General features: G+C 32.8%; 120 protein-coding genes, 6 pseudogenes and 1 riboswitch (2 of these 127 only partly in view). Of the genes and pseudogenes, 98 read left to right on the top strand and 28 right to left on the bottom strand.

Annotated features, from left to right (window positions below):
- The 4 genes from MHI39_RS14625 to MHI39_RS14610 all read left to right on the top strand — a co-directional run.
- Positions 1 to 313: the 3' end of an MFS transporter gene (locus MHI39_RS14625; RefSeq protein WP_071975731.1), read on the top strand. The gene continues 1049 nt to the left of window position 1, outside the view; the window shows 313 of its 1362 coding nt (coding positions 1050-1362); its start codon lies off the left edge, out of view; its stop codon occupies positions 311 to 313.
- Positions 297 to 1064 (top strand): sugar phosphate isomerase/epimerase family protein, encoded by a 768-nt coding sequence (locus tag MHI39_RS14620; protein WP_216383605.1) that lies wholly within the window; start codon positions 297 to 299, stop codon positions 1062 to 1064. Before MHI39_RS14625 ends, MHI39_RS14620 begins: the two co-directional genes overlap by 17 nt.
- 535 nt (positions 1065 to 1599) lie before the next feature.
- The gene (locus MHI39_RS14615; protein ID WP_342539538.1) at positions 1600 to 2142 is read left to right on the top strand and encodes a DUF3231 family protein; all 543 of its coding nucleotides are present in this window, start codon (positions 1600 to 1602) and stop codon (positions 2140 to 2142) included.
- Positions 2143 to 2189: 47 nt separating this feature from the next.
- A complete protein-coding gene (locus MHI39_RS14610) occupies positions 2190 to 2606 on the top strand; it encodes a DUF3231 family protein (RefSeq protein ID WP_342539537.1) in 417 nt (138 codons plus the stop codon).
- Between the two features lie 188 nt (positions 2607 to 2794).
- On the opposite strand, the pseudogene MHI39_RS14605 reads toward MHI39_RS14610, so the two are convergent.
- Positions 2795 to 4211: pseudogene (locus tag MHI39_RS14605) on the bottom strand (PLP-dependent aminotransferase family protein).
- Between the two features lie 106 nt (positions 4212 to 4317).
- Between MHI39_RS14605 and MHI39_RS14600 the strand changes: the two are divergent.
- A complete protein-coding gene (locus MHI39_RS14600; protein ID WP_259545633.1) occupies positions 4318 to 5232 on the top strand; it encodes an EamA family transporter in 915 nt (304 codons plus the stop codon).
- Positions 5233 to 5268: 36 nt separating this feature from the next.
- Here the strand turns inward: MHI39_RS14600 and MHI39_RS14595 are convergent, their stop codons facing one another.
- A complete protein-coding gene (locus tag MHI39_RS14595; RefSeq protein ID WP_058003957.1) occupies positions 5269 to 5793 on the bottom strand; it encodes a cysteine hydrolase family protein in 525 nt (174 codons plus the stop codon).
- 180 nt (positions 5794 to 5973) lie between these two features.
- On the opposite strand from MHI39_RS14595, the gene MHI39_RS14590 reads away from it, so the two are divergent.
- From MHI39_RS14590 to MHI39_RS14575, 4 genes are all read left to right on the top strand, one after another.
- Positions 5974 to 6264, top strand: coding sequence for a hypothetical protein (locus MHI39_RS14590; protein ID WP_342539536.1), 291 nt, complete (start codon positions 5974 to 5976; stop codon positions 6262 to 6264).
- Positions 6265 to 6375: 111 nt separating this feature from the next.
- Positions 6376 to 6861, top strand: a complete 486-nt coding sequence (locus MHI39_RS14585) for a hypothetical protein (RefSeq protein ID WP_342539535.1) — start codon at positions 6376 to 6378, stop codon at positions 6859 to 6861.
- A gap of 82 nt (positions 6862 to 6943) precedes the next feature.
- The gene (locus MHI39_RS14580) at positions 6944 to 7450 is read left to right on the top strand and encodes a GNAT family N-acetyltransferase (RefSeq protein WP_342539533.1); all 507 of its coding nucleotides are present in this window, start codon (positions 6944 to 6946) and stop codon (positions 7448 to 7450) included.
- 344 nt (positions 7451 to 7794) lie between these two features.
- Positions 7795 to 8541 (top strand): glucose 1-dehydrogenase, encoded by a 747-nt coding sequence (locus MHI39_RS14575; RefSeq protein ID WP_342539531.1) that lies wholly within the window; start codon positions 7795 to 7797, stop codon positions 8539 to 8541.
- A 226-nt stretch (positions 8542 to 8767) separates the two neighbouring features.
- Here MHI39_RS14575 and MHI39_RS14570 read toward each other — a convergent pair whose 3' ends face one another.
- Positions 8768 to 9382 carry a TetR-like C-terminal domain-containing protein gene (locus tag MHI39_RS14570; RefSeq protein WP_342539529.1) on the bottom strand — a complete coding sequence of 205 codons (615 nt, stop codon included), beginning with the start codon at positions 9380 to 9382 and terminating at the stop codon, positions 8768 to 8770.
- 854 nt (positions 9383 to 10236) lie between these two features.
- On the opposite strand from MHI39_RS14570, the gene MHI39_RS14565 reads away from it, so the two are divergent.
- The 10 genes and pseudogenes from MHI39_RS14565 to MHI39_RS14520 all read left to right on the top strand — a co-directional run bounded on the left by MHI39_RS14565 (position 10237) and on the right by MHI39_RS14520 (position 17104).
- Positions 10237 to 10989, top strand: a complete 753-nt coding sequence (locus MHI39_RS14565; RefSeq protein ID WP_342539528.1) for a class I SAM-dependent methyltransferase — start codon at positions 10237 to 10239, stop codon at positions 10987 to 10989.
- 74 nt (positions 10990 to 11063) lie between these two features.
- Positions 11064 to 11342, top strand: coding sequence for a hypothetical protein (locus MHI39_RS14560; RefSeq protein WP_342539526.1), 279 nt, complete (start codon positions 11064 to 11066; stop codon positions 11340 to 11342).
- A 94-nt stretch (positions 11343 to 11436) separates the two neighbouring features.
- The gene (locus MHI39_RS14555) at positions 11437 to 12066 is read left to right on the top strand and encodes a hypothetical protein (protein WP_342539524.1); all 630 of its coding nucleotides are present in this window, start codon (positions 11437 to 11439) and stop codon (positions 12064 to 12066) included.
- 48 nt (positions 12067 to 12114) lie between these two features.
- The gene (locus MHI39_RS14550) at positions 12115 to 12489 is read left to right on the top strand and encodes a VOC family protein (RefSeq protein WP_212941422.1); all 375 of its coding nucleotides are present in this window, start codon (positions 12115 to 12117) and stop codon (positions 12487 to 12489) included.
- Between the two features lie 254 nt (positions 12490 to 12743).
- Positions 12744 to 13142, top strand: a complete 399-nt coding sequence (locus MHI39_RS14545) for a MarR family transcriptional regulator (protein ID WP_212941419.1) — start codon at positions 12744 to 12746, stop codon at positions 13140 to 13142.
- A complete protein-coding gene (locus MHI39_RS14540) occupies positions 13143 to 13484 on the top strand; it encodes a DUF3147 family protein (protein WP_078111048.1) in 342 nt (113 codons plus the stop codon).
- Between the two features lie 209 nt (positions 13485 to 13693).
- Positions 13694 to 14248 carry a DUF5412 family protein gene (locus tag MHI39_RS14535; protein WP_342539522.1) on the top strand — a complete coding sequence of 185 codons (555 nt, stop codon included), beginning with the start codon at positions 13694 to 13696 and terminating at the stop codon, positions 14246 to 14248.
- A gap of 58 nt (positions 14249 to 14306) precedes the next feature.
- Positions 14307 to 15188, top strand: coding sequence for a methyltransferase domain-containing protein (locus MHI39_RS14530; protein WP_342539520.1), 882 nt, complete (start codon positions 14307 to 14309; stop codon positions 15186 to 15188).
- 508 nt (positions 15189 to 15696) lie between these two features.
- Positions 15697 to 16554 (top strand): DinB family protein, encoded by an 858-nt coding sequence (locus tag MHI39_RS14525; protein WP_342539518.1) that lies wholly within the window; start codon positions 15697 to 15699, stop codon positions 16552 to 16554.
- A gap of 99 nt (positions 16555 to 16653) precedes the next feature.
- Positions 16654 to 17104, top strand: a pseudogene (locus tag MHI39_RS14520) (DinB family protein).
- Positions 17105 to 17542: 438 nt separating this feature from the next.
- Here the strand turns inward: MHI39_RS14520 and MHI39_RS14515 are convergent.
- Positions 17543 to 18394 (bottom strand): manganese catalase family protein, encoded by an 852-nt coding sequence (locus tag MHI39_RS14515; RefSeq protein WP_058003973.1) that lies wholly within the window; start codon positions 18392 to 18394, stop codon positions 17543 to 17545.
- Positions 18395 to 18586: 192 nt separating this feature from the next.
- Between MHI39_RS14515 and MHI39_RS14510 the strand changes: the two genes are divergently transcribed.
- From MHI39_RS14510 to MHI39_RS14480, 7 genes are all read left to right on the top strand, one after another.
- Positions 18587 to 19063, top strand: a complete 477-nt coding sequence (locus MHI39_RS14510; protein WP_078111214.1) for a DUF2243 domain-containing protein — start codon at positions 18587 to 18589, stop codon at positions 19061 to 19063.
- The gene (locus MHI39_RS14505; protein WP_251346175.1) at positions 19056 to 19850 is read left to right on the top strand and encodes a cytochrome c oxidase assembly protein; all 795 of its coding nucleotides are present in this window, start codon (positions 19056 to 19058) and stop codon (positions 19848 to 19850) included. The genes MHI39_RS14510 and MHI39_RS14505 overlap by 8 nt, the downstream gene beginning before the upstream one ends.
- 306 nt (positions 19851 to 20156) lie before the next feature.
- Positions 20157 to 20993, top strand: coding sequence for an alpha/beta hydrolase (locus MHI39_RS14500; protein WP_342539513.1), 837 nt, complete (start codon positions 20157 to 20159; stop codon positions 20991 to 20993).
- Between the two features lie 290 nt (positions 20994 to 21283).
- Positions 21284 to 21718 (top strand): Rrf2 family transcriptional regulator, encoded by a 435-nt coding sequence (locus MHI39_RS14495; protein WP_342539512.1) that lies wholly within the window; start codon positions 21284 to 21286, stop codon positions 21716 to 21718.
- Positions 21719 to 21792: 74 nt separating this feature from the next.
- Complete coding sequence (locus MHI39_RS14490; protein WP_342539511.1) at positions 21793 to 22692, top strand: NAD(P)/FAD-dependent oxidoreductase; 900 nt, start codon at positions 21793 to 21795, stop codon at positions 22690 to 22692.
- A gap of 535 nt (positions 22693 to 23227) precedes the next feature.
- On the top strand, positions 23228 to 24004 hold the full coding sequence (locus tag MHI39_RS14485; RefSeq protein WP_342539509.1) for a class I SAM-dependent methyltransferase: 777 nt from the start codon (positions 23228 to 23230) through the stop codon (positions 24002 to 24004).
- A 39-nt stretch (positions 24005 to 24043) separates the two neighbouring features.
- The gene (locus MHI39_RS14480) at positions 24044 to 24562 is read left to right on the top strand and encodes a YfiT family bacillithiol transferase (RefSeq protein ID WP_058006951.1); all 519 of its coding nucleotides are present in this window, start codon (positions 24044 to 24046) and stop codon (positions 24560 to 24562) included.
- Between the two features lie 208 nt (positions 24563 to 24770).
- Here MHI39_RS14480 and MHI39_RS14475 read toward each other — a convergent pair whose 3' ends face one another.
- The gene (locus MHI39_RS14475) at positions 24771 to 25658 is read right to left on the bottom strand and encodes a LysR family transcriptional regulator (RefSeq protein WP_342539508.1); all 888 of its coding nucleotides are present in this window, start codon (positions 25656 to 25658) and stop codon (positions 24771 to 24773) included.
- Between the two features lie 169 nt (positions 25659 to 25827).
- Between MHI39_RS14475 and MHI39_RS14470 the strand changes: the two genes are divergently transcribed.
- From MHI39_RS14470 to MHI39_RS14450, 5 genes are all read left to right on the top strand, one after another.
- A complete protein-coding gene (locus tag MHI39_RS14470) occupies positions 25828 to 26565 on the top strand; it encodes an acetoacetate decarboxylase (RefSeq protein ID WP_342539506.1) in 738 nt (245 codons plus the stop codon).
- A gap of 15 nt (positions 26566 to 26580) precedes the next feature.
- The gene (locus tag MHI39_RS14465) at positions 26581 to 27555 is read left to right on the top strand and encodes a 3-hydroxyacyl-CoA dehydrogenase NAD-binding domain-containing protein (protein ID WP_342539505.1); all 975 of its coding nucleotides are present in this window, start codon (positions 26581 to 26583) and stop codon (positions 27553 to 27555) included.
- A gap of 160 nt (positions 27556 to 27715) precedes the next feature.
- Positions 27716 to 28741 (top strand): ketopantoate reductase family protein, encoded by a 1026-nt coding sequence (locus tag MHI39_RS14460; protein WP_058005865.1) that lies wholly within the window; start codon positions 27716 to 27718, stop codon positions 28739 to 28741.
- 250 nt (positions 28742 to 28991) lie between these two features.
- Complete coding sequence (locus tag MHI39_RS14455) at positions 28992 to 29537, top strand: GNAT family protein (protein WP_071975748.1); 546 nt, start codon at positions 28992 to 28994, stop codon at positions 29535 to 29537.
- 292 nt (positions 29538 to 29829) lie between these two features.
- Positions 29830 to 30435: a YdeI family protein gene (locus tag MHI39_RS14450; protein WP_058005867.1), complete on the top strand. Its 606-nt coding sequence runs from the start codon at positions 29830 to 29832 to the stop codon at positions 30433 to 30435.
- 227 nt (positions 30436 to 30662) lie between these two features.
- Here the strand turns inward: MHI39_RS14450 and MHI39_RS14445 are convergent, their stop codons facing one another.
- Positions 30663 to 31625, bottom strand: coding sequence for an HTH domain-containing protein (locus MHI39_RS14445; RefSeq protein ID WP_342539502.1), 963 nt, complete (start codon positions 31623 to 31625; stop codon positions 30663 to 30665).
- A 110-nt stretch (positions 31626 to 31735) separates the two neighbouring features.
- Between MHI39_RS14445 and MHI39_RS14440 the strand changes: the two genes are divergently transcribed.
- A complete protein-coding gene (locus tag MHI39_RS14440) occupies positions 31736 to 32215 on the top strand; it encodes a GyrI-like domain-containing protein (protein ID WP_058005869.1) in 480 nt (159 codons plus the stop codon).
- Between the two features lie 19 nt (positions 32216 to 32234).
- Positions 32235 to 32699 (top strand): phage tail protein, encoded by a 465-nt coding sequence (locus MHI39_RS14435; RefSeq protein ID WP_342539500.1) that lies wholly within the window; start codon positions 32235 to 32237, stop codon positions 32697 to 32699.
- Between the two features lie 276 nt (positions 32700 to 32975).
- Here MHI39_RS14435 and MHI39_RS14430 read toward each other — a convergent pair whose 3' ends face one another.
- Positions 32976 to 33587 (bottom strand): hypothetical protein, encoded by a 612-nt coding sequence (locus MHI39_RS14430; protein WP_342539499.1) that lies wholly within the window; start codon positions 33585 to 33587, stop codon positions 32976 to 32978.
- A 239-nt stretch (positions 33588 to 33826) separates the two neighbouring features.
- Here MHI39_RS14430 and MHI39_RS14425 point away from each other — a divergent pair, with 239 nt between their 5' ends.
- The 5 genes from MHI39_RS14425 (at position 33827) to MHI39_RS14405 (ending at position 38890) form a co-directional block, all read left to right on the top strand.
- Complete coding sequence (locus MHI39_RS14425) at positions 33827 to 34270, top strand: hypothetical protein (RefSeq protein ID WP_342539496.1); 444 nt, start codon at positions 33827 to 33829, stop codon at positions 34268 to 34270.
- Positions 34271 to 34475: 205 nt separating this feature from the next.
- Positions 34476 to 35957 (top strand): glycine betaine/L-proline transporter ProP, encoded by a 1482-nt coding sequence (proP, locus tag MHI39_RS14420; RefSeq protein ID WP_342539494.1) that lies wholly within the window; start codon positions 34476 to 34478, stop codon positions 35955 to 35957.
- A gap of 574 nt (positions 35958 to 36531) precedes the next feature.
- On the top strand, positions 36532 to 37089 hold the full coding sequence (locus MHI39_RS14415) for an isochorismatase family protein (protein ID WP_058005874.1): 558 nt from the start codon (positions 36532 to 36534) through the stop codon (positions 37087 to 37089).
- 337 nt (positions 37090 to 37426) lie between these two features.
- On the top strand, positions 37427 to 37855 hold the full coding sequence (locus MHI39_RS14410) for a GNAT family N-acetyltransferase (RefSeq protein WP_078111532.1): 429 nt from the start codon (positions 37427 to 37429) through the stop codon (positions 37853 to 37855).
- A 324-nt stretch (positions 37856 to 38179) separates the two neighbouring features.
- Complete coding sequence (locus tag MHI39_RS14405; RefSeq protein WP_058005876.1) at positions 38180 to 38890, top strand: DUF421 domain-containing protein; 711 nt, start codon at positions 38180 to 38182, stop codon at positions 38888 to 38890.
- Between the two features lie 32 nt (positions 38891 to 38922).
- Here MHI39_RS14405 and MHI39_RS14400 read toward each other — a convergent pair whose 3' ends face one another.
- Positions 38923 to 39591 (bottom strand): cupin domain-containing protein, encoded by a 669-nt coding sequence (locus tag MHI39_RS14400; protein WP_058005877.1) that lies wholly within the window; start codon positions 39589 to 39591, stop codon positions 38923 to 38925.
- Positions 39592 to 39798: 207 nt separating this feature from the next.
- On the opposite strand from MHI39_RS14400, the gene MHI39_RS14395 reads away from it, so the two are divergent.
- The 4 genes from MHI39_RS14395 (at position 39799) to MHI39_RS14380 (ending at position 43585) form a co-directional block, all read left to right on the top strand.
- Complete coding sequence (locus tag MHI39_RS14395; protein ID WP_342539489.1) at positions 39799 to 40119, top strand: hypothetical protein; 321 nt, start codon at positions 39799 to 39801, stop codon at positions 40117 to 40119.
- 138 nt (positions 40120 to 40257) lie between these two features.
- A complete protein-coding gene (gene pruA, locus MHI39_RS14390; RefSeq protein ID WP_071975757.1) occupies positions 40258 to 41889 on the top strand; it encodes an L-glutamate gamma-semialdehyde dehydrogenase in 1632 nt (543 codons plus the stop codon).
- Between the two features lie 241 nt (positions 41890 to 42130).
- Positions 42131 to 42670, top strand: coding sequence for an N-acetyltransferase (locus MHI39_RS14385; protein WP_058005880.1), 540 nt, complete (start codon positions 42131 to 42133; stop codon positions 42668 to 42670).
- Between the two features lie 492 nt (positions 42671 to 43162).
- Entirely contained in the window at positions 43163 to 43585 is a 423-nt protein-coding gene (locus MHI39_RS14380) for an NUDIX hydrolase (RefSeq protein ID WP_342539488.1), read from the top strand.
- A 119-nt stretch (positions 43586 to 43704) separates the two neighbouring features.
- Here the strand turns inward: MHI39_RS14380 and MHI39_RS14375 are convergent, their stop codons facing one another.
- From MHI39_RS14375 to MHI39_RS14365, 3 genes are all read right to left on the bottom strand, one after another.
- Complete coding sequence (locus MHI39_RS14375; protein ID WP_058005882.1) at positions 43705 to 44253, bottom strand: hypothetical protein; 549 nt, start codon at positions 44251 to 44253, stop codon at positions 43705 to 43707.
- 192 nt (positions 44254 to 44445) lie between these two features.
- Positions 44446 to 44712, bottom strand: a complete 267-nt coding sequence (locus tag MHI39_RS14370) for a CD3324 family protein (protein WP_058005883.1) — start codon at positions 44710 to 44712, stop codon at positions 44446 to 44448.
- Positions 44713 to 45760: 1048 nt separating this feature from the next.
- Positions 45761 to 46579, bottom strand: a complete 819-nt coding sequence (locus MHI39_RS14365) for a mechanosensitive ion channel domain-containing protein (RefSeq protein WP_342539487.1) — start codon at positions 46577 to 46579, stop codon at positions 45761 to 45763.
- Between the two features lie 332 nt (positions 46580 to 46911).
- Between MHI39_RS14365 and MHI39_RS14360 the strand changes: the two genes are divergently transcribed.
- The 7 genes from MHI39_RS14360 to MHI39_RS14330 all read left to right on the top strand — a co-directional run bounded on the left by MHI39_RS14360 (position 46912) and on the right by MHI39_RS14330 (position 53119).
- Complete coding sequence (locus MHI39_RS14360; RefSeq protein ID WP_216383629.1) at positions 46912 to 47604, top strand: aspartate/glutamate racemase family protein; 693 nt, start codon at positions 46912 to 46914, stop codon at positions 47602 to 47604.
- Between the two features lie 71 nt (positions 47605 to 47675).
- Positions 47676 to 48299 carry a histidine phosphatase family protein gene (locus MHI39_RS14355; RefSeq protein ID WP_058005886.1) on the top strand — a complete coding sequence of 208 codons (624 nt, stop codon included), beginning with the start codon at positions 47676 to 47678 and terminating at the stop codon, positions 48297 to 48299.
- Positions 48300 to 48473: 174 nt separating this feature from the next.
- Positions 48474 to 48800 (top strand): antibiotic biosynthesis monooxygenase, encoded by a 327-nt coding sequence (locus tag MHI39_RS14350; protein ID WP_216383631.1) that lies wholly within the window; start codon positions 48474 to 48476, stop codon positions 48798 to 48800.
- A 133-nt stretch (positions 48801 to 48933) separates the two neighbouring features.
- Positions 48934 to 49167, top strand: coding sequence for an NUDIX hydrolase (locus MHI39_RS14345; RefSeq protein WP_342539486.1), 234 nt, complete (start codon positions 48934 to 48936; stop codon positions 49165 to 49167).
- Positions 49168 to 49704: 537 nt separating this feature from the next.
- Entirely contained in the window at positions 49705 to 50382 is a 678-nt protein-coding gene (locus MHI39_RS14340) for a helix-turn-helix domain-containing protein (RefSeq protein WP_058006963.1), read from the top strand.
- A gap of 32 nt (positions 50383 to 50414) precedes the next feature.
- Positions 50415 to 51269, top strand: a complete 855-nt coding sequence (locus MHI39_RS14335) for an IS3 family transposase (RefSeq protein ID WP_139254916.1) — start codon at positions 50415 to 50417, stop codon at positions 51267 to 51269.
- Positions 51270 to 52228: 959 nt separating this feature from the next.
- Entirely contained in the window at positions 52229 to 53119 is an 891-nt protein-coding gene (locus MHI39_RS14330) for a cation diffusion facilitator family transporter (RefSeq protein WP_216383636.1), read from the top strand.
- A gap of 282 nt (positions 53120 to 53401) precedes the next feature.
- Here MHI39_RS14330 and MHI39_RS14325 read toward each other — a convergent pair.
- Positions 53402 to 53602, bottom strand: a pseudogene (locus MHI39_RS14325) (YmaF family protein); the annotation flags it as partial.
- 54 nt (positions 53603 to 53656) lie between these two features.
- Here MHI39_RS14325 and MHI39_RS14320 point away from each other — a divergent pair.
- A pseudogene (locus tag MHI39_RS14320) lies at positions 53657 to 54656 on the top strand (IS3 family transposase); the annotation flags it as partial.
- A 52-nt stretch (positions 54657 to 54708) separates the two neighbouring features.
- Positions 54709 to 55837, top strand: a protein-coding gene (locus MHI39_RS14315; RefSeq protein WP_152984831.1) for an IS3 family transposase whose coding sequence is annotated in 2 segments (ribosomal slippage) — positions 54709 to 54972 and positions 54974 to 55837 — 1128 coding nt in all. Because the reading frame shifts where the segments join, the coding sequence is not laid out codon by codon here.
- A 210-nt stretch (positions 55838 to 56047) separates the two neighbouring features.
- Here the strand turns inward: MHI39_RS14315 and MHI39_RS14310 are convergent.
- Positions 56048 to 56266, bottom strand: coding sequence for a hypothetical protein (locus MHI39_RS14310; RefSeq protein WP_342539483.1), 219 nt, complete (start codon positions 56264 to 56266; stop codon positions 56048 to 56050).
- 1000 nt (positions 56267 to 57266) lie between these two features.
- Between MHI39_RS14310 and MHI39_RS14305 the strand changes: the two genes are divergently transcribed.
- The 3 genes from MHI39_RS14305 (at position 57267) to MHI39_RS14295 (ending at position 59852) form a co-directional block, all read left to right on the top strand.
- On the top strand, positions 57267 to 57830 hold the full coding sequence (locus tag MHI39_RS14305) for a hypothetical protein (protein WP_212941346.1): 564 nt from the start codon (positions 57267 to 57269) through the stop codon (positions 57828 to 57830).
- Positions 57831 to 58094: 264 nt separating this feature from the next.
- Positions 58095 to 58973: a R2-like ligand-binding oxidase gene (locus MHI39_RS14300; protein WP_212941344.1), complete on the top strand. Its 879-nt coding sequence runs from the start codon at positions 58095 to 58097 to the stop codon at positions 58971 to 58973.
- A 300-nt stretch (positions 58974 to 59273) separates the two neighbouring features.
- Complete coding sequence (locus tag MHI39_RS14295) at positions 59274 to 59852, top strand: histidine phosphatase family protein (RefSeq protein ID WP_058005892.1); 579 nt, start codon at positions 59274 to 59276, stop codon at positions 59850 to 59852.
- Between the two features lie 302 nt (positions 59853 to 60154).
- On the opposite strand, the gene MHI39_RS14290 is transcribed toward MHI39_RS14295, so the two are convergent.
- Positions 60155 to 61171 (bottom strand): DUF3231 family protein, encoded by a 1017-nt coding sequence (locus MHI39_RS14290; protein WP_342539481.1) that lies wholly within the window; start codon positions 61169 to 61171, stop codon positions 60155 to 60157.
- A 248-nt stretch (positions 61172 to 61419) separates the two neighbouring features.
- Here MHI39_RS14290 and MHI39_RS14285 point away from each other — a divergent pair, with 248 nt between their 5' ends.
- Positions 61420 to 62064 (top strand): HAD hydrolase-like protein, encoded by a 645-nt coding sequence (locus tag MHI39_RS14285; protein ID WP_071975764.1) that lies wholly within the window; start codon positions 61420 to 61422, stop codon positions 62062 to 62064.
- 96 nt (positions 62065 to 62160) lie between these two features.
- On the opposite strand, the gene MHI39_RS14280 is transcribed toward MHI39_RS14285, so the two are convergent.
- The 3 genes from MHI39_RS14280 to MHI39_RS14270 form a co-directional block, all read right to left on the bottom strand.
- The gene (locus MHI39_RS14280; protein WP_342539480.1) at positions 62161 to 62712 is read right to left on the bottom strand and encodes a short-chain dehydrogenase; all 552 of its coding nucleotides are present in this window, start codon (positions 62710 to 62712) and stop codon (positions 62161 to 62163) included.
- 196 nt (positions 62713 to 62908) lie between these two features.
- Positions 62909 to 63361 (bottom strand): hypothetical protein, encoded by a 453-nt coding sequence (locus tag MHI39_RS14275; protein WP_342539479.1) that lies wholly within the window; start codon positions 63359 to 63361, stop codon positions 62909 to 62911.
- 12 nt (positions 63362 to 63373) lie between these two features.
- Complete coding sequence (locus MHI39_RS14270; protein ID WP_342539478.1) at positions 63374 to 63871, bottom strand: hypothetical protein; 498 nt, start codon at positions 63869 to 63871, stop codon at positions 63374 to 63376.
- Positions 63872 to 64283: 412 nt separating this feature from the next.
- Here MHI39_RS14270 and MHI39_RS14265 point away from each other — a divergent pair, with 412 nt between their 5' ends.
- The 3 genes from MHI39_RS14265 (at position 64284) to MHI39_RS14255 (ending at position 66231) form a co-directional block, all read left to right on the top strand.
- On the top strand, positions 64284 to 64757 hold the full coding sequence (locus tag MHI39_RS14265; RefSeq protein ID WP_259545552.1) for a DUF4825 domain-containing protein: 474 nt from the start codon (positions 64284 to 64286) through the stop codon (positions 64755 to 64757).
- A 35-nt stretch (positions 64758 to 64792) separates the two neighbouring features.
- Positions 64793 to 65338 carry a GNAT family N-acetyltransferase gene (locus tag MHI39_RS14260; protein ID WP_259549541.1) on the top strand — a complete coding sequence of 182 codons (546 nt, stop codon included), beginning with the start codon at positions 64793 to 64795 and terminating at the stop codon, positions 65336 to 65338.
- 98 nt (positions 65339 to 65436) lie between these two features.
- Entirely contained in the window at positions 65437 to 66231 is a 795-nt protein-coding gene (locus MHI39_RS14255) for an aminoglycoside phosphotransferase family protein (protein WP_259545550.1), read from the top strand.
- A 146-nt stretch (positions 66232 to 66377) separates the two neighbouring features.
- On the opposite strand, the gene ccsB is transcribed toward MHI39_RS14255, so the two are convergent.
- Positions 66378 to 67571, bottom strand: a complete 1194-nt coding sequence (gene ccsB / locus MHI39_RS14250; RefSeq protein WP_342539477.1) for a c-type cytochrome biogenesis protein CcsB — start codon at positions 67569 to 67571, stop codon at positions 66378 to 66380.
- A 316-nt stretch (positions 67572 to 67887) separates the two neighbouring features.
- Between ccsB and MHI39_RS14245 the strand changes: the two genes are divergently transcribed.
- The gene (locus MHI39_RS14245; RefSeq protein WP_180213268.1) at positions 67888 to 68412 is read left to right on the top strand and encodes a histidine phosphatase family protein; all 525 of its coding nucleotides are present in this window, start codon (positions 67888 to 67890) and stop codon (positions 68410 to 68412) included.
- Positions 68413 to 68584: 172 nt separating this feature from the next.
- Here MHI39_RS14245 and MHI39_RS14240 read toward each other — a convergent pair whose 3' ends face one another.
- Positions 68585 to 69826, bottom strand: a complete 1242-nt coding sequence (locus MHI39_RS14240; protein WP_058005902.1) for an MFS transporter — start codon at positions 69824 to 69826, stop codon at positions 68585 to 68587.
- Between the two features lie 658 nt (positions 69827 to 70484).
- Here MHI39_RS14240 and MHI39_RS14235 point away from each other — a divergent pair.
- The 6 genes and pseudogenes from MHI39_RS14235 to MHI39_RS14210 all read left to right on the top strand — a co-directional run.
- Entirely contained in the window at positions 70485 to 71699 is a 1215-nt protein-coding gene (locus MHI39_RS14235) for an MFS transporter (protein ID WP_216383654.1), read from the top strand.
- 254 nt (positions 71700 to 71953) lie between these two features.
- Positions 71954 to 72514 (top strand): AAA family ATPase, encoded by a 561-nt coding sequence (locus MHI39_RS14230; protein ID WP_342539476.1) that lies wholly within the window; start codon positions 71954 to 71956, stop codon positions 72512 to 72514.
- Positions 72515 to 72550: 36 nt separating this feature from the next.
- Positions 72551 to 73087: a DUF402 domain-containing protein gene (locus MHI39_RS14225; RefSeq protein ID WP_328797866.1), complete on the top strand. Its 537-nt coding sequence runs from the start codon at positions 72551 to 72553 to the stop codon at positions 73085 to 73087.
- Between the two features lie 82 nt (positions 73088 to 73169).
- Complete coding sequence (locus MHI39_RS14220) at positions 73170 to 73715, top strand: histidine phosphatase family protein (RefSeq protein WP_058005906.1); 546 nt, start codon at positions 73170 to 73172, stop codon at positions 73713 to 73715.
- A gap of 146 nt (positions 73716 to 73861) precedes the next feature.
- Positions 73862 to 74800 (top strand): aminoglycoside phosphotransferase family protein, encoded by a 939-nt coding sequence (locus tag MHI39_RS14215; protein ID WP_058005907.1) that lies wholly within the window; start codon positions 73862 to 73864, stop codon positions 74798 to 74800.
- A gap of 141 nt (positions 74801 to 74941) precedes the next feature.
- Positions 74942 to 75058 (top strand): annotated as a pseudogene (locus MHI39_RS14210) (DUF3977 family protein); the annotation flags it as partial.
- A gap of 70 nt (positions 75059 to 75128) precedes the next feature.
- Here the strand turns inward: MHI39_RS14210 and MHI39_RS14205 are convergent.
- The gene (locus tag MHI39_RS14205) at positions 75129 to 75923 is read right to left on the bottom strand and encodes an SDR family NAD(P)-dependent oxidoreductase (protein WP_180211811.1); all 795 of its coding nucleotides are present in this window, start codon (positions 75921 to 75923) and stop codon (positions 75129 to 75131) included.
- A 233-nt stretch (positions 75924 to 76156) separates the two neighbouring features.
- Here MHI39_RS14205 and MHI39_RS14200 point away from each other — a divergent pair, with 233 nt between their 5' ends.
- The 4 genes from MHI39_RS14200 (at position 76157) to MHI39_RS14185 (ending at position 78516) form a co-directional block, all read left to right on the top strand.
- A complete protein-coding gene (locus tag MHI39_RS14200) occupies positions 76157 to 76915 on the top strand; it encodes a WecB/TagA/CpsF family glycosyltransferase (protein ID WP_342539475.1) in 759 nt (252 codons plus the stop codon).
- A complete protein-coding gene (locus MHI39_RS14195) occupies positions 76912 to 77361 on the top strand; it encodes a tetratricopeptide repeat protein (RefSeq protein ID WP_342539474.1) in 450 nt (149 codons plus the stop codon). The genes MHI39_RS14200 and MHI39_RS14195 overlap by 4 nt, the downstream gene beginning before the upstream one ends.
- 188 nt (positions 77362 to 77549) lie before the next feature.
- Entirely contained in the window at positions 77550 to 77750 is a 201-nt protein-coding gene (locus MHI39_RS14190) for a hypothetical protein (RefSeq protein WP_342539473.1), read from the top strand.
- A gap of 37 nt (positions 77751 to 77787) precedes the next feature.
- Positions 77788 to 78516: a nucleotidyltransferase domain-containing protein gene (locus MHI39_RS14185; protein WP_342539472.1), complete on the top strand. Its 729-nt coding sequence runs from the start codon at positions 77788 to 77790 to the stop codon at positions 78514 to 78516.
- An 87-nt stretch (positions 78517 to 78603) separates the two neighbouring features.
- Here MHI39_RS14185 and MHI39_RS14180 read toward each other — a convergent pair whose 3' ends face one another.
- On the bottom strand, positions 78604 to 79017 hold the full coding sequence (locus MHI39_RS14180; protein WP_342539471.1) for a YjdF family protein: 414 nt from the start codon (positions 79015 to 79017) through the stop codon (positions 78604 to 78606).
- 373 nt (positions 79018 to 79390) lie between these two features.
- A riboswitch (glycine riboswitch) is annotated at positions 79391 to 79506 on the top strand.
- 99 nt (positions 79507 to 79605) lie between these two features.
- Between MHI39_RS14180 and MHI39_RS14175 the strand changes: the two genes are divergently transcribed.
- The 6 genes from MHI39_RS14175 (at position 79606) to MHI39_RS14150 (ending at position 85470) form a co-directional block, all read left to right on the top strand.
- Positions 79606 to 80934, top strand: coding sequence for a sodium:alanine symporter family protein (locus MHI39_RS14175; RefSeq protein ID WP_342539470.1), 1329 nt, complete (start codon positions 79606 to 79608; stop codon positions 80932 to 80934).
- Positions 80935 to 81359: 425 nt separating this feature from the next.
- Positions 81360 to 81941, top strand: a complete 582-nt coding sequence (locus tag MHI39_RS14170; RefSeq protein ID WP_071975778.1) for a DeoR family transcriptional regulator — start codon at positions 81360 to 81362, stop codon at positions 81939 to 81941.
- A 6-nt stretch (positions 81942 to 81947) separates the two neighbouring features.
- Positions 81948 to 83591, top strand: a complete 1644-nt coding sequence (locus MHI39_RS14165) for a copper resistance protein CopC (protein WP_078109974.1) — start codon at positions 81948 to 81950, stop codon at positions 83589 to 83591.
- 30 nt (positions 83592 to 83621) lie between these two features.
- Positions 83622 to 84248, top strand: a complete 627-nt coding sequence (locus MHI39_RS14160; protein ID WP_058005917.1) for a YcnI family protein — start codon at positions 83622 to 83624, stop codon at positions 84246 to 84248.
- Positions 84249 to 84478: 230 nt separating this feature from the next.
- Positions 84479 to 84955 (top strand): phosphotransferase, encoded by a 477-nt coding sequence (locus MHI39_RS14155; protein WP_180211814.1) that lies wholly within the window; start codon positions 84479 to 84481, stop codon positions 84953 to 84955.
- Positions 84955 to 85470, top strand: a complete 516-nt coding sequence (locus tag MHI39_RS14150; RefSeq protein WP_251346524.1) for a phosphotransferase — start codon at positions 84955 to 84957, stop codon at positions 85468 to 85470. The genes MHI39_RS14155 and MHI39_RS14150 overlap by 1 nt, the downstream gene beginning before the upstream one ends.
- A 69-nt stretch (positions 85471 to 85539) precedes the next feature.
- Here the strand turns inward: MHI39_RS14150 and MHI39_RS14145 are convergent, their stop codons facing one another.
- Positions 85540 to 86319: a class I SAM-dependent methyltransferase gene (locus MHI39_RS14145; RefSeq protein ID WP_251346525.1), complete on the bottom strand. Its 780-nt coding sequence runs from the start codon at positions 86317 to 86319 to the stop codon at positions 85540 to 85542.
- A 652-nt stretch (positions 86320 to 86971) separates the two neighbouring features.
- On the opposite strand from MHI39_RS14145, the gene MHI39_RS14140 reads away from it, so the two are divergent.
- The 9 genes from MHI39_RS14140 to MHI39_RS14100 all read left to right on the top strand — a co-directional run bounded on the left by MHI39_RS14140 (position 86972) and on the right by MHI39_RS14100 (position 95156).
- Positions 86972 to 87787 (top strand): radical SAM protein, encoded by an 816-nt coding sequence (locus tag MHI39_RS14140; RefSeq protein ID WP_078111093.1) that lies wholly within the window; start codon positions 86972 to 86974, stop codon positions 87785 to 87787.
- Positions 87788 to 87875: 88 nt separating this feature from the next.
- Positions 87876 to 88394, top strand: a complete 519-nt coding sequence (locus tag MHI39_RS14135) for a YbaK/EbsC family protein (protein WP_058005922.1) — start codon at positions 87876 to 87878, stop codon at positions 88392 to 88394.
- Positions 88395 to 88796: 402 nt separating this feature from the next.
- On the top strand, positions 88797 to 89186 hold the full coding sequence (locus MHI39_RS14130; RefSeq protein WP_058005923.1) for a GntR family transcriptional regulator: 390 nt from the start codon (positions 88797 to 88799) through the stop codon (positions 89184 to 89186).
- A gap of 26 nt (positions 89187 to 89212) precedes the next feature.
- Positions 89213 to 90307: a DUF5808 domain-containing protein gene (locus MHI39_RS14125; RefSeq protein WP_209391763.1), complete on the top strand. Its 1095-nt coding sequence runs from the start codon at positions 89213 to 89215 to the stop codon at positions 90305 to 90307.
- Between the two features lie 348 nt (positions 90308 to 90655).
- Positions 90656 to 91801, top strand: coding sequence for an MFS transporter (locus tag MHI39_RS14120; RefSeq protein ID WP_342539466.1), 1146 nt, complete (start codon positions 90656 to 90658; stop codon positions 91799 to 91801).
- A 178-nt stretch (positions 91802 to 91979) separates the two neighbouring features.
- Positions 91980 to 92465: a GNAT family protein gene (locus MHI39_RS14115; protein ID WP_180211820.1), complete on the top strand. Its 486-nt coding sequence runs from the start codon at positions 91980 to 91982 to the stop codon at positions 92463 to 92465.
- Positions 92466 to 92548: 83 nt separating this feature from the next.
- Entirely contained in the window at positions 92549 to 93292 is a 744-nt protein-coding gene (locus tag MHI39_RS14110) for a class I SAM-dependent methyltransferase (RefSeq protein WP_342539465.1), read from the top strand.
- A gap of 24 nt (positions 93293 to 93316) precedes the next feature.
- A complete protein-coding gene (locus MHI39_RS14105; RefSeq protein WP_180211821.1) occupies positions 93317 to 94186 on the top strand; it encodes a pentapeptide repeat-containing protein in 870 nt (289 codons plus the stop codon).
- Between the two features lie 187 nt (positions 94187 to 94373).
- Complete coding sequence (locus MHI39_RS14100) at positions 94374 to 95156, top strand: arylamine N-acetyltransferase (protein ID WP_342539460.1); 783 nt, start codon at positions 94374 to 94376, stop codon at positions 95154 to 95156.
- A 215-nt stretch (positions 95157 to 95371) separates the two neighbouring features.
- Here MHI39_RS14100 and MHI39_RS14095 read toward each other — a convergent pair.
- Positions 95372 to 96500 (bottom strand): IS3 family transposase gene (locus MHI39_RS14095; protein ID WP_152984831.1). Its coding sequence is split into 2 segments (ribosomal slippage): positions 95372 to 96235 and positions 96237 to 96500, totalling 1128 coding nucleotides; the frame shifts between segments, so codons are not numbered across the junction.
- A gap of 255 nt (positions 96501 to 96755) precedes the next feature.
- Between MHI39_RS14095 and MHI39_RS14090 the strand changes: the two genes are divergently transcribed.
- A complete protein-coding gene (locus tag MHI39_RS14090; RefSeq protein WP_235849887.1) occupies positions 96756 to 97253 on the top strand; it encodes a hypothetical protein in 498 nt (165 codons plus the stop codon).
- Positions 97254 to 97706: 453 nt separating this feature from the next.
- On the opposite strand, the gene MHI39_RS14085 is transcribed toward MHI39_RS14090, so the two are convergent.
- Positions 97707 to 98378, bottom strand: coding sequence for a RibD family protein (locus tag MHI39_RS14085; protein ID WP_180211822.1), 672 nt, complete (start codon positions 98376 to 98378; stop codon positions 97707 to 97709).
- 383 nt (positions 98379 to 98761) lie between these two features.
- On the opposite strand from MHI39_RS14085, the pseudogene MHI39_RS14080 reads away from it, so the two are divergent.
- From MHI39_RS14080 to MHI39_RS14025, 12 genes and pseudogenes are all read left to right on the top strand, one after another.
- Positions 98762 to 99339, top strand: a pseudogene (locus MHI39_RS14080) (GNAT family N-acetyltransferase).
- Positions 99340 to 99371: 32 nt separating this feature from the next.
- Positions 99372 to 99923 (top strand): GNAT family N-acetyltransferase, encoded by a 552-nt coding sequence (locus tag MHI39_RS14075; protein ID WP_058005415.1) that lies wholly within the window; start codon positions 99372 to 99374, stop codon positions 99921 to 99923.
- Between the two features lie 806 nt (positions 99924 to 100729).
- Complete coding sequence (locus tag MHI39_RS14070) at positions 100730 to 101395, top strand: histidine phosphatase family protein (protein ID WP_342539454.1); 666 nt, start codon at positions 100730 to 100732, stop codon at positions 101393 to 101395.
- A 41-nt stretch (positions 101396 to 101436) separates the two neighbouring features.
- Positions 101437 to 101862, top strand: coding sequence for a hypothetical protein (locus MHI39_RS14065; protein WP_058005413.1), 426 nt, complete (start codon positions 101437 to 101439; stop codon positions 101860 to 101862).
- A 31-nt stretch (positions 101863 to 101893) separates the two neighbouring features.
- Positions 101894 to 102415 (top strand): GNAT family N-acetyltransferase, encoded by a 522-nt coding sequence (locus MHI39_RS14060; protein WP_342539452.1) that lies wholly within the window; start codon positions 101894 to 101896, stop codon positions 102413 to 102415.
- Positions 102416 to 102641: 226 nt separating this feature from the next.
- Complete coding sequence (locus tag MHI39_RS14055) at positions 102642 to 103139, top strand: PH domain-containing protein (RefSeq protein ID WP_342539450.1); 498 nt, start codon at positions 102642 to 102644, stop codon at positions 103137 to 103139.
- Positions 103136 to 104638, top strand: a complete 1503-nt coding sequence (locus MHI39_RS14050) for a PH domain-containing protein (RefSeq protein ID WP_216383679.1) — start codon at positions 103136 to 103138, stop codon at positions 104636 to 104638. Before MHI39_RS14055 ends, MHI39_RS14050 begins: the two co-directional genes overlap by 4 nt.
- Positions 104639 to 104749: 111 nt before the next feature.
- Entirely contained in the window at positions 104750 to 105994 is a 1245-nt protein-coding gene (locus MHI39_RS14045) for an aminopeptidase P family protein (RefSeq protein ID WP_342539447.1), read from the top strand.
- Positions 105995 to 106114: 120 nt separating this feature from the next.
- Positions 106115 to 106654 carry a GNAT family protein gene (locus MHI39_RS14040; protein WP_342539445.1) on the top strand — a complete coding sequence of 180 codons (540 nt, stop codon included), beginning with the start codon at positions 106115 to 106117 and terminating at the stop codon, positions 106652 to 106654.
- A 341-nt stretch (positions 106655 to 106995) separates the two neighbouring features.
- The gene (locus tag MHI39_RS14035) at positions 106996 to 107973 is read left to right on the top strand and encodes a ring-cleaving dioxygenase (RefSeq protein ID WP_216383685.1); all 978 of its coding nucleotides are present in this window, start codon (positions 106996 to 106998) and stop codon (positions 107971 to 107973) included.
- A 191-nt stretch (positions 107974 to 108164) separates the two neighbouring features.
- Positions 108165 to 109256 carry a DUF1835 domain-containing protein gene (locus tag MHI39_RS14030; protein WP_259545479.1) on the top strand — a complete coding sequence of 364 codons (1092 nt, stop codon included), beginning with the start codon at positions 108165 to 108167 and terminating at the stop codon, positions 109254 to 109256.
- Positions 109257 to 109324: 68 nt separating this feature from the next.
- Positions 109325 to 109489, top strand: a complete 165-nt coding sequence (locus tag MHI39_RS14025) for a DUF2197 domain-containing protein (protein WP_342539444.1) — start codon at positions 109325 to 109327, stop codon at positions 109487 to 109489.
- A gap of 171 nt (positions 109490 to 109660) precedes the next feature.
- On the opposite strand, the gene MHI39_RS14020 is transcribed toward MHI39_RS14025, so the two are convergent.
- Both MHI39_RS14020 and MHI39_RS14015 read right to left on the bottom strand, forming a co-directional pair.
- On the bottom strand, positions 109661 to 111013 hold the full coding sequence (locus MHI39_RS14020; protein ID WP_259545478.1) for an MATE family efflux transporter: 1353 nt from the start codon (positions 111011 to 111013) through the stop codon (positions 109661 to 109663).
- Between the two features lie 379 nt (positions 111014 to 111392).
- Entirely contained in the window at positions 111393 to 111833 is a 441-nt protein-coding gene (locus tag MHI39_RS14015; RefSeq protein WP_058005405.1) for a YtoQ family protein, read from the bottom strand.
- A 1221-nt stretch (positions 111834 to 113054) separates the two neighbouring features.
- Here MHI39_RS14015 and MHI39_RS14010 point away from each other — a divergent pair.
- Complete coding sequence (locus MHI39_RS14010; RefSeq protein WP_058005403.1) at positions 113055 to 113366, top strand: hypothetical protein; 312 nt, start codon at positions 113055 to 113057, stop codon at positions 113364 to 113366.
- A 189-nt stretch (positions 113367 to 113555) separates the two neighbouring features.
- Here MHI39_RS14010 and MHI39_RS14005 read toward each other — a convergent pair whose 3' ends face one another.
- Together MHI39_RS14005 and MHI39_RS14000 are read right to left on the bottom strand one after the other, a co-directional pair.
- Positions 113556 to 114068: a mismatch-specific DNA-glycosylase gene (locus MHI39_RS14005; protein WP_071975802.1), complete on the bottom strand. Its 513-nt coding sequence runs from the start codon at positions 114066 to 114068 to the stop codon at positions 113556 to 113558.
- Between the two features lie 175 nt (positions 114069 to 114243).
- Positions 114244 to 115343, bottom strand: partial view of a 6-phospho-beta-glucosidase gene (locus MHI39_RS14000; RefSeq protein ID WP_058005401.1) — the 3' portion only. Its footprint extends 211 nt past the window's final position; 1100 of the gene's 1311 nt are visible here — the last part of the coding sequence; its start codon lies beyond the right edge, outside the window; the stop codon is at positions 114244 to 114246.

Genomic DNA, 115343 nt, shown 5'->3' with positions numbered 1-115343 from the left:
GGGTGGAGGGATTCTTAACTTTGTTTATCCGACAGAGTTATTTCCGACAAGTATTCGAGCGAGTGCTTCAGGGCTAGCTACTGCAGTTAGTCGTATTGGTTCAATTTTAGGAATATTAGTCTTTCCACAATTAGTTGTTGCTTGGGGAAATAGTAAAGCCTTATGGCTTTTTGCAGTCGCAGGTTTAGTTGGTTTAATTATTTCAGTCCTATTAGCACCAGAAACTAAAGGGAAAAAATTAGAAGAACTAAACAATGAAGCTATATCAACACCAAATGAAAAGATAGGTGACGAGCATGGAAAAATGGCTTAGTCTTTGGTCCATTGGTCAAAATGGGAATATAAGTGATTTTACTGATATTAAACAAACTGGCTTTGATGGAATTGAAATATGGGCAGAGCACTCTTGTTCGAAAGAGTATTTAAACCTAGCCAAGAAATCTGGTTTAAAAATAGGGTTACACTTGCCTTTTCATGATATGAATTTAGCTACACCTGATAAAATTCTGTTTGAGAGGACCCATCAAATATTAGTAGAATGGTTAGCTACTCTTTCTCATTATGGTGGGAAGCATGCGACCATTCATGGAGGATATGCATGGTCATCAGAAGAACGTGACGAAACTTTAATCAGAGTACGCGAACGATTACTCATACTAAGCGAGGAAGCGGAACAATATGGTATTGAATTATTATTGGAGAATTTAATTCCTGATTCATTAAATTATTGCCATCATTTTGCTTCAAATGTTGATGAATGGATAGAATTAATCCGATTTGCAAATATGAAAGCCTGTTTAGATATTGGCCACTTGGCTGTAATGGGAAATGATTTGGAAACAACTATTAAACAATTAGGGAGCTATTTAGGTGCAGTTCATCTGTCTGATAATGATGGGAGATCTGACCTTCACTTACTTCCAGGTGAAGGAATCAACCTATCAGCCGGATTAAATGGATATTTAGCTAACCAAAAATTTTCAGGACCAATTGTTTATGAGATAAATCCATATAAATACTCATTAAAGGAGATCATAAACTATATATTAATGACTAAAGTATGATTATTTATGTTGGCTGTTTTCGTAAAGTTTGTTGTTTGTCAAAGCCCATCTGCTTGTTTTACACCCCATAAGGATTCAGAGCGGTATTATGGAGTTTTCAGCTCTTTCACTCGTGAACTCAAAGGGGACCAGCTATATGAATCGGTATTTTCTTCCTTCACGGTATTCATACGCTCTTTTGGATACCGTGCAGACGCAATATTCTTCTGTACGGTAAACAAACACTCCCATTGGTTACCATACAGTTGTAATATTCATCATCAGGGTAATTAAACCCTCTTATTAGTTACCGTGCCCCCGCAATTTTTCCCCTTCACGGTATTCATACGTTCTCTTCAAGCTAGACCCTCTATTTACGAGTTCACAGCTTGAGTGTTATTTTTCGAAATAATGATCATTCACATATCAAAGTAAGAAATTATCCAATTTTAATTTTAGTCCTAGTGGTTTGATTTCTTTAATGAAAGCAACGAATATAACAATATTAAAAATCAAATAATAATATAAGGAATGATAATTAGGAGGTTAAAGCTTGATGGCTTTTAAACACAATACAAAATTAACTGCTACAGAAATTGCACAATTATGGTCTGCATATATGAATAGTAGTATGTGTAAATGCATTTTCACATCATTTCTCGCAACAGTAGAGGATAGTGAAATAAAGGAGATCATAAGTTTGGGGCTGGAAACTGCGAATAGTCATCAAAAAAAGTTAATCTCAATTTTTAAAAGTGAGAGCTTTCCAATACCATATGGGTTCAAAGTAGCAGAGGATGTTAATGTAGATGCACCAAGATTATTTTCAGACAGTTTTATGCTGTATTTTAGTTACAATATGGGGATTATTGCTTTTAATTTCTATTCGCTATCTAAGACATTATCGGTACGTTCGGATATCAACGAATATTTTTCAAATTGTGTTCAGGAGCTTGATCAGTTTGATACATTGACAAAAAATGTACTTTTGTCAAAGGGCCTATTTATTCGATCACCATATTTGAATCCTAAAAAAGAAGTTGATTTTGTAAATAATAAAAAGTTTATGGCAGGCTGGTTTGGGGATAAAAGCCCTTAACAGTAATTGAAATAACTAATCTTTTTACCAATCAACAAAGAAATGCATTGGGGAAATCAACCATGATGGGATTCAGTCAAGTTGCGCATTCTAAAAAAGTAGGGAAATTTATGGTTAGGGGAAGAGAGATCTCAGCGAAACATGTTGAAATATTAGGTACTGTTTTAGGTGAAAATCATTTACCAATCCCAATGACATGGGATTCAGAAGTCACCGATTCAAAAATCTCTCCATTTTCTGATAAATTGATGATGTTTATGACGACAACCTTAATTGGTTTAAGTATCGGATTTTATGGAACAAGTGCTGCAACGAGTATGAGAAGGGATATATCACTTGATTTTGTAAGATTATCGGCGGAAATTGCAAAATATGCAGAAGAAGGTGCAAATATCATGATAGAAAATGGGTGGCTGGAAGAACCACCACTATCTGAAGATCGCAATAAACTTGCTAATACCTAACATGTTAAACTTTGTAGCATTCTATAAAAAAATAAGCTAGCAATTAAAATTTCTGAAGAGTTAGCTGAATAGCCAATATTTAAAAAAGTTGATACCCTTTAGTATAAATATGGATTGACCATTCGAAGCAGGTTTGTTGTATAAATGATACTTATATTAATGAAAAAAGGGATATTTTTATGAAATCATTATTTTTCTTCAAGTGATTTTACGACTTCTACAAAAGATTTTAATCCATCCCGTAGCTGATGCTCATTAATATAGGAATAACTTAACCGTATCCACGAGGTTTGTTGTTTGAGCGGATCACAAATTTGTCCGGGTACAAAAGAGATAGAGTGCTCGAAACATTTGGTTAATAACTTTTCAATAGAAATATGCTGAGGTAGTTGTACCCACAAATTTAAGCCGCCATTTGGACTAGTCCATTGCCAATTTGTTACGCTTAGTTCTTCTTCCATGATTTCTTTTCGGATAGAGATGGCGATGCGTAATTTCTCTAAATGCTGCTGCATCCGCTTTGAAGAAAAATAATGCAAAAATATTTTTTGGTTAAGAAGGGGTGAGCCATTATCAGTTAATGATTTTACAATCATGAGTGATTGCAAAAGGGAAGAATGACAAATAATAGCTGCAATTCTTAAACCAGGAGATATATATTTACAAAAGCTCCGTACATATATGACAGTTCCAATTGTATCGTATGTGTAAATGGGAGGCGGTGGTTTTCCTACAAAATAAATATCATGATAAACGTCATCCTCTACTAATAAACAACGATATTTCTCAGCTAATTCAACTAACTGTTTACGTTGGCTATTTGGTACAGTATAGCCAGTAGGATTATGAAAAGTCGGATTTAAATAAAATAATCGTGGTTTATAATGTTTCATTAAATATTCTACTTGATCTAAGTCATATCCATTGGAATGGATATCGACACTAATAATTTTTGCCCCTTTCTCTATAAAAATATCAATGGCAGGGCTATAGCTAGGTCTTTCTAATAATATAGTATCTTTTGCTTTGACAAAGGCTTCCGCGATTATATGAATAGCTTGTTGTGAACCAGAGGTTATTAACAGCTCAGTTGCATCAATATGTTTTTTGTATTGGTTAATAAAGTACTTTGTCAATGATGCTCTTAGTTCTAAATCCCCTTGCACAGTAGAAATAGGATGAAAGAACCTTAGGGTAAAGATCAAATACCTTCTTTACATAATCCGATAAGAAATGGTTTGGAAGAAGATTTGGATCGATTAATGCTTGAGAAAAATTATAAGTTACTGGAACTTGATGAATTTCACTTAAATGATTTTTTTGCACATAAGAAGAAACAATTGGATTTTCTAAGTTTTCGGTTTGCTTTGTTCCATTTGATTGGACATAATATCCTATTTTATCTTTTACGTAAATCACTTCATTTTTTTTTAATAATTGATAAGCTTTATGCACAGTTAATCGATGGACATTCATTTCTTTTGCCAATTGTCTGATCGATGGAAGCTTTTGATGTTCGTTCCATTCTTTTTGTTCAATTTTACGTAGAACGTATTGATATATTTGCTCAAAGAGAAATTCACCATTTCGAACCCCTTTTACCAATTAAATCCCCCCTACTTTGATTTTATCATGAATGAGCTTCATCTGTTCTATTTACTTCAATCTGTTCTATTGCTTCCCGTTTAAGATAGAAACAGGGAGGGGTATTATGATATTAGTTAATTACATGTTCATGTGCTTAATTTTTGGTACCACATTTTTAGCAATAAAAATAGGGATTGATGAAGGGATGTCCCCATTTTTTTCTGCAGGAGTTCGCTTTTTTATTGCTGGACTACTTCTATTTCTCTTCATGGTGATGAAAGGAAAAGCGAAGATGAGGTTGTTTTTGCAAAAGGAGATGTTTATCACGAGTGTCGGATTAACCTTTGGTACGTTTGCTCCATTATATTGGGCAGAACAGTTTGTAACTTCAGGGATTGCAGCAGTTTTGTCGGCAACAAGTCCAATATTGATCATATTATTTCAGTCCATTTTTTTTAAGAAAAAAGAAAATTTGAAGGTGTTTATAGGATGTTTGGTTGGAATTATCGGAGTAATGATCCTACTCCTGCCTAATTTTGTTATTAAAATAAGTTCAATGTGGTTCATTGGTTGTTGTATGATACTTGTGAGTGCAATGTTTTATGCACTTGGAACCATTTATACAAAGCACGTCGTTCAGAAATATAAACATGCATCACCGATTGCTTTAAACGCAACACAGATGATGCATGGAGGAATCTTACTATTTATCTTATCGCTTTTTACAGAAAACATTGATAATAATCAAATCACATCATCTTCAATCATTTCTTTAGTGTATTTAATTATTTTTGGTTCAATTGCTGGACATAGTCTATATTATTGGTTGGTTTCTAAAACGAATTCTATTTTTCCTTCTACATGGCTATATATATCTCCACTAATTGCTGTTATACTCGGAGTCATCCTTTATTCGGAATATTTTTCGTGGATAACTGGACTTGGTGCGCTAACCATTATACTAGGAACCATTCTTATTAATTTTGATACATTGCTTACTTTAGTAGGGAAGCGAAGTTCCAGTCCTCGTGAAAGCTAACCCCATCTATATGTAGCGGGGGTTAATCTTTATATTTTAATTATTGTTAAATTGAATTTCTTTTGTTGCTCTAAGCGAGACAAAAGCATTTCCCAACACTTCATTGTGATGATCAATAATTTGCTTGGCACTTAGCGTATTTGAATCCCATGTTCGATGAGCATCCCTTACAAGTGTAACATTATATCCGAGACTAACTGCATGACGACATGTTGTATCTACACAATACTCTGTTTGATTTCCAGCAATAACAAGGTCACCGATCTGTTGAGCTTGAAGCATTTTATGAAGCTCAGTATGGTGAAATGAATCAGGTGTTTGCTTTTGTATGATTATTTCACCCTTTTTGGGCGCAATAGACGGATGAATTTCCCATGGAGGAGTTCCGGTTATGAATTCCTCATCATTATGCTGAACATAAAAGATTGGAATGCTAGAAGACCGTGCTTGATTTAGTAGGTATTGAATATTATTGAGAAGTTGTTCTCCATCGTATATGGGATTAGAATCGTCGAACATGGCATTTTGTACATCTATAATTAGTAATGCAGTTTTCTTCATTATCAAACACTCCTTTTGTAGATTACAATTGGTATTCGATATTTTGGCAAATATCCCTTCTAAAATAGAATAAAGTCAATGAAAATGATAATAGTAGCGATAGTTACTACTTTGAAAAATAATTACTATATTAGTGACAGAAAATATTACAATATTCTAGATTAAGTTGTGGAGGAAGAGATGGGTAGAGAAGATTTGGCCATTTTAAATGAATATTCTATTGGGAAGATTCTGAGGGTTTCTAACATGAACCAAGGTAATACATCCAATGCAAAACTGATTAACAATTCACAAGATAAGTATATTTTAAGAAAAATTAAAGATAAGAAACAAGCAATTACGGAATATTTTATTTCTAAGAAATTATTAAAGTATCAAATTACTTCTGAGATTTTATTATCAAAAAATAATCATCCATTTGTTATAAAAAAGAGTGGAATTTATAATTTACAGAGATATATTGAACATTAACCGATAAAAATCGAAGAAATAAATTTTCCTATACTAGGTGAAATAATCGCAATTTTCCACTCTGAAGCGGTAGATATTAAAGGGATTTATGAGCAAGAAGATCGATTTTTATTGAATCATTTATGGAAGGAAGTTGAACATCCCATTCAATCTATAGAATTAAAAATAAAGAAGCAATTAGTTGAATTAATAAATGAGTGTTTCAACTATAAGCATAAAAGTAATTATGATATCCAAAGCGATTTAGGAATCTGGAATCTATTAATCAATAAAAATAAAATATATTTAATAAATTTTGGCGAGGTGAGAAAGGGTAATAATCATTTTGATATTGCTGCTATTCTTTCTTCAACTTTGAAAATGAATGATGAGGACTATCAAATCATTACTAATTTAAATGAATTCAGAAATGGTTATTTAAAACATTATAATGATTTTGATTGGTCCATTCTTAGGGAGAACCTAAATCTTTGGTTTATTAGAGGTATGTTAGCTTTAATAATAAATCAAGGGATTAATCAATCAACTCAAGTATTATTAGAAAAAATAATGGATCAAAGAAATAAATTTGATGGCATACTAATGGATCATATTTAATAAAAGAGGTAAAATTGAAAGACTATTTGACTTTAATAAAAAATTACATCTATAAACATATCAGATGAATGAGGGAGTATAAATGATTGTAGTTCAAATTCGTAAACTAGCTAAAGAGATGATCACTGAATTTTTTTCTGAAAATTGGGGTAGCCCGCAAATGGTTATATCAAGTGGAATCTTTCAATGTGATGAATTAGATGGATTTGCCGTATTAGATGAGAATAATAGAATTATCGGTTTAATCACTTACATAATGGATCAGTGTGAATGTGAAATAATATCACTAGATAGTTTAGTTGAAAATAAAGGGATAGGTTCTAAATTAATACAAGAGGTAGAAAATATAGCAAAGAAAAATAATGTTAGTAAAATTAAATTGGTTACCACTAATGATAATGTACACGCACTTGCGTTTTATCAAAAAAGAGGCTATCAATTAGCTGAACTGTTAGTTGATGCTGTAGATTTAGCAAGAAAAATGAAACCTGAGATCCCTCTTGTAGCGGATAATGGGATTCCTATTCGAGATGAACTGGTATTAATTAAATGGTTGGATTTAATACACCATAATGAAAAAGTTGAATAATAAGGTACAAGGAACAATTAGTTTATAATAATTATTCCGTCATTAGTCAATGGACCAAGTTGTTTATTGGTTATTGATGAGAAACCGTAAATATGGTTATACCTATATAAAAAATTTTATACCGAAAGAAAAAAAATCTATTTTTTGCATACTCTCATAGCAAAATAGATTTTTTTTATTTTCAAACATAAGAGTGAAATGTAATTTTTAAATGTTGAACTTTATTTACATGATGTAAATAACTTCACAAAAAAGATATAAATATGTATAATGGCATTATCCTAGGTATTGAGTTTTCAACTTTAGAAGTTTTATATCATGATTAAATGGAAAGGATGATAATAGTGGGACGTTTATCAGGAAAAGTCGCAATTATTACGGGGGCCGCATTAGGAATGGGAGCAGCTGAAGCTAAGCTCTTTGCAAAGGAAGGAGCAAAAGTAGTTGCCACTGATATAAAGGATGATGTTCTACAGGAAGTAGTAAATGAAATTAAGGCAAATGGCGGGGATGCTATCGGTCTAAAACATAATGTTATTTCAGAAGAAGAGTGGAAAACGGTTATTCAAACAACTATCGATCATTATGGAAAAGTGGATATATTAGTTAATAATGCAGGGATTGCTAGTCCAAAAACAATGGCACAAATGGAAATGGATGAATGGAATAAAGTCATGGATATTAACTTAAACGGCTGTGTAATTGGGATGAAATATGTCATTCCAGAAATGCAAAAAGCAGGCGGAGGTTCTTTAATTAATATTTCTTCAATTGGTGGAATTGTTGGAATGGCAGGTTCTAGTCCATATACTGCGGCAAAAGGTGCTTTACGTTCTTTAACAAAATCCGCAGCAGTGGAATATGGAAAAGATAAAATACGAGTAAATTCCGTTCACCCTGGAATCATTGAAACACCAATGACGGCAGAATCGTTTAAAGATGCATTACCATTTTATAAAACATTCACACAGCTTCCTTATTTTGGACAACCAGAAGATGTAGCTTATGGAGTATTATTCCTTGCATCTGAAGAATCAAGATTCATGACCGGTGCTGAATTAGTTATTGATGGTGGTTGGACAGCAATATAAGTATTCTGAATATAATTGTGAATATCTTTAAGGGGTCTGAGATCACACGAAATACTGCCTTACTTTAAGATGGTATCGTGGGGTCTGACCCTTTTATTTTGCATTGATTTTAAAAATGAATAATGTAGCTTAAAGCATGAATAAGTGCTCATGATCAGCTGAAAACAATCTAAAATACAAGATTCAGGAAATAACCGACTTTTTAAACCAATTAATTTTATCCAGATTACGATTGATTCTTCATCGGATTATGAATATATGGACCTTTAATAGAAAGATTCATTAGTTGGAAGGCAATTTCACTTTCAGACAAATGCATCCCACTCTCTATCCACCAAATAATAACCTCTAAAAAAGCAGATTCTACATATTTAATAATCAGGCTTCGATTCGCTGTGAGATTCTCATCATTAGGTTCAATTTGATTAATCCCTTCTGATACAAATTCATGAATAATTTCCAATAACCTAGAAGTTAAATATGGGATTCGGTTTTTTACTAGTAGCGCATTATAAAAAGGATAATTTTCACTAACTTGATGGAATAATTGAACAAAGCTGGGATGTGGTTGTTCATCTAGAAAATCAAAGTTACCTATAAATGATACTTTTTCATTTACCTTATCATGCAGTTCATTTAATGTTTCATCAATACATTGATACATTAAATCAGATTTATCTTTATAATGAAGATAGAAGGTAACACGTTTTACCGTTGCACGATCTGAGATATCTTGCACAGTAATTTGGTCAAATTTCTTCTCTTCCATTAATTCAATAAAAGCTTGCTTCAATAAACGTTGTGTACGTACAGCACGGGGATCTTTTTTTTCTGTGGGCATAAATACTTTCCTTTACAGATTCTTTTATTTAAATTTCTTATCTAGTGTATCATTTGTCATATTTAATGAAAAGTATCCTTTACTTTTCTTAATAAACATTGTAAAGGAATAAAACTTATTCAGTACTGATCTAATGTTTGTTTTATATTCATGGATGATTCTATAAATGAAATAGAGGTGAAATGAATCTTTGAGTCGAATCAATGAAAAGAAAGGAGTTGTTAATTAATTGGAAAATACAAAAAGTAAAGAAATAAATATAAATTTTTCAGGTAAATTAGTATCACTTGGACCATTAAGAAGTGATTTAGTCCCTTTATATAATCGATGGAATAACGATTTTTAAACGACAAAAACTCTTGCATCCACTGGACCCGTTATTTTAGAAGAAGAAATAGCCGCATTTAAACAAATATCCCAAAATAAAAATTTTCTATTTTTTACTATTTACGAGAAACATACTTTACAACCGATAGGTAATACTTTTTTATCAGATATAAATTATAAAAATCGCACTGCAGAATTCAATATAGTTATCGGTGAAAAAGATAGCAGAGGGAAAGGATATGGAACAGAGGTAGCAAAACTGGTTCTCGATTATTCATTCCAAACATTAGGTTTACATAATATTTTTTTAAAAGTATTTGAGTTTAATAAAAATGCGATAAGAGCATATGAAAAAGCTGGGTTTATAAAATGTGGTCGTAGAAGACAGGCACATTTCTTGCGTGGTCGGACATGGGATATTATCTATATGGAGGCATTAGCGAGTGAGTTTGAGAGTTCTGCTTTCCAAAATGATCTTCATTGAGATCGTTATAATTTGAAAGCGTAATCTTGGAGGAGAGAAAAATTTGAACCAATATGGCAAGGAATTATTTAAAGGGGCAGCACAGTACTATTCAAAATATCGACCTATGTATCCACCTTCTTTAATTAGATATTTGATTAGAAAATTTTCATTGAACGGGGAGCAGCAGTTACTTGATTTAGGCTGTGGTACTGGACAGCTCACGATGAGGTTTTCTGATTGGTGCAGGAAAATTGTTGGAATTGATTTAGAACGAGAAATGCTAGTAGAAGCAAAACGTCTGCAAAATGAAATGAGAGTAAATAATATCCATTGGTATGAAGGTAATTTAGAAAAATATAAGACTGAAACTAATGAAAAATTCAATCTCGTAATCATAGCAAAGGCCTTTCATTGGATGGATCGTGTTCAAGTTCTAGACGAATTGTATGAACTAGTTACTGACAATGGAGGCGTTGCCATCATAGACCATTATGAACCTAATAAAAAACCGACACGATGGCAGGAACAATTAAATCAAGTTATAGAAAAATGGTACGGCAAAGAAAGAAGGGCTGGAAAAACGATTTATTCGCATCCTTCCATTAGTCATGAAGAAATACTTGCTAATTCAAAATTCAAACTTGAAATAGAACATTTACCACCATTTGAAATTACTTGGACGATAGATGCAATACTTGGAAACCATTATTCGACATCTTTCGGTTCAAAACGTTTTCTTGGGGATCATGTAGAAGCTTTTGAAAACGAAGTGAAAGAAACATTATTAGCTATTAATAAAACAGGTGTATTTTAAGAAAGCCTGAACATATCAATCAAGCTAGGGATTAAGAATGAAAGTCTCTAAGGATCAATTCAAGAACCATAATTATGGAAATACTTTTACAGTCCAAAAAAAAGGGTGTGTATAAGATTAAGGATATTCATGAAACACAATCAACTGACCAAGCAAATACAGGCTGGAACGAAGAAGATTTATATTCACCGGTAGAAAATTTACAGAAGATCGAAGGTGGAGGTGTGATAAAAAGAAATAGATTTGACATTAGTAAGTTTCCAAAAGGAATTAGATATTTAGCCTATTTTTTGTTTAGTGGTATTTTCATTATTATTTTATTAGTGTTGATTATTAATTTCATCTATTCGTAAGAATCTGCTAATAAATTGATAAGTAACTGCTAACATCGTTTCTCTATTTTGTTCAAATCATTATTAAAACTCAAAACTTGAAGGGAGAAACATGATGTATAAGAAGAGTTTGATAATTATTGGGGTGATACTGTTAATTGCAGTAGGATTATATACCTATTCAAACAATAGAACAGTTGAAAAAGAAGCAGCAATTAGTGATAACATGGCAAAATCAAGTAGCGTGAATAGTATTGATAAGATTATAAAAAAAGCTCCTCCAAAATTAGTGGAATTGTTAAAAACGCCATCAAAACTTCCATTTAAAGTGCATAAAGCGGAAGCGGAATTGCACGATATAGTTTATAGAGGAGGAAAAAGTGTAACAAAAACAACACTAAATGATGAAGAAAAAGCATCGAGAGATATGACAAGACTGCCATATAAGGAAGTAAACTTTGAGCAGATTTTTTTAGGAGATGAAATTAAACTATCCATTTTAGCGCAGCCTATGAATGTTGAGACAGTCTATGGAGAACCAACAGATATTAAAAAGATTCATATAAAAGATGGAAGTTTTGCAGAGTATATTGATTATGATTTTAATCAACATATCATATGGAAAGATCGTGAGACGAAAATGACCTATCTAATAGATATTACTCAATATGATAAGGAAAGAAAAGGGAAATTTTCTGAACAGGAAATTGCTGAAATGATTGATTCCTTTAAATATATCAAATGATATTTTTGAGAATATGAAATAATTCAATTCGAAGGAGTAGTGTTGATAATGAATAGCCCGATAAAAAATGAAGTTAATACCATTTTTGTACATGTTAGTAATTTAGAAAGGTCCGTCACCTGGTACTGCCAATTACTCAATCAAAAATTTAATTTAGCGGAGGTTTCTAGACCCGTTTACAATATTAAGCTGAATCATCATACTGGGCTAACATTAGATGCGGGACCATCTGATGTCATAAAGGAAATACTTCCTTCTGAAAACCCGTTGTTTAATTTTCATACAGATGACATCCATCAGTCCTATGATTTTGTTCAGAAACTTGGGTATCAAATACAATCGGAGATTGTTAGTTTTGATGATTTTGCCTATTTTAACATTTGTGATCCAGATGGGAATATCATCATGATTTGTACGGGTTAATGATAATTTAATTTAGTAACTGAAAGGGAAAAGTTGGCATAAATCGAAATATAAATACTAGAAAACAAATATGTGTATTAAAATACAATCTAAACTATACCGAATGCGGTACTTAATAAAGTATCGCATTTTTTATTTTGACATGATGGATATCAATAAAAGTGGAAAAGGCATTATTTAATTACGAAATTAAATTGAAATTATATCGTTTTATACGATATAATCGATAGTAACGATATAAAAAGGAGAAAAATATGATACAAGATTTAAATAACTACTTTACAGATATATATTTTAATTTACACCCTGTTCAAGAAGAAAACATTTCCCATCAAAGTATCCGTATATTACAAATGGTTCAAAAGAAGAAAAATATGATGATTCGTGATATTGCAATTGAATTAATGATTTCACACAATACTGCTTCTGAACATGTAAAGAAGTTAGTGAGAAATGGCTGGTTATATAAAGAAAGGTCTGAGAATGATCAACGAAAAGTATTTTTACATTTAACAGATATTGGCTCATCCATTGTAAAAAAGCATACAGAGTTAGATGATAATAAGCTCCGAATAGCACTTAGCAAATTAACGGCTACTGAACGAGCAAAGGTAATTGAAGGATTTAAATTATTAAGTGAGGTATCAAAATAAATGTATTTATTGTTAAAAATTGCTTCTTCAGCAGTCATAATTGGTGTCGTAACAGAAGTGGCAAGACGCTTCCCAGTATATGGTGGGATCGTTGCTGCCTTGCCGTTAATTAGCATCTTAAGTATTATCTGGTTAACTCTACAAGGAACGCCTAATCACAATGTTAGTCAATTTGCATGGGGAGTACTAGTGGGTTTACCTGCAACTGCTGTAATGTTATTGGTGATTTATTTTGGATTAAAGTATTCAATTCATTTAGTAATAGCAATTTTATTAGGAATCATTGCATGGGGGTTGTTTCTTCTTCTACAAAATTTGATCATGAAGGCATTTGCTTCGTAGTACATTTACTCATAGTCAATTGGCAGGATAATTAATAATGGAGAGTTATAAAACAATTATAGTCATGAAAAAGATATTAACAGGAAAATAAACTTCTAGTGAATTGACTCTAAGAAAAGGGTTTTTATATCCATCTAGCGAATTGATTAAATAAACTGTATAAGAGATCTTATAATCAAATCGGTTTTTTCTATAATAGGTGAAATTACATGCATATCTATTTACCTTTTTTTATCTTTTTAACGGCTCTCCTTACTCTTCTTATTTTTATTACCTTTTGTTTTCTAGCCATCGGCAATCTTATAAAAGAGAAAATGTTTCCAAAAAGGCTTTTTACTATTTTTTTATCTAGTATAGTAGTAGTTACTTGTCTTATTTTGTATTCAAATTACTTTTTTACTTTCAAAAATCTGAAAGGGGAATTTTTTAAAGGACCTGTCATTTCTCCATCTGAAAAATACGTAGCCAATGCGTATTACATGACGTATGGTGGTGCCGCAGGAGGCGTAAATATATGGGTAAATATCACTTTTAAAGAGGAGAAAAATAAAATAAAGACCGTTTATTATAGTGATGCCAAAAGTGATTTTTCGATTAATTGGATAGATGATGATACTCTACTTATTGTCAATAAAGAGCGCGGGTATCTGAATTCAGATCGAAGTATAAAATTGAAAATTGGCAAAGAAATTTATCATGAAAACGGATTGGCCTGTCGTAGTTTACTGATGAAGACTGAGTTTGAAACCTGTTATCATAATTAATTCATTATAAATGTTATTTTAAACATTTAACTTTGATAAATAAGATAGGAGGAAATAAATGTCGGAGTATTATTGGGATAGTCAGATAGAATATTTAAAGAGAACAAGAGATTTATATTATAATGACGATTACCTAGAGTTTTTAGTCAAATCCGTTTGGAGGATTACAGAACCAGTAAATATCATAGATTTTGGTTGTGGTTTTGGATACTTAGGGCTTAAACTACTCCCCTTATTACCAGAAGGTTCAAGATATACTGGAATTGATAAAGGGGAACAGCTTATTAAAGAGGCTAGAGAACTTTTTAAGCCATTGCCATATGAAACAGAATTTATTGTTGCAGATATGAATAATATTGAATTGGAGAAGAAGTATGATTTGGCTGTTTGTCATGCATTTCTTTTACATATAGCCAACCCAAAAAGAATGTTACAAAAAATGGTTCATTCATTAGTTGATAAAGGAAAAATCATCTGTTTCGAACCGCATTGGATTTCCAATATGGCATCGTTTTATATTGATGGATTTGATCAATCACAAATGATTCAGCTAGGCTCACTGCAAAAGTTATTTGAAAATGATGCCAAACAAGATAGAAAAGATGGGAATATTGGAGCAAAAATACCACTCTATTTATCCGAACTAGGTGTGGAAAATATTCAATGCAGAATTAGTGACAAAGTAAATGTACTTTATCCAGATATGAAACAAGAAGCGAAAGATAAATTGTTTTTTTCATTGAAGGAGGACGGTATAGGTGCGAAACCTCTTGATAAAGAAGCATATATTGACGGATTGATTAAACGAGGATTAACATTTAATGAAGCAGAGGATCAGTTTAATGCGGAATTCTTCTTTTCCCAGACGTTTAATGAAGATTCCTCACTAACCTATGCAGCTCTTATGAGAATAACGTATGGAGAGGTTAAATATATTTAGTTTTCCTAATAGTCAATCTAATGGAGGCTATTTCTTAGAAGGATAAAAATATCAAGTTAAAATGATACAATTAGATTCATTATTCGTATTGGTACAATAATGAAGAGGATGAATATGTGGATGATATTCTCATGTATCAATTAGTTTAATTATATGAGGTTTTAATAGTGTGTTTCTTGAAGTAAAGATAATGCAGGTAGGAATTTACAGCATTTTTATTTAAAAAAATAAGTTTTATTTTGTATAGAAGCATTTTCTCATCATGAACATAGAGAAAATGCATTTTTATTGTGAAATCATAATTACTAGTCACCACGTAATAATATCTACAAGAAGGGGATTCTCTCAATTACCAAGAATACATATTAAAAGATTTGTTTTTCATACATAATATCTAATCTCTGTCTTCAATATCTCGAATGAAAAATATAAATATAATAAATGAATGTTTTGATGCTGGTATGTTCAATTTGAGAGTAGAATTCGCAGAAGGGAGATCTTTTAAGCTATGGAAAGACAGAAGCCTAATTTATTATTAAGAGTGAAAAATCTAGACCAGACAGTAAAGTTTTATTCTGATGTTGTTGGATGGTATAGTGATTGGAAAGATGTGAACAAACGGATTGCTAGATTAAATTTATCGAATGGTGAACCAATAGCCATTATCACAGAAAAAAAAGATTTAGACTGTTCTCCATATCTGGAAAAAATATTTTCTGAGCCTTTACCTAAAGGGAAGTTTTACATAGTAACAAAGGATATAGAGAATTTGTATCTTCGTTTAAAAAAGATTAACCAGCTAAAGGTTGAACTTATCATTGAAGAAGGATTTGGCCAGACGCTATTTATAACAGATCCAGATGGTTATATTCTTTCCCTTTGGGAGGAGCTTTTTCTACCAGATAATGAAATACTAGAATTATATAGAAATGGTATACAAATGTTAGAAGATTCGATTCGTGGTTTGAATGAAAAAGACTTTGATTTGGTTCGAGCAAAAGGGAAATGGTCCATTAGACTAACAATATTTCATTTGATTGATTCAGATATCACAACACTACATAAAATTAAATTTGCATTAGCAGAATCTGGACGTGATTATATTAGAAACCCATATGATCCTAATTTATGGGAGTTAGGAACGAATTATCGTACAAGAAAAGTTAATAAAACAATTATGTTATTTCGATATCTTAGGGAACATGTGCTGGAGCTCTGTGAAGAAATTCCAGATGCACTAAATAGGAGCGTTTTAGTAAATGGTAGTAGTAAAGAAGAAGTAAGAAATATGATAAAAATGGTTGCTGGGCATGCTCGTGGGCATATACAACAAATATGGGAAACAAGAACTGTTCATAAAAAATGATCATTTATTGCGTAGCTATTATTCTTGCATCTTACTAATTCTACACTTAAGAAAATAAAAATACGATGGATATTAAATTTTCCGGGAGTGATCATTAAAATGTTGAAGTTGTTTCAGTATAATTGGCAAGTAAGAGATGAATGGTTTAATTGGTGTGCAAAAATTTCTGTTGATTGAACTTCAATGCACGCGAGTAGGGGGTAGAGGAAGTATTTTACGTAATTTATTTCATATTGTTGATGTTGAGCAGGCATGGATTAGAGGATTAAAAGGAAAAACTGAGTTTCATTATAATTTTAATGATTATCCGTCTCTTAAATCTATAAGAGAATTATCTATAAAATGTCGACCTGAGGTTGAAGAATACATTCAAAACTGGTCCAATGATATAGAGAATCATAAATTGGATGAATTTACCTATGGTAAGGTGATCCATCATGTTATCGCTCATGAAATCCATCATATCGGTCAATTATCAATATGGGCTAGAGAAATGGGGGCTGTACCTGTTTCTTCCAATTTAATTGGAAGAGGAATATATGATAGATAATTTTTTTGAACAATGCCTCTATTAATTTAAATGTTCAATTTCGTTCAGGTAACATGTATATGTGAAAAATTGATTTCTTGTGTAGATGAATGAAATAAAAATAATTTACACTCAACACTACAAAAATATCATCCGATGGGAAATGTAAGGCTTCGAATAAAGTAATAGCCCTTTTTTAACCGCAATATATAATAAAAGTCATAGAAGAGTATCTTCTTTCCCAATCCACCCCAAAAGTATCACCCGTTGTTATAGGTAGATTGTCTTCTAGTTTTAATATAAGATTATTTTATGTTTGTTGTATAGATTGGCAAGAATTTTTATGATAAGAAAAATAACCTCTATAAGCCATTGTAAAATATAATATTGTATTCATCTGAATGTCTGTTCAAATCTTAAAATCTAAAGAGCGCCTTTATATCAAAGACGCTTAAGAATTTATTTATTTAGGTCTTGTATACCAGGACTGTGCTCGTTTGGCATTTCTGGTAGCATTGGAACTGGATATCCTTTTGGTGGTGGAACTACTTTTAACTCGCCGTCATTTCTGCTAGGAGACTCCCCTTGGAAAATTTGTCCCATTAATGTTTCATCTAATCTAAAATTAAATTGTGCATTATGGAATCCCATTTCTACATATTTTCTACATTCAGGATACTTATTGATATCATAATTTGGGACTGGGAAGATTTTCGCCCAATCAACACCAAGGGTTTCTAATGCTTTAGCGAACGCATTTTGGTGGGCATTATCGCGAACAATTAGAAAAGCTAATGTTTCTCTAAAAGTTTTATTAGAACTCATTTCATATATTCTCGTTTTTTGAAGAACTCCTGTAGATTCTAAAACTACATTATCTAATAAATCACTAATTAAATTTCCGTGGCTGTATACATAGTTACCATTCCAGGGATTTCCCGCAGCATCCACAGGGAGAGAGCTTTGTGCACCCATAATAAAATGATGGGGATTTGCATGTTTAATTGCTTCCTCTAAAGGAGCTCCCGAACCGCCAGCTCCGATTGCTTCTTCACCTGAACCATTTAATAATTGATTTATTGTCGTTTGAACTAGCTCCACATGGCTAATTTCTTCAAGGAAGACTCCCCGAATTAAATCACGAAACTCTTTTTGTTTTCCGCGAAAGTTAGAACTTTGAAAGAAAAATTGCATCATCGTTCTCATTTCACCAAATCTGCCACCTAATGTTTCTTGCAAAACCTTTGCTGCAGAAGGGTCCGGTTTATCAGGAACAATAATATTAATTAAATCCTCTTTATAAAAATACAATGGTATACCTCCTTTGATAGTAACTGTTTGACATAGTTACTATTTGTTTTATACATCGAAAATATCCTTATTAATGCGATAAAAATCTTTGGATAAACGAATTCTTAAAAGTATTTAGTGAAAGTAACAAAATTTGGATAAAATTCCTTCCAACTGCAAATAATTGATTTTATATGATGAAAGAACGGAGGGATGATCATGACTAGTACTTCATCTTTAACTCGAAATATATGGTCAGGTATTTTATTTGGAGTTGGTTTAGTTTGCTTTTTGGATGAAACGATTTTTCATCAAATATTATATTGGCATCATTTTTATGACAAAAGTACATTAAGTATTGGTCTGGTTTCAGATGGCTTATTCCATGCATTTAGCTGGTTTGCAACTATAGGTGGGCTATTCCTTCTAGCAGATTTAAGGCGTAAGAACGCATTTTGGTTAAAGAGGTGGATTGGCGGTGTGTTTCTTGGGGGAGGGGGATTTCAGTTATACGATGGAATTATCCAGCACAAACTGATGAGAATTCATCAAATTCGTTATGTGGAAAATTTAATCATTTACGATCTATTATGGAACATCATTGCATTAGTATTACTTTTAATAGCAATCATTCTAATAGTAAAGACAAAGAAAGAAATATTAGTAAGGGGTAAAACAGCCAATGAATAATGAACATATGGAACATTTTAAAATCACAATTGTCGAACCGTTCTTATTAATACCTTTTATATTGCTGTTTTTTTTGTATCTTATTGCATGTATTGTATCCAATCGCCATTATAAACGCTGGTCTTACCTTCGTATATTCTATTGGGCGCTAGGAATACTTTGTATGGCAACTATAGCTGTTGGGCCATTAGCAAAAAGTGTACATAAGGATTTTACTGCTCATATGTTTGGTCATTTACTGCTAGGAATGGTTGCTCCGTTATTAATCCTCCTATCTGCTCCAATGACCCTTTTTTTAAGAACACTTAGAGTAAAACACGCACGTTATATTACAAAGGTGCTAAAGAGTTTTCCGATTAGGCTGATTTGTGATCCACTGACTGCTTCTTTACTAAATGTGGGTGGACTATGGCTTCTTTATACAACAAATCTCTTTTCCCAAATGCATCAAAATCTCCTCCTTTATTTATTCATCCATTTACATGTCTTTATTGCAGGCTATGTGTATACAGCTGCATTTATTTATATTGACCCAATACCTCATAGAACAAGTTATATGTACCGAGCAATTATTATGATCCTTTCAATGGCTAGTCATGGAGTCTTGTCGAAATACATATATGCTCATCCACCTAATGGAGTAACAACAACACAGGCTGAAATAGGAGGGATGATCATGTATTATGGAGGAGATTTAGTAGATATTATATTAATATATATTTTCTGTCTTCAATGGTATAAATCAGCAAAGATAAAATCAAATTTAGTTAAGCAAGTCAATATATAATTTTCATTCTGTTCAAATGAAAAAAATGAGGGTTAAATTCTAATCTTTTCAATTTAATGAAAATAATTTAAAAAACACATCACTTTTTATTCTACTTAAGGATTGAAAGCTAATGTCAATAAAGAGAGGATCAATCCCCTAATTGTAGAAGGATTAATTAGTATATTTATAGAAATAATATTTTATTGAGTTTTATAATAAGGCTCTTATCTCACGAAAACATCCTATAATAAATTGTGCATATATTAAAATGTTAATTATCAATAACCTGTAAAATACGTTAATTAAAGAGTTAGGGGATTACAAATGGCATATTGTAAAGTTCATCAAGCTGAAATTTATTATGAAGAGATGGGACAAGGTATACCAATATTAATGATCCACGGCTATTCTCCTGACCATCGATTAATGACTGGATGTATGGAGCCTGTCTTTACAAATAGAGAAGGTTGGCGACGTATATATATAGATTTACCAGGTATGGGATTAACAAGAAACTACCATGATATAAGTTGTTCTGATGAGATGTTGAACGCAGTATTAGAGTTTATTAATATTGTCATCCCTGATCAAGAATATCTAATTGTTGGGGAGTCTTACGGTGGCTATATTGCACGGGGAATCATTGAGAAGCAACCAGAAAGAATACTTGGTGCGGCATTTATATGCCCAGTCATTAATCCTAGTCCAGAAAATAGACAAGTTGAGGTACATGATAGTTATAAAATTGATAATAACTTTATCAATAAGTTATCGAAAGATGAACAAGCAGAGTTTCGAGATAATCAAGTCGTATTAAATGAGTACACTTGGTTACGATACAACAATGAAATAGTAAGCGGGATTAAAATTAGTGATGAGGAGTTTTTAAATAAGGTTAAGAAACAATATGGTTTTTCCTTTAAGCTAGATCAATCTGATTTTACTAAACCTAGTTTATTTTTATTGGGTAGACAGGATTCTACGGTTGGATATAAGGATGCTTTAAGCCTTACGGATAAGTATTCACGGGGAACGTTTACTGTCATAGATACAGCTGGTCACAATCTCCAAATAGATCAACCACAAATTTTTAATCATGTAGTCAATGAGTGGTTAGACAGAGTGTTAAATGATTTTTTATCCAGAAAGAGTGAAAGTTAGAAGCTTAAATGACTATGAAAAGGGATAAAGTAAACTAAAATAAGTGGAGTTTAGATTTATGGAAATCTGATTTTAATACATCAATTTGATAATGATGGGGAGATACTTTATTTGGCTTTTCACTACCTTATCACACAAGCAAATAAATAAATTGGATGAAAAATATTTCGGTATAGTCCATCTTCGGCTTAAAAGAATAATATGTAAAAAGCTTGATTATATTTTAAGAATGAATTACTATCAATTATAGATATTAAAGATCTTTAATATAGTAATGGAAGGGTAAGACCATGAAATATTCTAAAGCTACAAATTACGCATTGCATACAATGGTATATTTAACAATATCACCAAAGGGTAAAACGGTTGGAGTTGAACAGTTAGCTAAAATTCAAAATCTCTCACCTACATACCTTTCGAAGATATTAACAAAACTTGTTAAAGCAGGATTAATTGAATCAAATCCTGGAGTTAATGGAGGATATAGCCTTGCAAGACAGTCCAATGAAATCTCATTTTTAGATGTCATTCAAGCCATTGAAGGTCAAACGACATTATTCAGTTGTTCATTAGGTCATGACAAATTATCTAGAAATGAAGATTGTTTAATTGAGAATGTGATGCTAGAAGCAGAAAATAATATGAAGAAAGAGCTAAGTAAAAAATACATTATTGATATTGCTGAGCAAATGAATGTAAAAAATGAAAATAATTGTAATGGTTAATCATTTCAATTATTTTTTTCACTTAATTATAGATATTAAAAGTCTATAATATATTTAATTGAGGAGGAGACAAAATGATATTAGATTGTGTTGTAATTGGTGGAGGACCTTCAGGTTTAAGTGCTGCACTTGTACTTGGAAGAGCAAGAAAAAACATCATACTATTTGATGAGGATAAACCAAGAAATGCTGTAACTCAGGAATCTCATGGGTTCATTACGAGAGATGGTATCAAGCCTTCTGAATTTAAAAAAGTGGCTAAAGCCGATTTAATAAAATATCCAAATATATCCCTTCATAATCAACGAGTGGTAGATATCAAGAAAGAAAATAATTATTTTCTTATTTATTCAGCAGATGGGAATACTTATCAATCTAGAAAGGTTATATTATCTACTGGCCTAAAAGATGTCTTACCTAGTATTAAGGGGATAAACAAATTTTATGGAACAAGTGTATTTATTTGCCCATTTTGTGATGGGTGGGAGCTAAAAGGTCGTGCATTAGTTGTTATAGGAGAAGATGAGCGCATATTCCATCTGACAAAACTGATTTCTAACTGGAGTAAGGATATTATTGTTTGTACAAACGGGAACACTGTGCTCACTGCGGATCAGAAACAGTTATTATTATCCAAAAAAATAGTAGTTACTGAATCCGAAATATTATCTTTAGAAGGTGTAGATGGAAATTTAAAAAGGGTTTTATTTAAAAATGGTAAAGAAATAGTAAGAGATGGTGGCTTTATGGTTACTGGGTTAGAACAAGCATCGCCACTCGCTCAAAAATTAGGATGCCTAATAAAAAAGAATGGCGGGATAGATACGGATGAATTTGGACGTACGAGTGTTGAAGGAGTTTACGCTAGTGGAGATAATTCTCTTTCAACATCTCCTCAATTAATTACGGCTGCAAGTGAGGGGAGCAAAGTGGCTTCGCGAGTAATCTTAGATTTAATAGATGAAGATTTTTAATTGGTTCTACAATCTTTACTAATGGGAGCGTTTATTTAAAGAACGCTCCTTTTAATTATATTGTAGAAATTATTGATAATATTTGGGGTGTAAAAGCTTGAAATGATCTTTTCTTGAAAAATGTTCTTATAAAGGAATTTTTCCTCATATTGTAGAAGTAAAACAAGAGCAAATCTATTTTGAGTAAATAGGTATTCCAGATGTAAATTCTAATAAATGGTATCAATGATGTATAAATTCAATAGTAATTATAATTGATGATTTTTCTTGAAAGATTAGTAGAAAAACCATAGAGGCTTGGCGCTGAAAATTAATTGGAATGAAGAGTGGATATGAACTTGAAAAATACAAGTTTCATAGTTGGCTAGAGAGAGTAAGACAAGTGAAATCTTGGAATTGCGTCAAAGTTAATGGGAAAACAACATCAGTGTTTTGATAACAAGTCGTACAAACGAAAACTATGATTAAGTGTCGAGATATGTTGATATTTGCTATTTAACATAATTTTTTGAAATGTATTTGAAGGAGGAACAACATGGAACGTCTAAATACAAATTTTGAAGAATACGATGATCCGATCCTATATGATATGGAAAATGAATTATATATTGAGGATGTGCCTTTCCTACTGAAAGAGGCTTTAAAAACAATAGGTCCTATCATTGATTTAGCCTGTGGAACAGGTAGGGTAACCATTCCATTAGCAAGTAAAGGACACCAACTAATTGGAGTCGATGTACATAGAGGAATGCTCGATGCAGCTAGAAAGAAGTCAGAAGAGCTAAATTTAAACATAAAGTGGGTAGAACAAGATTGTACGAAACTGGATTTAAATATAAAAAGTCATTTAATCTACTCAGTTGGGAATTCATTTCAACATTTTCTTACAAATGAAGACCAGGATAGATTATTATCCTCAGTAAATAAACATTTACATAATGAAGGTATCTTTATCTTTGGAACAAGGTTTCCGAGTGTTGATGAGTTGTTACAATCAAGCATTGAGGAATATTGGAAAACTTATATTGACAGTGAAACACAATATCCGGTTGACGTATATACTGTTAGTAACTATGACTCCTTAAATCAAATTCAACATTATACAACGATTAGGAAGTATAAAAATAAGAATGGAGAAATAATTAACGAAAAAAGAACGAACATAAATTTGAGATATGTTTTCCCAAAAGAAATGGAGAGAATGCTGCTTGCCAACGGCTTCGAAATTATTCATCTCTATAAGGATTGGAAAGAAACTCCTATAACTAATGATAGTTATGAAATGATCTATGTTTGTAGGAAAATAAAATAGTATAATTGGGTACATATTGATGAAAAGGGAGTTGTTTAAATGGATTTACGTTATCCAATAGGAAAGTTTAATGTTAATGGGAAGGTAACAACTGAAATAATAGAGCAGTGGATAAAAGAAATAGAAGAGCTTCCAACTAGATTAACAGAAGCAGTTGAGGGTTTAAATGATGTTCAACTAGATACAGCCTATCGTTCTGAAGGATGGACGATTCGTCAGGTGGTGCATCATATTGCTGACAGTCATTTAAATAGTTATACTCGTTTCAAATTGGCTCTCACAGAAAACAATCCTACCATTAAATTGTATGAAGAAGGAAAATGGGCCGAGCTCCCAGATTCGAATTTACCAGTAGAAATTTCTTTGCAACTAATTGATGCCTTACATAAGAGATGGGTGTATTTATTACGATCCATGACTTCGGAAGATTTAGAGAAGACTTTCTATCATTCAGAATTTGGAGATATGAAGTTAAGTGTCAATATTGGCATCTATGCTTGGCATGGAAGACATCATGTTGCCCATATTACAACTCTTCGTGATCGATTAGACTGGTAAGAAGAGGTTATTTTTATTAGAAATAATAGATTACTATACAATAATAAATAAGCAATGTAAGGTACAAAAACTGACATTTAACGAGAATCCACTTTTATTAAAGGTAGGATAATCTTTTTTATTTAAGGGGGTGTCTATGAAGAACTTAGAGCTTTTACTTTTAGACATCCCCCATTTCTAGTGGAGGTTATGATGTAAAACCTTTATTCTAATGAACTTTGAACGTTTCATAATTGTCCCTAAAGTATGAAATAATAAAGTCACGGAAATCTCTTACTGTAGGAGAAAATTTTGAATCTTTAATCCAAGAAAGCCCTACCGTAAAGGTTGGATCAATATCTGCGATTTTCACGAAATTTAAATCGAGTTTTTTACATACTGAAATCGGAAGTATTGCTACACCTTGATCAAGCTTAACTATTTCTGTTAATAGATTAGAGTCAACCTCGAAATTATTAATTGGGGTAAATCCCGCTTTTTCACAAAGATTTGTTGTAAAGCTTTTATATTCCTCATTATTAGCTAAGGCAATAAAAGGCTCATTAGCAACTTCGCTTAGAGCAATTTCAGATTTACCTACTAGCCTATGATTGGAAGGCAGAACGAGAACAACATCCTCATCAATCAGTACAAAACTTTCTATCTCTTCATCTACTATAGGTGGCCCTGCTATTCCTAAATCTAAATCTCCCTTTTTTAAGCCTTTCAGAATCCCGCTCTTTAATCCGATTCCCTGTTGTATTTTTGTATTAGGAAAACGTGAAATATATTCACTTATAAGTCCTGTTAGGAATCTAGGATTCGAAATTGAAATTTTGATGGTACGAATCTTTTCTTCATCTTGTGAATGTATTTCCATTTTTGCATTTTCAATCTCAGTAAAAATATTGTTTACATGTTTTAAGAAAATTTTTCCTGATGAACTTAGCTTAATATTCCTCCCTTGTCTGATAAATAATTTAGTACCTAATTCATCTTCAAGTCTTTTAATTGTAAGGCTTAAGGAAGGCTGAGCAATTTTTAGTTGCTGGGCAGCTTTAGATATATGCTCTGTAAAGGCAACGGTCTGAAAGTATTTTAATTGAAGCAGCTCCATGTAATATGCTACATCTCCTTTATTTATTATAATAAATATATTTATATATTATTATGTATTAGATTAAATGTAAAAATCGATTTAAAATATAAAGGTAGGTAATGGAAAATAGGACAAGCTAAAGAGGAAAAACGTTAAATCTTGATCAAAAAGTAGAGGTGCTATTCAGATGAAAAAAGATGAAGTGGTTAGACAATTTACAACACCATTGGACGCGGGGGCGTTTCCATTAGGTCCATATCGTTTTTATAATCGTGAATACTTAAATATTTTATATAGGACTGACCTTGAAAAATTGAAAAAAATTGTTCCTGAACCATTGGAGGTTAAAGATCCACTTGTAAGGTTTGAAATAATGAAAATGCCTGATGTTACAGGCCTAGGATCATACACTGAATGTGGTCAGGTCATTCCCGTAAGCTTTGAAGGTGAGGAAGGTGACTATCTTCATGCCATGTATGTAGATAGTTTTCCAGCAATCGCATCTGGCAGGGAAATAGCAGCATACCCTAAAAAATTAGGTAAACCAAGTCTTTATGTTGATTCCGACACTTTAGTTGGAGTATTGGATTATGGTACTTTGCGAGTAGCAACGGCAACCATGGGGTATAAGCATTTTCCGCTTGATCATACGGAGGCGCTTAAAGAGATCGTTAAACCAAATTATATGTTAAAAAAGATGCCAGGGTACAATGGATATCCAAGAATTTGCGAATTGGTCAGAAGCCAAATTACAGATATTAAGATCCTAGGAGCATGGTCAGGTCCAGCAAGACTGGAGTTGTTTGCACATGCGCTTGCACCTATGGCAGATTTGCCAGTATTAGAGGTTGTATCTGCTTCACATATCATAACCGAATTATCACTAGCTAGCCCGGAAGTTGTTTATGATTATTTGGCAAAATAGGAGAAAGGAACTTTTATGATGATTCAATCAAAAATTAGACTACCTGACGAATTACAAAGGTTTAATCCTGTAACTGTCATAGGAGCGGGTACAATTGGAGTTTCTTGGACTGCATTGTTTTTAGCTTACGGACTAACCGTACGTGTAAATGATCCCCGTCCAGATGTAAAAGAAGTGGTACTTAATGGAATTGATCAAATTAAACCAACATTAAAAGCTCTTGGATTACCTACAGAAGGTTTAACCAATCGATTAGAAATCGAACCTGATTTGGATCGTGCCCTTCAAGGTGCGGCTGTTATTCAGGAAAACGGACCGGAAAGATTGGAATTTAAACATGAGCTGTTTTCTAAAATTGAAAAAGTGGTAAGTAAAGAAACCCTATTGTTGTCTTCGTCCTCTGGAATTCCTTCAAGTGAAATTGCAAAAGGGATGAAAAATCCAGAGCGGCTTTTAATTGGACATCCTTTTAATCCACCTCATCTTGTTCCGCTAGTTGAAGTGGTTCCAGGTGAATATACAAAAGATCAAGCGGTTCAAGATGCTATTACTTTTTACAGAGCGTTAGGAAAAGAGCCGATGGTATTAGAAAAAGAAATCCCTGGATTTGTAGCTAATCGTTTGCAATCAGCATTATTTCGTGAAGCAGTAAATTTAGTTCTTGAAGGTGTAGTTTCAATGGAAGACTTAGATCGTATTGTAACGAATTCGATTGGATTACGTTGGGCTGTAGGTGGACCATTCCTCACATTCCATCTTGGAGGAGGAAAAGGCGGACTTCCTGCATTTCTTCAGCATTTAGGTCCTAATTTACAGAATGGGTGGAAAAACCTTGGAAATCCCAACCTAGATGAGGCTAATGTACAAACATTATCAAATCATGCGATGAATTCATATGGAAATGTGCCGATTGAACAATTGGAAAAAAGTCGTGATCAAAAGCAACTGTCTGTTCTCAAGATGCTTAAAGATCAACAATCATCTAGATAAAAAACGAAGAAGGCTTAATCAAAACAAATCATCATCGAATCAAGCGCGTGTTAGGATATAATCTCACCAATGCTAGAAAGGTCCGATTATTGCAAATGCGTTGGTCTTCTGAAACAGGATAAATGCTAACTAACGAATGAAAAATAGGGAGGATATACAAATGCGAATCGCAGTATTAGGAGCAGGTTCATTAGGAACGATCGCCGGAGCATATATTGCTGCCGGAGGAAAAGATGTTGAGTTAATCGATGTTTATCAAGCACATGTTGATGTTTTAAATCAAGAAGGTGCAAGAATTATCGGCACGACAGATTTTCAATCAAAAGTAAAGGCCATTACTCCTGATAATATGTCAGGTACTTATGATTTAGTTTTGTTATTAACAAAGCAACTTTATAACGATTCAGTTCTACAAAATTTATTACCATTTTTAACAGATCAAAGTGTTGTACTTTCATTACAAAACGGGATTCCTGAAGAAAAAGTTGCATCAATTGTTGGCCGGGAACGTGTAATTGCAGGATCTGTTGAATTTGGTGCAACATTTATTGAGCCGGGTGTTTCAAAACTGACTACAACGTATGACCATTTTAAAAAGTATGCATTCCAAATTGGGGAATTAAATGGTGAAATAACAGAAAGAATCCAACAAATTAAATCCATTCTGGACCTAGTAGGGGGCACACATATATCTGATAACCTAGTAGGAACAAAATGGTCAAAATTATTGATTAACAATGCGTTTAGTGGTTTATCTGCTGCACTTAACACAGAGTTTGGTGGTGTACTCGATCATGAAGTTAGTGTTATTAGCGCAGCGCACATTGCTGATGAAACAATCAAAGTCGGTCACGCAAATGGTGTTACATTTGCTAAAATGAATTCATTTGATATTTCGTCATTAGAAATAAAAAATGAAAATGAGATCCCTCTACGTATTCAAACGCTTCGGAAGTTTATGGAGTCTTCTAGACTTTTAAAGGCAAGCATGCTGCAAGACTTAGAAAAGAAACGTAAAACTGAAATTGATTATATCAATGGGGTCGTTCCACAACTAGCTAAAGGCAAAGGAATCCCAACACCATACAATGATATGGTTGTAAAACTAGTTAAGCAAGCAGAAGAGACCCAATCCATACCAAATTTTGCTACAAATATTAAGTGCTTTGAAGAATTAAATAAATAAATAATGATTTTGTCGATGGTGTTGCCTTTTTGGGCAGCACTTTTTTTATTTTAATTTGTTTAATAATTATTTAGAATTATGCGTCATCATGCTGTGAATATGTGTAAAAGTAACTGACTAAAATATAATTAAATAGTAGAATATTATTAATATTAATAAAAGAGGTGAGATTATACAATTAATATAGTAAAAATTTTAACAGAATTTGAGAAAAGAGAATTAAAAAGTCAAAATTCTTCGGGGGATCACAATGTTTATACATAAAATAAATGATGATTTAGCATTAAAACTAATAGAATTAAAAGATAGTAATAGGGTTTTTGAATTAACAGATACATCACGTAATTATCTAAGAGAATGGCTTCCTTGGTTAGATACTACAACAAAACTTGAGGATACTATTGGGTTTATCAATATGTGTTTAAAGGGTTTCTCGGAAAATAGAAGTATAAATACAGTAATTTTATTTAAAGGTAATATCGTTGGAGTTGCAGGATTTAATAACATCAATTGGTCGAACAAAACTGCCCAAATAGGGTATTGGCTAGGTGAAGAATACCAAGGCTTTGGAATCATGACAAGAGTAGCTGAAGCATTGACTGAATATGCTTTTAAAGAATTAGCATTAAATAAAGTAGAAATTAGAGTTGCGGTCGGAAATAAGAAAAGTAGAAGTATTCCGGAGAGGTTAGGGTTTATAAATGAAGGATGTATTCGTCAAGCGGAATGGTTATATGACCATTATGTAGACCATGTTGTCTATGGAATTTTATCGGAAGAGTGGACCAACAAATAAATAGATCTTATTTTAAGTGCATGCTTTTTTGAAGTTAAAAGAGGTATGAAATCCTTCCCTATGGATATAATTTCTAATTAATCTTTAGCTTTTATTATAGTCTTACGGAAAATATTCAACATTACGAGAATTGTATATTACATATATGCAAAGCAGAATAAAATGTTACTTCCATTTTCAGCGAGGGGGATATAGGTAAAGTTAAGTTTGATGTAATTCGAGTAGAAAGAAAATGTTCAAGTACGATCAATCCTAACCGTTTGATTGAAAAAATCTAGAGGGGTGTTTCTTGATGACTAATAGTCAAGTGAATCCTAAGGTCGAAGAATTTTTTAGTAAATCTAAAAAGTGGAAAGAAGAATATGTGAAGTTGCGAGAGATTGTTCTTGACTGTGGACTAACAGAAGAATATAAATGGATGCATCCTTGCTACACATATGAGACTAAAAACATCGTTTTAATACATGGGTTTAAAGAGTACTGTGCGCTTTTATTTCATAAAGGAGCATTGTTACAGGATACCAATGGAATTCTAATCCAACAAACGGAGAATGTACAGGCAGCTCGCCAAATTCGGTTTACTAATGTTCAAGAAATCATTGAATTGGAAACCATCTTAAAATCTTATATTAATGAAGCTATTCAAGTAGAAAAGGCTGGTTTAGAAGTAAATTTTAAAAAAAATACAGAAATGAAAATTCCAGAGGAACTTCAAAATAAATTTAATGAAATCCCTGAATTGAAAACGGCATTTGAGGCATTAACCCCTGGACGGCAAAGAGCATATACTCTTTATTTTTCATCGCCTAAACAATCAAAAACCCGTGAGTCAAGGATTGAAAAATATCAGCAACATATTCTTAATGGAAAGGGGCTAAATGATAAACCTATTCAATAGATAATATTTATTGATACATTTAAATGTTTGTTGCAGGTTTAAAGTGTGATATCTAATCTAATCACTTCATTTAACAGTTCTTTTTTGAGTCTATTGATCGAGAAATAAATGATAAGGATAGAAAAAGAGGTATACTATAGACAACTTTATCTATCCTTTTTGTACTTTCTTTAACCCTTTACGAAAGAGTTAATAATATTATTCCATTTTGTTTGGAAAAATTTTTCTTATGGACTGAATAACTGTAATCTCTCTTTTAAAGCTTCTAAGATTTCCTTTGGCAATTCCTTAATTTTGATATCCCCACCTAGAAAAAGTAGCCAATTTGTCATTTCAGTCAATTCATCAAGCTTGTTAATATTGATATAAGTTTTTAGAATGGCTGTGGTTTGGAAAGGATTTGTATAGGAAATGGAAACTTTTACTGGGTGATATTTTTTGTACTGGGCAATTGCTTCCGGACCAAGTTCAAGGATCAGGTTATATATTTCTTCTTGCTGATTTATTATTTCTAAGATTTTTTTCTTACTTAATCTATTTTTAGGTGAATAGGGTTGGACATCAGTGAGATGATCAACAGGAAAAATCCTCTTTTGTTCATCTTGTAAATCAAAGCCCTCAATTAGCCAAACGCTTTTTTCGCGATAGAGATGCAAAAGATAAATGGGATAAGACTTTAAAATCTTTTCTTCTTTGATCGTAATCAATAAATAGCTATCCAGAAGAAGGACCTGAATGAGTCTTTCTAACATCGGATGAGGAAGGTCAGATAGATCAAGTAGGTCGGGATTATTTGGGTTGGTGCCTTCAAAAAGCAGGATTTGATTTAAAAGAACAAGGTCATCCTGCTGGTCGTCTGAAATAAGGCCAAGTAATTTTTCGGCTAAAGAATGACGACTTTTTAAATAAGGAAGCTGTTGATTTCTTGTAGCCATAAAAGCAATAAAAAGGGCTTTAACTTCATTATCGGTAAACCGAACTTCGGGAAGGACGGAATTGTGCATAACAAAATACCCCCCATCCCTTCCAACTTCAGCGACAAGTGGCATTCCCATAGCCTCAATTTCTCTGATATCTCTAATCGCTGTTGATCGAGAGATATTAAATTCTCGCATGATTTCAGAAATTGTAAAGTGGGAGCGGTTGTTGATATACCGCATGATAATATTTATTCGTTCAACTTTTTTCATCTTTTCACCTAAACAGTATCATTTTTTGACATGATTTAAAGTTATTATATAATCATCAAGTGAAGAAGAAAAGTCATTTGATAAATTATTAAAAGAGGATGGTTTTGAATATGACAAATTATATCATTGAAGAAAAAGACAGCTTTACCGTTTTAGGAATAGGAACTGAGCTTCAGAGCCATTACACAGACTATGCTGGCATAAACAAGGAGAAGGCTGACTTTTGGCAGGCAGTTAAACAAGATGGAAGACTTGAAACTTTAAAAAACGTTGCCAAAAATGACTATATTTTTTCCGTAAACGAAGCAGTGAATAACAAGATGATGCATTATGCTGGTGTAATGACAGAGGAATCATTACCAGAGGCATCTAGAGTTATCCAATTTCCTAAGGGTAAATACCTGGTTGTAAAGGGAGAAGCGAAAACAGCAGAGGAATTGAGCAATAATCTCACTGGCATTGCATTTGGTCAAGCCCTGGCAGAAGCAAAAGACTTTGCCTATGTTGGCGGGCCGAATACAACGGTTGAGATGGGACAGCGAAACGGTTTAGTGTATGGTGAAATGTGGATTCCTGTTGTTGAGAAATAAAGGATGAAAGGAGAAAGAAATGGGATATACTGTTGATTTCAAAAATGTGTCTATAGTTGGTTTGGAGTCTTCACAAGTAGCAGAAGCACTTGCTGGTTTACGTGCGAATGAAGCACGTTACTTTATGAACAAATATAAGCATGAGTTTACGGTTGTACCAGCTAGCGAAAGTCAGGATACCCTTAATTATGTGAACCGAATTTTGAAAGAAGAACGTGATATTGAATTTACAGCCAAACCTTTAGAAACGTCGCATTTTCAAGTGGAAAATATCAAAATGGCTTACGTCTTTTATGAGGATGGTCTTTCGGTCAATGTTATGTATACGGTTGATGACCCTAAGAAGCGGGCAGTTGGTTTTAAGCTATCAGAGGGGATGGAAGTACCAAAGGAGTTAGAAGGGAAGTTTAAGTTTGCTCGGCAGAAATCTAAATTAGCTGGAACTATCCGTGGCTCATACTTTGTCATTAAAGGAGAATATTAACGTAGGCAAAAACGTAATCCAGCTTTTTTGTTTAAGATTTCAAAATCTACTTAATAAATATAGAAAATGAAGTGTTAAGACATTAAAGAAATATACCATTCGTCCTTTATTCATCACTTAATAAACCGTTATTTTGGAAGAAGCTTGATCAAAATGACGGTTTTTTTATTTGAATAAATATATTAAAAATTTGTTTGATATTACAAATTAAATAAAACTGCCGATACCTGTATAATTTGTGTATTTATATGATTATCGACAGGGGATAAAAAAATATTACTTCTTTTTATCCGTTAATAAAACTCTGTATAAAAGTGCTGCTTCGACTTCTTTAATACCTTTGGGTAGTATGCCATTTTCGCTGTCAACAGACCTAAGAACATTTTTTGTAGTACCGACCCACGCTGCTAAATATACGGGAGTATTTTTCTTTAACACAATTTTTTTATGCAATAGATTATTGAAACTAGCCGATGTCATATGACTAGAGAAATTCGTTGTTGCAAGTCCAGAAGGTATACCTGCTATTAATTGTAAAGATGAGTCTTTGTCACTACTGTCACTTATTCCAAAGGAAATAAGTTGATCTTTAAATTTTGCTTTTGGTTCATTTGAAGTATTTAGCAATTCTTCTTCAAGTTTTCCGTTTTTATATACCTCTACAGAAAATTGTAAATCATCACCTGTCTCCAAAGTACCATTTAACTGAAAATATTCAATAAACTTTATACCTGTTCTACTAATCAGCAAGCTTTCTTTGTCATTCACATTATATGGCTCTATAGTAATTAGCTCATTTGATAATGGTTTCTCTTTTTCAAGACTTGCACATCCAGTTAACAATAAAGCAAAAATAAAAAAAGAGCAATATACTTTAATGTTTCGCATATTTCTCTCCCTTCTAATCAATTTAGGCTGTTTTCGTATAGTTTGTTGTTCTTTTCTTAGTGGAATAAAAGGTGTAGCGGTCTTCAGTTGAGATTATTACCATTATTTCAAAAGTTTTATATTTTCTCAATAGGAAACTAGAGTAATTTCTCTTTGTATGGAAAATTCCGCTATAAAATATGTAATATTACAAGATCTAATTTTATGGGATTAATTAAGTAAGTTGAAGGGGGGATAACATGAAATCGTTAAAAATAATATATGTTATTATCGTTGTTGTTATCATATTTTTGAGTGGTTATTTTCTTGGGAATATCAAAAATAGTAAAGTTTCTCGTGAAATCAGAATCGGTTATAACCACAGTGATTACCCCGATCGAATTGATTATCAAAATGTATTTACAGATGGGGATAACCAGGAAATTATAGACAATTTTCTTATGATTTATTTACAAAAAGAAAAAATAGAGAATCTTTATCTAGAACAGAATCCTGACATTTATATTCGTGTAACGAGTCCCAAACGATCGGTGGAATTAATTGATTCTAAGGTTTGGTTTACTAAAGAGGGTGCCATTATTGGAGAAAGGATTGCAGAAGGTTGGGAACAAACCGAATATTATAGAATTGATGAAGATGATGTGGATTACATTAAGAAAACTGTTCAATATAAAGAAGATTAATATTTCTTATTTTTAAAAAGACTTTTCTTACAGGGGAAGTCCTTTTTTGTGTTTTGCTAACCTCCCCTTTATAGAAAAATTTGTTCGAAATTTGTTTCGTATTAAATAAATTAATATTCATAATAATTCCATCTGAATAGCAATGGAGATGCAAGTTCAAAATAACATTAAGATTTGATTATCAATAAGAATTTAGGTGAAACAATTGGTTGATAATGTGAAAAAGTGGACAGGGTTTAGAAAAAAATCGGAAAGAAAATTAAAAAAAGATGATATTACAATTGTAGATACAACAGCGGCAAAAAAAGCAGTGGTGGCTACTGCCCTTGGAAATGCGATGGAGTGGTTTGATTTTGGAATATACTCTTATTTGGCAGTAACAATAGGTAAGGTGTTCTTTTCAGGTACAACTGGACCTCTCCAATTAGTGTTTTCTTTTGCTACTTTTGCTGTAGCGTTTCTCGTTCGTCCTATAGGTGGTATGTTTTTTGGAATGTTGGGTGATAAGTTAGGAAGAAAAAAGATATTAACGATTACATTAGTGTTGATGTCTTTTTCAACTTTATGTATGGGTTTGATACCGAGTTATGACAGGATTGGAAATCTAGCTCCCATACTTTTACTTATAGCAAGATTAGTTCAGGGGTTTTCAGCTGGTGGTGAATATTCAGGTGCGATGACGTTCATCGCGGAATCCTCGCCCGATAAAAAAAGAGGTTTTTTTTCAAGCGGTTTAGAAGTGGGAACATTAGCTGGATATATTGGTGGATCAGCCATAGTAACTATTCTTAGTTACATACTTGGTCCTGAAAAAATGCTTGATTGGGGTTGGCGTATTCCATTTTTTATTGCTGCTCCCATGGGACTAATAGGTCTTTATTTGAGAAACAATTTGGAGGAAACACCTGTATTTGAAGCAATGAGTGAAGGGAAACATAAAGAAAATGAAAAAGGGCTAATAAAAAAAGTCTTCCTTTATCATTGGCCGCAACTACTTAAAGGGGTAGTTTTAGTTTTATTTTTCAATGTTGTTGACTATATGTTGTTATCATATATGCCCTCTTATTTAAATGTTGTTTTAGGTTATGGAGAAACGATGGGGCTATTGTTCATTCTTATTATTATGTTTATTATGATTCCGATCGTTTTACTCATGGGCTATATTAGTGATCGGGTTGGGAATAAACGTCTTATTTTAGGAGGTTTAATTGGCTTAGTTATTCTTTCAATCCCATCATTCAAGATGATTGGTAGTGGTAGCCATGTGACAGTGTTTTTTGGACTTTTGATTTTAGCTGTTCTTTTAGCAACTTTCGAAGCAACAATGCCGTCTATGCTTCCTTCATTATTCTTTACAGAAGTAAGATATGTTGCATTGGCTATTACTTTTAATATTTCTGTATCTTTATTTGGTGGAACCACTCCATTGGTTATGTCTTGGCTTATAAAAATAACAGAAAACCCAATGGTTCCGGCATATTATATTATGGCAGCTTGCATAATTGGCATTTTAACAATGTTTTTTGTGAAGGAAACCACTGGGAAAGCACTACGGGGTTCTGCTCCAGCAGTGGAGGAAAAACAGGAAGTTGTTGAAATTCTTGAGGATCCGGGCGAAGCCTTGTGGTGGAAAGAGGAAAAAATTAATATTGAGGAAAAAATCGCTGATTCGGAAAATGAAAAATAGCATGAATTGAAAGCCATTAAATAAAATGATGGGACGATTAAAAAAGAAATGGAAAGTTGAATTTTAACTACTTTCCATTTCTTAATATATTTCGTGTTTAACCTTTTTAAAGATCTACAAATTATTACTACCTATAACAGGAAAAGACTCTTGCTTCTAGACTCTATATTCACACTGTTTGATATAGTTTTTTATCAATAATGTTTATCTTAAAGAAAAAAATTTATACCTCTTTTAATGGAATAGTTATAAAACAACTCTCCAGCCACATATACAAATATTCCTGCTTAATTCCGAAATTTAGTTTGGTGAAGGCGAATATTAACATTTTAATGAACAGATTTTTGTGATTGTAATCAGAAAATTCATAACCATTTTAGTGTAATTTTAGATAAGGTTGTGTTAAAATTATAAAGTCTAATAATTTTTAAGGAAATGAATTTTTAGATAATAATTTATTTAGGGGGTAGATATTATGAATAACAAAAGATATATAGATGTAAATAGAATTAAGGGGAAAACGTCTAAATAAATTATTATCCAGCGTTTCCCTACATTGAAAGGGGAAATTGATTTGAAGCAAACATTATTAATTATTGATGCTCAACAGGAATTAATAGATGGAAATCAAAAAGAAAGTGCGGTTTTTAAAAAGGAAAGGCTAATTAAAAATATTAATCTAGTTATTGATAAAGCAATACAATTGGAAGTACCAATAGTATTTGTAAGAGATTTGGATGTCGCAGAGGGTAAGGGAAAAGGGTTCCAAGTTCATGAACAAATTAAAGTTCCAATCGAGGCAAAAATTTTCGATAAATCTACAACGAATGCATTCCATGGGACAGGACTTCTAAAACATTTAAAATCTCAAGAAATTGGGCATGTTGTTATAATGGGATGCTCAACCCAGCACTGTATAGATAGTGCTGTAAGAACAGCGACTATAAGTGGCATGGACGTTACACTAGTAGGTGATGGCCATTCAACAGTCGATAGTTCTATTTTAAGTGCGGAGCAAATTATAGGGCACCATAATCAAACTCTACATGGACATTATAATGTTGAGCACTTTTCAATTGTCAGAAATGCAGAGGAAGACTTATTTAATCCAACCCATGATTCATATAGGTAATATAATATCGTATAGGAATTGGTATCACCCATCGATATATAAGAGTGAGTGAATAGCAACGCTATCATGTAGCGTTGCTATTTTTAATGTTTAAAAAGCTTAATGAAAACATGATTTTCTAAATTACCATTATATATATTTGTATATATCATGCATATATAGATAGAGTGAACAAATAATTGGTTTATACATTAGTAATAATTTTTTTTTAAAGTAGTTCCGAATCGGAGGATTATCATGAAAGTTAAAGAAGTTAATAAGTGTTCAGTTTTATTAATTCTAGTCTATTTTTGACTTAAAAGCAGATTAATAATGTTTGACGGGAGTGGAATGAGAGATGATCCGAGAGGCAGAAAGATCGGATAAAGTTCAATTATATAAACTTTATAAAATGTTAGTGCCAAATAGTAAGAAAATGAACATTCAGGAAGAACAAATTGAGATTATTAAAAAGAATCCTTACAATTTTTTGCTTGTATATGAAGAGGAGGGAGAAATATTAGGGACATTAACATTGAATATATGTTTACAGGCTTTGCATGGATTTCGACCTTATGGAATAGTCGAAAACATCATAGTACATGAAAATCATCGAAATAGGAAAATAGGACAAAAACTATTACAATACGTTGAGGAATATTGTAAATCAATTGATTGCCATAGAATAATGTTACTGAGTAACTCGCAGCGACTAAGAGCACATCAGTTCTTTGAAAGGGAAGGGTATGACGGTTCTGTATGTAAGGGATTTAAAAAATATTTTTAAAGAAGATAGTGCTAAAATACTATTTTATTTTTAAGCAAATTTATTTTTTTTAAAATCAGAGGTCTAAGCTGAAATCATTCATGATTATCAGCTTTTTGTTTTAAATATTGTATTCATATATCAAGTTGTATATGCAGAATTGATCGGATTGCATGTAGTAAAGTAACTTATACTTTTTATAGCATTTTGATATAGAAGAATAAATTTTATTCATTGGTGCAAACATTATAATTATAAAATTAGAAATTAATGGTTAGTCACTAGTTAATGATGGCTAACTGTTTTTTTCACAAACTAAATAAGAAGATGTCAATGGAGGCAATTATGTCTGAACACTATGAAGTAATCATTCGTTCAATTAGTGCATTTATTATACTTTTACTTGGATCACGTTTATTAGGTAAACAAACAATCTCACAAATGAATAATTTTAATTTTATAGCTGCTATTTCAATCGGTGCGATAACTGCAAATCTCTGTTTTAATACACGGGTTAAAATTCCCGACTTAATCCTTGCATATGTCATTTTCATACTTACTGTTTATATTATTTCATATGTTTCATTAAAAAGCCGTAAAGCTAGAAAATTTTTAGCAGGGAATCCGACAGTAGTGGTTCAAAATGGAAAAATTTTAGAAAATAATATGAAAAAAATGCACTACACTATAGATTATTTAAATCAACAATTAAGGGAAAAAGATGTATTTAATATTAATGAGGTTTTATTCGCTTTACTTGAACCAAACGGCACTATATCTGTTGTTAAGAAACCGCAATTTCGTCCCGTAACAATTCAAGATTTACATTTAAAGTATACAAAAGAAGGTATGCTTCCAATTGAACTAATAATGGATGGGAAATTTGTTGACAAAAACATCATTGAAAATGGTCTTACATATAGTTGGCTTGAATCTGAGATACAAAATCGTGGTTTAAAAATTAGTGATATAGTATACGCAGTTTTACTATCCGAAAAAGAATTATATATCGACTGTTATAATGACTATATTCATTCACCTATAGATGCTGAATAATTCTAAGTAAAAAAGACAAAGATTGCCTACATTTACAAATTTAAAATCTTCCCATTAATATTGATTGCAATTTCTTCTATCATCTCATTTTGGTCTAGACTATCTTCGGATTTCCTGTTTGTTTCGGAAAACGAAGTTTGAACACGAGATTCAAGTTCAGGCGGACCAATTTCAACACTTTTTTTTATCGGTGCTAATACATCAGCTATTTTGTCAGCGTCAACTCCATATGAAAGCTGGAAAACTTCAGGCGGTGTCAGCTTTAACATATTTGAACCTAATGCTGTTTCAAATTGGTCATTGTTAAAAAAAAGATGCATATGCAATTTTTCTGAAGTAGGAATGATCCAATGCCACCAGCCCATAGGAATAAAAACAACTTGACCGGGCTTTGCTACATAGGAATGCAATTTATTGGTATCTGGGTCAACAATGGAAATTTGGGCTTCACCCGAAATTACAACATCTAGCTCCCAAGCGTTAGGATGCCAATGTGGCTCGCGAATATGCCCTTTAGTAAGATATACGTTTGCAAAGGAACCTCCTACCATTGCAGGAAGTTGTGTTGAAGAAACTTTATAAATGACGTTTTCAGTGTCTTTTTCGAATTCAATACTATCTTTCGAGTCAAAAAAAAGATTCGGAGTTCCACTTGTTTTTTTTATGTTCGTATTATCAGGAACAAATCCAGACTTCCCCATGTAATTTCCCTCCTATTTTCTGGAATTATATTAAATGTGTCATTATAATGTTATATGTGCAAGGAAAAGTTTTTGTGAATTGGAAAGATCAAAAGTCATACATGGACCTAATCGATAGATGACAATGTGAAACGTTTAGTGGTCATTCATTATTGTGCAGGAGTAATAGGAAATGAAAAAACTAAATGTAAAAAAGGAGGACTAGATATGGCTGGTCTGCTTAATTTTGGAAGTCTTATTTTAGGATTAATTGCTTTGACCATTCCAGTTATTAATTTCATTCAATATAAAAAGCAAAACAATAAGAATCGGGGTGTTCTTTCTTTTATTAGTATTAGTTCTTGTGCAGTTTCAATATGTTTCCAGATATTATATTGCTATTACTTGGTAGAGACTGAAGATTGGTCTGCTTTAATGGATATTACAGGTGCAATGGCATTTGTCACTACGCTACTTCTGTTCATTACTATTATATTAAATACAATCAATTTGATAAAATTTCGTGACAGAACAATAAACACTAGGTAACCCTATTGGTTGCGCCGATTTTTCATTTCTATGAAGAAAAAGTAAGCGCATTAATAAAAGGCATGTTATACTAGTAAAGTACAATTAAATATGATTATATGAAAATATCAGAGTATTTAAATAGGAGGACATGAAAACATGAGTAACGGAATTTTCAAAATCCCAACACCTTTAAACGAGCCTGGCAATTCATATGCTCCAGGTACAAAAGAAAGAGAAACTTTGAAGGCAGAATTAAAACGCCAATCTAATATAGTAGTGGATATCCCAGTAATCATAAATGGGGAAGAAGTAAAGACAGATACTGTGAAGCAAGTAGTTATGCCACATGATCATCAACATGTATTAGCAAACTATTCACAAGCTGGAGAAAAAGAGTTGCGTGATTCAATTGAAGCGGCTATGGCTGCGAAAGAAGCATGGGCAAATATGCCATGGGAACATCGTGCATCTATTTTCTTAAAAGCGGCTGATTTAATCTCTGGTCCATATCGTGATTTAATGAATGCTGCTACTATGCTAGGACAATCTAAAACAGTTATTCAAGCTGAAATTGATTCTGCACAAGAATTAGCAGATTTCTTACGTTTTGGTGTTGATTATGCGAATCAAGTTTATCAAATTCAACCAGACAGTATGAAAAATGTTTGGAATCGTACAGATTACCGTCCATTAGATGGTTTCGTATTAGCCATTTCTCCATTTAATTTCACAGCAATTGGTGGGAACTTACCATCAGCACCTGCTATGATGGGGAACGTAGTTGTTTGGAAACCGGCAACAACTTCTATCCTTGCAAACTACTACTTTATGCGTATTTTAGAAGAAGCGGGATTACCTAAAGGTGTTATCAACTTCGTGCCATCACGTGGTTCACAAGTTTCAGAAGTTGTTTTAACGGATCCTCGTATGTCTGGATTCCACTTCACTGGATCAACTAGCACGTTCCAAACAATTTGGAAAAATGTTGGTGAAAACATTGCGAACTACAAATCATATCCTCGTCTAGTTGGTGAAACTGGTGGTAAAGACTTTGTGTTTGCTCACGAAACAGCACAAGCAGACAAAGTGGTAGCTAACCTTGTTCGTGGTGCGTTTGAGTACCAAGGTCAAAAATGTTCAGCAGCTTCACGTGCTTACATTCCAGCAAGTATGTGGGAAAAAGTTAAAGCTGGTTTACTAGAACAAACGGCTAAGCTAAAAGTTGGAGATGTTCGTGACTTTACAAACTTTATGGGTGCGGTAATTGATAAAGCTGCATTTGATTCAATTACAAGCTATATCGAATATGCCAAAGCATCTGAAGAAGCAGAAATTATTGCTGGTGGTACGTATGATGATTCTGTTGGATATTTCATTCAACCAACAATCATTGTGACAACAAATCCAAACTTCAAAACTATGGTAGAAGAAATCTTTGGACCAGTATTAACAATTTATGTATATGAAAATGATAAATTAGAAGAAACATTGGATGCAGTTGATACAGCTTCTATGTATGCATTAACAGGTGCGATTTTTGCACAAGATCGCGGAGCAATTATGCACTTAGAACGCCGTTTATCTGGTGCAGCTGGAAACTTCTATATTAACGACAAACCAACTGGTGCGATGATTAATCAACAACCATTTGGCGGGTCACGTGGTTCTGGTACAAACGACAAAGCAGGTTCTGTATTTAACATGATTCGTTGGACTACTCCTCGTGTTATTAAAGAAAACTTTGCACCAACTGCAGAAATTGCTTATCCATTCATGGATGAAGAATAATTAAAAAATATATAAAGTAGAGGTTGAAATGTTTATGTTTCAGCCTCTTTTTTTCAATCTATAAAATAAGAATTATAAAAGGACTTCAAATAATTTATAAATATTACTTCAGATAATGAAATAAATAGTATTTATATATATATTAGTATCTTAAAGCTGTAAGATCGCGAAGACCTCTCCTACAAACAGAAAGAAAAGGGAACGATTGAATAAAAATTAAATGTTATGGGAGGTGTTATTATTGAATATTAGAGCGGTAAGAGAAGAGGAACATCGTTATATTGAAGACTTTGTTTTTGAGGTATTCAAAAATACAAGTTACTCAAATGGCTTGGTTGAAAAAGCCTTAGTAAAAGAGATTCGAGAAAAAAATTATTATATTCCAGAACTTGATTTAGTTGTTGAGGACGAAGGATCAATTATAGGACATTTTATCCTTTCAAAATTTCCAATTAGTAAGAAGCACGAACATGAATTACTGATGTTATCACCAGTATCAGTAGCATTGAATAAGCAACGCCAAGGTGTTGGTAAATATATGTTGCAAGAAGGCATTAAATTGTCAGCCAAAAAGGGATATAAGGGAATAATTGTTGAAGGAGATTATCGATACTATCGAAGATTTGGATTTCGAACATCAACAGACTTTGGAATCTATGCAGCTAATAAAAATCTTCCACCTTCTGTTGATAATTTAATGGCATTGGAGTTAAGTGAAGATTCATTGAAAAATATTACTGGTGAAGTAGATTATTCGATGTATACATCATTAACACATTAAAAATTCAAAACTGATACATAATCGGTAGGGGAATCGTGTAAAAAGATTTAAGGTTAATCATGGTAGATTTATTAAAAGAGTTTCTTTGTTTGGGGATAAGTCCGTAGAGAAAGGTCTTTAAATTATATAGATTAAGAAGTCTATAACAATGGGATGTGGGAAAATTCCTATGATTAAGATAAAATCTATACCTACAGATGTTAGAATTACAGTTTCTCCAGAGCGAATGTATTTGCCCCATTCACTTCATGAATCAATAAACTTATATTGGGAATCTCTTAAGGCGAGCGGGAAAACTTTTCATCGAGGAACATAATTTCAATAAAAGAAATGATTGAAGCGAGGGATAAGCTACATATCACATTACAAAAAACTGACTATGCTCATTTTTTATACTCGAAATATAATAAATTACCCATAGATTATGAATGTCGTGTCATTGTTGCTAATGGCCTTATAGTAACAAAGGATAACTATATAGTTTTAGGGGAAATGAATTCCAGAACAGCTTCACCTGGCCGCTTACAATTTATTGCTGGGGGAATTGACGAAAGTGATATAAATCAACAATCTGTAAATATTTTCAAGAGCCTGATTCGTGAAACGAAGGAGGAGATTGGGGTCGATTTGACTAATTCTAACTTGGTAGAAAAAGTTAGACCGCGTTATATCGTACATTGGGGTAGTGTAGCCCTAGTTTATTTGATTCAGTTAGCTATTGATAGATCGGAATTACAGAATCGATATAAGCAGTTTGAAATAGCATTAAAGAAGGCAGGGGTAGAACCAGAGTTTTCATCTATTATTCTATTGTCGGCAGATTGTGAATCGATATCAAACTTTCTTAAGTATGACAATCGCCCCCGATTAGATTTCCTTTCAGCTGTCTTAAAAAAAGAACTAAATATGGGGTAATTTAAAAAGACAGTACCTCATTTTCTGGGGAACTGTATTTTTTACTTTCTTAATATTTAATGAAAAAACATCGTTTTTTCAAAATGAATCGTAACTTTCTAAAGGAAACGGAAAATGGTTTAAATAAATTTCACTCCCGAATTATTAAAACGAAAAATTAGTTTATAACCGTCAAATGTTTCCCCATATTCTTCAATGTAAATTCCACTTGTATAATTAGAAATCGTCTTTCTCCAAAACTTTTGCCCAATTATATTTTTGTCTAATGGATTAGTGAACAATTCCCAATTTCCATTTAATTGTTCAAATACTATTTTTGCTGCATGTTCAGCTATCCCTTGCCCTCTTAAAGATTGAATTAAAAAGAATTCGTTTACAAAAAAATCAATTCCTTTATTACAATGTGGCGGGGAGGCGATTAGGACAAATCCAGCTGGTATATCATCAACTAAAATTAAGTAGGGAAATAAAATATTTGGTTTTTCCCACCAAATATTCTGTATTGCTACTTGTTCTTCTAACGTTTGACAATTATCACTATCCTCGTAAATTCCATTAGCATTTGGAAGCCTATTATAGTGTTTGGATAGATCATAAAGATACAATGGATATAAATTTTTAATTATATATGCATTCCTTTTGTCAGTTAATTTTACGTCAATTTTCAATGGATTCTCCTCCAATCATCATTAGTATCAAGGTGAAAAAGTTATTCAAACTTTACCTCCGTATCAATAGTAATTCCTTCATTTGTAATTGTAATCAATCCAAGATTGAGAATATATATAATAAATAATTATAATAATTTATTAACACAAAAAAATGTCACATTAGATTTTAATCCAATGTGACAGATAAAACTATTTTTTAGAGTATACAATCTTTTTAATACTATCGCTGGATAGATAAAATTGATCTGAAAGTTGGTCTATAGTTGCGCCGGCTGAAAACTTTTGCCTGATCTCATGATTTCTAACTCTTAAATAATTTCTATTCCCTGAGGATTCTCCCCATTTCTTACGTAATCCTTTAGGCGTTGGAATATAAATTAATTTACCATTTACATATTTTTGTATTTCGTTAAGTAATTCTTCTGGAAAGATGCTTTCAGCATTTATATATTTCATAATAGTTCCGCTCCTTAAAATTATGGAATTTTTAAGGTAGCAAAGTCAGCACTATAAACAATATTTATGCTTCAGGCGGATAGATAATCTAGCTCTATACAAACAACCGCCTGTTGTTCATAGTGTAAACTTTGCATAGAGCTAATCCGTAAACTTCTCCTATATCTCGTCATATAGTATACCTCCTTCGACCCTTCATCAATGCAGTGGCTATACAATTAATTTCTATAAAGACTAACTGATCTCCTTCATCGCTTGGATAAAGCATTTAAAGCATTCTGGGTTTAAGATGAAAACGACCTGTGAAATTGCAGGAGAGCCGGTTAAAGATATAATTTAATGAGTAAATTGGAAATTTCAAGCAAATAAAAAATTTTTTACAATTTTATCGTTTTTGTTTTAGTCTGTTTTCGTATAGTTTGTTGCTTTTGTCAAAGCTCAACTGCATGTTTTACACCCGATAAGGGATTCAGAGCGGTTTATGGAGTTTTCAGCTCTTATCTCGTTAAATAAAAGGGGCCAGCTATATGAATCGGTATTTTTCACCTTCACGGTAATCAGACCCTCTCAAAGGTTCCCGAAGCCCCGCAAATTTGACCTTCACGGTAATCAAACCCTCCCTTTGGTTACCGTACACATGCAATTTTCGCCTCCAAGGTATTCATACGCTCTCTTGGTTCCCGCTTATTAATTCAAACTTTACTCTTAAATAACAACAATGTTAAAGAATAGAGCTTTGTTTTAGAAGGTTTTTTATGTAAAGAATCAGGAGTTAATCGGTCGAAAAAGGAAATTTGGTAAGGGTATATTTTATTAAAAATAGTGTTTATGTGAATAATATTAATTGATCTATAGAGTTGATCATTTTGAAATCTATTCTTAATATTAGGGCTATTAGTTATGAATCCTATGTTTGAGAAGGGGGATTACAACAGTAGGGGAGTAATTGCCTATGATAATCTTCCAAGAATAAAAAAATCTAGTTTGTTGTGTTCGTAAAAAAAACAGTAAATAAGCAAGAGATAAAAACTCTTGCTCTTAATAAATTTTAATGACTGGTTTCATAGCTCTCTGCCATCATCAAGTTGTTCTTATAGGCTGCCATCGCCAATTCATACCTAAGCATTTTGCCTGCTTCCGCGAAATCCTCTTCATTCACCAGACCTGATAAAGTATAACGGTGTCCCTTGTAATCGACGTTAAGATCGGAGATTTGGTTAAATTTGAACCTTTCCACTGGAATACCGTACTCATCCTTCAACAAATAATCCTCGTATTTCTTATTGCAGGTTTTTGCTACTTCCTCTAACACCTTGAAGGCATCGTTCGGATTTTGTCTATAGCTAAGGACAAGGCTTTCAGTCACCCTGCGCTTCCCTCGGTTCCCATTCTGAAGTTCCGAAATACTGCTATAGGAAATTGTATAGAGGTAACCGTCATATTGGCGAATCTTCACGTGCCGCATGCTGATTTCCTCGATATTCCCCTGACGATTTCCATTGATGATGACATAATCTCCGAGTTGGATCTGACGCTCGAATAAATAAGTCAAGCCCATAATATAATCACGGATAATATGCTGTAGGATCAACGCCAAAGCACTCGCCAAAACAACTGAACCAGTGACAAGCTTTGTAAGGTCAAAGAAATGGCTAAGCACAAAAATAATGAAGAACACAAAGCCTAAGACCTTAGTTACTTGATTGGCAAAATGGATCAATGTCTCTTCCCGTTTTTCATCTAAGAAGCTCGTATTGTCAAAGAAAAGCTTAATAGATTTACGAATCAAATAAACTGTAAGTAGTATTAGCAGTGCTACCAATATTATTTCGACAGGAAACTTCTTAAACAATTCTACAAAAAACATCCTATTTTCCTCGCTTTTTTACACAACACTATAGAAATGCGGATAAGGAGAAATAAATTCCTTTCCTAACAACCTTTAAATATATCATGTTTTGATAAAATAAAAAAGATTCCTATCTGTTTTTTGGCGATTGCAAGGATGTATAGGATTTGAAATAACTCTCAAAAGGGAAAGTTATTTTATACGTTTGAAGTTAGTAGCGAAAAATGTTCACTAAAAATTGTTAAGCAGATTCGTTTTAAAGGAATTTCAATGATCATTCTCGAAATTAGAAAGAAAGTTAATAGGAATGATTTTTAGAATTAATTTTTACAATAATTGGAGGAATTCGTATGAAGACAATAGGATTAATTGGAGGAATGAGTTGGGAATCTTCGGTTGAATACTATCGAATTATAAACGAAGAGGTAAAGAAGAGATTAGGGCGTTTACATTCAGCAAAATGTCTCTTATACAGTGTTGATTTTGAGGAAATTGAACGTTTTCAATCAGAAGGTAAATGGGAAGAAGCTGGTAATCTTTTAGGGGATGTAGCCCTTTCATTAGAAAAAGGAGGAGCAGATTTTATTGTTATTTGCACAAATACGATGCATAAGGTAGTCGAAAATATTGAGAAAAAAATAAACATACCAATCTTACATATTGCTGATGCAACTGCTAAGCAAATAAAAAAATTAAATGTTAAAACAATTGGTTTATTAGGTACTAAGTACACGATGGAGCAAGACTTTTACAAAACTCGAATTGAGTCAAATGGTATAAAAGTATTAATACCAAATGATAGTGAAAGAGAGTTAGTAAACAAGGTGATTTATAATGAGTTGTGTTTAGGTAGTATACAGCAATCATCAAGAGATTATTACAAAAAGGTGATCAAAAGTCTAGTAAATAACGGAGCTGAGGGAATAATATTAGGCTGTACAGAAATTGGACTACTTATTAAACAAGAGGATTCAGAAGTTCCTTTATTTGATACAGCAGAAATACATGCGATTGAGTCTGTAAAAACAGCATTAGGGAAATAAAAAAACAACAAGTCTTACGTTTTATATGACAGTTAAGGAGAATATGAAAATAAATTTGAAGGGGAAATGGAATGAGTAACATTATTTTAATACAGCATTGTCAATCAGAACATCACATCAATCAGATGTCAGGTGGCTGGACTGATACTCCTTTAACAAAAATAGGGAGACAACAAGCAGAACTTATAGGAACGAAACTAAGAGAAATTGTCAAAGAAAATGAATACGTCTTCTATTCTTCTGACCTATTAAGAGCAGTACAAACAGCTGAAATAATTGGAACGCAATTAAACCTAAAAATAATCAAAGATAGCGGACTTCGTGAAATAAATAATGGTATTGCAGCAGGAAAAACAAAGGACTGGGCAAGAGCACATAGACGGCCTCGAACAAGCAGTAAATTTGATTTAGATTATCAAGAATTCCAAGCGGGAGAATCGTGGCGACAATTTTATACTCGTGTTTGCGGTTGTATGGATAGAATCTATCAATCTGAAATGGAGAATAATCTGTTGATTGTAACACATGGAGGAACTTTGGGGTATATTCTTGCGTGGTGGTTGCAATTTGAGCCGGAAATGATCGAAAAAGCCTACTTTTCTTCTTCTGTAGGTGGTATCACTGTCTTAGGTAAAAATAATTTTCAGCAAAATGTTGTTCATAAATTTAATGATACTTCTCATTTTGATAGATAGGGTAAGGGGAATGTTCTTAAATCAAGTTGTAAATTAGTTGTTCACTACTATTAAGTTATTTGTTGGTTGAAGTAAAAAACAATTAGATTTCGGCATTAATTAAAATATATTTGCAGCTTTAATTAATATAAAAAATCTCAAATAGCAACTAAATAATAGGGGGAGATCATAAAAATGAACGGAAATAAGAAAATTAAACAACCATCATATTACGCAGTGATATTTACTTCAGAAAGAACAGAGGGTGACAATGGATATGAAAAAATGTCACAAGCAATAGAAGAGTTGGCCACGAAGCAACAAGGTTATTTAGGTATGGAAAGTGCAAGAAATAATGGTATAGGTATTACTATTTCATATTGGGAAACTTTAGAGGACATTAAGAACTGGAAAGAACATTCAACCCATAAAATTGCCCAAGATAGAGGGAAGAAGGAATGGTATAAAAATTACACAGTTAGAGTTTGTAAAGTTGAGAAGGATTACTCTTTTGAAATGTAATATTTAGCGACTCTGCCGTCTAGGAATTTAGTATCGGGAGGAAATGTAAATATAAAATTTATAGAAATATAGTACTGAATACCTAAATGGTACCAATTCATCGAATTTGTGGAAGTTTAAAAGGGTGAGTTTTATGAAATTTACTATTACTTCAGGAGCGATTATTAAGAATGAGAAAAATAAAATACTTTTAAAAAAAGATCCTATTAGGGGTTGGAAATTACCGGGTGGTATAGTTGAAACTGGAGAAGCAGTTCAAGCTGCCGTTATAAGAGCAGTTAAAGAGGAAACAGGAATTGATGTTATACTAGATAGCTTTTGTGGAGTTTCACACGAAGTGGAACTTGGAATTTGTAATATGTGGTAGTTAGGAAAACATGTAGGTGGTGAACTACAGGCTAGTAATGAAAGTCTGGCTGTTGGTTATTATGAAATTGAAGAAGCTTTAAACTTAATAAAAAATAAAAATTTTAAAATTGAGTTATTGATGTGCTTGAGTAATGAGAAAAAACCCTTCTATATTTATTTTTAATCTGATTTCGTTCCCATTTATTTGTCTTATTTTTAAAGAACAATTATGGTAGGATAGGTAAAGTGGAAAACCAGATATCTTTTAAATTTCAAATAAATGTAAAATTTGTCGTATCGTAACTTTAAATAATATTTTTGTGATATGTTGAGGTTTTATAAAAGGCGATACATAAAGTTAAACAATAGAAGGGAAGAAAACATGCGTTTTTTAAATTCATCAATAGCAGCTATCCTTACAGGACTTGTTTGTTTCAACATTATTTTTACAACTTATACGATTTTTACTAAACCAACACCAGGTGCAGTGATATGCTCCCCTTAAAGTGGACAGATGAAAAAACAAAAATCTGTCGTTACTCTAGGGGGATTTTTTATGTCAAAAAGAAGTAAATATTCTACCGAGGAGAAATATCAAATTTTAATGAAATACATAGAGGGGGAAATGAGCCCCAGCAGTTTGATAAAAGAATATAAAATATCTAAATCCACACTCCATAGCTGGAAAGATAAATATGAATTATATGGTATTGATGGTTTAAAGGAATCACGCAGATGGAAACAATACTCGGATGAAATAAGATTAAGGGCAATTCAAGACTATATATCTGGTGATTATTCCATGTTGGAAATATGTAGAAGGCATAAAGTGAGCCGTGGCGCCCTCAGGGGTTGGATAAAGAACTATAATAATCATAAGGAAACGAGACAAACAAGTCAGGGGGAATCCCTTATGATTCATTCTAGAAAATTGTCTTTCCAGGAGAAAGTGGAGGCAGTTCATTTTTGTATAAAGAATGGCCATGACTATTCAGCTGTCATGAAGAAATTCCAAATTAGCTACCAGCAAATATACAGTTGGACAAAAAAATATGAAGCAGATGGACCAGAGTCCCTACGGGATCACCGTGGAAGAAAGAAACCTCAAGAAGAAATGTCAGAACAAGAGAAATTAAGGATAAAGATTAAGGAATTAGAAGCAAAAAATTATCGATTGGAAGCTGAAAATGCTTTTTTAAAAAAGTTGGAGGAAATCGAAAGAAGGCGGTACTAAGCAAGGTTCGGAATGAAGTCGCTTATTGTGCAATACGGGAATTAAATGAAAGAATGAATTACCCTATTCAGCTCCTTTGTACAATAAGTCATACCAATCGGTCTTCATACTATAAATGGGTCAATCGAAAGGAAACGGATCAGGAACGCGAAAATCGCGGATTACTTAAAGAAATTAAAGCGATTTATCAAAAGGTGGATGGAATATACGGTTATCGACGTATTACCATGAATCTCAATCGGAAAATGAATAAGCATTATAACACAAAACGAATTCATCGTTTAATGCGATTAGTTGGCCTACAATCAAAGATACGACGGAAAAAGAAATGGGATCATCGCCCATCTGATAATAACGTGGAAGAGAATATCTTGAACCGAGAATTTACGGCAGTACACCCAAATGTAAAATGGGTAACTGATATAACAGAATTAAAATATGGGAATGGTCAAAAGGCCTATCTAAGCGCTATTTTAGACCTGTATGACAATTCTATCGTATCCTTTGTATTGGGACATCGAAATGATAATAATTTAGTCTTTAAAACCATCAAAGGTGCCTTAACGAAGAATCCTTTACATGATGAGCAACGTTTAATTCATAGTGACCGTGGCTTTCAATATACATCAAATGGATTTAAAAGGATAATCGAAAAAAACCATCTTATCCACAGTATGTCTAGAGTAGGAAAATGTATTGATAATGGATGCATGGAATCATTCTGGGGGACTTTGAAAGTAGAAAGATATTATCTTCATCATTATCAATCCTTTGAGGAGCTTCAAAAGGATATCAAAGATTATATAAAGTTTTATAATCAAGACCGTTTACAAGCCAAATTTAATGGCCTTAGCCCGATAGAATATCGAACTAAGGCCATTGCCTAATTTTATTTTTTTATACTGTCTACTTGACAGGGTGCAGTTCACAGCGGACGGATTAGGCTTTATTATTTTTTCAGTCCTTCTCACACCAGTATTAATGATCCTTTTCCTTATTGTATTTTATAGACTTTATGAACGGATAAATATGAAAGGGTTACTATTTGGAGTCATAACGGGATTATGGTTAAGAGAGGTTTTAGAAGTTATACAGGGTTTCTTTTACCAATCGGATCAACTCAAAAACACTATAAGAATTATTAACAGTCCATACCTTTTACTCATAATAATTATGCTAAGTTTAATTTTTGTAAGAACTTCTTACAAGTGGTTAAATCTAAATAGCTTTACAATTGCTGCTACCACAGGTTTTGTATTCTCATATATCATTGTTCTATTATTACGAAAAATAAATAACTCATTAACTTCCTATTTTTATTTTAATTCTGATGAAATTTTAATAGTTGTTTTAAGTGTCTTCATTACTTCTGTTTTAGGTATTATTATTGGAAAAAAGAATGAAAAGAAGATCAAAATCAAACAAGCCTAAATTATTTATTAAAAGAGTAAAGTTATTGAACAGTAATATCTTTACTCTTTTTAATGGAAACCAACTTTTAATCTAGTAAAAAGGGTTTTTTTTTATGAAGAATTTTTTTACTGTTTACATTATTGGTTTATACTACTGAATCTTTGGTAAAAGCAAATGTAAAGTTGGAATATCCACCATTTGAAAAATCTTTTTTGAGTTAGGATAAATGACGGTCGATGAACATTTGTCTATTCGGATCTTCAAAAAATGGTATAAAAATTTAGTGCCCAGGTTTATAAACAAAAATTTCACCTGGAGAAACACTTTTAAAGGCCATCTACTAATATAAAGCCACTCAACAAGGTTGCTGTAGACCCACACGTCCTTTTGTTGATATCCTATTTAGGGAGTTAATGATTCGTGGGGGTACAGGATGGATAATCAAAAATATAATGATCTTAAATTAGGCGAGCGAGGGGCAATCATCAGTATTTTTGCTTATATTGTTCTATCAATCATAAAATTAATCATTGGATATTTCAGTAATTCAGCAGCTTTGAAAGCAGATGGTCTTAACAATACAACCGATATTATTGCATCTATTGCAGTACTTATAGGATTGAAAATTGCCCAAAAGCCACCTGATATAAACCATAGATATGGTCACTGGAAAAGTGAAACAATTGCATCAATGATAGCTTCATTTATTATGTTTGCTGTTGGAATCCAAGTATTGTCCGATGCTGTTGGATCGATCTTTCGAGGGAGAAGTGAGTCACCTGATATTATAGCTGCTTATGTAGGCATTTTTGCTTCAATATGCATGTATTTTGTATATCGGTACAATAAAAGCTTGGCTCTTAAAATTAAAAGTAAAGCTGTCATGGCAGCTGCAAAAGACAATATTTCCGATGCATGGGTAAGTATAGGAACAGCAGTAGGTATCTTTGGTTCTCAATTAAATATGCCTTGGTTAGATACTTTAACAGCATTAATAGTTGGACTATTAATTTGTAAAACTGCTTGGGACATTTTTAAAGAAGCTTCACATGAACTTTCAGATGGATTCGATGAGGAAAAAATCGAATTATATCAGAATGTAATATTAAAAGTGGATGGGGTAAAAGGTATAAAAGAAATTAAAGGTAGAAGCTATGGAAATAATGAAGTGATAGATGTTGTGATTTTCGTAGATTATACACTAAATATAAGAGAGGCACATGATGTAGCAACTGCTATTGAAAAAGTAATGATAAAAGAAATAGGGGTATATAATGTTCATGTGCATGTAGAGCCCAATAGTTTATTAAATAAAGTCAATTGAAAATTTTTAAACTCAATTTCGATGAAATTTCAGTAAGTAAAAATTTGTTTTTACTTCACATAATTTTTACAAAATCGGATCCTAATTGCTCAATGATTTTTTGATTCCTGCACTTTTAGAGTATCGTATAAACGGTCAATCATTAGTAAAAAAATGAATTGTTAAATTAAAAAGACTAACACATTATGAAATGGTTTTAGTCTTTTTAGAAGACGGAAAGTTCTTGTAAATGCCTCGATACAATATTAAACTTCTACTAGTTCAGTGATAAATTACTAATATTTAACCACTAGGACTGGTTCTACCACTATATTTGTGGGAGTGAGGACGGGCTCCATTAACTGTAGTTACTCCATGAAAATTATGATAATGACCACCACCAGTAATTGGAATAGCATGCCCAGTCACTCCACGTATTTCATGTTTATGTCCATCATCTAATGAAGTAATAGTAAAGTATTTGTGGGTATGTGGAACTCCTGTGTATAATGGACCCAAGAAACTAGACACGAAATGAGGAGATGTTAAAGTAGGTTTATGAAAAGAAATCGATACACACCAGAGTTTAAAGCTCAAATCGTGCTAGAGGTCCTAAAGGAAGAAAAGACCATGAATGAAATCGCTTCATCTCATGGAATTCACGTCAATCAAATTAGACAATGGAGGAATGCATTTCTTGATCAAATGCCTTCGATCTTCGCTAAAGAAAATAAAAAAGCGGATCAAATGAAGGCGGAATATGAAAATCAAATTGAAAACCTCTACGCTGAGGTTGGCCGTTTAACCACGCAATTGTCGTGGCTTAAAAAAAAATCTGGAATCAAGGAGTAGGGCCGAGCGTATTCAAATGATTGATTGGGATGATAAAGAGCTGCCAATCACTACCCAGGCTCAGCTGCTTGGGCTCAATCGTACTAGCTTGTATTATAAGCCAGTCGAGCCTTCTCCTGAGGAAATATTTATCAAGCACAAGATTGATGAAATTTATACCAAGCATCCCTATTTTGGGTCTAGGCGAATTACTGTTGTTCTAAACAACAATGGAATAAATATTAATCGCAAGGCTGTACAACGTCATATGCGGGAAATGGGCATTGCAGGGATTTCTCCCGGCCCTAACCTTAGTAAACGCAATCTTGAGCACCGGATCTATCCGTATCTTCTTAGAAATTTGGCCATTAGCCACCCTAACCACGTCTGGGGAATCGATATTACCTACATTCGCCTCCAACGAGGCTGGATGTATCTTGTAGCTCTGATAGACTGGTATTCTCGCTTTGTCGTTAGCTGGGAGCTAGACCAAACACTAGAGATTGACTTTGTCTTGGAGGCAGTGAAACGGGCTCTGTCGGTAGGACAGCCAGAGATCTTAAATAGTGATCAGGGTAGCCATTTTACCAGTCCCCAATATACCGGATTACTGCTGGATAAGGACATCCGAATTAGCATGGACGGCAAAGGAAGAGCCCTTGATAATATTGTTACAGAGAGGTTATGGAGAACGATTAAATATGAGGAGGTTTACTTAAAAGATTATATAATGGACCCAAGAAACTAGACACGAAATGAGGAGATGTTAAAGTAGGTTTATGAAAAGAAATCGATACACACCAGAGTTTAAAGCTCAAATCGTGCTAGAGGTCCTAAAGGAAGAAAAGACCATGAATGAAATCGCTTCATCTCATGGAATTCACGTCAATCAAATTAGACAATGGAGGAATGCATTTCTTGATCAAATGCCTTCGATCTTCGCTAAAGAAAATAAAAAAGCGGATCAAATGAAGGCGGAATATGAAAATCAAATTGAAAACCTCTACGCTGAGGTTGGCCGTTTAACCACGCAATTGTCGTGGCTTAAAAAAAAATCTGGAATCAAGGAGTAGGGCCGAGCGTATTCAAATGATTGATTGGGATGATAAAGAGCTGCCAATCACTACCCAGGCTCAGCTGCTTGGGCTCAATCGTACTAGCTTGTATTATAAGCCAGTCGAGCCTTCTCCTGAGGAAATATTTATCAAGCACAAGATTGATGAAATTTATACCAAGCATCCCTATTTTGGGTCTAGGCGAATTACTGTTGTTCTAAACAACAATGGAATAAATATTAATCGCAAGGCTGTACAACGTCATATGCGGGAAATGGGCATTGCAGGGATTTCTCCCGGCCCTAACCTTAGTAAACGCAATCTTGAGCACCGGATCTATCCGTATCTTCTTAGAAATTTGGCCATTAGCCACCCTAACCACGTCTGGGGAATCGATATTACCTACATTCGCCTCCAACGAGGCTGGATGTATCTTGTAGCTCTGATAGACTGGTATTCTCGCTTTGTCGTTAGCTGGGAGCTAGACCAAACACTAGAGATTGACTTTGTCTTGGAGGCAGTGAAACGGGCTCTGTCGGTAGGACAGCCAGAGATCTTAAATAGTGATCAGGGTAGCCATTTTACCAGTCCCCAATATACCGGATTACTGCTGGATAAGGACATCCGAATTAGCATGGACGGCAAAGGAAGAGCCCTTGATAATATTGTTACAGAGAGGTTATGGAGAACGATTAAATATGAGGAGGTTTACTTAAAAGATTACGAGAGTCCAAGAGAAGCAAGGAAAGAGATTAACAATTTTATCCACTTCTATAACTATGAACGCCCTCACCAATCGATTGGCTATAAACCCCCCGCCTCCGTTTATGGCCTCGGAGTGATTCATCCATAAGGGATGATACTTCTCAGGGAAGAACCTGTCAAGGGTATGGCTAGCCCTCGCTCCGCTCGCCCTTGACAGAACCTCCCCTGAGAAGGAAAAATAGAGTAGGATGAATCACTCGCAAAAAAATGTGCACCTACCACCCCCCTAGCCCCAGTGAGCACCTCTAGCTCCTATAAAGCAGATATCCATAATGGATTCTGACCCACCTTAAAAAATTTAAATTAGTGTCTTGACGAAGGGGTCCACTTTAGTGGGTGCTGGCTCTGTCGTACCAGCATATCTATGTTCATGCCCAACATTAAATGACGTAACACCTGAAAAATTATGTTTATGAAGTGGTCTTCCATCCCATGTCGTTAGATATAAAATATGAGAATAATCATTATTAGAATCAGGTGAATGTACCATAAAACCAGTTACAGGTATTTCCTTCATAAGTTTCTTTTCACCCTTTCCGCTTATTTGTAAATTAAGAGAAATTCTCAACAAAGAATATGCCCATTTTCAAATGTTAGAACTCCAAGTTTAAATATAAGTGAATAAAATTTTCCATTAATGTATAAGTGCACGATAAATTTCGTAAACCTATAATTCGTTAATCTAATAAAGGTGATGATCAGCCCTAGGAATATGTTTCGATTATGTTTGATATTGGTGTATTAAAAGATGAAAGATGCTGCTTATATTTTTGAAATGTTGATCAAACGATTATATATATCTGATAATTTTATAAAATCCTGAAGATATAACATGATACTTTTAAACAAGCGTTGCGATTCTAAATTAGAATCGCTTTTTATATTCAAGTGGGTGAATTTAATTGCGGAGAATTTATTAATCTAAAAAATTTCAAATCTAAATATACTTTTTTAAAAGTAATACGTATAAGTAATAAAAAACTTTTAGTTGCATTTGGACTAGATTCTAGTACTAATCGAAAGTAAGTACATGGTTACGAAATAAGTTGTTTATTAAAAACATTAGGCTTAGTAACTGGTATTTTAAAAGCGACAAAAATTGGAGGGGCTTATTCCGATTATCACATTCTATAAAATTTACAATATTCAGCGAAAGTACAAACAATTCTACTTATGTTTCATAAAATTGAAGTAATTACAAAGAAATGGCGAGGACACATATGCATTTTTTTGAATCAGAAATTTCGAAAAACATTATCTGATTATGGTGCATATAAGGATTATTTTGGTCCCTTTTAGGAAGTGTACGGATTTCAATGATATATGATCAGCAGATAACTGGTCTTGTGTTAAAGGATTCAATCAAAAGACTAAAAAAACAGATTCATCTAAAGATGAGAATCGAATTTAGAGATTATTAATACTCATTATTGAATTCGGATACTCATAAAAATGGCAGTTTTCAGAACTTCAAAGTCTTTTAGAAAAACTATTGATAAAGAAGGATGATGGGAAATATGCCGATTACAAATGATAAGGGTAGCTCTTTTTTATCGAGTAAGGAAATTGGATCTATTGATGCATGGATATCCGAAATGAAGAAATATCCTCTCCTTATTCCGACTAAAAAAAGAAAACTAGCTCAACGTACACTTGAACTTCCATATAAGCTTATTGGCAATGGTTTAAATCGAATAGTTTATGATCTTGATAACGGATACGTCTTGAAAATTGCATTTTCCGAAATAGGCTTGATAAGTAACGGTCAAGAATTTAGTCTGTATCATTCTGCACATCCGGATATTAAGCAATACCTCTGTCCAGTAAAAGAAAAAGGACAGGGGTGGATTGTTATGAAAAAGATGGAGCGTAAGGCACCTATTAATTTGGAAAATCTTCAGAAGCTGAGTACTCTAACAATGAAGTTTTTATTACGAGGGATCATACCAGTCGATTTAAGACTAGCAAATATAGCATTATCACATGATAATGAAATGGTTGTTATTGATTATGGGCTTTTTATAAAAGCTTTACATGGAAAGTCAGACCAATCTAATGATGATGTCCATAGTGCAAAGTGAATGAAAGTTTATTTTTGCAGTCTTAATTTTATGGAAGCAGTTAAATTTGATCGATGAAAATGAAAAAATATATATGGATAGTAAAAGATGATAAAAGAAAAACAATCAAATGAACAAAAAATCATAAGAACTTAAATCAAGAATATTAGAACTTATGATCTTTTAGAAAATATTAGTAGGGATCCTCGATGGGTTAGTTAGTATATTGAATGAGAAATCATTGAAATTCTATACAGTTAGATTAAAAAAAGAAGGTGAATAATCTTGAGGAAGAAACTAGTAACTACGAGTTCAGAAGGTTTAATGGAAAATTCATACCCCTATCGCTTGTATCAAAAGGCAAAAAAATTTGGAGTTTGGAATCCTCAAAATATTAATTTCTCACAGGATAAGGAAGACTGGAAACTACTTTCTGTTAATCAAAAAGATTGGATTCTGAAGCTGCTCGCACAATTTCAGGGAGGAGAAGAGGCGGTAACATTAGACTTACTTCCTTTGCTAAGGGTGATTGCGAATGAGGGTAGATTGGAAGAGGAGATGTTTCTTACTACATTTTTATGCGATGAAGCGAAACATACTGAATTCTTTCGAATTGTATTAAATACTATTGGTGAAAAAGATGATCTTTCACACTTGCATTCCGAATCGTATCGTAAACTATTTTATGAAATTCTTCCAGAGACAATGGAACGCCTTTGGTATGAGCAAACCCCAGAGGTAATAGCTGACGCAGCTACCGTGTACAATATGTTTGCTGAAGGAGTTTTAGCTGAAACGGGGTATAAAACATTTTATGATGGACTTCAAAAAATCGGTAAAATGCCAGGACTTCTAGAGGGAATTGATCACTTAAAGCGGGATGAATCAAGGCATATTGCATACGGTACCTTTCTTCTTCAGCGTTTGATTTGTGAACATCCTCATTTATATGCCAGGATTATTAAGAAACTTGAGGAATTGGCACCTATCGCAATTTCTTTAAATGCAGAGGGCGTAATTGGGCAAAGCGAGAAATCAAATGAATACAGTTCTGAAATGAATAAATACTCTGAAAGACAACTTAAGGCAAGAATGGAGATTCTAGCACGGGCAAGGGGAAAGACGATCAATGAAATTTATCAATCAGTTCAAGAAAATCTATAAATGAAATTCTAAAAAATACAGAATAACTTAGAAAAATAATATCCTCATTTCTATAGATGAGATAAAAAATAACCACATCTATCAAACAAATAAAAAATGTTAAGTGGTAACATATAAAATTTAATGAATTTGTTATTGGGATAGTAAAAAATTAAATCAAAAATGTGTTTCTTTCTCATTATCAAACTAATGGCGTTAATCAAAGCAGGATTAATGCTCTTTTTTGTTGAAGTATCTTTTTGAGCAAATCAAGCGGAGCTTATTACAACAAAAGCAAATGTTAAATTAGAGGTGTGCGAAATGACTACTATAGGATTAATAAGACATGGTATTACTGATTGGAATGAATTAGGTAAAGCACAAGGAATATCAGATATTTCAATAAACGATATAGGAAAGATCCAGGCTAAAAAACTTGGCCAGCGGCTTTCGCAAGATGAAGATTGGGACATGCTTATTACGAGTAACTTGTTAAGAGCAATTGAAACCGCAAGTATCATTGGAAATATTATCGATCAACCTATTAGTTCGATCGATGATAGAATTCGAGAAATTAATTGTGGAATGATTGAAGGAACAACTGAGGAAGAAAGAATAAATAAGTGGGGAAGGAATTGGCGTAACTTAGAACTTGGCATAGAAAATTTTGAGAATGTCGCCATTAGAGGGCTTGATTTTTTAGAAGATATTGTACGCTTATATAAGAACAAAAGAGTATTAGCTGTTAGTCACGGTGCCTTAATTGGTCTTACCTTACAACGTCTATTACCAGAGGAGTTTCGAACAACTTATATTGAAAACACTTCACTAACAATTCTTCGGAAAATTGAAGATCGTTGGCAGTGTCAATTATATAATTGTACTATTCATTTAAAATGACCTATCTACATTGAATGACATGGGTTTTCTTCAAAACGGATTCCATACATAAGGTCATAAAACGTAAAATGACTAACAGGTAAAATACACAATTGAATTTTTTATGATGAACAATTATTTAAATTTAATAAAAATGGTGCGTTGCGAAGATTTTTTTAACAACCTAAAGAAGCTATCTCTTTCTAAAGATAGCTACTGTCAACTATATAAGTACTAATTAATATATTGGTCAATCTCTCAAAATGTTCTTTAAAGTATATCTATATGACAAGCAGTTCTTATTAATCATTTGATACCTCATATTATGAATCTTTCATCAGAGATTTCCTGTCAATTGCTTCTGGTTGTTTTTCTAACCATTTGTGCTTAACCATAATATTGTAGGATCGCGCACCAGCTTCCATCGCATGTGCGAATACTCTACTATAGTTTAAAAGTAAATCCGATCTGAAGCTGGAGCCTAATGAAGCTCCATAATATGTAAGAGCTGCATGCACTAAAAACCCTGCGTGATACATTATCAATTTGTCAGAAAAGGGACTGACCGTAGATTCAGTAATCTCAGTCTCCCATTTTTCAGGAATTGGTAAGTTATCTTGTTGTAATATAGAATCAAAACTCTCTACATCGGTTTTTGCTAATTTCACATTTTTTAACATAAAATTTCGAACTTCTTCACACTCAGCTACCTGACTAAACGCCAAGCTTATTGACTGAACAAATCCAGTTTTCGTTGAATTAAAGAAAAGGGTACTAATTTCGGAACTATTTAATGGTCTTTTATCTCCCACTAAATTTGAAACGAAACCCGGTGATTCTATAAACTTCTCTCCACGAACTGGTGGGACGGAAGGAACACTTTTGAATTTTGGATGTTTTTTTGCTACTTCATCTATCTTCTGAAATAATTCTTTTGATGATTCTGCACATTCGAAAAAATAATTTTGTATATCTTGTCTTTCCGAGTTAGTAATAGCTAGACTGTAAGCGGTTAATCCATGAATGGTCATGATATAGGAGTAAAAAAGTAAAAATTGGTCAGAAAACAGACGGGGGGCATTTACATTCACATCATTTTCTGTAAAGCCTATAGGGAATTGATAATTAGCGCTATGTAAGAACTCTGGAATTTTTGTGATATGGCTCTCGGATAATCGTAAAGCAAATTCTAAAATAGGTTTAATTTCGTTGTTTTCAACAATGTTAAGAAAATACTTATAAACACAAATTGCCATACTATCGCCCATATATTGAAGCCAAAGTCCTGACAGTTCTGCGGCAGTTAAAGTGTTTGATTTTGTTTTCTTGAAAATTCCCAAAAGAATACCTCCAATTTTCCTCAATTTCCATTTAGTGATTATTTTATGGTATTGCTAGGGAAGTATACAGGTATTTGAGAGAAATTTATATTTCGTACAGCACAAATAGATACAAGCAGAAAAAAATCGGTATGAGGGGGAAATGTTCAAATAAAGTAGTAAAGTTTAGAAATTTTAGGTTAAAAAGTAATCATATTTTTGCTAAACTTTTAAATGAATTTAGTCTTTTTTTGTGGGAGAGAGAAACGATGACACAGTCAATAATTTTTGATATGGATGGAACACTATTTCAGACGGATAAGATTTTAGAATTATCACTTGAAGATACGTTTAATCATTTACGTGCTCAAAATAAATGGGAGAAAGAGACTCCTATTGATAAATACCGAGAAATAATGGGTGTCCCTTTACCGAAAGTATGGGAAACTTTATTACCAGATCATTCAATCAGTGATAGAGAACAAACGGATTCATACTTTCTTGAAAGATTAATAGATAATATAAAAAGTGGCAAGGGTGCCTTATATCCTAATGTAAAGAAAATTTTTAGTTATTTAAAAGAAAATAATTGTATGATATATATTGCAAGTAACGGATTAATAGCGTACTTAAATGCAATCGTTAGTTATTATCAGTTGGATAATTGGGTGACAGAAACATTTAGTATCCAACAAATTGAATCATTGAATAAATCAAATCTTGTTCAAAATATTATTGAAAAGTATGGCATTACTACTGGAGCAGTAGTAGGAGATCGTTTATCTGATATAAATGCAGCTAAGGAAAATAGACTAGTTTCAATAGGATGTAATTTTGATTTTGCTAAGGAAGAGGAACTTTCTCAGGCGGATATCGTTATTGATGATCTAATGGAGTTAAAGAAATTTTATTAATTTATAATAAATAGAACAAAAAAAGAGGCATTTATTAATAAGAAATGCCTTTTTCTTATTCGATTACATTGGCACACTAGAGGATACGAATAACCCTCAACTAGGACGTTTATCCCAAGGCTCAATATTTCCTACTATATGTAATTTCTTATTTTTGCTAATTGATTCAATAACGCCTTCAGAAATTTCTTGATCTGTTAACCATCTTGAATGGTTATTTTCTATAATAAAACCTAATTGAACTTGATGATAGGAACAATTATCTGATATAGGAACATTTTTTTGAATTTCTTTTAAATTCGAGCTACTCCCTAAAACATGAAATAAATTCCATTCATCGCTATCATTTGAAACCTCTTTACAAATAATTTCTAAGGCATTTTCTGCATAAGAATGTATCCAAGCAATAACTGTATCAATCTTTCCATTCTTTAGAACGGTAGATATGATTTCTTTTCTTAACCACTCATCATTATTATAATCTACACTAATTGCTGTAATCCTATCTCTATATGGTACTTTATCTACAAGCTTATTCAAGCGATGAAGATTTCGTGCAATCACTGATACGTGATAACCTTGGTTATTTAACCAGAGTGATACATCTGCAAGCATTCCTGATCCACCAACTACTAATACGTGTTTCATTAATATTACTCCTTTATAGAATGATAATAGAACAAAGATATACTTTTTAATTATACTAACAAAGTAGGAAGCGGAATGTAATTAATATCTAAAAGTTCATTGAAGTTTAGGAGAAGGGGGTGAATGATATATATTTTTATTAGTATTGCTGGTTGCAAATTGTTTACTAAGGAAATAAAACTCAGTTTATGTTTTTCTACTTGAGAAAGTTATCAGCTTTTAGCCTAATTTCTTTTAGCATAACATCATTTTCTTTCAAGGTTTCTCTAATTTTTTGTACTAAAATAAGTGAACATGGATCTGTAATTTGTTTGGCAACTCTTTCAAGTAATATTTTTGTATCAACAGAAAACCGTTCTGCAAAACTATGACACATTACCATATTCATTCGTAGGAACTCCCTATATTCATCATTAGAAAATGCTCTTCTTATGCAGCCTCTGACACCTGCATATCCATAGGAGACCTCCGAAGCAGCTCTGTAGAATAAAATCATTCCATCTGCATGACTAGTTTTAGGATCTACGCGAAGTTCTGTTATTAATGACATTAATCTTCTTACCATTGGTTTCGCTTTCTCCATTGTGTTCCACCAATCTAATAAAGCTGTCCTTTCTTCGTTCGTCATTACCAAAGGCTGATTATGCAATTTATACCCTCCTTAAAGTCTAGGAATTGCTTGAATATCCTGAATACGAGAATGGATTTCTTCCCATTTATCTCCTAATATTTTTTTACTTAAATAAATAGCTTCAAAGATTGCTAAACCGATTTGTTTATTTAAATATCGACTAATATTTATTAAATAATTGAATTCAGGAGCTACTCCATATATAGCTAATTCAAAATTGGGACTTAATTGCTTTTCACTTATTCTTAAAGTGTCAAGCTCAAAAACAAGCATCTCAAATGCAAGTGGAATTTTCTCGCCATTCTGAATTCGTTTTATCGTGCCTTGAACTGCATCAAATCCATACCCGATATCTGCTACAGATGCATGATAAGGATTAAGTCCAGGATTGGTTCGTAAAGATGGGATCGATCGAAAACCTGTCGTTATAGAACACACCACTTCTTTTGCAACCATACCCTTTTCAATTATGGTATATATTGCTGCAAGATATTGTTCACTTTGCTTTTCCTTAAGTAAATTTGTCATGTCATCGTCTCCTAACTGATCCGTTTTTATCACTTAAGAGCTAGTAAATATGTTTTTGTTCATTAATCAAAAAATTAAGCTTTTTAAGAGGATATCAATTAGAATAAATTGTTAATACTCTAAAAGGATGGCAATAACCTGAATATTAAATGTTATTATGACATACAAAAATTTATAAATTGTCCACAAATTAATGCAGATTAACTATTTTACAGATATTCTTTTATTCATTCTTAGCATTTCATCTCTTCAAATGATGTAATTGGTCGACATAATAGGGAGATGTTAAGTTTAAGAAATATAAAAAGTTGAAACCTTTTACTGGAAAATTCGTAACTTAAAGAGGTAGTGTAAAGAAGATAATTTTTTATGAACTGTAAAAATGGTTGTCAGTTAATAAGGGGGAATTCGAGTGAAACAGAGAATAAAGTTTCTGTTTTTTTTAACATTGGTAGTAATTTTGTTAATTGGCTGTAGTGCTAATAAAGATCAAGAAGGCATCTTTCAATTTAAAGATTCGTATGTTGGTGATAACAGTGCAGTTGGTAACATTGTAAAACAGTTACAAAGTGGCGAAAGTTTAAAAGGAATTGAACTTAAAACTAAAGAAAAACCATATGGAATGATTTTAAATTATAATTGGATAGAATCAGAACAAATATACAAAGAAACAGTAATAAATAATGCTACATATATCTTTTCATTGGTTCATAATGTTGAATGGATCAGATTTCATTTTAATGACAAAGAATATAAAATCACAAAAGAGGAAATCCAAACCTGGTACGGAAAAAATTTAAATGAAGTTAAAAATGAAGATAATTTAAGGAAACTTATACAAAAATATTTGAAAGAAGAGCAAAAGGTAAATCAGTTAATCCAATAAGGAAGGTTCGTAAAGTCGATAGGGAGAGACATATGATGAAAGTTAATGCAAAGAAGTTTTGTAATAAAAATTTATCTTTTACCATAAGGTTAGCGGTAGAGAATGATGCTAAAGACCTTTCAGAGATCCGACTACAAATTGATGGTGAAACGGAAAATTTAGATAGAGAACCAGGTGAATCCTACATAGACGAAAGCGGTTTTAAACAATTAATTTTCGAAGATACAGAACAGGATCATAATCTATTTTTAGTTTGTGAAGCAAATGGAAAGATTGTAGGATTTTCGAGATGTGAAGGGAATACATTAAGAAGAAATTCGCATATCGTTGAGTTTGGTGTCTGTGTAATACAAAAATATTGGGGATACGGGATAGGTACTCATTTATTAATAAAAACCCTTGAATGGGCTGACTCTATTGATATCAAAAAAATCACTCTAAAAGTTCTAGAAACTAATGATCATGCGATTAAACTTTATGAAAAATATGGCTTTGAGCAAGAAGGCATTTTAAAAAAGGATAAGCTATTATCTGATGGAAATTATTACAATACGATCTTAATGGCACGGTTTAAAGGCTGAAAAAAATAATAATATGTAACATTATTTAAATGGAAATTTTAGTTTATAGTAAAGGGAAAGACATTGTAAATTAATATATTGGTAGAGGTGAAATTAAATTGCAGCCAATACATGTTAATGAAATTCCAAATGAAATAATGGAAGATCTCCATGAAATTTATAGTATAAGGTTTCCACGACAAGGATATACCTCCGATATAGGATTAATAGAAAGTACCCGAGGACTATATGCATTAAAAAGGACAAAGGGAGAATTATTTTGTTCTTGGCTAAAGAGGGAAATAACAGTTCTAAACTGTCTGACGCGGGAAACAAATCTACCAGTTCCAAAAGTAAAGAAATTTGTTCAACAAAAAAATCCGAAAGAATCCTGGGCTTTAATTGAGTATATTGAAGGAGATACTTTAAGGACTGCTTTAACTAATGAAAAAAATAGGGGAAAACATGAAGAAATAATTTATAATTTCGGGAGTATCTTGTCTCAAATCCATTTAACGTCGTGCCCTAATGATCTAAAATTTCAACAAACATGGCTTGAAGAAATGTTACTTCAAGCTGAATATAATTTGCAGAATGAAAAAGTGGATGGAACGAAATTATTATTAGAAAAAATTAAATATAATAAACCGAATGTCTATAAACAGACGCTCATACATGGAGATTTTACAATTGATAATGTTTTAGTATCGAATGGAGTAATTACGGGAGTAATTGATTGGAGTGGAGGGGGTTATGGTGACCCTAGATATGATGTATCCTTAGCCATTCGTCAAAAACCCAATGCATTTGAAAACGTAGTAGATAGACTCATATTTTTTGAAGGATATGGAGAAAAAATCATTGATGATCATATATATGATTATTTTGTGAATGGACTAAATGAATTCTTCTAGTTAAGAATATTTCCCAGATTAAATACCTTATGAATAAAGCATCGAATCCGTATATTCGATGCTTTGTTTTATCAACTATACTGTAATATAAAGGAGGTAAGCTGTAATTTTCTATTAACTATAATATCGGTTTGCAGTGTATTTAATTATGCATAAGAATGCAAACCAGAAATGATTAAATTAACAAAAACTTGATTAAAGATAATAATACCGAATCCGATAATGGCCATCCATGCCGTTCGTTCTCCTTCCCATCCTTTTCCTATTCTTAAGTGTAGTAATACAGAATAAAATAGAAAAGTAATAAGTGCCCAAACTTCCTTCGGATCCCAACCCCAAAAACGACTCCATGCTAATTGTGCCCAGATCATAGCAAATACTAATCCTCCTAAAGCAAATAAAGGGAAACCAATAACCACAGATCTGTATGTAATCTCATCCATCAAATTAGCATTTACCTTCTTTGATACTGGCTTTATTAAAGAAATGACATTACATCTACAAATTAGACGAATGACTAGATAGATAAGTGTGCCTGTTAAAAACGACCAAATGATCGTATTTAATTTTTGAGCATCTATCAGTAATGGAGTCTCAATCACACTATTTTTCTGGGATATATGATTTTTACTATCGCGTGATTCGACAATTACTGAGTTCTTTGGAACAGTTAGAGCTGGCAATGTATATTCGTATATTTCTATTTGATCTTGTTTATTTGTGAACTTTATGTATTGCTTATAATTCGTGGTTTGAAAGGCAGTAGTAATGATAATAAATCCTATAACTACGATTAAGAAATACATAATTAATTCTAGGAAAAATGATTTTTTACTCTTTTCTTTAGGATTAATGGTTTTTAATAAATAAATTAACCCAGTAACAAAGGATATCGAAAGGACTGCGCTACAAAAGGCAACAGTGATCACATGTATGGTTAACCATTTACTTTGCAAGGCTGGAATAAGTGGTGAAATGTCTTTAGAAAAAGCGTTTGCATAACCAAGAATAATTAATGAAATGGGAAGAATGAAAAGTCCCATCACACTTTGACGATAAATATAGTACAAAATAAAAAAACTACCAACTAGCATAATTCCAAAGAAAGTCATAAATTCATAAAGATTACTAACCGGAGCATGCCCAGAAACATACCATCTACTAATAAAATAAACAAGTTGCAGTATAAATCCTAATAGAGTTAATAATAGAGCAACTCTAGAAAATATACTCCGTTTTGATTTCACTGATAAACCCCAAGGTAAAATAGCAATTAAATAAATAAGAAAAGAGAGATATAATGATGTACTGCTCAGCTCAATTAATGATTGCGTAGACATTGAAACACTCCTAAACTTCTTTTGGTTACACGGGTATATCATCATCTTGTTAAATTTTTTTGTTAAACTATATCCAATCAATTACATTTTACCTGTTATGTGACAAAAATGGAGAATAATATTCGAAAATTATGTGTCTCAATTCCCTCTTCATTGTTTTAAGATTGGTATTTCTTTTCAAAAATCTGCTAAAACACCTAAAGAAAGACTTCCTAAGAATAAATGGAACTACTATTAAATTGAAAGAAATATAACAGTTGTAATATATATCCATTCTTGTAATATATAAATAAATCATTTTTTCGGAGGTGGAACGATGATCTATATTATCAGACATGGTGAAACAGATTTAAACAAAGAAAGAAGAATGCAAGGACGCAATGGTTATCCACTAAATAAAAATGGAATCATACAAGCTGAGAATTTAAGAACTAAACTACAAGGAATAGAATTTGATCTTGTGTACTCATCTCCACAGGAGAGAGCTGTTGAAACTGCTCAAATAGTTTCAGGTGGGAATGTAATAGTCGATAAAAGACTTGATGTGTTTGAATTAGGAGAAGCAGACAATTTAAAGATAAGTGAAGTGAAAATGGATGGACTCATCCCCGATGTAAGTGTGTATAAAGGTATCGAAGACACTGAAAGCTTTGTGAACAGAGTCTTTAATTTTATGAGGGAATTAGAACATCAATATGTTGAGAGTAAAGTAAATATTTTAATATCAGGACATAGATGTACTACAGGTTGTATGGGTGCCTATTTTGAAGGTATCCCTGAAGATCGGAACATATTAACATATTCATCAGATAATGGTGATTACAAAGTATATCAATTTTAATATTTTTATTTAGTCATAGAATTTTTAATGGGGTCGCCTATTAAAAGAATTCAATAGGAACGTTCAATGGAGATGCATATCACTAAAAACGGTTGGAACAAGGATGGAAAAATCACCATATCCAGAATAGTTGATGGTAGTTTTCTATTCTGGATACGATAAAAGACCTACATTATATACTTTGCTTTACATGTATTTTATATAGAAAAATATAACAAGCTCCACCGAGTAATGCACAAAAAAGTATAAGGCCAAACACACCTATGGGTGGGGTCCATTCAGAAAGAAAAACGGTAATAGGGGCTAAAAATCTTCCAATCGTAAATTGTAATTTAGAAGCACCCATGTATTGACCTCTCGCATTCTTAGGAGCATAGTCACTAATAAAATTATTTAATACAGGTGAACGAACGAGTTCACCGAAAGTAAAAATAATGGTGAGAAAAAATAAAAGCCAAATGTTTGTTGTGAATCCAACGAAAAACATACCCACCCCAGTCAAAATGGCTGAAAGGATAAAGACATCACGGTCACTCCAGTGTTTAAGCCATCTTGTAACAGGAATAACAAATAGAACAAAGAGTAGACCGTTCAGCCCTAGTAACCATCCTAGTATATCGGTATTGTTGAGTTTTATTGAAAAGTTTCTCCAAGAAATCAGAGATTGAGAGGGGACATGCTCAGTAATATATATGGCTAAATATAAATCTAATTGCATAATTGCAATGACTGAGAAAACTCCACCCAATATATAGAGAATAAATATTTTATCCCGAAAGATCATTCCATAACTCTTCCATTGTTCTTTGATTAATTGCATATTTACACTTCTATGAATAGATTTTTTTGTATAGTTAGGCATGGATTCAGATATCTTAAAATAGATCGTTATTGAGTAAACTAACATGACAATGGTACAAATCCATAAAAGTTCACTTCGATAATGAAAGAAAAAGAATGCACCTAATGCGGGTCCTAACACCGCACCAATATTATTACCGGTAATAAACGTAGCAAAAACTTGTCTTCTTTCTTTTTCTGGAACTAAATCAGCTACCATCGCATCACTTGCAGGCCCATATAATCCACCACCTAAACCAATTCCAATAAAAGCCAAGTAACTAATCCAAGGTGAAGATGCCATAGCGAAACAGGCAAACATGATTGTTCGAAGGGACGAACCCAATAGCATAACAGGTCTTCGTCCTAAATAATCAGCTAAAATTCCACCGATCATATTACTTAGCAAAATAATTAATGGTGGACATGTCATCAATATTCCTGCAACATGGCTACCCAATTCTTTACTAAAATAGACTGTTATGAAAGGAAAGTACATCCAATAAAATAAATTAAATAAAGTTTCTCCAGCTAATCGAATTTTTAAATTAGATTCCCATAAGGTTATTTTCAAAATATCCCTCGTTTCTATTATGATTTTTTACAGGCTCTTGTCTTTTTACAAAAAGAACAAACTATACAAAATCACCATTTTTCAAAGAAATTTCCGGCCGGTTATAAAAATATAGAATATTTTTTATATTAAATATAGACTTATAATTAATTTTAATTTATACTATTAGTATGGAAATCAAGGAAAGTTACTTTTTAATTTGAATGTACTACAAAAAGAACATATGTTCGATTTTTGGATCGGTGCTACTTTTGCAGCGTCTTTTTTTATAAAAACATAATGATTATGGACTAGGCCTAGTTAGTAATGAAGGAGAACTTCATTACTAACTAGGCTTCATTTTGTTTTGGTAAGGATTATATTCAAAGTGAGCAAATGAATCCCTAATAAGAGGAAAACGCGGGTTCGGGGTAATTAAAGTGAGGGAAAGGTGCCCCAAAAGGAAGAAAACACGTGTTCAGGGTAACTAAAGTGAGACAAAGGTACCCGAAGAGGAGAAAAATGCCGCTACACGGTAACTAAAGCGTGAGAATTGTACCCCAAGAGGAGGAAAACGCCTATACATAGTAACTAATACGAGCGAATAATTCCCAATCATAAGAAAACCCCGTTTACACGGGGTTTTTTATAATTTGAATTTAGTTAAGGAGTGAAGGAAATGGGAGAAGTGATTAAGAATTCGAATTTTCGCAAATTGTTTTTGTCTAATTTGTTCTCGGGAGTTGGTCAAGGTATGACCATGATAGGGATATCGTGGTATATGATTGAATTGACAGGTACTGCTAGATTACTTGGCTCAACGATGATTATTTCTGCGATACTTACGTTACTCATTGGTCCTTTTGCTGGGACGATGATCGACCGTTTTTCTCGTAAGGCTATACTGCAATTTGAACAGTTAGCGGGTTTCACGGTTTTATTGACCGTAAGTGTATGGGGATGGTTGGGAACCTACTCTGAATGGATGATGGTGTTCATTTATTTATCAAGTATTTTCATATTTTATATGCATGAATCTGCACAATCAGCGTTTGTACAAGAAATCTTTGAACCAAAACTATACGGATCTATTAATTCGTTTTTGGAAATTGAGAACCAAACAGCATTAGTCTTATCAGGGGCACTAGCTGGAATATTGCTAGAGAAATTTGGACTGCATGTAGTTTTAATACTTAATGCATTAGCCTATTTACTTGCATTTTTAAATTTATTAGGTATCAACTATGTCTCCACTAGTAAAGAGAAATTGAAATTAGATACTAGAAACTCTTGGTTATCCATGTTCAATGAAAGCTGGAGATTTATTAAAAGGAGAAGGGGATTAATGATATTCGGTGTGGCAGCACTGATACCTTTTATTACGGTTATGCTGGTAAATCTATTAAATCCGATCTTTGTCAGTCATAGTTTAAAAGCAGATGTAAAAATCTATTCCCTTGGAGAAGTTACGTATTCTATAGGTGCACTAATTTCTGGAGTATGTACGACTATTATTACACGGAAATTGAGTTCATCCTCTTATATGGTCGCAAATTATTTCATGATGATCGTGGCACTTATACTAACGGTCACCTTTCCAAAGGCAGGGATTTTTTTATTATGTTCAGCTTTAATAGGGTGGTGTAATGTTTCAACTCGTCTGATTAGACAGAATATGTATATGGAATTATTACCAAATCATTTAATAGGAAGAGTATTGAGCTTTTTTAAATCAATCGGTACGTTATTAAGACTTTTACTATTAGCCCTGTTTACAATCATCATTGACTTAAATGGTGTAGCAGTAGGATATTTCATATTAGCAGGAATATTATCATTGGCGACAATTGGAATATTCTTATCCTTCCGTCTTCTGTTGAAAGAGAAAGATTGATTACGAAAGTGCACGCTAGTGGATGTTCAAAAAAAAACAGAAAATATCTTCCTAAAATAATAGAGTTTTACATCAAATTTAAACATGTTTCATAGTTATTGACAAAAATAGAATAGAACAAATTTTACATAAATTATAGTATGATGTATCTATAATCATGATTGCTCATCTGACATCTCTTGTAGAGTGAAATGTTGTACTCGTCTTATGATTGGGTCATGAAAAAAATTCAAGTAGGAAATTAAGGAGGAGCTATGAAACTTGTTTTAATATTTGGTCCACAAGCAGTTGGGAAAATGACAGTAGGTCAGGAATTAGCAAGGATAACAGATTTAAAGCTATTTCATAATCATATGACGATTGATTTAGTTAGCCATTTTTTTGACTACGGAACAAAAGAAGGCAAAAGATTAGTTGGATTGTTTAGGGAGGAAATATTTGAAGAGGTTTCAAAAAGTGATTTATATGGTTTGATTTTTACATATGTATGGGCATTTGATCTTCAATCAGATTGGGATGAGGTAAACAAAATATGTAATATTTTCGAATCAAAAGGAGGAACCATCTATTTTGTAGAATTGGAAGCTAATCTTGAAGAAAGGCTGGAAAGAAATAAAAGTACGAATCGATTAAAGCACAAACCTTCTAAAAGAAATATTGAATGGTCGGAAAAAGATTTAATCAGTTCTTTGAAACAATATAGATTAAATTCCTTTGACGGTGAAATTCAAAAGGACAATTATTTAAAAATAAATAATACGAATGTAAGTGCAACAGAAGTGGCGGAAATAATTGCGAATAAGTTTAAGTTATAAAGCTTTAGTTGGAGAGAAGTTAATGTTAAAGGGGAAATCTACATGATATACACACCAAAGACAATAATAGAAAGAAAAATCCGTTATGATTCTAGTATTGTGGAACATTCTTGTCTATTACTAAACTCGAACCAGCAAAAAGTCGTTTTATTTCATAGAATCGCTGAATCCTTTACGATGAAAACTAGTAATAATCAATTAACTATCCCTAAAGGAAGTTATACCCTTGCCTATTATTGGTGTGATCGTCCCTATAATTTATATATATGGAGAGATATGTTGGGGAATTATTTAGGAGCTTATTTTAATATTGTAAAAAATACATATGTGAAGGATAGAGTTTTGTCATTTGAGGATTTGATTATTGATGTATTAGTTTTTCCGGATGGACAACACTATGTTCTGGATGAAGATGAGTTGCCTGAATCACTTGATCGGTTTGAAAATGGATTTGTTAATAAAGCATTGGTTGACTTACAAAATTCAATTGATGATCTCCTTCCGAAACAAATATGTGAAACCATGAAACTATATAATCATGAGAGTGTGATTCCTTTATTAAAGAATGATTGAAACAGAGATTATCAAATAAAACAATCCTTAACAACTGCAAAGACACTATAGTTAACGCATGAATCAATAAAAGGAGAAAAAGATGTCTAAAATTATTTATCTTGTAAGGCATTGTCAGGCTGAGGGGCAAAAGTTTGATGCTGATCTGACCCCAAAAGGTATCGAACAGTCCCTTTTACTTTCAGAATACTTTTTGAATAAAAATATTGATATGATCATTTCTAGTCCCTATAAGAGGGCAATTAAATCTGCAACACCATTTGCACAAACAATCAGTAAAGAAATTATTAAGGATGAACGCTTATCAGAAAGAGTTTTAAGTTCTAAAGACCATTCTAATTGGTTAGAGATGCTTGAAGATTCATTCACAGAGCTAGATTTATGTTATCCAGGTGGTGAATCAAGTAAACAGGCGATGAATCGTGGAATCACAGTAATCGAAGACGTTTTAACATGTAGTTCCAATCATATAATGCTTGTCACTCATGGGAATTTAATGGCTTTAATGATCAAGCATTTTCAACCATCTTTTGGATTTAAACAATGGCACCAATTATCGAATCCAGATGTATATAGCTTAGTATTTGAAGATAACATTCCTAAAATACAACGAATATGGATTGATTGAAACATGTGAAGGATTGGTTTCCAGTTCATTATTAAGATAGTTGTAAAATTGGACTAGTGAATCATTTGTAAATCTATTTCATAATGTTGATGAAATTATTTTTAGTAATGTTCAAGCCAATTTGAATATATGTAAGGGGGAAATATATGATTCAACTACCTATTAATTTTATAAAAACGATAAAATCAGTTCACAAGAAAAAGGGGGATTTATGGCTACACGATTTTCACAGGTTAATTGAGGAATGTGAGGAACGATGGCAATTACAAATACTACAGCCGTTTGATTTGTCATATAATTTTGTAGCACCTGCCATTAGAATAGATGGTACTGAGCTGGTAGTGAAACTTGTAATACCAGGTAAGGATTTTCAAGCAGAGGTAGAGGCACTATCTTTATTTGATGGAAGAGGCATGGTGAAAATGCTCGATGTAGACCTTGAAAAAGGAATTCTTATTTTAGAAAGGCTACATCCAGGGAATACACTTGCTACTCTAGATAATGATGTAGAAAAAACATATATTGCTGCAAATATAGCTAAAAAATTATGGACTCATGTACCTAAAAGTGCTTATATCCCAAAAATTTCTGAGAGAGAAGAGCAGTTTTGGAAAATTTATAATAAGCACCCTAATGGTTTCGGTCCATTTTCAAAGAAAGATCTTTATCACGCAGTAAACACCTTTAGTTTATTGAATAGTAAGAAGGAGAAATTGTTTTTACTTCATGGTGATTTTCATCATTACAACATCTTAAATGATGGAAATGACTCATGGATTGCCATCGATCCAAAAGGATTAATTGGTGAAAGAGAATATGATATTATCCAGTTTTTATTAAACAATCTTCCAGATGAAAATGTGTTAGAGGTAATAAATAAGAGGATTAACGTATTTGTAGAAGTATTAAAACTTAATAAAGAAAGAATTCTATTATGGGGTTATGCACATGCTGTGTTAGCTACGTGTTGGTCGGTAGAGGACAATGGTCAATATAATCAAGCATTTTTAAATAGTGTAAAAGTGTTTAAAGACTTGTATAGTGAATATTTCGGAAAATGTAATGAATGCCTTTTGGATAAATAATCTCGAAAAAGGGAGAATTAATATGAATATCTCAATACTTGAGATCGGTGCAAAACGGTTTGGTACGAATACTTCATCTCTACGATTGTTATATGGATTTGATCAAAATGTATATGAGTGCAAGTTACATAAAAATTTGATTATTATAGAATTTGGGTATCAAAAACAGTTTGGATTATTGACTCGGAGGAAGGATTTAAAAAGACTAAAAAGAGAAGGAGAGCCTTCAAGTTTATTTTTGGGATATGCAGTCACTAGGGCATGTTAGACACCATATATTCATGGAAAATATAAAGACATATAAATATATATGATGCCTAACAATTAATTAACCTATTAACGCTTGAAAATCAGCAATACTTGGATTTGCCATGTAATGGCCACCTTCAACTTGGATGGTTTGTCCAGTAATAAATTTTGATTCATCAGAGGCTAGGAAAAGAACCGTATAACCAATATCATCAGCTTCTCCATGATATGGTAGGGCATTGTATTTTTCAAAAATACTTAATACTGGTTCTGGCATATTATTCTTTGCAGCTGGTGTTAGAATAAGTCCAGGTGCTACACTGTTGCAGCGAATATTATTCTTTCCATACTGTGCAGCGATATAACGAGTAAGATTTACTACTGCAGCCTTTGATGCTCCATAGGCTGAACGGGTTGCATCTCCTGCAAAAGCAGCCATAGATGCAGTATTTATAATCGATCCGCCACCAGCTTTAATCATATGTGGTATGGCATATCGACTCCCAAGTAATACACTTTTAGTGTTGACATTCATCAATCGATCCCATTCTTCAAGATCCATATTGACTACATCTACATCTTTTTGTAGATTTGTTAAGCCTACATTATTATATAGAACATCAATTTTTCCATATTTTTCAACAGTTATATCCACCGCTTTTTTGATAGAGTCTTCTTTGGAAGCATCTAAAAATATACCAATTGCCTCTCCACCTGAATGAATAATTCTTTCTGCGGCTTCAGTTGCACCTTCTACATTGAAATCACCAATGACAACTTTAGCACCCTCTTTTGCTAATAAGGTAGCTGCTGATAAGCCGATACCTGATGCTCCACCAGTTACTAAAGCAATTTTTCCTTCTACTCGTCCCATCTTTTAATCTCCTTAAATATAAAAATAATAAAAGGTTTTAAATAATCCATATTTCTTAATAAAGAACCTTTTACAGTTTTATTTTAACATTTAATTATTAGATGTTGAAATAATTTGTTTTCAACTTAGTATATAAATTTATTTGAGTATTAAATGAAGGAGAAAAGTGGGACTTTAAAGAATGTAGGAAGATCGAGGTAAAAAAATGGAACTGAAAAAAGGAGAATGGCAAAATGAATCAATCAGCTAAAATTATGGGAATCTCATTTCCAAAACTTACATTAAATGAGAGTCTACAAATTCTAAATGATGTTGTAAATAGAAACAAATCAGAGCTCTTTCATGTAGTTACTGGTAATCCTGAAATCGTTATGTCATACCAAAGTGATCAGCAATTAAGGAAAATTATTGATGAAGCTGGGCTGGTTACAGCGGATGGTATTGGGATTATTATGGTATCTAGGATAAAAGGGGAGCAGCTTCCGGAAAGAGTGACTGGATGTGATATGTTAATTAGGTTACTAGAAATGGGAAATCTGAAAAAATGGTCTTTTTATTTTTTAGGGGCAGATGAACAAACTAGCTTAAAAACAATGGATATCATCCATTCAAAATACCCAAAAGTGACCATTCTTGGTAGGCATCATGGATTTTATAGGGATGAAGAGGAACAAAGGATTGTTGAAGAAATACATTCTTTAGGACCTGATTTTTTGATTGTTGCAACAGGTGCACCAAAAGCTGAACACTTTATATACAAGTATAAAAATAAGCTGAATGCTAAGATTGCGATTGGTGTAGGGGGAAGTCTTGACATTATTTCAGGTAAAGTTAAAAGAGCACCATTAATATGGCAAAAGTTAAATCTAGAATGGCTCTATCGATTAATCCAGCAACCATCAAGATGGAGGAGACAATTAATTTTACCTAAATTTGCTTTAAAAGCGTTATTTTATAAAGAAAAGAATGTGGGAAATACAATTAAGCAATGAAGAAAATGAATGAGAAAATAAATCAAGCATTTACTTATTTTGATAACGGGGAATTAGACAAGGCTGAGCAAATATATCGTGAATGTTTAAGAGAAGTACAAGATAAGAAATCGCAGGAATATCGTAATATACTGCATGGGTTAGGTTATGTGAAAAGCCATAATAATGACTTTGATGGGGCAAGAAAAATATATATGGAATTGATCGAAATTGCCCAATCATCTTTAAATAAAAAATTTGAAGCTATTGCATTACATCAACTTGGAATGGTAGAAAGACTTGCAAAAAATTTTAATGAGGCACTCCTCCTATTTCAAAATGAACAACAAATGTTAGAAAAATATTTTCCGGATTTTTTTGTAGGCATGTCGGCAAATTTTTATGAACAAGGTATGATATTTTTAAATAAAGGCTCTTTTCTGAAATATTGTTACTATTTAAGTTAAGTGTTTATTTATACATATCCAGTTGAAAAGGTTTCACCCCCTTATTTCACTGAGAAAAGAGCAACAAGCTCATAAGAACCACTGAATTTTTTATTAGGTGTAAAAGCCGGCAATAGGGCTTTTACAGAAGCAACAATCTTTACAAAAACAATCTCTATAAAAAAGATTACCTTAATGCTGAAAAATTTATGAAAGAATTACTACACTTTGCACATCTATCCCAAGACATGATTTGTCTAGGATGTTCTTATCGTGGCCTTGGAGAAATATTCAAATCAAAAGGAGAGCAAATGAAGGCTAAAAGCTATTTTATTGATAGTATCGAGGCTTTTAAAAAAGTAAATGAAACAAAAGCAATCGATGAAGTAAAAGGTATGATGACGAAATAAGCATAGGTTTAGATTAATTTTTGTTGAGGTGATGATAATGAGGTTAAGTCCTAAGGATGCTGCATTAAAATTTGTAAATAGGAATTTTCCTAAGTGCCAAGCTGCAGTTTTGGCAGGTAGTGTTGTTCGTGGTGAAGAAACGGAAACATCTGATCTTGATGTTGTGATTTTTGATAAAAACTTTTCTTCTTCGTATCGAGAATCTTTCATAGAGTATGGTTGGGCAATTGAAACTTTTGTACATAACTTAACATCTTATCAAGTTTTTTTTCATAGTGATAGGGACAGAGCAATGCCTTCTTTACCAAAAATGGTTTCAGAAGGGATTGTAATAAAAGACGAAGGAATCATCGCGACAATTAAAAATGAAGCGAATGTACTTTTAGCGCATGGACCTGGAAAGTGGTCTGAGGAGATCATACGTATAAAACGATATTTTTTAACGGATACACTGGAAGATTATATTGGTTGTTTAAAACGAGAAGAAGGAATATTTATTGCAAATAGTTTAGCTGAATTGGTAAGTGAATTTGTTTTGAGAACGAATCAACACTGGGTCGGCACATCCAAATGGACCGTTCGGGCATTAAAAAATTATGATATTCATTTTGCTGAATTATTTGTAGATGCGTTTGATACTTATTATAAAACGGGAGATAAAAATAAGGTGATATGTCTAGTTAATCACATTTTAGAACCCTTTGGAGGACAATTATTTGAAGGGTTTAGTTTGGGAAAGGAAGAAGCTTCGAACCAATTAAAATAGGGCAGGGAGTTAGGTAGCAGTGTTTTGCAAATGAGCACTAAAAAGAACTAACTAACAAGGTTAATTGTTAGTTAGCTTGAAATCATGTTATCTACCTTTGTGTTTATTTTTCTTCTTTTGAATTTTTAACTTTCTTTTTAATTCCTTTTGTTCCTCTTTAAATTGTTTGTTTCTTATTATTTTTTCTTTTTTACGTTGTGTGTACTCTTCTTTTATAACATCCTGTGCCTTTGTTGAAGTACCTAGTTGCTTTAATTCTTTTGATACCATCCTTTGAAGTCTCTTTGGATTAATTTTCTTTAAAGATTTTTTTTCAACCGGTATTCCTTTTTGTTGCTGGTTTGCAATTAACCGAGGTAAGTCTTGATAAATAAAGTCTAATACCTCATGATTTTTAGGATCATTTCCAAAAATATAACGATAGGCTTTTAAATGATGATTCGATACAGTTTCAACAAGTCCTACATAAAATTGACCATCATAGTATATGGTTAACTTCATGATAGTCCCTCCTCTAATAAATATTAGAATGACGGACATCCCGAGGAGGGGAAGGTTACTGACATCATATGTGATGCATTCGGACTACCAACCGAATTGTGTTTTTACATTCTGAACATTATTTTACAATCAAAATGAATCGATTGAAAGAGTTTTTTTACAAAAAGTGGATGGAACCATCTTATCAAAAATATTATTCTACCAAATTATCATTCTTGACTTATCGTTTTATACGTTTATAATTAATTTTATTAATTTCATAGCATTCGGATGAACCGTGTAGGAGAAGGTCGTATCGATCTACCGATGGGGCAAGGAGCTGGTCGGACAGCTTTGAAACTCTCAGGTCTTAATCAATAAGTAAACTATACGGGGACGAATCTCTGGAGAGACTCCCTCCCATTGGAGGAAAACGAGCACCGAAGGAGTAAATCCGTCTTTTAATAGAGACGGGATAATCTCTCAGGTAAAAAGGACAGAGACAAGCGAGAAAGACCGATACCGAATCGGTTTCTTTTTCTTTGCCTTGTTCTCCAGAGACCATTTCATTAGATGAAGTGGTTTTTTATTTTGTAAAGGAGAATAGATATGGAAAGAGTAAGTCAAGTGTTAGATCACATCAATGATTATGTATGGGGAATTCCAACATTAATCCTGCTTGTAGGTACAGGAATTCTTCTTACTGTACGTCTGAAAGGCTTACAGTTTAGTAAATTATTTCATGCTCTTCGATTGGCTTTTGGTCGATCTGAAGATCAGTCCACGACAGGAGATATTAGTCATTTCCAAGCACTTATGACATCGATGGCAGCAACGATTGGTATGGGCAACATTGCCGGTGTGGCAACGGCTATAACAATTGGTGGTCCAGGTGCAGTTTTTTGGATGTGGGTCACAGCGCTTTTTGGCATGGCTACCAAATATTCAGAGGCCATTCTAGCTGTAAAATATCGTATCATTGGTTCAAATGGCGAATATTCAGGAGGCCCCATGTATTATTTAGAAAAAGGGCTTAAGCAAAAATGGTTAGCGAATTTGTTTGCTATTTTTGGTGCCACCGCCTCTTTTGGGATAGGAAATTTAGTACAATCTAATTCCGTAGCTGAGGCAATGAGAATTAATTTTTCAGTCTCACCCTTAATTAGTGGTATAGTAATGGCGATATTTATTGCTATTGTTATCCTAGGAGGAGTAAAAGCGATAGGCAAGGTGACAGGCTATTTTGTTCCCATAAAAGCCTTTGTATATATTATAGCAGGTTTAATTATTATCATTTATCATCTGGATCAAGTTCCAAAGGCGTTTTCGCTAATCTTTTCTGGTGCGTTTAATGGAACGGCTGCTGCTGGTGGCTTTGTTGGAGCAACCATTGCTTCAGCTATTCAAATGGGGGTGGCAAGAGGAGTATTCGCCAATGAAGCGGGATTAGGAAGTGCGCCGATTGCTGCAGCAGCAGCTAAAACAGATATTCCGGCAAAACAAGCCCTAGTTTCAATGACGGGAACCTTTTTAGATACATTCATCGTTTGTACCATTACAAGCCTTGTGTTAATTACAACAGGTGCTTGGGAGTCAGGAAAGACAGGAGTCGAAGCAACTACTTTAGCTTTTCAATCAGTATTTGGACAAGCAGGAAGTATGGTACTTGGAATAGCTATTATTTTATTTGCCTATTCTACCATCTTAGGCTGGTCTTACTATGGCGAAAAATGTATCGAGTATTTATTTGGTCGTCAAGCGATTCGTTATTATCGTTATATATTTATCATGATGATAGCAGTTGGAGCAAATTTAAAACTTGGAATTGTATGGACATTCTCTGATATAGCTAATGGCCTCATGGCAATTCCGAATTTAATCGGATTAGTTGGATTAAGCAGTGTGGTTGTTATGGAGACCAAGAAATTGATAAAATAAACCATTAATCTAGAAGGCTGTTAATAGAATGATCTATTGCAGCCTTTTTTAGGTTAGGAAGAAATGATGAAGGACTTTGTTATTATATGCTTGCATCTAATCGACTTATATTGCGAGATACAATAGTAGAGAAAATCCTTAAGTATAAAAACTTTAAGCAGACAAAAAAAGCATAACTGGCACCTGTATTTATCCGGTAACTAAAAAAGACTTAGAACAATTTTTTTATAAAATAGAGATTCTCACATTATGGGAATCTTTTATTATTTGTTATATTATGTTTGATTGCAACATAAGTTCACATAAATATCACAAGTATATAGGTGATTTTAGTATATAATGGGAAAAGGTAAACAGAAGCTTTGTTTTTTAATTTGTGATTGTTTGTTAAAAGGGAACATAAAGTTAAAAGAGAGGTGATTGTATTGTTACCAATCGAAAGACAAAGAGAAATAAAATTACTTATCCAAATGAAAAAAACATTGAAGATTAGTGAACTTAGCGAACAATTTAATGTATCAGAAATGACGATATATCGGGATATTAAACCATTAGTTGAAGAAGGGTTAGTGACGAAAACATTTGGTGGAATTTCCTTAATTGAAAAGAAAGAGTCTAGTTTACCAGATCATAGCCATTGTGTTTTTTGCCACAAACCAAATAATCAGAAAATGGCGTATCGCTTAATTCTTGCCAATGACAAAATCGAAACAGCTTGCTGTGCACATTGTGGTTTATTACGACATCGTCAATTGGGAGATGAAGTACTACAAGCAATTTGTCATGATTTTTTCACCAATACAACAATTAGTGCACTTCTAACATGGTATGTTTTGGATACATGCTTGAATATTTCCTGCTGCCAGCCGCACATTATTACTTTTGAAAATCGAGACCATGCTGAAAAATTTGTAAAAGGTTTTGGTGGGAATATTTATGGATTTCAAGAGGCAATGGAAGTGGTAGCAAAAAAAATGAATGGTGATACTGGATGTCACAATCAATAAATACAAGTGTTTCCAGAGCAAAAAAGATTACTAGATAAGGAGGGGACACTTATTAAAAAAATAAAAAATGTTTTACCTATATTCTTTACATTATTTATCGGATTTTCGCTTATATTTATTCAAGTACCAAAAGCAGAAGCACACTCGACACTTATTGAGACGACACCTGAAAAGATGGAGGTTACCGACTCTTCTCCAAAGTTTTTAGAGCTTCGTTTTAATGAACCGATTGAACAGGATTTGGCAGATATTACGATATATGATTGGAATGCAAAGCCTGTAATTTCAAAACAATCCGTTGGCGGAGAGAAGCGTTCCAAGGTGCTACATATAAATTTGCCAAACCTTAAGCAAGGAACCTATACCGTACAGTGGAGTGTAGTATCCTTAGATGGCCACCCTGTTAGCGGGTCATATATGTTTGCGGTTGGTAAGGAAACAAAGGGTGGGGCGGAATCAATTAAATCAAAAGACGGAAGTTCCATTCCTCTTTTAGTAGCAACTAGAACAATTGTTGAAATCCTCTTATTAATAGGAGGAGGATTATATTGGTTTCATTTACTAGCTAAAAGGAAGAAATTCGTAGAACAAGATATATTACCAAAAAAAGTTAAACTAATAAGTTCTTTCATTCTATTACTAGGAACTATATTGGAATTGCTGGTTTACACGTTGTCATTACCTGATGGCTTATTTCAAACTATCATCCATGGACGATGGGATTTATTAATTCATTTTCCTTTCATTGTTATGGTTGCAGTTCAGCTTCTACTTATCATATTACTTTTCATACCTGAAATGGTGGAAGCATGGTATCTAGTTATTTGGTTTTTACTGGTTATTATACCTGCATTTGGCGGGCATGTTTGGGGAATGGAGCATCCTTATATAGCTGCAGTTCCACGGACTATTCACCAACTATCAATCGCACTATGGGTTGGTGCCTTGAGCTATTTAGTAATCTATCTAATTAGAAATAAATTGTTCTCTAAGGAAAAACTATCGACTACATTCCGTTCGTTTTTCGTAAAAAATGTTCTAACAGCTTCAATAATGGTCATAATCTCTGGAATCATTATGGTCATTTTACAAACTGGATGGTCCACTGTCATTACAGAGTGGGGAAATTGGAGTACGATTTTATTTGTTAAGATTTTTCTTGTCGTATTAATGCTACTCTTTGCATTGTATCAGACATTAAAATGGAAAAAGATTGGGCGATTTTCCACTCCACGAATACTACGGATCGAATGGCTAATTGCATTGGTGATAATATTTTTGGGTGTTTGGCTAAGCCAATCTGCATATCCAATACCAAGCAAATCTTATAATAGTGTTTTAACCTCTGGACAAGAAAAAGTTCAAGTGAAAATCGCTAAATTACAAGCGGGAGATCAAAAGATGACATTAACATTTCCTGCTTCTGAAAATCATGCGCCTGATAGAGTACAAGTTTCTATGGAAATGCCAAAGCATGGTATGAAATCTGGACCTTTTATAGCAACACTTAAAAAAGATGGAGTTTATCAGGTTGAACTACCATTTACAATGTCAGGTACTTGGGATATGACTATACAGGCAGAGTATACTGAAATGGAGAGTAAAGAGTGGAAGGATCAAGTATTTGTCAATTTAAGTAGAAATGAATAAAGATGAATTAATTGTTTGGAGGAAAGTGGAATGAAAAAACAAAGTAAAATCATGTCAATCATATTAATGATGTTCGCATTATTTCTTATCGTACCTGTGGTAGCAGATGCACATGTGACCGTACAACCAGATGTAAGTACAACTAATGCATATGAAAAATATACTGTTCGAGTACCAGTAGAAAAAGAGATCAATACAACAGAAATTAAGCTCGAAGTTCCCAAAGATGTTGATCTTGTTTCGGTACTTCCAATGACTGGATGGGATTATCAATTAGAAAAAAATGAAAATGATAAGATCACTGCTGTTGTATGGAAAGCTAATAATGGTGGGATTAAGTCAGGAGAATTTGTTGAGTTTTCATTTATCGGTGCAAACCCGAGTAAGCCAGGGGAAGTGAGCTGGAAGGCACTACAAACATATCAAGATGGGTCAGTGGTAGAATGGGTTGGACCTGCTGGATCTGATGAGCCTGCTTCAATAACAAAAATCCAAGAAGGCGATTCAGTAAAACCTCATGCGGAAAGCAGTCATTCTGATCACAAGGATAGCAATAAAACAGAAGCTGATAATGCGAGCACAAATTGGCTACCAATAGTGCTTTCAGTTATTGCTATATTACTTGCTTTGATTAGTTTATTGCGCAAACGTAAGTAAGATAATATTATCTATGTGATTGAATTAGATTGATAGTGCAAGTTAAATCCTCGGGGCCGTCTATTAAGACGGTCCTTTTCTTATATTCGATGTGAATAATATATCATTAAGAGGCTACGGAAGATTCAGATAAGTTGCGATATTATTGATTTATCGTATATTGTTATCCTAAAAATGACGATATTAATAAATATAAATAAAATATTAAATATCTATTAGGGGAATTGAACATGGAAGAAAAAACTTGTGAACAAATTAAAGAAGATATTTTTAATACCCTTAAAATGAGATATAAATTAGATATTTTGAGTGATAAAAAGATCAATAAAGGTTATCTGAATTATAAATGGAAAATATACACGGATAAGGGGAACTTTTTTGTAAAGCAATACAATAAAAAACGTTATCCAGACGAAATGTTAGATGGATTGGAACGATTTTTGAACCAGCATGCCTATTTATATGAAAATGGGATACCATGTCCTAAACTATTTATTTATGAGAAAAAGTATGTACAGTATTCAATAGGCGGTGAACGATTTGTTTTAATGGAACTAAAAAATGGGAATATGATTGAGGCAGGTTCTGCTACAATCGACCAAATGTATAGTTTAGGAAGTATTATAGGAAAAATGCACAAATTACTAAATACAAAAAGGCAAGTTGATTTGCCTTTACATTGGGAGATTCCTTCCAAAAAAAAATGATGGATAATTGGCTGAGTAGATGGGACGAAGCTATAAAATTAAAAGATGAGATCGTTCTACCTATATTGGAAAAACAACGGAAGATTATTAAACGGATGCATTTAGAACACTTTTCTCAATGTGAAAAAGGCTGGGCACATTGGGATTTATTTGTTGATAATGTATTGTTTACATCAAATCAGGTTGCAGCAATCCTCGACTTTGATCGAATGAACTATGTGTTTCCGGAGTTTGACTTATCCAGAGCCATTTTATCTTGTTGTTTAAAGGATAATTATCTACAGTTAGAGCCTGTATCTGCATATTTTGAAGGTTATCGTGATTATTGTGACATAACTTTACAAAAATTGGTACGATCGATACGGTTAACATGGTGGAAGGAATCTAGTTGGATTAGAGCAGGAAAGAGTGTAGAGAAAACATTACAACGATTTTGTGAGGAAAATAAGTGGATCGGTGACAATTGGAATGAATTAGAATTTATTTTTTCAGAAATAAATTTACTTCATCATTAATTGTTCCGATCCATACGTAGCTTCATTCTTAAAAATTTGTTGCTTATCGATTAATGGTAAATGCTTTGTTTAAACAACAGCTCGAACAATATAATGTGAAAAAGTAATTGGTAGGCCATTTTCCGATGTGTTTTGTTTAAATATCCTTGTTATTTCGTCAATGTTTTCTTCTTTTATCCTATGAAATATGTTAGGATTTTGCCCAAAACAGCGATATTTTATAACGTCTATTGGAGATTGTAAATATTCGAGGCTATTGACAATTTCTACGACTGCAAAGGAAAAATGACTTTGTTCGAGTCTTTGCTTTAAAGTGTTTAAAATAGGTGTGCCTTGAGACGGTGAAAAGAAATTAGGAAATAATTGTGGCAATTCCTTCCCCATCTCATCACTTGGATGAAGTCCCAAAATTTCTCCACCACTTTTTACTACTTGTTTAAGAGAAAGATAGGAGGATGTCGGCCCTTTTCGATTATATGCACAATCAAATGCTTCCTGGTCAAAAGGAAGAGGATCTTTAGAATTACCAACTACAAACGATATATTTGGGCGCTTATTTTCATTTCCAACTTTTATAAATCGATCAGTCATATCAAATCCAGTAATCTCTTTCGCTAAGTGACTACACTTCATAGTAAACTCTCCATGTCCACAGCCTATATCTAGCACCTTTTTTTCTTTAATCATTCTAGCTACTTCTTTATCAAAAGTAGTTTCACCATTAGGTTCTGAGTATATGGAATTCCAGGGATACTCATATTTTCCTTGCACATTACTTAGTTGTTCATACCAATGAACGGAATGAGGTGATACCCAATCTGGAAATGTTGAGGGGTCCAGTAATTTCATATAAAGCCTCCTTATTTTTTTTGAAGAAGGTTCTTGTAAACATTATTGTTATTTATCGTATGTCTTAATTAAATAACGATTAGTTGAATACCGCTAATCTTTCATTTCACTGAAAGAGCTGCACACTCCAAAATACCACGTAAAAGCCGGTAGATGGGCTAAGGCAAAATTAACAACTATACGAAAACAGCCTTGAAGAAAAAGAAGAATACTTGATATAAATGTATGATTATCTATTAAATGCTATTCCATATTCTTTCATCTATAAGAGTAAAGGTCTCCTCCTCATAAATTATCATTACATAAACCTATATTAGGAAAGCTAGCTCCAATCTGATTTTCTCTCTTTAATTGTGTTATTCCTTTTTCGACTTTCGAAAATTTCTTTAAGGAAAACGATAAATAAACACGCTTTTATCACATGTAAATTAATTGTTTCATGAAAATGCTCATCGAATCCTCCCTATAGTGATAGTTTTTGCTTCATCAGTATTAATATCTAATTTCTTCAAACATTGTCAATTTTCCTTTACAATGATAGAGAAAAGAATGATTCATTTTGTAACAGCGTGACTTATTTATTTGTACAGGTTTGATAGAATAAGCATATAGTCCCTAAAGTAAAAGGAGTACTATATAGAAAGGATAAAGCATGAAAGATTATATGTATAAACATCCCAAATCCATTCTAAACAAAGGAACAGGTTTTTTGTCAGGTTATTCCCACACACTTAATCCATATACGGGTTGTTCATTTGGTTGCACTTATTGCTATGTGCGACAGATGCCCGTATCTCTATTTCATGAAGGTGAATGGGGAGAATGGGTCGATATAAAAAATGGTGCAGCTACGTTGCTAAAAAAAGAACTTAAAAGAGCAAAGTCAAAAGGAAGGGTAACCATTTTCATGTCTTCCAGTACTGACCCATATCAACCCATTGAATATAAGGAGAAGATAACAAGGTCATTGCTTGAAGTAATGGTTGAAGAATCACCCGATTTTTTATTTGTTCAAACAAGAAGTCCACTTGTTCGCAGAGATATTGACTTACTACAGCAATTAAAAGAAAAAGTGAGGGTAAGTATGACGATTGAAACAGATCAGGAATCTATTCGTAAACATTTTACTCCAGAAGCACCTCCTATCAAGGCACGACTCAAGACATTACAATTATTAGGTGAAGCAGGAATTCCAATCCAAGCTACTATCGCACCGGTTCTACCTAGTAGTGAAGAGTTTCCTCATCAATTACGTTCAATCGTAGACCGTGTATGTATTGATGATTTTTTTATGGGGGATGGTAGCGGTGGAAAGAGGACAAGTAGACTTGGTATAAAAACGAAATATGAAACACTTAACTTGGAAGAATGGTATAGTCCTTCAGCATATAGGAAAATTTATGAAAGGTTTATACAAGTATTTTCTGAAGATCAGGTTTTAATCAGTAAACATGGTTTTGAGCCATAAGATGAATGATCAATCGTTTTTATTTCTATCCTACTATAACATATGCTAATATTTTCCTAAACACATGGAAAAAGAAAGGATGATAATGATGTCACTTGAACGTGTTAGAGATCATTTTAACCAGTGGAATCGAGAACAGGATATAATGGAATTTGAAACATCCAGTGCGACTGTTGAAGAGGCTGCTAATACAATTGGTGTGATACCAGCCCGAATTGCAAAAACATTATCCTTCAGAGGAGAAGGAGAAAATGCCATTTTAATTGTTGCAGCTGGCGATGCAAAAATTGATAACAAGAAATTCCGCCAGTCTTTTGGCATGAAAGCTCGTATGCTATCACCGGAAGAAGTACTAGAACAAACTGGACATATGATTGGTGGGGTTTGTCCATTTGGATTAGAAAAAGATTTAGACATCTTTTTAGATGTTTCATTAAAACGATTCGATACTGTTTTCCCTGCTTGTGGAAGCACAAATTCCGCAATTGAATTAACTATTGATGAATTATTTCAATTCTCCTTTGCAAAAGAATGGGTAGATGTTTGCAAAGGTTGGGAAGCTGTAGAAAATAGGGAAAAGGAGCCGCTCGATAGTCATGTAAAATAAGATTTAACTAAATGAGGGCATTTATACTTCAATACATTCATTACTTAATCCGTGAAAATAATGAAGAGATGATACAAAACTATCCTGTATGAGTGGCCATATTGAGAAGGTGAAATTGGAAACTATCATAAGATAAGGTTGAATGAATAAAATGGGGCACCGGTTTGGAATCTTCAACAGCTGTAGTCAATTATCTTAAATAAACAATATCATTAGAAAAAAGTTCATTTAAACAGAAAAATGTTGGTTGCGTAATTCTAAACTCGAAAATAATTGATTCAATAAATTTTCAGTCCTCTTTTGTTAAAAAGAGGCTTTTATTTTTGAAAAAACAGGAAGATTGTTCTATACTTTGTATAACAAGTTTGTTATAATATGAATAGAACAGAATGGAGGTAAGTTATGATCATTCAAATTGAGCCTCATTCAGATATCCCGATATATACTCAGTTAACGAATCAAATAATCGAAGGTATAGCGAGAGGTGAGATGAAGCCAGGTGATGCTCTTCCATCAGTAAGATCATTTGCGGCAGACTTAGGCGTAAATATGCATACTGTCAATAAAAGCTATCATGAGTTAGAGAGAAAAGGGATAATTAGGATCATTCCAAAGTCTGGAGCAGTTATTAATTCGCCAGATGTTATAGTTAAAGAAGCCCATCACTTTATGAGAATAAAGGAAGAATTTAAACTAGTTGTTGCTGAAGCCTTAGTTTTGGGGATGACTAAAGAGCAAATTCGGGAAAATATTCAATCTATCATTTTAGATTTAAAGGGAGAGCCAAAATAAACATTGGTAAAAAGGGAGGAAGCGAGATGTTGATATCGGTATTTTTAATCCTAATGTTGTTTATTATCGCAATACAAACAGCACTTCCGTATTTAGTTAAACGAACCGTAGTGTTTGGGGTAACCATTCCAGATCAATACATTACTAATTTAACCCTTTCATCTTATAAAAGAAGATATTCAAGAACAGTATTTTTGCTATCAGTCATTGCTATTCTTATTTATACTTTTTGGGTATTAAAGGGAGAGGCATCTGAGGAATTTCTTGTGTTAACAGGGGTAGCTATACAGTTTGGGGTTATTGTTCTAAGTATGTCATTATATTTTTATTTTCACGCAAAAACGATTCAACTTAAAAAATCAAAGAAATGGGGAGAGAATGTTAAACAGGTTAGAATTACAGACATAGCAGTTCGTTCACAAGATGAAATGCTCCCATGGTATATATACATCATTCCGATGGTAGTTACATTAGGAGTGATTGGTTATACATTGATTCAATATAAGCATTTGCCTCAACAAATTCCAATGCACTGGGGACCGGATGGCAAACCAGATTCCTTTACAGAGAAGAATCCTTTTTCTGTCCATATTTTATCTCTCATATTATTGGTAATGCAATTTATGTTTTTAGGTATAAATGAAATGACCAAGAAATCTGGAATAAAATTAAGTGCAACTAGTACCGATGCATCTCGGATTCGTCAACTAACCTTACGAAAGTATTCAAGTTGGTTTTTGTTTATTGTTAGTATTCTTATCTCGATGCTGTTTGCCTTTTTACAGCTAACGACAATTCATACAGGTTTAATGTCTGACGCTTATGTAATGTTTATTCCATTCATATTTTTAATTTTAATTTTAATTGGCACAGTTATATTCTCAGTAAAAGTGGGAAAATCTGATAATCAATTAAATATTTCACCAATAGAAGGAATTGTAGATATGAATGATGATCAATATTGGAAGGGTGGACTCTTCTATTTTAATAAAAATGATCCATCTATTTTTGTTGAAAAGAGGTTTGGAGTCGGCTGGACAATGAATTTTGCAAATCCTATTGGTTATCTCTGTATATTTGGTCCAATTATTTTAATATTAGTATTAACGTTTTTTGCGTAAGTTTGAGAACACATTAATGCAAAAAGTCATAACAAGAAGTAACCAATGAGGTGCTTCTTGTTTTTTTATGGAATTTCGAATTTAATGAACCGAAAACACCGAAAAAAGTATAATCAAATTTGGAAAATTCTTCACTTTTATTTGTGATTCATATAAAATGATTTTTAAATAATGACCTAGCCATCTTAATTAGAGAGGATCACGCCCAATGTAATCATCAAAAATACGATAAAACAATTTAATAAAGAATGATTAATTGAGGTGTATGATTATGTTTAAAGAAAGAAACTTTTTTTTTTATGGTTAGGTCAGGTTGTTTCGATTTTTGGAGGAAGATTTAGTGAACTAGTGATTCCTTGGATGGTTTTACAGATCACTCATTCACCTATGAAGGCAGCGTTGGTTGCTATAAGTACGCAAATAGCACCATTATTTTTATCGCTCCCAGCAGGTGTTTTTATCGAACAAAGGTCAAAGAAGAAGACTGCGATGTATGCAGAATTTATTAGAACGGTAACAATGACCCTCCTCGTCATCATTATAATGGCGGAGAAATTTAATCTTTTTTTAATAATGACTATATTGTTAGTAACAGGATTAGCAGGATTATTTTTTCGGATAGCCTTTCACTCGCTCCTTCCGATGGTTGCAGGGAGAAATCATCTGGTCGATGTCCACAATTATATGGAAGGTGCGGATGCGATTAGTACATTAATTGGACCAGTATTAGCAGGTATCGCCTTATCTAAAATGGGTGCAGCAGCTACATTAGGAATCGATGCGTTTTCCTTTTTTCTGTCATTTATTAGTTTAATGCTAATCACAGTAACTAATCGTGATTTAAGAAATAACAATGAGCCTTTATGGTCCAAAGAATTATTTAACCAAGGCGTTGAAGGTATAAAGATGTTGTTTTCTACACGAATTCAACGTTTTATTACATTGAATCATCTAGTCCTTCATTTTATTACCCACTCCATTACTTTACTTGTTATTATCCTTGCAAAGCAAAATTTAGAGTTATCTGCTAGCCAAACGGGAATTCTACTTTCCGGAGCGGGAGTGGGAAATATTATTGGAATATTTATGATGAAGCTTTTGAAGAATGCTCATTGGAATTTACTTTACGGTACATTATTATTGTGTTCGAGCTGTGGTATTATTATTGTCAGTTTCTCAGCAAATTTGTGGTTTGCTTTTATAGGAATGTTACTATTTGATGGAGCTTTGTCCATGGCGTTTGTTATTAATGGAGCAGCAAGACAAACGGTTACACCTAATCAATTTTTAGCTCGAGTAAGTAGTGGTGGGCTTCTTCTGACGGGAATTGTAGTGATTTTTGCAAATGGATTTGCAGGGAGTGTTGCAGAATGGATAAACCCAGTTTCTGCACTGTTAATATGTTCATGTATATTATTCTTGAACAGTTGCATTTCCTATAGACAGAAACAGTTAAATAGATCAGTAGCTTCCTTTTCAGTGGATACAAAATAACGGTTTAGGATTATAATAAATAAGATGTCAATTTTATATTATTATAGACTCTATTTGAAAGCCTTTATTAGGTGTAAATGCTGGTAATTGGGCTTTTGTTAAAGCAATAAACTATCCGAAAAAGGTTTTATTACAAAAAGGTAGTATCTTGCCATAAATTTGGAGTGATGATTCATATATGTTAGTTCATGATAAGATTCGACTCCGGCCAATTCGTCTACCTCATGACATTTTGATAGCCTACGCTTGGTATCAAGATAGAGAAGTTCTTTATTATTCTGAGGGTGACGGAACAAATCCCTATACTATAGAAACGATTAGTAAAATGTATTCTTACCTTAGTAAAATAGGTGAAGTTTATATTATTGAAATCAAGCAGAGTGAAGAATGGATTCCTATCGGTGATGCTACACTATCAAAAGAAATGCTACCAATTGTAATTGGAGTTAAAAAGTATAGATCAAAAGGATATGGGCAACAAGTATTGAGATTATTAATCGATAGAGCAAGAAAACTTAACTGGAGTAAATTAGTGGTGAGGAAAATATTTAAATATAATACAGCCTCTAAGAAACTTTTTGAAAGTTTTTGCTTCGATGTAATTAGCACAAGTGTTGATCAGTATGGAAGAGTGTATGAAAGCTTGGAATTATATTTAAAGTAGAGTTGAATTAAAATTTTTTCTTTGGCAGGAAAAATGAATATTTAATAGAACATATATTCTAATGAGATATGGAGGTTGAATATATGATTAATTCACTAGAAAAAAATAAGACCAGTTGGGATAAAGAAGCGCATCGTTTCTTTGCAAGAAATCCTCTTCCTGAGTATGGACCATTGGCTCCTTTTGAGGATGATCTCCATTTATTTGGAGATGTAACGAATAAAAAAATTTTGGAAATCGGCTGTGGAAGTGGTCATTCATTGAAATATTTAGATGAACAACAAGCTAAAGAGCTTTGGGGAATTGATCTCTCTACAGCTCAAATTAATACAGCAGCAGAAGTACTAAAAGATACTCGAACTAATGTGAAATTGTTAGAATCACCAATGGAAGAAGACCCGGGTTTACCGCATCATTATTTTGATATTGTCTTTTCCATCTATGCGCTGGGTTGGACCACAAACTTAGAAAAAACATTAGACAATATTAATAAGTATTTAAAAAGTGGTGGCACGTTTATATTCAGCTGGGAACACCCACTCTATAATCGAATCAAGAACAATGACGGTGATTTAAGACTAATAAAATCATATCATGAGGAAGGGCCATATGATCATGAGGCATGGAGTTCGCCAGCCATGATGCAGCAATTTAAGCTTAGTACCTACATTAATTCGTTAATTAGTCATGGCTTTAAGATTGAGAAAATGATTGAGGACGTATGTATAAGTGATGATATCATACCGAAGCATGTAAATGGCTGGTATTCTTATGAAAAAGCAAAAATGATACCAACTACATTGATTATTAAAAGTAGAAAAATTTAAGATTACTCAAAGGAAGTGCAAATATTGTCCAATCAACAAGATTCATCAGAAGAATTTACCTATGCTCATCTACGTGCAGATTGTGAGAATTGTTTCGGTTTGTGCTGTGTTGCGTTACCATTTGCGGCAACAACAGATTTTGCAATAGATAAAGAAGGGGGAAAGCCTTGCCCAAACTTACAGAATGATTTTCGTTGTCAAATCCATCGTGATTTAAGACAAAAAGGATTTCGGGGCTGTACAGTGTTTGATTGCTTAGGAGCAGGACAAAAGGTTTCTAAAGTTACATTTAAAGGGAATGATTGGCGTGAATCACAAGAGACAGCGAGGCAGATGTTTAAGGTTTTCCCAATTGTTCAACAACTTCACGAAATGCTTTGGTACCTAACTCAGGCTTTGTCATTAGAAGTTACGAAAAGTATCCATAATGATCTTCGCAAAGCGATAGAGGAAACAGAGATCCTTTCTGAACTTGATCCGGATTCACTGATTGGTTTAGATATCCCTTTACATAGGGAAAAGATTAATCGATTACTTTTGCGTACAAGTGATCTTGTACGTGAAGGAAGTAACTTTAATTCTAAGACATCAAGGAAGCATCAGAAACTTCTCGGTAAAAGAATGGATCTAATTGGAGCAAATCTAAAAGGTGCTGATCTAAAAGGTGCAAATTTAAGAGGTGCGTTTCTCATAGCGGCAGATCTGAGAGAGGCTGATTTAAGAATGACGGATATGATCGGAGCTGATTTAAGGGATGCAGACTTAAGAGGTGCTGACCTGACTGGTAGTATATTTTTGACCCAAGTTCAGATTAACGCCGCAAAAGGCAACTCTAGAACTAAATTACCAAAATCACTCATCCGACCTGGACATTGGTCAAGTGAGGACTATTAAATTTAAAGAAGCTAACTGATTCCTTATCAGCTAGCTTCTTTGTCTTTTTGGGGATAAGAAGAAAAGGTCGATTCATACTATATTTATATACAATAATTAAGGATCTAAATATTATATTCTTGTTTAGAGGCACTATTCTTTAATTGATCACTTCTTTCTTTTAATATAACAGTAGGAGGAATGGTTTATGAGTAACTTAAATTTATTATTTCGTGAAAGAATAGGTTTTCCTATTAATAAAAATATAACGTTTGAAGATTTAGATATCATTCTTGAAAAGACAGCAAAAACAATTCCATTTGAAAATTTATGTATTATGTCAAAAAATACTTCTGAATTGACAAAAAATAATTTAATAAACAAAATCCTCCATAAGAAACAGGGGGGACTCTGCTATGATTTAAATGCGATTCTTTATTTATTTTTATTAGAGAATGGCTTCCAGGCAACCTTATTTCGTGGAGTAATATATAATCAAGCTAAACAAGAATGGAATTCAATTGGAAAAACACATGTAGCTATCATTGTGAAACATAATGAACAGCGTTTTTTAGTTGATACAGGGTTTGGAGGAAATTTACCGCTTAAGCCTATTCCACTTAACGGAGAAATCGTTTCTTCCGATAATGGAGAATTTCGCGTAAAACAAGAAAATAGTGTTCATGGTGATTATATTTTCTTTATGAAATTAAAGTATAAAGATGATGATTGGAAGATGGGGTACGCTTTCAAATCCAATGAAACCATTAATGATGTAGCTGCGTTAAATGAAATACAAAAAATTATCGTTGAGCATGATGATTCTCCATTTAATAAAAAGCCCCTCATTACTATCCTTACAGACAACGGGAATTTAACACTAACAGATACATCATATACAGAATGGATTGACGGTAAGGTGTATAAAAAAGAAGTGGATAAAAAAAGTTTTACAGATATTTTAAAGTGGACCCCTTCGTCAAGACACTAATTTAAATTTTTTAAGGTGGGTCAGAATCCATTATGGATATCTGCTTTATAGGAGCTAGAGGTGCTCACTGGGGCTAGGGGGGTGGTAGGTGCACATTTTTTTGCGAGTGATTCATCCTACTCTATTTTTCCTTCTCAGGGGAGGTTCTGTCAAGGGCGAGCGGAGCGAGGGCTAGCCATACCCTTGACAGGTTCTTCCCTGAGAAGTATCATCCCTTATGGATGAATCACTCCGAGGCCATAAACGGAGGCGGGGGGTTTATAGCCAATCGATTGGTGAGGGCGTTCATAGTTATAGAAGTGGATAAAATTGTTAATCTCTTTCCTTGCTTCTCTTGGACTCTCGTAATCTTTTAAGTAAACCTCCTCATATTTAATCGTTCTCCATAACCTCTCTGTAACAATATTATCAAGGGCTCTTCCTTTGCCGTCCATGCTAATTCGGATGTCCTTATCCAGCAGTAATCCGGTATATTGGGGACTGGTAAAATGGCTACCCTGATCACTATTTAAGATCTCTGGCTGTCCTACCGACAGAGCCCGTTTCACTGCCTCCAAGACAAAGTCAATCTCTAGTGTTTGGTCTAGCTCCCAGCTAACGACAAAGCGAGAATACCAGTCTATCAGAGCTACAAGATACATCCAGCCTCGTTGGAGGCGAATGTAGGTAATATCGATTCCCCAGACGTGGTTAGGGTGGCTAATGGCCAAATTTCTAAGAAGATACGGATAGATCCGGTGCTCAAGATTGCGTTTACTAAGGTTAGGGCCGGGAGAAATCCCTGCAATGCCCATTTCCCGCATATGACGTTGTACAGCCTTGCGATTAATATTTATTCCATTGTTGTTTAGAACAACAGTAATTCGCCTAGACCCAAAATAGGGATGCTTGGTATAAATTTCATCAATCTTGTGCTTGATAAATATTTCCTCAGGAGAAGGCTCGACTGGCTTATAATACAAGCTAGTACGATTGAGCCCAAGCAGCTGAGCCTGGGTAGTGATTGGCAGCTCTTTATCATCCCAATCAATCATTTGAATACGCTCGGCCCTACTCCTTGATTCCAGATTTTTTTTTAAGCCACGACAATTGCGTGGTTAAACGGCCAACCTCAGCGTAGAGGTTTTCAATTTGATTTTCATATTCCGCCTTCATTTGATCCGCTTTTTTATTTTCTTTAGCGAAGATCGAAGGCATTTGATCAAGAAATGCATTCCTCCATTGTCTAATTTGATTGACGTGAATTCCATGAGATGAAGCGATTTCATTCATGGTCTTTTCTTCCTTTAGGACCTCTAGCACGATTTGAGCTTTAAACTCTGGTGTGTATCGATTTCTTTTCATAAACCTACTTTAACATCTCCTCATTTCGTGTCTAGTTTCTTGGGTCCATTATATTTTGAATAAATCCTTTGGTATAAAATAAATTAAAGATTAGAGTGTATTTCTGTTGTAGGAATGCACTTTTTTCTAGAAAATTGAATTGATACTGGAGAAAAGGAGTATCAATCTATATAATAAAATGGAAGTAATTTGGAAGAATGTTGTCGGAAATTGCATTGAAATTTTCTTATGATGAATGTTTGGAGTGTTATAAATATGGATCTATCAAAATATACAATAAACAATATGAAAGAAAGATTAGAAGAAAAACTGATCCTTTCTAAAGAGCTTGTCAATGAAGGAGAATATAAGAAGAGATCGAATATCATTTCAATTGTTGAGAAAGAGTGGATACTTAAAGAATGGTTTTGTAGCGTGGATATCGGAGAATGGGAAGATGTTGAGATTATCATCCATGGAAGTAATGAAGCTCCAGTCGAAGAACTTCTATCTTTAGCAGATAGACTATTTAAACAAATAGGCATTCATCTTGAAAAAGCATTAGTGTATTTAAAGAAGTTTATTCCTTCCCAAGAGATTGACAATTATGACTTATCAACTATAACCATTGGTAGAATTGTAAATTTTGACGATTCCATTCTATTAGGTTTTTCAATTCATTTTGTATATGGAGATTATCCATATGCGTTTCAATATAAAGTGAAATTTAAAGAGGATGGCTGGCCGATTGGATTTGAAGCTGGTCCACTTTAAGTATTGTATAGGATACACTAATCGTTGATAGGGTTTATGAAACTTATCAATGATCGTTAAATTTGTTATTTTATTGAAAAACGAAACGGAGGGGTTCGATGATAAAGTCAATCAAAGGACAATTTGTTTTATCCTTATGTACTGCTATTGGCTTTATATATTTTAACTTTTCACATATAGATTTTGTAGGTAATAATGAGTCGTTATTTACTCGAGTACTCTTTTTCTTTATTATGATATTATCTGTATTTAATGCGGGGATTTTGACACAAAAATATGTACAAACTAGAAATAAGAAAAAATGTTAATCAAATTAATAAGGAGTTAATATAGAGAAAAAAGGAAGGAAGGCGAGTTTTTCCTATAAGAAATCCGCCTTCTTAGTAGGCTTTGTAAACGTATGATACAAATTGTATATTAATCTTACGTGAAAGGAACAAACCTATACTAGATTTATCGAACCTTATAATGAAGCCAAACTGATCCTTTTCCAATAGGCTTCATGTTCTGTAATTCTAATTTAGTGACATCATCCAATCTCTGAAGATCTTCACAATCGAATAAGGTTGGTGTATGTTTTCCACCAATTGCTAATGGAGCAATCACTAAACTGATTTCATCTATTAAACCTTGACGTAAAAATGCTCCATTAAAAGTTCCTCCACCACTAAGTCCAAGCTTTCGAAAACCCATATTATATAAGATTTGTAAAGCAAGCTCAATATCGACATATTTACCATTGCCTGCTTTTATATAGGTGATGCCTTTCTTGTCTAATTGTTGGATGTATTCATCTGCTACATTCTCTTTAGTAACGACGATTAGACCCTCTGTTTGATACCAATTAATTCTACCTTGCCCATCAAATACGATATATGCTTTTGAATTCTTTGGTTCATATAGTGGTTGCGTAGGTTCAATCCAATGCTTCCCATATACCATTAGTGTTTCACTGCCTGATATCAACCCATCACATTCTAACTCATCATACAGTTGGTTAGTTACTTCATGTGCATCACCATCTATACCAACCGCTGTCCATTCTGTTACGTTTCTATCGGGTGCAGTAGTAATTCTTCCGTCCAGTGAAGAGAAGACATTTAAAATGATTTCTGGTTTTATCATAATTATAGCTCCTTCATGTATTGAGATAGAGTTTTTTATTTATGATTACACATATCATTTAAATCATTAGATCCATTGCATGAAAGTAAAATATATAATAGTTTAGTTGTATTCTTATTAAAGTATGGGTTTACTAATTCTCATTTTTCATATAAATAGCTTCTCTGTAATTATCAGAAAATTCCCATTCATCAACTTTGAGTATATTTTATCATAAAGATGCAAGATTCCAAGCTTTGTTAACTAAATAAGAAAAAAGTTAACGAATGAAATAAAAAACTTTGAACAGAAAATAATGGACATGAAATTGAATAGTTTAGCAGGAACTTTCTTCATAGGGATAGAATCCAAAAGAGATAAAAAACTATAGGAGAAAAATTAAAGTGAAAAAGTTATTAACAATTGACTGTGGTGAAATATTGCTACGTGAATATACAATTGATGACGTTGATGCGATAGTTGAAATTACATCACAACCTGAAGTTTATACATTTTTACCTGATTTCAGAACAACTAGAGAGCAGCGTTTAGATTGGCTTATAAACTATGAAATTCCGGCAAATCAATCATTTTTGAAAGCAATTCCTGCTATTGATGATCAAACATATTTGAGACTTGGAATCATATTGAAGGAGACTGATCAGTTGATAGGTTTTTGTATAACTGGACTCAAGGAAGAGCTCCCTCCACCTAATCGAGAGATTGTCTATGCTATATCCAAACATTTTCGGAATAAGGGATATACAACGGAAGCTGCCAGAGGTTTAATAAACTTTTTGTTCAAGAATACGAATGTTGAGATACTGAATGCAGTCGCCTTAATATTGGATCTAATCGGGTTATTCAAAAATGTGGCTTTAAACAAGTTGATAGGATTGAAATCAAAAATCAATCTTATTATCATTATCAGATTCGTAAGAGTGATTGGTTAGAGAAAGAATTTTTGTATGGAACAGTATAAATTAAATTGGAAAAACATTAGTGGAGGTAGGTATGACTTTACATAATAATATTTATATAAGAAGACCAACTATTTCTGATAGTGAAGAACTCAATGAATTTTTTAAAACCGTCATTGTCGATACTTTTTCCAAAGAAGGGTTATCTCATCTTCATGAAGAGATAAAAAGTGAAATCGAAAGTAAGAAAAATTACTTAAAAAGTGATCTTGAAAGTAATGGTGAAAATCGATATTTTTTAATTGCCATTGATGAAAGTAAAGATTGTATTATTGGATCTATCGAATATGGCCCTTCTAGTAGCTTAATAAATGCATGTACAAATGGAGAGCTAAAGGATTTTGTTGAAATTGGAACAGTATTTGTCCTTCCTGAATATCAAAGGCAAGGTATAGGAACTAAACTCTTAAAAAATATGGTTCTAACTCTCAAACGAAGTGGAAAAGAAAAAATTTGCTTGGATAGTGGGTATTCAAATGCGCAAAAGGTTTGGAAGAAAAAATTTGGAATTCCTCAATATGTCTTGCGGAATTACTGGGGAAATGGAACAGACCACATGATTTGGATAGTTAACATAAATGACTAATAACTCTTTGCTAATAACAAATTTGTAGGATGGTAAAAAGTTCATACCTTACCATCCTTGTCCTCAGAACTGGCTTAGTCTGTACAATTATATAATTCGCTAATATTCATTAGCCACTTACGAAGTTTGTTTTTTGGATAATATATGTTTCCGTTAATTGTATAAGCTTTTTCTCAAACATTGTTGCTGTTTAGGTAATGTTTTAACTTTATAAAAATAGGTTGAGAATCAATAAGTCCTTTCATTTAACAGAGAAAAAGCTGATCGCTTCGTAAGAAAGCTGTACCCTGATTTTAGGTGTAAAAGCCGGCAGGAGGGCTTATACAAATGCAACAATAATACGAAAATCACCTTATATATGTGGGATAGATCGATGTTCTTTAAGTAAAGCTAGAGCATTTTCTTTTGAAATACCGATAAAATAGTGAACATCTTTTTCATTAAGTAGCCCATGTTCGTCATTTTCATCAAGTCTTTCTAGTAATCCCTTCACAATGGTATTTTTAAAGTTGTTTAAGCCTTCCCCTATAAAATAGGCAGCACCAATTAGACCTATCGCAATCTACATCATTTCCATCGTCCATTCCTCATTATTGTCTCTTTATTACATTAATAGACTGTTCTCTTATCATTCATAAATTTTAACATGAACTATTTCTTAAATTGGAGAGAATCCCTATTTTTTTCAATATTTCCATATTCAAAAAGGAAGTAATTTAATAATGTAGAATAATTAATACATTAACGATTGTTTGAGTTGCAATTAGGAAAAGTAATTTTATAAAAATGATAGGGGTGTGAATTAAATGGAATTGATCTTAGTTAGACATGGTGAATCCCTTCATAATATTAAAGCTGTCACATCATGGGATAGTGAACTATCTATTATTGGTAAAGAACAAGTGCGATTAGTGGGAGAAGTTTTACTGAATGAACAGGTTGATGAGATTTGGTGTAGCCATATGCAACGAGCATTAGAAACAGCACAAATACTTTCTAGTAAAACCCAAGCTTTAGCAAGGGCGTTTGTTCATCTATCTGAACATGGCCACGGATGGGAAGAAAATGGATTAAGTCGTTCTTTTATAGAAAATCAATACCCTTTGATTTGGTTACCTTCGGAAATTGATGAAGATGGTTGGGCTAGACATTGGAATCATGAAAGCAGGTCAGACTTATATAGGAGAATCGGTTATATAGCCGATCAAATTACCAAAGTTGCAGCCTCAAAACGATTAAAAAAACTAGTAGTAGTCATACATGGAAAATCTGGAACAGAGCTATTAAAACATTTATTACAAATACCTGAAGACGCAAACTATTATTTTAGAATGTTCAATTGTGGGATAACTAGACTTTATTTAAATATAGAGACTAATAAAAGAACAGTAATCTGTATGAACGATATTTCACATCTTGGCGATTTAGTGCAAATGAAAAATTTATCTAGATCAGTACCAAGGTATCGCTAAATTACTTTCTATAAATTATGTGAGTATTTGGAGGTAATATTATGGACTCTACTTTTCACCGTTTCTTAAACAAATATTTGGCGATCTGGGGCAAGTCATCGCTACAGGAATTAAAAGAATTGATATCCGAAGATTATCAAGCTCGGGAAATATCAGGAAAAGAAATTATTGATTTTGGATTTAATGAATCGATTGAAGGCTGGGAACAAGGTTTTCACTTTGTCGTTGAGAATGGAGCGGAGTGGGAATTAAACAAGTTATCTATTATTCAGTTAAATAAAAGAGAAGTATTAGCAATAATTTTTGCGGCATTGATTATTAATGGAGAACGGTTAGATAATGGAAATTTATTCTTTCAAACATTTAGACGGGAAATAAATGACGATTGGAAATTAGTGCGTAGTTATATTGAAGCTGGTGCTCTTACTGATTTCGTCCTGAATGAATGGGAAGTAAATATATTCTAGAATCTACTGAATGAAAGAAGGAGAATATTCGATGTTAGATGTATACTTAATTTTACCAACTATTGAATTAAAAACTCAATATTTATCATTTTATCAAGAATGGAAAGAAAGTGGAGAAGAAATGGTACCATGGGTGATTAGTAAGGATCCATCAAATTTTATTGGGATGCTACAATCTCTAACTGATGCCGAAAAAGGGGAAAACCTTCCGGAACAATGGGTCCCTGATTCCACCTTTTGGTTAGTTAATAAAGATAAAAAGGTGCTTGGAGCTGTTAATATTCGCCATGGATTAACAGAGGCATTAATGAAAAATGGTGGGCATATCGGTTATGGGATTAGACCAACGGAAAGAAGAAAAGGGTATGCAACTAAACTATTAGCTCTTGCCTTAGAAAAGGCAAAAGTATTAGGGATTCGAAAGGCTCTAGTAGTTTGTGATCAATCGAATATAGGTTCAGAAAAAACGATCATAAATAATGGTGGAATTCCGGATACAGATTTTATTGAACCGAATGGCAATATTGTGAAAAGGTATTGGATTGAGTTATAAAATAGATAATTAAACGTAAAAATCTAGATTAGGATTTTTACGTTTTTTTGTGAAATAGAAAGTAGAAATAGATTAATGCCTCTAATAAGTAACATAACAATTGAGAGTATATCAAAAGAAAAATAACCGAGTTTCATTGAAAAGGATAAAATCACCTGTTATATTTTAGGAGGATGAAAGGTTTAAACACAATAAACAACAACCAAGATTAAACAGGAGTGATGGAATGTATACTAATATAGATACCCCACATGGAAAATTATCAAAAGCTATAATAAAAATTTGGATTATTAGAGAAGTTATTGCGAATCTATGTGGGTGGTTCATACTAGGTGTTTTATTTTATCTAGACCATTTATTTTCATGGAAAGAGTGGATTGGGTATTTACTATTTATCATAATGATTATTTCACTATTCTTTTCGATTTGGTCTATTTTTATTGAGCCTTTCTTATTATATAAAAATTGGCGATATGAGGCGAATGCAGAGTTTTTACAATTGAAGTTTGGAGCAATCAACGAAAAACATCAAATTATTCCAATGACAAAAATACAATCAATCTCTACTAGTCAAGGACCACTATTAAGAAAATATGATTTTTACTCTATATCAATTGATACAATGGGGTCTTCACATTCAATACCTGCCTTGCCTAAAGAGAAAGCGATTGAGTTAAGAAACCAAATAGCATATTTCGCAAAAATAAAGGAAGTGGAATCATGAATACGCCTAAACGATATCATCCACTTATTATTATTTTTGATCTATTTCACCTCATAAAGAATTGTTTTTTCTTTTTTATCTTTTTATTTGTTATAAAGTATGGGTCTGTTTCTCCATTTTTTAAGTATGGGAGAATTGCGTTTATTATTTTGTTTGGATATTCCATCGTTTATATCTTACTAAAGTGGTATACACATAAATATAAACTTGAAGAAACATCCTTTTATATCTCTAAAGGGATTTTCCTTAAAACAGTTCAAACAATACCGTTTACAAAGATTCAAAATATTAATCGAAGAACTTCGTTTTTACACAAGATCTTCCAAGTAACATCCATACGTTTTGAGACGGGGATGTCGGGCGATGATAGCACTGTTGAATTCAAAGTGATTTCACCGGTTAAGGCAGATCAAATAGAAAATTACATCAAAAATCAAGTAGCATCAGGAAAAGAAGAAATAATTGAGATAAAGCCATTAACCTCTTCTAATGTAGAAAATGACAGTCATGAGGGAAAACATATTCATTTTCGTTCGACGAAGAAAGATATATTAAAAGCCTCACTCACTTCATTTAGTTTTCTTTTGCTTATTCCACTTGTTATTTCGATTTATTCAAATATTGATGATATTTTTCATGTGGAAGCTCAAGCAAAAGGTGTGCTTTCATTGATTCTCCATTCAAGATGGGTACTAGGCCTGGTAATTATTATCCTTATAATTTTGTCATTTATCTTCGGAATTGTTAAAACTACTATTCAATTTGGCAATTATGAAATCTCATCAGATGACAATCAAATTTATATTAAAAAAGGATACTTAGAGGAAACGATATTTACCATTACAAAGAGTAGAGTCCAAGCAGTTGAAATAAATCAATCCCTATTGAAACGTATTCTTGGACTTGCAGAGGTACGATTGATTAGTGCAGGAAATACAAATATTGAAGATGATAAGCATGAAGTTAATTCACTTTTTCCGTTTTTATCGGTTAGTCGAGCGTATGATATTATTACGGAAATACTGCCTTCCTATGAAATAACGAAGGAAATGAAAGGCTTACCAAAACGATCCTTATGTGTTCGTTTGCTACGACCTAGTTGGTTTTGGTTGGCGGTCACATTCGCATTGTATTATTTTAAACCAACTTTATTAGGCTTAGAACAAATTTGGTGGGTACTCTCATTTATTCTCTTAATATGGATATATACCTTAAGAGTTCTTGACTTTTATCATACACAATACACACTAAATGAACAGTTTATTCAATTAAAGAAGGGGAGTTTTCATACTTCTTTATTTATTTCAAAAAGAAATAAAATCATTGAAATACAAGTAAAATATAGCTTTTTTCAAAAATATTTTGGTCTGGCATCTATTACAACTGTTAATCGGGCAAAGCCAGTTCATCATAATGAAATTTGCGATGTCCCTGCAGATATAGCTAGGATGGTATATAAATGGTATCAAGGGCGTACAAATGAAATTGAGCTAGTATGAGAAGATTTGAAAACGTGTGGTCATGGAATTTACTGTTCTCTTGAAATGTCAGAAATTATGATATAATTAGAGAATACAAAAATTAAAGTTGGTTGGAAGAGAGGAAATTCAATGAATAGTAGTTTTTTTGTCCAAAACCGTCAACATTTATATGATCATCTAGAAGATCAATCCTTACTTATTTTATTTGCCGGATCTGCACCACAGAAATCAGCAGATGAGGCCTATAAATTTGTTCCTAATCGTCATTTTTATTACTTAACAGGAATCAATGAACAGAATATTATGTTTCTCGCGAAGAAGATGAATAACAAGGTGGAGGAATATCTTTTTATAAAAAAAGCCGATCCTTTTATGGAAAAATGGGTAGGGAAGACAATTTCAGAAACTGAGGCGACGGAAGTATCAGGTATATCTGACATTCGTTATATCGATCAATTTGACTCATTTTTGTCTCAGACATTATTATCAGATTCGTCAAATCATCTATATCTCGATCTTGAAAGAAGAGAATGGGATACATATACAACGAAAGCTCAACAATTTGTGAGCAAAATACAAGCAAACTACCCATATGTCCAAATCAAAAATGTTTATCCAATAATTTCTGAACTCCGCGTAATTAAAAAGCCAGAGGAAATCGAAAATATTAAAAAGGCAATTGATATTACATATGAAGGCATTAAACATATGATGGCACATGCAAAGCCAGGTATGATGGAATACCAGCTTGAAGCATATTTTGACTTTATATTAAAGTCTAATGGGGTTATAGATAATGCCTTCCCAACAATCTGTGCAAGTGGGAAAAATGGGACGATTTTACATTATGATAAAAATGATTCAAAAACAGAGGATGCAAGCTTAGTATTATTAGATTTAGGTGCTCAATACGGTTACTATAGTGCAGATATTAGTTTTACTTTCCCTGTTAATGGGAAGTTCACTGAAAAGCAAAAAACTTACTATAATATTGTTTTAAAAGCACTTAAGGAAACGACTGCATTAATAAAGCCGGGTGTAGCATTTGCTAAATTAAATGAGCATACCAAAAAGGTTCTTGCAGAAGAATGTATAAAAGTGGGACTGATTAAAGAAGAAAGTGAAATCAGTAAATATTATTATCATGGTGTTAGTCATTTCCTTGGATTAGACACTCATGATGTAGGTACTTATAAGAATTTAATCCTACAACCTGGAATGGTTCTAACGGTTGAACCAGGATTGTATATTGAAGAAGAAGCGATTGGAATTCGAATTGAAGATGATGTCCTTGTGACAGAGGATGGAAATGAAATTCTTTCGAAGGATATTATCCGAACTGTAGAGGAAATCGAAGCATTTATGAATAAATAAATAAATAAATAAATAAATAAATAAATAAATAAATAAATAAATAAGCGGAAACCCATTCCAGATTGTTCATTGTTGGAATGGGTTTTGTTATTACTATACCAAGACGTGGGAGTGATTCATTTGTTGATGGGCAAATCTATTTTTTTAAAGCCATTAAAATCTACTGATGCTCAGGCATCTCTAAACCTACAATTGGAGAATCGCGAGTTTTTTGAAAAGTTCTCTATGATACGTTCTAATCATTTCTATACACTTGATGGACAAATAGAATGGATTAAAAAATTAGAAAATGAAGCAAAAGAGGATCAACAATATTATTTTGGAATATTTTTAACAGATAATCAGAAATTAATAGGGACGATCAATCTTTTTCAAGTACTTCGAGGTTCACTTCAAAGTGCATTTATCGGATATTTCTTAGATCGTAAGCATAATGGTAAAGGTTATACAACAGAAGCTGTTAAATTAATCGTCGAGTATGGGTTCAATCATTTAAAATTACATAGAATTGAAGCGGGAGTAATGCCTCATAATATCCCCTCCATTAGAGTATTGGAGAAGGGCGGATTTCATAAAGAAGGAATTGCTAAGAAAAATGTTAAAATTAATGGAAATTGGGAAGATCATCAAGTATTAGCAATCATAAATCCACATGATTAGTATTTTTTATATTAGTTTTTTCTCAAACATTGCTGCCTTTTTAAATAGGGTGGTAACTAATAAATCGGTTGAAAACTGTTCATAAGAACCGCTTAATATTAAAAGTCAGTAATTGCCCATTTACAGAAGCAAATGACTATATGAAACTAGGCAAAGGATAGCTAATTACTTGATGCTCCTTTGTCTAAATCATATTTTTGACAGAAGACAGAGTTTATGATAATATTTATCTTGAATTCGAGATATGTTAAATAAAGATAATTTTTTTAGCTTGTGGGTAAACTAGAATAATCAATAGGGATTTTACTATAGAAACAGAGGAAAATAGGGAGGAAATAGACATGAATCATTTAAAAGGAATCCATCATGTAACAGCAATTACAAGTAGTGCAGAAAAGAATTATGAATTTTTCACCTATGTACTAGGGATGCGTTTAATTAAGAAAACTGTAAATCAAGATGATATACAAACCTACCATCTTTTCTTTGCAGATGATATAGGTAGTGCAGGAACAGATATGACATTTTTTGATTTTCCTGGAATACCAAAAGGGAAACATGGAACGAATGAAATATCAAAAACTTCTTTCCGTGTACCAACAGATGCTGCATTGGAATATTGGGTGAAGCGATTTGATCGTTTAGAAGTTAAACATGCAGGCATCTCTGAGCAATTCGGTAAAAAAACTCTTTCATTTGTCGATTTTGATGATCAACAATATCAGTTAATATCTGATGAAAATAATAAAGGGGTTGCTTCAGGTACACCATGGCAAAAAGGACCGATACCATTAGAGTATGCGATTACTGGTTTAGGACCAATTTTTGTCCGCATTGCTGAATTTGATTACTTCAAAGAAGTAATGGAAAAAGTTCTTTTATTTAAAGAGATTGCCCATGAAGGCTCATTTCATTTATTTGAAGTCGGAGAAGGTGGAAATGGTGCGCAAGTAATAGTAGAGCACAATGTTATCCTTCCGCGTGCCCAACAAGGGTTCGGAACTGTACATCATGCTGCTTTTCGTGTTGAAGATCGTTCCGTGCTAGAAGAATGGATTCAAAGAATGCAATCCTTCCGTTTCCCAACTTCTGGCTATGTGGACAGACATTTCTTTGAATCCTTATATGCAAATGTAGCACCACAAATTTTATTTGAATTTGCAACCGATGGACCAGGTTTTATGGGTGATGAACCTTATGAAACCTTAGGAGAAAAACTATCTTTACCACCTTTTCTTGAACCAAAAAGAAAAGAAATTGAAAGTTTAGTTCGACCAATTGATACTGTAAGAAGTACAAAAGAATTTATTAAAGAATAATAAGAAAAAACTATAAATAAACCTTTCTATAAAGTAGTAGAATAACTATTTTTTAGAGAGGATTTTTTTATTTATCTAGTTGCTTAACGTATAGAGCTTCGTTCTTCATGATAAAACTACAAAAGTAGAGGAAAAATACTTATTCGTAGCGAATAGTATATCTTGTGACTCTATACGAGGAAGTGGATATTTTGAAAACAAAAGATTATCATCCTTACATTTATTTTTTAGTTGATTCAAATATAGTATTTGTTTATAAAATTGAATCTGACAGCTATTTACAGATAGATGAATTACATAGTAGTGGCAAATGGGAAACGTATATCCTTAAAGAAGGAGATGTATTTGATACATTTTTTCATACGGAAAGTGATCCTCTTAAGGGTAGGAGCTATTTTATAGCGCAGGAGAGTTATTTGATTATGCTTGATAAAATTAATAACCAAATACATAAGCATAAAAAAATGCTATATGATAAAATAATTCCGATTCATATAGCTTGTTCAGAATCGGCAGCAGGTTGCATTCGGGTAGGTTTAGATCAACCAAAACGAGTTATTGGTTTTCCTGGTTTATTATCGATCGGACCACTGTGGAAAATTAATGAAGAAGCTGGATTTAATTATCGGAATGAATGGTTGTTTGAGCATATTAACTTTGAAAGCGATGATTATGCATATCAAGTTACATTTAAGAACTCGATTAGAGAAATTAATGACATTCCTGAACAATCTCCGATTTATCTTTGGTATGGAGACAATGCAGATGAACAAATTTGTCTTCGTTTCATTCTACATCTTTTAAAAAATAAACCCAATAAGATCTATCTATTGAACATGAATGCACTGCATACATCTGTAGATAAAAATCAAAAATTAACGTACTCTAGCCAATTAACGCCAGAGGATTTGAAAGACATTTATGAAAAACATACTTTCGATCAAATATTGTCAATCCAAGATAGAATCCAATTTGTGAAAGAATGGGAAAATTTTTTACATTCGAAAAATGTATTACGAATATATACTAAACAAGAAATCAAAGAGGTTCCTGAGGATTATTTCGATTCCTTTATTCTAAACACATTAAAGGATCTTCATGAGAAGCGTGGCCAAAAGGAATTTATAGTAACTGGAGAATTAATCGGTCACCTATTTGATCTCAATCCGTCCATTTATCCAATATTTTTAGAATATAGAATTAGACATCTTGTCTATAGCGGTACGTTAGAATTAAAGGGAATACCAAAATCGATGAGACATTATAGTGTCAAATTGAGATAATTTACTTAAGTTAAGAAATAAAAGCAATTCAGGTAATATTAATTGAAAGGAGGTAATCAAAGAATGATATGAACTATTATGAAGTTAATTGTTTTAGTTGTAAAAAGGACTTTAAAGTATATGAGGGAACCAATGCTTATAAAAGGTTTAAGGTAAATAGAAAGAGCAAATATTGTTGCGATGATTGTAGTCATAAAATTCGATTAGAAGCAATTAAGAATTTTTTTAAGTAGTTTAAGTTATTTATTTTTTCTACGGAGTAAAAAAATAATTAGATAATAGTATTAGCCAGGGAAAGATTTAGTTATTTTTTGTTGGTTCATTAATATTTTAAGGAGATAATCACAACCAATTTTTTAAAAAAAATGGTTGTGATTTTTTTATTATCGTTTTATATATTGCTTTTACTTCAGTAGCTTTTTTATCTTTAACGAAAACAATACACAACAAGTAAGTGCAGCACAAAAGTCTGAAATAGGCTCCGCAATAATTACCGCATCTGTTTTTGGACTAATGAATGTTGGAAGGATAAATACTAGTGGTATAAGCAAGATCATCTTACGAAAAACAGCAATGAATATTGAAACCTTAGCTTGACCAAGAGCAATAAATACCTGTTGTAATGCTAATTGAATTCCGTAAATACAAGTACCTAAAAAGAAGATTCGCATAAGGTGCATCGTTAGATTGATTAAGTTTATATCGTTTGTGAAAATTCTTATTGGAAGCTGTGGGAGAAAAATAGCAATACTCCACATAAGTAAGCCTAGAGAGGCGCAAAAGATAACACAATACTTAATCGTAGCTTTTACTCGTGAATAGTTACCAGCTCCATAGTTATAGCCAATTATCGGTTGCGCACCTTGTGCAAAGCTAGATAATGGAAGTGAGAAAAGTTGCATTAGACTACTCATGATCCCGATTGAGCCAACATATAAATCTCCACCAAAACGAGAAAGAGAAGTGTTGAATATTATCTGAATTAATCCTTCGGTAAATTGCATAATGAAAGGAGATAGTCCTAATGCGAGAATACTAGTTATTACTTTTGGTCTAAGAAACAAATTTTTAAATCGAAGTCGCAAATAACTGCGTTTCGATGTGAGAAAGCAAATGACCCATACAGCTGACATAGTTTGTGAAATAATTGTAGCAATTGCAGCGCCCTTAACTCCCATGTTCATACCAAATATAAATAGAGGATCAAGGATTGTATTAAGGACTGCACCGACACACACAGTAATCATTGCGGTTTTGGCAAACCCTTGTGCAGCAATGAATTGGTTTAAGCCTAATGAGATCAAGACACTAATTGTTCCAATCAAATATATTCCTAAATAAGAATTGGCGAAAGGTAATGTATCAGGGCTCGCTCCAAATAATACTAATATTTGTGATTTAAAGATTAAGAAAATGGTGGTTAAAATAATTGATAGGAGTAAAAGCATAAGGAAACAGCTTCCAAGTAGCTCTTCAGCCTTTTTAGGCTTTCCTTCTCCTAACTTAATTGAAGCAAGTGGAGCTCCACCATAGCCAACTAGTGCTGCAAATGCTGAAATGATCATTGTAATCGGAAATACAACACCAAGACCAGTTAATGCTAGAGTGCTAGTTTCAGGCATTCTTCCAATAAACATTCGATCAACAATATTATATAACGCATTAATTAATTGTGCCGCAATTGCAGGAGTAGCTAATGAAAGCAATAATTTAGGAATACTTTCATTAGAGAAACGTTCGTTCATACGATTATTCATATACTCATCCTTTTAAAGTCTAAAAATATAATTATTTTACCATTAATGTAAAATAATGGTAAAATAAAAAATACAAAAATTCCAACTCCTTTACTTGTATTTAAACAATTCGGTTCATAAAATTATTCGATTTATTAAGAGCTATTACACTATTAATTATAACATATAATTCATAGCAAAAATGGCTGTTTATTAACTTTTTACAGCGATTTTAAGCGTCTTTACAGGCTTTTTGATGGTGTTTAAATTGGAATTACATATCGGGGTATTAATGAGTGTTGAGAGGGGTTTAAAATTAAAAATAAGACGTTTTGGTGATTTGTGATTTTAGGTGGAGAAAGAAAAACGGATCCGATGAAAATCGAATCCGTTACCTACATTATTCATATATATATGCTAACACTTCTAAAGCCTGTTCAATTGTTTCGACAGTTACATTAGCTTTATTTGAAAGCTCCTTTAATGGATGGATTAAAGACTCTGGTCGAACAATAATTGTTGGTTTATTTAAAGCAATTGCAGTACTAGCATCCATTGCCGTGTTCCACTGTTTATACTTTTCACCAAATAAAGCAATCACTACATCCGATTTTTGCATAAGAACCTGTGTGCGAAAGTTATTAATACTAGATGCAGCATCGTCCTTATAAAGTGGACTAGGCTGGTTTCCTAAAATGTTTTCCCCGATAGAATCTGATAAATCATGGTCTGTTTGTGGAGACACAAACTCTAATGGTAGTTCTTTTTCTTCAGCCATTTGAATTAATTTTTCTCGCCAATTATCATGTATTTGACCAGCTAAATAAACGGTAAGTTTCATTATAGGACCCTCCTAAAATTATGTACTTTTTATCTATTTTAAACTAGTTATTAAAAAATTCCAGTGTTTTACTTTATCAAATTAGTTTGTCATATAGTTATTTAAGTTATATTGGTGTTTGTTTATTTATCTTTGGATATTAGAACGTCTATTATTTAATTATTTTTAGACGATGAAACATAAGTTGTGTTATTGCAGTTCAACATACATAAATTGAAATTGAATGAAAGCTTTAAATTTCACCTCATATAAATGCTCCAGTTCCATTCATCAGCTGACTTATGTGAACTATATTTGTTGAAACCATGTTAGATGCATTATAGAACAAATCACAGTAATTTTAGTATTCTTATAAAATAATACAGTGGTTAAAAGTTATAGAAGGAAAATATCTCCTTTTGTCGAATTTTATAAAGTGTTGAAGACTAGATAAGTATAAAGGAATGAAGTGAGACATGGAGTATATAGATAAGATTGGCGAGAGAATAGAAACTAGATCATTATTTATATATTTAGTTATTATTTATATTATCTTTTCGATAGGGGATATTTTAAATCATTCCCATTATTTGTATCCAGATATTTTTAAGATAATATCGGGAGTTCTTATTTTAATCATTAGTTTTGTTTACTTACCAATTAGAAATTTATATATGAATGTGTTGAATTTTTCTATATTAAAAAAACTCTCTACATATTTTTGGATTGTATTTATATATATGATGTTTTTTTATCTAAATCACTTATTTTTTAAATCTGGCTTCCTAATGAAGGGCTGCTTGATAATTATTATAGTCCTATTCGATTTCCACTCCGGTTCAATCATGAATTTATCTTGTATATCTTTACATCAGGAATTTTGTTTCCAATATGGGAAGAGTTAGTTCAACGAGTTTGTACAGTTGTTTTTTTATCAAGATTATTTCCATTATGGATCTGTGTTATATTACAAGCTATTATTTTTGGACTCTTGCATATGGACAAACCATTGTTAATTATACTATTTGCATTATTATCATTTTTTCTTTGGTTTGTTACTAAGTCTATTATTCCATCAATCATATTTCATATGCTATATAATATTCACGGTGGACTATTAATCTATTATAATATTGATGTTATACCAAGGTGGTAATTTGTGGAAAATATTTTTAAAAAGTTAGTTAAAAATAAGGAAACCCACTAGATATGGTAAAATTGGCATAAAGGAGATGAAACAACTTGGATAATACATTTAAATTATGGATAGTAAAATTAGGGAAATTAGTTTTTACAGGTGAAATATTTGGAATACCGAATGATGAGGATTCTTTCAGTTTTACCTTTGCGATAGATGAAGAAGTAGCAAATGTTTTTATTGATGAAGCAACAGCTATGTATATCGCGAACATATGTGGTGGGACAGTAATAAAAAAGGAAGTGACTTCTGACCAGTATATTCGTTTAGATTCAAAGAATAGAGATTATTTAAATAGGGAAGAAGAATTTGAGCAATTACAAAGTATGGGGATATCGATACAGGTAGAAAGTTAATACATAGTAAAAAATATATGATAACTGCCAAACCATTATTAATTGCTAGAAAAAGGAGTAGGAGGACAGCAGACGAAGGTGATATTCCATACCAATAATACTTCAAACAGGCACTCTTGATGAAAATTACTTAACGTAATATTAATAGATTATTGAAAAGAGGTCACGACTTAATTATATGATAACGTTCTATTTGAATTGTTCTAAAAGTCTTGTTAATTCACTATAAATTTCAGTGATTTCATTAAAATTCATTCGTACAAGCCCACTAGAAGAAGGAGCAACAAAGTCTAATGTTCCTTTAACGACTGGTTCATCCTGGAGACCCCAGTGAACCGATCTTTTTTTGCTGTATTCTTGATAAACACCTTTTCCTACGAAACATATGATTTTAGGATGATAGTTAAGAATAATCCTTTTTAATTGTTCTCTACCGTATTGATATTCTTCCTTTGTAATCTCTTCAGCTGATTTTGTAGGTCTTGATACAATATTTGTTAATCCATATCCGATTTCAAGTAGTTTGTAGTCGTCCTCTGCTCGCAGTTTACATGGAGTTAGCCCGGATTCAAATAGTATTTTCCAAAAGCGATTATTGGGATTTGCGTAATGATGTCCTGTTTCTGCCGATCGGATACTTGGATTAAAACCAACAAATAAGATGTCCAAGTTATTTTTTAAATGGTCAGGTAGCAGTTTCATAATATCCTCCAAAATCTTATGATTCCTAAAGTATTTATATTATAGAATAGTCTCCATACGTGAATTTTGCAAATGAAAAACCGCCTATTAATTGATATCTAAGTCAAGCTAAAAAGACCACTTTGTAAAGAGGGTTCCTCAAAACAAGTGGCCATTTCGAACAATAATGCCAAAATTAATGTTGAAATTGTGGTAAGTATTCTTTATGTGCCTCTAGCATTTCATCTAAGATTTGTTTTGCTACTGTGTCTGATGGAACGAGTGGATTAATGGACATTGCAAGTAGGGCTTTATGATAATCACCTGTAACAGCAGCCTCGATTGTCGTTCTTTCAAAGGATTTGATTTGTTGAATTAATCCGTTGACCGCAATAGGTAATTCACCTACAGTCAATGGAATTGGGCCATTTTTCGTAATAACGCAATTCACTTCAACTGCGGATTCATTAGGTATACCTGCGATAGCGCCATTATTTTGAGTGTTAACGGTTTGTATATCACCACGATCATTATAAATTGAGTCAATTAAACTACAAGCTGCATCACTATAGTAGGCTCCACCTCTTTTTTCGAGTTGTGGCGGCTTGATATCCAAATTTGGATCCTTATAAAGCTCGAATAAATCACCTTCAAGCTGTTTTACTACCTCCGCACGGACGCCATTTTTTTTGTAAGCCTCTAATTCTTCTTCTAACATTTTTTGTGTTTGATAATAATATCTGTGGTACGAACAAGGTAGAACTCCTAATGCACGTATGAACTCAGGTTCCCAGTCAAGATCGGGAATATTATTCATATCAATAGCACCCTTTGTATCCCCAGTTAAAATATCTAGTACTTTTTTTGTCACATTTGCGCCGTCAAGGTATACATTTAATCCATAAACCATGTGATTTAAGCCTGCAAATTGTACTTGCACACGTTCTCTTTCAACACCCAGCATTTCGGCAATGTTAATCTTTGTATGAATTGGTAGATTACAAAGTCCAATTACTTTCTTAATTGAGGTATGGCGTAGAACCGCTTCAGTTACGATACCAGCAGGATTAGTGAAATTTATTAACCATGCATTCGGACAAAGTTCCTCCATATCCTTACAAATCTCTAATATAACAGGTATTGTTCTTAAAGCTTTAAATAAACCACCAGGACCATTTGTTTCTTGACCAATTACACCATACTTTAATGGGATTCTTTCATCTTTTATGCGGGCATCCAGTAAACCGACTCTAATTTGTGTTGTAACAAAGTCGGCATTTTTTAATGCTTCTCGTC

Source organism: Heyndrickxia sp. FSL K6-6286 (assembly GCF_038630395.1).
GTDB lineage: Bacteria > Bacillota > Bacilli > Bacillales > Bacillaceae_C > Heyndrickxia > Heyndrickxia oleronia.
The sequence above is the reverse complement of the archived record's forward strand: the minus strand, read 5'-3'. Positions and strand labels throughout refer to the sequence as shown.

Bases quoted from the DNA above. Each gene is read 5' to 3' on its own strand.
- MHI39_RS14090 (WP_235849887.1), top strand. From the start codon at position 96,756: ATGGATCTATCAAAATATACAATAAACAATATGAAAGAAAGATTAGAA.
- MHI39_RS14505 (WP_251346175.1), top strand. From the start codon at position 19,056: ATGAATAATGAACATATGGAACATTTTAAAATCACAATTGTCGAACCG.
- MHI39_RS14595 (WP_058003957.1), bottom strand. From the start codon at position 5,793: ATGAAGAAAACTGCATTACTAATTATAGATGTACAAAATGCCATGTTC.
- MHI39_RS14450 (WP_058005867.1), top strand. From the start codon at position 29,830: ATGACTAATAGTCAAGTGAATCCTAAGGTCGAAGAATTTTTTAGTAAA.
- MHI39_RS14230 (WP_342539476.1), top strand. From the start codon at position 71,954: ATGAAACTTGTTTTAATATTTGGTCCACAAGCAGTTGGGAAAATGACA.
- MHI39_RS14295 (WP_058005892.1), top strand. From the start codon at position 59,274: ATGACTACTATAGGATTAATAAGACATGGTATTACTGATTGGAATGAA.
- MHI39_RS14365 (WP_342539487.1), bottom strand. From the start codon at position 46,579: ATGTTTTTTGTAGAATTGTTTAAGAAGTTTCCTGTCGAAATAATATTG.
- MHI39_RS14280 (WP_342539480.1), bottom strand. From the start codon at position 62,712: ATGAAACACGTATTAGTAGTTGGTGGATCAGGAATGCTTGCAGATGTA.
- MHI39_RS14345 (WP_342539486.1), top strand. From the start codon at position 48,934: ATGAAATTTACTATTACTTCAGGAGCGATTATTAAGAATGAGAAAAAT.
- MHI39_RS14140 (WP_078111093.1), top strand. From the start codon at position 86,972: ATGAAAGATTATATGTATAAACATCCCAAATCCATTCTAAACAAAGGA.
- MHI39_RS14445 (WP_342539502.1), bottom strand. From the start codon at position 31,625: ATGAAAAAAGTTGAACGAATAAATATTATCATGCGGTATATCAACAAC.
- MHI39_RS14590 (WP_342539536.1), top strand. From the start codon at position 5,974: ATGGGTAGAGAAGATTTGGCCATTTTAAATGAATATTCTATTGGGAAG.
- MHI39_RS14305 (WP_212941346.1), top strand. From the start codon at position 57,267: ATGCCGATTACAAATGATAAGGGTAGCTCTTTTTTATCGAGTAAGGAA.
- MHI39_RS14110 (WP_342539465.1), top strand. From the start codon at position 92,549: ATGATTAATTCACTAGAAAAAAATAAGACCAGTTGGGATAAAGAAGCG.
- MHI39_RS14535 (WP_342539522.1), top strand. From the start codon at position 13,694: ATGCATATCTATTTACCTTTTTTTATCTTTTTAACGGCTCTCCTTACT.
- MHI39_RS14285 (WP_071975764.1), top strand. From the start codon at position 61,420: ATGACACAGTCAATAATTTTTGATATGGATGGAACACTATTTCAGACG.
- MHI39_RS14465 (WP_342539505.1), top strand. From the start codon at position 26,581: ATGATGATTCAATCAAAAATTAGACTACCTGACGAATTACAAAGGTTT.
- MHI39_RS14175 (WP_342539470.1), top strand. From the start codon at position 79,606: ATGGAAAGAGTAAGTCAAGTGTTAGATCACATCAATGATTATGTATGG.
- MHI39_RS14510 (WP_078111214.1), top strand. From the start codon at position 18,587: ATGATCATGACTAGTACTTCATCTTTAACTCGAAATATATGGTCAGGT.
- MHI39_RS14220 (WP_058005906.1), top strand. From the start codon at position 73,170: ATGTCTAAAATTATTTATCTTGTAAGGCATTGTCAGGCTGAGGGGCAA.
- MHI39_RS14050 (WP_216383679.1), top strand. From the start codon at position 103,136: ATGAATACGCCTAAACGATATCATCCACTTATTATTATTTTTGATCTA.
- MHI39_RS14235 (WP_216383654.1), top strand. From the start codon at position 70,485: ATGGGAGAAGTGATTAAGAATTCGAATTTTCGCAAATTGTTTTTGTCT.
- MHI39_RS14310 (WP_342539483.1), bottom strand. From the start codon at position 56,266: ATGAAGGAAATACCTGTAACTGGTTTTATGGTACATTCACCTGATTCT.
- MHI39_RS14260 (WP_259549541.1), top strand. From the start codon at position 64,793: ATGAAAGTTAATGCAAAGAAGTTTTGTAATAAAAATTTATCTTTTACC.
- MHI39_RS14545 (WP_212941419.1), top strand. From the start codon at position 12,744: ATGATACAAGATTTAAATAACTACTTTACAGATATATATTTTAATTTA.
- MHI39_RS14270 (WP_342539478.1), bottom strand. From the start codon at position 63,871: ATGACAAATTTACTTAAGGAAAAGCAAAGTGAACAATATCTTGCAGCA.
- MHI39_RS14130 (WP_058005923.1), top strand. From the start codon at position 88,797: ATGATCATTCAAATTGAGCCTCATTCAGATATCCCGATATATACTCAG.
- MHI39_RS14085 (WP_180211822.1), bottom strand. From the start codon at position 98,378: ATGATAAAACCAGAAATCATTTTAAATGTCTTCTCTTCACTGGACGGA.
- MHI39_RS14540 (WP_078111048.1), top strand. From the start codon at position 13,143: ATGTATTTATTGTTAAAAATTGCTTCTTCAGCAGTCATAATTGGTGTC.
- MHI39_RS14055 (WP_342539450.1), top strand. From the start codon at position 102,642: ATGTATACTAATATAGATACCCCACATGGAAAATTATCAAAAGCTATA.
- MHI39_RS14530 (WP_342539520.1), top strand. From the start codon at position 14,307: ATGTCGGAGTATTATTGGGATAGTCAGATAGAATATTTAAAGAGAACA.
- MHI39_RS14440 (WP_058005869.1), top strand. From the start codon at position 31,736: ATGACAAATTATATCATTGAAGAAAAAGACAGCTTTACCGTTTTAGGA.
- MHI39_RS14340 (WP_058006963.1), top strand. From the start codon at position 49,705: ATGTCAAAAAGAAGTAAATATTCTACCGAGGAGAAATATCAAATTTTA.
- MHI39_RS14355 (WP_058005886.1), top strand. From the start codon at position 47,676: ATGAGTAACATTATTTTAATACAGCATTGTCAATCAGAACATCACATC.
- MHI39_RS14570 (WP_342539529.1), bottom strand. From the start codon at position 9,382: ATGCCCACAGAAAAAAAAGATCCCCGTGCTGTACGTACACAACGTTTA.
- MHI39_RS14620 (WP_216383605.1), top strand. From the start codon at position 297: ATGGAAAAATGGCTTAGTCTTTGGTCCATTGGTCAAAATGGGAATATA.
- MHI39_RS14125 (WP_209391763.1), top strand. From the start codon at position 89,213: ATGTTGATATCGGTATTTTTAATCCTAATGTTGTTTATTATCGCAATA.
- MHI39_RS14430 (WP_342539499.1), bottom strand. From the start codon at position 33,587: ATGCGAAACATTAAAGTATATTGCTCTTTTTTTATTTTTGCTTTATTG.
- MHI39_RS14400 (WP_058005877.1), bottom strand. From the start codon at position 39,591: ATGGGGAAGTCTGGATTTGTTCCTGATAATACGAACATAAAAAAAACA.
- MHI39_RS14205 (WP_180211811.1), bottom strand. From the start codon at position 75,923: ATGGGACGAGTAGAAGGAAAAATTGCTTTAGTAACTGGTGGAGCATCA.
- MHI39_RS14025 (WP_342539444.1), top strand. From the start codon at position 109,325: ATGAACTATTATGAAGTTAATTGTTTTAGTTGTAAAAAGGACTTTAAA.
- MHI39_RS14145 (WP_251346525.1), bottom strand. From the start codon at position 86,319: ATGAAATTACTGGACCCCTCAACATTTCCAGATTGGGTATCACCTCAT.
- MHI39_RS14155 (WP_180211814.1), top strand. From the start codon at position 84,479: ATGGAAGAAAAAACTTGTGAACAAATTAAAGAAGATATTTTTAATACC.
- MHI39_RS14185 (WP_342539472.1), top strand. From the start codon at position 77,788: ATGAGGTTAAGTCCTAAGGATGCTGCATTAAAATTTGTAAATAGGAAT.
- MHI39_RS14100 (WP_342539460.1), top strand. From the start codon at position 94,374: ATGAGTAACTTAAATTTATTATTTCGTGAAAGAATAGGTTTTCCTATT.
- MHI39_RS14370 (WP_058005883.1), bottom strand. From the start codon at position 44,712: ATGAAATATATAAATGCTGAAAGCATCTTTCCAGAAGAATTACTTAAC.
- MHI39_RS14180 (WP_342539471.1), bottom strand. From the start codon at position 79,017: ATGAAGTTAACCATATACTATGATGGTCAATTTTATGTAGGACTTGTT.
- MHI39_RS14395 (WP_342539489.1), top strand. From the start codon at position 39,799: ATGGCTGGTCTGCTTAATTTTGGAAGTCTTATTTTAGGATTAATTGCT.
- MHI39_RS14380 (WP_342539488.1), top strand. From the start codon at position 43,163: ATGAATTCCAGAACAGCTTCACCTGGCCGCTTACAATTTATTGCTGGG.
- MHI39_RS14075 (WP_058005415.1), top strand. From the start codon at position 99,372: ATGACTTTACATAATAATATTTATATAAGAAGACCAACTATTTCTGAT.
- MHI39_RS14135 (WP_058005922.1), top strand. From the start codon at position 87,876: ATGTCACTTGAACGTGTTAGAGATCATTTTAACCAGTGGAATCGAGAA.
- MHI39_RS14425 (WP_342539496.1), top strand. From the start codon at position 33,827: ATGAAATCGTTAAAAATAATATATGTTATTATCGTTGTTGTTATCATA.
- MHI39_RS14485 (WP_342539509.1), top strand. From the start codon at position 23,228: ATGGAACGTCTAAATACAAATTTTGAAGAATACGATGATCCGATCCTA.
- MHI39_RS14020 (WP_259545478.1), bottom strand. From the start codon at position 111,013: ATGAATAATCGTATGAACGAACGTTTCTCTAATGAAAGTATTCCTAAA.
- MHI39_RS14200 (WP_342539475.1), top strand. From the start codon at position 76,157: ATGAATCAATCAGCTAAAATTATGGGAATCTCATTTCCAAAACTTACA.
- MHI39_RS14160 (WP_058005917.1), top strand. From the start codon at position 83,622: ATGAAAAAACAAAGTAAAATCATGTCAATCATATTAATGATGTTCGCA.
- MHI39_RS14330 (WP_216383636.1), top strand. From the start codon at position 52,229: ATGGATAATCAAAAATATAATGATCTTAAATTAGGCGAGCGAGGGGCA.
- MHI39_RS14555 (WP_342539524.1), top strand. From the start codon at position 11,437: ATGTATAAGAAGAGTTTGATAATTATTGGGGTGATACTGTTAATTGCA.
- pruA (WP_071975757.1), top strand. From the start codon at position 40,258: ATGAGTAACGGAATTTTCAAAATCCCAACACCTTTAAACGAGCCTGGC.
- MHI39_RS14525 (WP_342539518.1), top strand. From the start codon at position 15,697: ATGGAAAGACAGAAGCCTAATTTATTATTAAGAGTGAAAAATCTAGAC.
- MHI39_RS14360 (WP_216383629.1), top strand. From the start codon at position 46,912: ATGAAGACAATAGGATTAATTGGAGGAATGAGTTGGGAATCTTCGGTT.
- MHI39_RS14470 (WP_342539506.1), top strand. From the start codon at position 25,828: ATGAAAAAAGATGAAGTGGTTAGACAATTTACAACACCATTGGACGCG.
- MHI39_RS14215 (WP_058005907.1), top strand. From the start codon at position 73,862: ATGATTCAACTACCTATTAATTTTATAAAAACGATAAAATCAGTTCAC.
- MHI39_RS14435 (WP_342539500.1), top strand. From the start codon at position 32,235: ATGGGATATACTGTTGATTTCAAAAATGTGTCTATAGTTGGTTTGGAG.
- MHI39_RS14405 (WP_058005876.1), top strand. From the start codon at position 38,180: ATGTCTGAACACTATGAAGTAATCATTCGTTCAATTAGTGCATTTATT.
- ccsB (WP_342539477.1), bottom strand. From the start codon at position 67,571: ATGTCTACGCAATCATTAATTGAGCTGAGCAGTACATCATTATATCTC.
- MHI39_RS14460 (WP_058005865.1), top strand. From the start codon at position 27,716: ATGCGAATCGCAGTATTAGGAGCAGGTTCATTAGGAACGATCGCCGGA.
- MHI39_RS14490 (WP_342539511.1), top strand. From the start codon at position 21,793: ATGATATTAGATTGTGTTGTAATTGGTGGAGGACCTTCAGGTTTAAGT.
- MHI39_RS14580 (WP_342539533.1), top strand. From the start codon at position 6,944: ATGATTGTAGTTCAAATTCGTAAACTAGCTAAAGAGATGATCACTGAA.
- MHI39_RS14190 (WP_342539473.1), top strand. From the start codon at position 77,550: ATGAAAGAATTACTACACTTTGCACATCTATCCCAAGACATGATTTGT.
- MHI39_RS14150 (WP_251346524.1), top strand. From the start codon at position 84,955: ATGGATAATTGGCTGAGTAGATGGGACGAAGCTATAAAATTAAAAGAT.
- MHI39_RS14035 (WP_216383685.1), top strand. From the start codon at position 106,996: ATGAATCATTTAAAAGGAATCCATCATGTAACAGCAATTACAAGTAGT.
- MHI39_RS14550 (WP_212941422.1), top strand. From the start codon at position 12,115: ATGAATAGCCCGATAAAAAATGAAGTTAATACCATTTTTGTACATGTT.
- MHI39_RS14500 (WP_342539513.1), top strand. From the start codon at position 20,157: ATGGCATATTGTAAAGTTCATCAAGCTGAAATTTATTATGAAGAGATG.
- MHI39_RS14410 (WP_078111532.1), top strand. From the start codon at position 37,427: ATGATCCGAGAGGCAGAAAGATCGGATAAAGTTCAATTATATAAACTT.
- MHI39_RS14615 (WP_342539538.1), top strand. From the start codon at position 1,600: ATGGCTTTTAAACACAATACAAAATTAACTGCTACAGAAATTGCACAA.
- MHI39_RS14070 (WP_342539454.1), top strand. From the start codon at position 100,730: ATGGAATTGATCTTAGTTAGACATGGTGAATCCCTTCATAATATTAAA.
- MHI39_RS14560 (WP_342539526.1), top strand. From the start codon at position 11,064: ATGGAAATACTTTTACAGTCCAAAAAAAAGGGTGTGTATAAGATTAAG.
- MHI39_RS14350 (WP_216383631.1), top strand. From the start codon at position 48,474: ATGAACGGAAATAAGAAAATTAAACAACCATCATATTACGCAGTGATA.
- MHI39_RS14015 (WP_058005405.1), bottom strand. From the start codon at position 111,833: ATGAAACTTACCGTTTATTTAGCTGGTCAAATACATGATAATTGGCGA.
- MHI39_RS14195 (WP_342539474.1), top strand. From the start codon at position 76,912: ATGAAGAAAATGAATGAGAAAATAAATCAAGCATTTACTTATTTTGAT.
- MHI39_RS14600 (WP_259545633.1), top strand. From the start codon at position 4,318: ATGATATTAGTTAATTACATGTTCATGTGCTTAATTTTTGGTACCACA.
- MHI39_RS14245 (WP_180213268.1), top strand. From the start codon at position 67,888: ATGATCTATATTATCAGACATGGTGAAACAGATTTAAACAAAGAAAGA.
- MHI39_RS14045 (WP_342539447.1), top strand. From the start codon at position 104,750: ATGAATAGTAGTTTTTTTGTCCAAAACCGTCAACATTTATATGATCAT.
- MHI39_RS14115 (WP_180211820.1), top strand. From the start codon at position 91,980: ATGTTAGTTCATGATAAGATTCGACTCCGGCCAATTCGTCTACCTCAT.
- MHI39_RS14495 (WP_342539512.1), top strand. From the start codon at position 21,284: ATGAAATATTCTAAAGCTACAAATTACGCATTGCATACAATGGTATAT.
- MHI39_RS14065 (WP_058005413.1), top strand. From the start codon at position 101,437: ATGGACTCTACTTTTCACCGTTTCTTAAACAAATATTTGGCGATCTGG.
- MHI39_RS14455 (WP_071975748.1), top strand. From the start codon at position 28,992: ATGTTTATACATAAAATAAATGATGATTTAGCATTAAAACTAATAGAA.
- MHI39_RS14480 (WP_058006951.1), top strand. From the start codon at position 24,044: ATGGATTTACGTTATCCAATAGGAAAGTTTAATGTTAATGGGAAGGTA.
- MHI39_RS14060 (WP_342539452.1), top strand. From the start codon at position 101,894: ATGTTAGATGTATACTTAATTTTACCAACTATTGAATTAAAAACTCAA.
- MHI39_RS14475 (WP_342539508.1), bottom strand. From the start codon at position 25,658: ATGGAGCTGCTTCAATTAAAATACTTTCAGACCGTTGCCTTTACAGAG.
- MHI39_RS14005 (WP_071975802.1), bottom strand. From the start codon at position 114,068: ATGAAACTGCTACCTGACCATTTAAAAAATAACTTGGACATCTTATTT.